The sequence below is a fragment of the Neobacillus niacini genome, assembly GCF_023715415.1.
Classification (GTDB): domain Bacteria; phylum Bacillota; class Bacilli; order Bacillales; family Cytobacillaceae; genus Neobacillus; species Neobacillus niacini_C.
Genome location: NZ_JAMBOB010000009.1, coordinates 1 through 115,343, shown reverse-complemented (window position 1 = coordinate 115,343; position 115,343 = coordinate 1). Strand labels below are relative to the sequence as shown.

The window sequence follows — 115,343 nt, the reverse complement described above, 5'->3', positions numbered from 1 at the left end:
ATCCCATATCGTTCTGGCTAGTTAAAATTAGTAGAAAACTAACCTTCCCCCTTACCATTATTTTTAGAACATTGTAGCACAGTTTTATTTTTAATGGCTCAATATTTTGATAGTTCAATATTTTCCACCCTATTGGTCAATGTAAACCCTTTCATAATTTTCCGTAATCACTAAAATAAAGTTATGGAGGTGCAGAGAATGAATAACGAAAGTAAACTGGATACAGTAAAGGGGTCAGCCATCACCAAACAAAAAAGCATGAAAGTTTCTGCGTCTGTTTCTTTTATGAATAAGAAGAAATGGAAAGAGGCAGGGTTATTTACCCTATTTGTCGGACCAGTGTTGTTAGCGTTCACACTGATCGTATTAATCCCCTTCGTTACAGGTATTTATTATGCTTTTACAGATTGGAACGGGATAACAGGAACCGTCAAATGGGTAGGATTGGATAATTTTACATACCTATTTTCAGAGGACAAGCAATTTCAACAATCATTTATGCTAACAACAAAATATACAGTCGTTTCCATTATCCTAACCAATGTCATTGGTTTTGGATTAGCATTACTTGTTGCACAAAGGTTAAAAACGAGAAATCTTTTACGTACCGTTTTCTTCATGCCAAACTTAATCGGCGGATTGATTTTAGGATTTATCTGGCAGTTTATTTTTGTAAAAGGATTTGCATCAATAGGAGAGTTAACAGGGATTCCTCTTTTTGAGTTAGCATGGTTAGGGGATGCGGAAACGGCATTCTGGGGAATTGTCATTGTTAGTCTTTGGCAGGGAGCAGGCTACATTATGATTATCTATATTGCAGCATTGCAAAATGTCCCGCAGGAATTAATTGAAGCAGCTAGAATTGACGGGGCCAATAGATTTCAGATTCTTCGCCATATTACAATGCCGCTTGTTGCACCAGCTGTCACTATTTGTTTATTTTTAACAACGGCATCATCTTTTAAAGTCTTTGATGCAAACCTGTCGTTGACAAATGGCGGTCCATTTAAATCAACAGAAATGCTGGCACTCAACATTTATACAGAGGCCTTTGTTAATAACCGTTACGGTATTGGTGAGGCAAAAGCATTAATTTTCTTCATTGTCGTGGCAGCGATTACCGTCATTCAAGTTACGATTTCAAAGAAAAAGGAGGTTGAATCCTAATGGGCAACAGGTATACATGGAAAACATCCATTGTTGAAATCCTTGCAATCCTGGTCGGACTTGTCTTTTTAGTCCCCTTCTATTATGTGTTTTCAAACTCCCTGAAATCATTTGCTGAGATTTTAACCAATACATCGGCCCTGCCGAAAGTGCTAATATTCGATAACTATGTTAATGCATTCGAAAAACTAGACTTCTTACTTGTATTTAAAAACTCGTTAATCATCACCATTGCTAGTAATATCGTTCTCGTTATCTTTTGTTCGATGGCAGCGTACATGCTCGTAAGAACCAAAAAGAAAATTAGCAATATCATTTTCATGACATTCGTTGCCGCAATGATTATTCCATTTCAGTCAATCATGATTCCACTTATCAAAACAGCCGGTAACTTGGGTATTTTAAACAGTATCTGGGGTCTTGTCTTTATGTATTTAGGTTTTGGATCAGGTATGACCATCTTCTTATATCACGGTTTTATTAAAGGGATTCCGTTAGAGCTTGAAGAAGCAGCAATCATTGACGGCTGTTCACGGTTTGGCGTGTTCTGGAGAATTGTTTTCCCATTATTAAAATCCATTACGGTGACAATCGTCATCTTAAACAGCCTATGGATCTGGAATGACTTCTTATTACCATCACTTGTCCTTCAGGATCCAGAGCTTAGGACCATTCCATTAGCGACCTTCTTCTTCTTTGGACAGTATACAAAGCAATGGGATTTAGCACTTGCAGCATTAGTAATCGGGATTATTCCGTTATTAATCTTCTTCTTTACCATGCAGAAACACATTATTCAAGGAATTACCAGTGGATCGATTAAGTAACAACGTGGACACCCTCTGTTGGCTGCATAAGTCAGCAGAGATCTATAAAATAAAAATAGTACTAGGGGGAAGAAAAATGGCTATTAAAAAGTATTCAATCGCAGCAGGTCTATTATCCGCATCACTTCTTTTATCAGCATGCAGCAGCGACAGTGCATCTGGAGATAAGAAGAATAGCGAAGGCAAGGAAGATAAAGTAGTTGTTGATCTTTTTAATGGAAAGGTTGAAATCGCCGATCAATTAAAAGCGTTAACAGACAAATATACAAAAGAGCATCCAAATGTTACCTTCAACATTGAATCAGTCGGCGGCGGAGCAGACGGTTCTGCAGCCCTAAAAGCAAAGTTCGCCTCGAACAAAGCACCTGATATCTTTGGCAACGGCGGTTATCAAGAAGCTCTGACATGGCAGGATAAGTTTGAAGATTTATCGAATCAGCCATGGGTAAAGGATGCTTATGAAACTGCATTAGCGCCAATGACAATCGATGGGAAGATCTATGGTCAGCCTGTGAATATGGAAGGCTATGGTTTTGCATATAATAAAAAGTTATTTAAACAAGCTGGTATCACAGAACTTCCAACTACTTTTTCCGAATTAGAAGACGCAGCGAAAAAATTACAAGATGCCGGCATTACTCCTTTTTCAATTGGTTACGGCGAGTGGTGGGTATTAGCAAACCATGGATTAAATGTTCCATTTGCCTACCAGGATGACGCAGATACATTTATTAATGGACTGAACGAAGGTACCACTAAAATTGAAGGCAATGAACACTTCGAAAATTACTTTAAGCTAGTAGACCTAACCATGAAATATGGCAACAAAAATCCATTAACAACGGACTATAATACCCAGGTTACACTATTTGCAAGCGGAGAGGCTGCGATGATCCAGCAGGGTAACTGGATTCAGCCAATGCTAGATAAAATTTCTCCTAACATGGAAGTTGGATTTATCCCAATGGCGCTAAACGATGATGCATCTCAAGCAGATAAGTTAATGGTCGACGTACCAACAAACTGGGTTGTTCACAATGGAGCACCAGATGCAGACAAAAAAGCAGCATTGGATTTCTTAAATTGGATGGTAACTTCTGAAGAAGGTAAAGAAGCATTAGTGAAAGAGTTCAAATATATCCCAGCCTTTAAGACAATCGAAGCAAAAGCTGAAGATATCGGTCCACTTGGAGCAGAAATTCAAAAATACTCTCAAGAAGGAAAAACGTATTCTTGGCAGTTCATGAAATATCCAGATGGTGCAGGACAGGAATTTGGAGCAGCTCTTCAAGCTTATGTAGGCGGACAAAAATCTGCGAATGAAGCAATGAAGGCTCTCGATGAAACATGGGCTAAATTGAAAAAATAATACAAATAATAGCACATTAGAACCCATTGTTAGTTCTAATGTGTTTTTACTATTTTAATATTTATGAGGGTGATATTATTTACAAACTAAATGGCCATGTTGCATTAGTTACAGGTGTAAGTCATGAAAATGGAATTGGAGCTGCGATATGCAATAAAATAGCAGCAGAAGGTGTAGATATTTTCTTTACCCATTGGGGTTCAAATACAGATTGGGTAAAAAAATTTGAATGCAGCATCCGAGATTATGGTGTTAGGTGTGGCAACTTAGAAGTTGATTTAGCTGATTCAAGTTCTTCATATAAATTGCTTGACGCCGTGGCTGCCGAAATAGGTTCACCAACCATTCTAGTTAATAATGCAGCCTATTCTTCAAGAGATGGGTATATGAATTTAGATGCAAAAACGCTAGATGACCATTATGCAGTAAATATGAGGGCAACTTTCCTATTATCGGTTGAATTTGCACGCCGTTTTAGCCAATCCCAAAAAGCGATGGGCAGAATTATTAACCTTACATCCGGACAGGCACTTGGACCAATGGCAGGTGAATTGGCTTATGCTTCTACCAAGGGTGCTATTTCTGCCTTTACCCTTTCCTTATCCGCAGAGGTTGCCCCACTTGGAATTACAGTTAATGCAGTAAACCCAGGTCCTACTGACACTGGTTGGATGAATGAAGAGATAAAGCAAGCAATATTGCCAAAGTTTCCATCCGGACGTATTGGATTACCAGAAGATGCAGCCCGCCTAGTTGCATTCCTTGCCAGCGAAGAAGCGGCGTGGATTACAGGTCAGATATTCAATTCAGAAGGTGGTTTTTTAAGAAGCTAGAGGATTTATACTCACCAAAAGGGTGCCCAGTTTGTGGACACCCTTTGATTTTTCATTCTCTATCCGGACTATTTACCATAATCCCAGCAACTTGCGTTAATCGATCATAAAAGGCGAGCCCTGCTGGTGTATCATAAAGACCAATCTCTTGAAAGGCTTCTTTCATACAACGAAGCCAGCACTGTGCTCTTCTTGGTGTAACCTCAAAAGGAAGATGACGATGCTGCATTGCCGGCGGGCCGAATTCCTGGCTGTAAAGAGCAGGACCGCCCAAGAATTGCGGAAGGAACATTCTTTGCTTCCTCATAATTTCCTCCATGTCCCCTTCAAACAATGGACGTAATTCAGGATCTGCATATACCCGAGGATAAAAGGCCGCAACGAGCTTGTCAATCGTTTCCTGCCCGCCGATTTCACTATAAAGTGTTTTGAATTTATATTCCATTTCTACACCCCTTATACTTTCTTTCGATTATAAAGATATAAGCGATGGAATTTCGTGATGTAAATCACACTTTCAAAAATATCCCTTAATCCACGCTTGGTGCGACTAGTTCTACTTTAATACGATCCGGGTCCTCGAAAAATACAGCATAGTAGTCTCTTCCTCCGGCATACGGATGCTTGTCTTTGTATAAAATTTGTATTCCCCTATCCAGTAGAGCTTGTGTTAGTTCATCAATATGTTCCCTTGAGTTCCCATGAAAGGCAAGATGATTCAGCCCTGCTCTGCAGCGATGGTATGGAATATCCAGGTATCTTTCTTCGGCTTGCACAAATACCAGATAGGTTTCATGATGCTTCCAACTTATACCAGCATCCCACTTTTGATAGGGTTCATATCCTAATTCAGGTAGCAGCCAGCCCCAAAAATCTACACTTTTTGAAAGGTTTGAAACATATATCTCCACATGATGTAACATACTATTCCCCTTTACACTTTATTTAATTAAGAAACCCATTGGTGCCTAAGCCCAATGGGTTGATTTTATCAAAATTAGATTATAAATCTTCTGATATCTTCGATTTCTTTCCTTTGCCAATTTGCTTCCACGCTAATACAACAGCTAATGTCACAATCGTACCAACGATTGCTTCTGGAATTCCGCTCGTGATTGCAACCGTCCAAGCTACTTCAGCCCCCATATACCCTCTAATGACGGCCATGGTTAATACAAGTACGGTATTGGTCAAGGTTCCTAAGAATGCCGCAGTCCCAATAGCAAGATATTCACTCCTTCTACGAATCCCCACATACACTAGCCAGGCGACGACACCGATAAAAATTCTAGGAAGAATGGCTACTAACGGATCCTTGAACAGTGGAACGGTAGCATTTAAGAAAGAGGAAACACCAAAGATAATTCCGACGATGGCTCCTACAACCGGCCCTTGCATGATTCCGCCAATAATCGCAGGGATATGCATGATGGTTGCATTTCCAGCAGCAGTAGGTACCGGAATATACCCTAACCGAGTTACCCCTAAAAGGATGGCAACTGCACCAAGTACCCCAGCGATGACAATATTTCGAACACTTAATGAACCTTTCATTCTATTTCTCCCCCTTTTATTTCTTATCTAAAATGGAAAATGATAAAAAAGTAGTAGTGCTGAAATTAATAGCCCAATGACTAATACGATGTAATCTCGTCCGATTGATTGGTAAACAGAATAAGAACTCCTATCATTCCCAGGAGTATAACAGCGAGATTCCATCGCTAAAATCAAATCCTCTGCCCTAGATAACGCGATATTAAATAGGGGGATAATAATGGGCAGCATATCCTTGGTCCTCTGAATAATTCTCCACCATTCTCCAGATCCGAAATCTGCCCCTCTTGAGGCTTGCGCCTTCATCATTTTCTCCATTTCAATCGCAAAAGTGGGTACAAAGCGAATCGCTATCGTAATAATTAATGAAATTTCATGGACAGGAAATTTTATTTTTTTCAAAGGACTTAATAAACTTTGAATGGCATGAGTTAAATCAGTTGTAGAAGTAGATAGCGTAAGAACACTGCTTAATAAGATAATCTCTACAAAACGCACAGCTGAAACAATGACAAGTCGAATACTTTCACTCGTAATTAAGATGAATCCATACTCAAAAAATACCGTCCCGCCAGAAAATACATTCCCTTGGAAGATAAGCTGCAATACAGCTAAAATAATGATAAAGGGAATAGCCGGTTTAATCCCTGATAACCCATAACTGATAGGGATTTTGGATGCCCAGAATAAATAAATAGCTAATAAGAGACCAAGAGCATTTCCTAGATAACTAGTATTAAGGGCAATGGCTAATACAAGAATGGTAAACACTAATAGCTTTATTCTCGGGTCTAGACGATGGATAAAAGAATCCGTAGGGACGTATTGACCAATCGTAATATTTCTTGATAATTCGAATTCACTAGCCACGATTGCCTCCCTCCCCATTGGCAAGAACCTTTATGATTTCGCCTGTTGCTTCCGAAATCGTAAAAGCAGAAGTGTTCACATGGTACCCAAGGTCTTTCAGCCTGTATAAAGCTTGTACCGTTTCGGGTGTTCCAATTTCATAGCGCTGCAGATTTTCCTTATCCGTAAAGATATCTTCTGGAGTACCCGTTAGCACATCCGTGCCATTTGCCATGACATAAATTCTATCAGCTAAATAGGCAACTTCCTCCATATTGTGCGAAACGAAAATAACCGTTAAATTTTCCAATTTATTAAGGGACTTTATTTTATCCAACAACTCATTTCGGGACCTGGGATCAAGCCCTGCTGTTGGTTCATCAAGTACGAGTATCTTTGGCTTTAACGCTAATATGCCGGCAAGTGCAACTTTACGCTTCTGCCCGCCGCTTAAGGCAAATGTCTGGCGGTCCTTCATTTCCTCAAAATCCAAGCCAACCATGTCCATCGCCCATTTAACTCGTTCCCTCACTTCCTTCAAAGGCAAACCTAGTTTAAAGGGTCCATAAGCTATATCATCACCAATTAATTTTTCAAAAATTTGATCCTCTGGATTTTGAAAAACAAGTCCAACTTTTCTTCTCAAGGCTTTTATATCAATCCGTTTTTTCGATAAATCTACTCCATCAATGATGGCTTTCCCCGAATCTGGCCGGATCAGGCCATTAAAATGCTGAATAAGGGTAGACTTCCCTGAACCAGTGTGACCAATAATGGCAATACATTCTCCCTCATTGACCACCATGCTTGTACCCTTTAAAGCTTTATGCTCCATTGGGGTTCCTTTCATATATGTATGAGATAGGTTTTCTATTTCGATGATTGGCATTAAACCACTTCCTTAGCTCCTTGCTTTTGAAACTCTGTTAACTTCATTAATTAGTTCATCCTCATGGATTAACTCTTTTGAAAAAGTTGGAATTTTATTATGGACCATTTCTGCCATCTGACTAACAGCTGGAATGTCTAATTGCAATTGCATTAACATCTCTTTATGTTTAAAAATTTCACGTGGATTTCCATCCATCACAATTTTCCCGTCTTCCACTACGATAATACGGTCAGCTTCAGCCGCTTCAGACATGCGATGGGTAACCGTAATAATCGTCATTCCCATCTCATTCATTTGTCTCATAACCTGAAGGACTTCATTTCTGCCAAAGGTATCGAGCATACTCGTGGACTCATCAAATACAATACAGTCTGGCCGCATTGCCAGCACGCCAGCAATGGCTACTCTTTGCTTTTGTCCTCCTGATAAATGGTGTGGAGGTCTTTTCCGAAATTCAGACATCTTTACTACCTCTAAAGCCTCATCGATTCTTTGCTTCATTTCCGCTCTCGGTACACCGATATTCTCTAATCCGAAAGCTACGTCTTCCTCGACAATGGTCGCAACAATTTGATTATCAGGATGCTGAAAGACCATCCCAACTCCTCTTCGGATATCAAGCTTCTTGCTATCGTCCTTCGTATTGTACCCATGAACCCAAACATCCCCTGAGCCAGGTGTTAGGAGTCCATTCAAATGCTTGGATAATGTTGATTTTCCTGAACCATTATGTCCGATAATGGCAACATATTCTCCTGGAAAAATAGAAAAAGAGATATCCTTTAGAACAGAAACAGAATTGTTCTCATTGATTTTGTACGAAAATGAAACATTTTCTAAAGCAATAATGGGTTTCATCCAACCCCCCCTCTCCCTCTATTTTAGTAATTTTCTGAATATTATTCAATCATAGTAATTGATTCACAAGAAATATAATAGCATGAAGATTAAAATGGGGGTATCCTATAGCATTATTTTATCTATTTATATAATAAATCTAGGCCAGAACACTTTTATAGAGTCTGGCCATTCTCAAATTATTTAGGATAAAATTCTTTTGATTAACGATTTAGTTTTCTCTGGATTTACCTTCTTATCAATTAGCCACTGAAATCCGTACATAATGGCAGCATTTGCTGAAAATAAAATCAAGGCTTGATAGTCTTTTAAGCGAATGAGCGAAGCGATCCCCATCCTTTGTAACCATCTAACAAATACAAAGATATGAAAAAAATCCACACCTAGATTGAGCAAGGTAGAACGAAGAAATTTACCAAATGTAAATTTCAAAATCCAGATGGCTCCGACAAAAAATGGTCCAATTATGAATGGGACTTCCCCCATTACATTCGGGAATAATTGTGTATAAACCCTCCACCAGCCTTTTTTATTGGCATAAACAGACTGGACCCCAAATAAAAGACCGACAAATAAAGAAGTAAGCGAAAAGCGTTTCAATGCTTTTTTTCCAATGAACGGTACCGTCAACCAGGGCAACAACATAATAACTAACACGTACTTCTTTTTATTATCCATATATATCAACTTTCCTTTTTTACTATTAGAATGTACAAAAAGGCCAATAATATCCAATTAACAAGCATATAATTAACTTTACTGAAGATTATTTATCATGAGGCCTAACTTTGTGTTGACTAGTAGATTCGTATATATTAATATATTATTTTGTCAGAAAAACGTGGTTCGAGAACCTCCCACGTAAAAAAACTAAGGAGAGAACTGAATATGAAAATAAAAACACTTGTTGTTAACGCGATACTGGCAGCGTTATACATTGCTGTTTCCGGTTTAATCGCACCTTTTGGTTTTACAAATATCCAATTCCGTATATCCGAAATGTTCAACCATCTTATTGTCTTCAATAAGAAGTATCTCTTCGGAATCATTATTGGGGTATTTTTATCCAACCTATTCTTTTCACCGATGGTCGCCTATGACCTCGTTTTCGGTGTCGGTCAATCATTATTAGCCTTATCGATTACAATTTTATCCGCACGCTTCATTAAAGGAATCTGGGCACGTATGATTGTGAATACCGTTGTCTTCACCTTCACTATGTTCTTGATTGCTTGGGAATTAAACCTAGCATTCGAATTGCCATTCTTATTTACCTGGCTGACTGTGGCTGTTGGAGAATTTGTCGTAATGGCTGTCGGTATGCCGATTATATATTTCATAAACAAGCGAGTAAATTTCGAAAAAAGAGTATAAATAAAAAAGAGGGCGATGCAGCTTGAGAATAACCGAGCTGCATCGCTTTTTTTTAATATATCTATTATTGTAATAGAGTCATCGTAATTTTGAATCTTGTCGGACAGCTCCTATTTCTTCTATACCTTACTATTTCTTGTTTCCAGCATGGTCAGGTTTACCTACAGCTTTTCCGTTGTTGCCATCGCTGTAAGAAAGACCAAATCCGTATTCGTATTTGTCATTATTTTTATTCACATATTCGAAATCTGCATATTCTTCAGGCGCAAAGCTTGGAACATCCCCAACTTCTTTTTCTACCGCTTCTGCACTAGCTGGAATAGCGAATGGAAGTTTTCCTACAGGTTTGAATTTTCCAGTGATTACGTCAAATACAGCTTCCTGTAGTGTACCAAAAGTACCAATTAATGCTGCAGCATTTGGCTCAAGTTCATTAATAAGCCATTGGTTCGTAAAGTTTAAAGCAGTGATGGTTGGAACAGTTTTTTGAATTTTAACAATTCGGTCTACATCAGATATTCCAGTTGTTTCATTAATATCAATACGTGGATTATTATCCCAGTTCGATTGAGTTGGTTTTACATATACATAAGCATGTGTTGCTTCCTCAACGCTTTCAACTAATTCGATGTTAGGGAATTTTTCTGTAAGTGTTTTCTTTAAGTCTGCAGTAAATCCAGCAGATTGTAAGGCAGAATTATCAGCTACATATTTTGCAGCTTCTTCACCTTTTAAGCTTCTTGGTGCTGCAACTCCAACAAATCCCTCAACATATAGTTTAACATCTTTTAACTTTCCATTAGTTAATGGTAATAGTTTTTTACCACCATCGATTTTATCATTACGCATTAGAACGACTGACTTTTGATGTGCATCATACGCTAATGCTCTATGTTCTTCATTGTTTGCCGCAGCAATAGCTTCAGTAGGATTTACATAAGGGTCTTCAAATAGACCTAATGTCATCATTTCTGATAGTGTATAAGTGATTGATTCGTCAACTTTTGATTCAAGACTTTGGTCAGCGTTTACAGCCTCAATTACTAATTCTGGTGTTGCTCCACCTGAAATAATGTTAGTTCCTGCTTGTAGTGCTTTTGCAACTTTTTGTGCCCCTGAAATTGGATTTCCATTTTCATCTTCATGGTAACCCCATGCACTGCCAGCAACTGCACCTGAGTCAGAGTTAATATATCCTTTGAAACCAAGACCTTCACGCAAGTAATCTATGATTCCTTTATTTAGAGTCATTCCAACTTCTTCGAATTGCTGAGTTTCACTATACGGTTCTAAACCTTGATTAGCACTATCATTACTTGGATATGCATAATATGGCATTACAGATGCCACACCAGCTTCAATCGCTCTCTGGAAAGGAGGAATATGATATTTCTCCAAACTTCCTTCAGTAGGATAAATGTTAAAGCTGCCGTTTTCAAAGTGAGGGTCTTGTCCATCATCACGAGCTCCACCGCCAGGGAAGTGTTTAACTGTGATGGCTACACTGTCTTTGCCAAGTTCTTCAGTTTGGAATCCTCTAACGATTTCATAATTCATATCGCCAACTAGTTTTGGATCTTCGCCGAATGTCTCCTCAATTCTTGCCCAAAGTGGGTCTGTTGCAACGTCAGCCATATATCCATAAACCTTACGAATACCAGCAGCTCTCCATTCCTGACGGGCAATATCCGCAAATTCAGCAACAGCTTCTACATCTCGAGCCGCTGCAAAACCTAATGTTCCAGGCCAGAAAGTATGTTGATCCTGAACATTTGTAATATTGGTATAATCTGTTGAGGCAGAGTTTCTTGGATTTGAAGTAATCACAACCGGGATACCTAATTCTAGACCCTCTGCTAATTGTTGCATTTGGTTATTATAATTGGCAATATCGCCTAAGTTTTGAGATAGACGGTAAATAACGTGGCGCAATTTTTGCTCAGTAACGATTTTACTGTTAGCAGGGGTTACAAATTTCCCATCTGCCGGATCTGCTACTGGAGTATGAGTATTTATGTACATCAATCCAGCTTTTTGCTCAAGACTCATTTTACTAATCAAATCTGCGACACGTGTTGAAACTGGCTTTGTCCAGTCTTCGTATCCATCTAATCTTTTATTGCCATTGGCATCTCTAAAATATTTGCCGTCAATTTCAAGAATTCTATCTTGAGTTGCCACTTCAATTTCTGGCTGGCCTTCAGCTTTTGCAATTTTATAAGTTGTTATTGCACCCCGGCCAGTATATGGCGAAGCTTCTCCTTCTTCACCTGTATATCCTTGTTCATCTGCAAAAATTGCCTGTGGTCCAATAACTGGAGCAACTAATGATAGAGTTAGTGCGGTTGCGAGCAGCTTTTTTCTTAATTTTGAAGATTTTTTAATTTGTTTTGATAATGAAGCCATTTTTCTTCCTCCCTTTTTTTAAATTGAATGCGTTTACAAATCTAAGATAGCGTTTCTATGTTCAATGATATAATTCAGAGTAGTCTATCAAGTAGTGAGTTTTTTTAGGTATATTTGTACTTTTTTTATATTTAGAATTTTCAGTTATTAATACCCATGACTTTCTTCCTGCTTATAAAGTCATTAATGAGCTTTAACACACAGATACAAAAAAAAAGAATCAGAAATATAAGTTTCTGATCCATTTTATCTATTAATAAGATTTCCATCCCCTGTTTTGCTTTTACTATTCCGATACTCTGATGGAGAACATCCCACTATTCTCTTAAAATTATTGCTAAAATAGGCTAAATCAGAATATCCAACTCTTTCGGCAATTTCTGACATTCGTAATGTTGTATTGTGCAATAAACGTTTACTTTCCTCAATTCTCAACTCCGTTATATAATCAACAAATTTTTTATTGAGCTGTTGCTTGAACAATTGACTGAGGTAACTGGGATTTATGTGAATACTCTCTGCCGCTTCTTTTAACGATATTTGATCAAGAGGAGTTTTATTTATATAATCCAATACTCGTTCAATCGTTGATAACGGAACATTATCATTGTCAGGAAGTGTATGATTACTCGTATCACCTTCGTTACCTTTTTCATTTAACCATTTCTCTAGACAAACCTTTATTTCATTCTCCTCAATCGGTTTAAGAAGATAATCCGTTACACCGCTTCGTATTGCTTGCTGGACAAACTGAAACTCATCATGGACAGAAATTACAATAACATCATATTCCCCGTTTAGAATACTCAGTTCCTTAACCAAAGCTAGACCATCCATAATTGGCATTCGGATATCCGTTAATATAAGGTCAACATCATTCATCTTTATCCAATCTAATGCTTCTAATCCATTTTGACATTCATGGACAACCACTAAGGGAAGATTCAATTTATTGATTGTCCATTTAAGGGCGGTTCGTACCCACCTCTCATCATCAACTAACAAGACTTTTTTCATCCGATTTCCCTTCCCTCTGTAATTTCCTTCATGGGCAGCTGCATCTCGACCACTGTACCAGTTCCCAATCGGCTTCTGATTGCAAGTCCATACTCTGCTCCAAACACATAATGAATCCTTTGATGGACATTTAATAATCCAATATGTTTCCCATCTGAGTTTGTCGTTTTCTGTTCAAGCTTCCTAGTAAGTTCTTCTAACTTGTGATTCGGGATACCAGCACCTGTATCTTCTACTCTTATCGCAAAAGAAGATACAGAATGGGGAACGACTGATATGGTAATTTTGAATTTTTTAAAGCTTTGCCCATAGGCATGAACGAAGCAATTTTCAACTAGTGGCTGTAGTGAAAACTTGACTACCTGCTGTTCTATTGCCCATGGAGGAATATCAATCTTATACTCGAATCGATCCTCAAAACGGAATTTCTGGATTTGAAGATACGTATGACAAAACTTAATTTCTTCTCCCAGGCTTACGGTGGCTGAATCATTTTTAAGATTGTAGCGAAGAAGCATTGCTAGGGAAAAGGACATCGTTGCAATATTTTCCTGACCCTCTTCTAATGCCATCCCTCTAATCGTCTCAAGGGAGTTATATAAAAAATGAGGGTTCATTTGAGACTGCAGCATCTTTATTTCAATTTCCTTCTGTTTGAGTGACATTTCTGTTTCTTTTAATTTAGAGACATATACTTCTTCAAGCAAATTGGATAGTTTTTCAACAGTATTGTTAACTCCAGCCGATAACTGACCAATTTCATCATTTGATTCTACTGGAACTTGACCGCTAAGGTTTCCAATTTCAACTTCCCTCATAAACATTTGCAGGCGTCGTATTGGGCGAACTAAGCTTGTTGCAAAGCCAAATCCTACTGTGTAGGCAATCATTAATGAAATGATAATCGTCAAAACAATCGTTCTTCCGATTTGAATAATTCCCCCTGTTAAATCTTTATAGGGCACCGCCGTAAAGAAACTCCAGCCTATATTTGGGGAATAGGTGTAGGTGACAAAATCCTTCCGGTCGTTCTTTAATATTTGTGTACTGCTTTCGTTATTTTGAAGTTGTGAAAGCTGGCTAAATTCGACCTCTTTTCCAAGCTTTGAATAATCGGGATGATAGACATAATGCCCTTTTGAATCTAAAATGAAGAAATACCCATTCCTGCTCACTGTTACTTTATTTGAAATTTCTTCAATTCTTCTGAAATTTATATCGATAACGAGCATTCCTACAGGCCTTAGCGTATCAGGATTGTATAACCTCCTGACAAGTGATATAACCGGCTGCTCTTTATTCTTAAGTTTAAGAGTTCTCGTTACCAGCATCGTCATTCCGTTTAATGGTACGGATGAATACCAATATTCTTCTTTTATATTGGTCGCAGGATAGTAATTCCGGAGCCCCAAAGTATCAATGACAATATCATCATCCATCAACACAGTTATATTAGAAATATCTGCACGAGAATACGCAGCATTTCTGAGTGTATTCCTTGCTGATTCCACCACATGATTACTTTTTTCATTTTTAAAAAGGCTGGATAATTCTGGAGAGTTGATAATTTTCAAGCTTGTAATTTCAAATTCTTGTAAATAATATTCAATATGTGATTCTACTTGATCAATAATTTGTCCACTATATTGGCGAAGCTCGTTTTCCAATTCTACGGAAGAGCGATTAAAGGATATAATTCCCACTGAAAGCACTGGAAAAATAACCAGGAAACTAGAAAAAATGCAAAGCTTCATCATCAGTGATTGATTCTTTAAGAGAATATAACGCTCAATAAATTCTTCTGCCTTTTTCCAGCGATGCCGCATTCTTTCCACTTCCTAATTAATTTTCTAATTCTTTCCTATTATCAAAACAGAAAAGACCCAGCTGGTAAATGGGTAAACTTACCAGCTAGGCATTTTTGTAAACAAAGATTATGGACGTGCTTCTTCAATCGCATCCATTACTTCTTTATACTCTTTTGAATATTCATCAATCATAGGCTTTACAGCATCTGTCCAAGGCTTAAGATTTTTAACCTCAGTAAATGTAACACCTGCGTCTTCTAATTTCTTTGTAGATTTCTCTTCATATTTATCCCACTCTGCTCTTTGTGTTTCAACAGAATCAAGGGCTGCTTGTTTAACAATCTTTTGGTCTTCTGCGTCAAGCTTATCCCAAGCTACTTTACTAATCAAAAGAACTTCAGGAATACGTTGGTGATGATCAAGAATCAGGTTTTTAGCCTCTTGATAATGGTTAGATGAATCTAAACTTGGCAGGTTATTTTCTGCTCCATCAATGATACCTGTTTGAAGGGCACTGAAAACTTCACCATATGGCATTGGAGTAGCGCTTGCACCTAAGGCAGCCATGAAATCAATATTGATTTTACTTTGTTGAACACGAATCTTAAGTCCTTTTAGATCTTCTACACCTTTAAGTTCTTTCGTAGAATAAAAACTACGTGAACCTGAATCGTAATAAGCTAATCCCTTCATCTTAGATTGCTCAAGACCATCTAGTAATTTTGTTCCCATATCCCCATTTAAGAAACTCCATAAGTGTTCTTCGCTCTCAAATACATAAGGGAGTCCGATTGGAGTAAATTGATTATTGAACTCGGCAAGCGGGCTGGAGTTGATACGTGTAAATTCGATAGCTCCCAGCTGAACCTGCTCAAGAACAGATTTTTCATCTCCTAATTGAGCTGATGGATATACTTCAATTTTGATACGTCCATCCGTTCTTTCTTCAACTAATTCAGCGAACTTTTTGTCACCTAGGACAGTTGGATAATCAGGCGGCTGATTGTCAGCTAAGCGGAATGTATAGGATGGTTTTTCTTCTTCCTTGTTCCCCTCGCCCTTTGTGTTAGTTGTTTCTTTCCCGCCACATGCTGCAAGGATTGTGCCCATTAAAAGTGTTGCGGCTAAAATACCTGTAAACTTTTTGCTTATCAAAATCTACACCCCTTTTTATTTTTTTATATAATCTTCACCATTCCACAGGCTATTTGACTAACATATTTGGAAGCCACATTACAACCTCTGGAATATAGGTGATAATTAACAGAACAACGAGTAAAGCATAGAAAAATGGCATCATAGCTTTTGTACCTTGCTGGATCGAGACCTTCCCTATCGCACAGCCAACAAATAAAACGGTTCCAACTGGCGGTGTTAATAAGCCAATTCCAGCATTTAAGATTAGGACAATCCCGAAATGGACAGGATCCATACCAAAGCTCGTTACAACTGGAAGAAGGATCGGTGTCATGATTAATATCATTGGTGCCATGTCCATTGGTGCACCAAGAAGCAGCAGTAAAATATTGATAATCAATAAAATGATTAGTGGATTATCAGAAATACTTAAGAACAGGTCGGTTACCATAGCAGGAATTTGCAAATAGGCGAGTATCCATCCAAAGGATGCAGATGCCGCAATTAAGAAAAATACCATCGAAACCGTTCTCATTGTTCTTGTAAGTATTTTCCCGATACTTGAGATCGGTGCTTCTCTATAAATAACGAATGCTAGAATAAAAGAATATAAGCATGCTAACGCACCAGACTCAGTAGCCGTAAACCAGCCGCTCATAATTCCGCCCAGTATAATGACGGCGGGACTTAAGGATAAAAGACCGTGTAAGAGAATACCGCCAATTTGTGATTTTGGCACTGGATCTGCTTTCCCGTATCCACGTTTTCTAGCAATAATATAAGAAGTAATCATAAGAGAAATTAACATAATGAATCCAGGTACAACGCCTGCCATAAATAGACTGGCGATGGATACGCCCCCGGCAGCTAACGAGTAAAGGACCAAGTTATGACTCGGAGGTACCACTACACCTTGGATAGCCGAAGCAATGGTAACACCCACCGCATAATCTGCTTCGTATCCTTTCTTTTTCATCATAGGAATCATAACAGATCCAACGGATGAAACGTCTGCGACTGCAGACCCTGAGATGTTCCCAAAAAACAAGGCAGCCACACTATTAACCATTGCAAGTCCGCCACGTATTCTTCCTACTAGTAAACTCGCAAAATTTACAATCCTTGTTGCAAGTCCCCCTTCACTCATTATTTGTCCTGTCAGGATAAAGAATGGGATGGCTAGCAAGGAAAAGGAGTTCATTCCTTGAATCATTTGCTGGCCGATAACCGGAAGCGGAATTTTCATATAGATTACTGTTAGCAAGGACGATGCCACAAGCGTAAGAGCAATCGGAAAACGCAGCAGGACTAGAATAACAAAGCTTGATAGTAAGATGATAATTCCGATTGTGTTCGTGTCCATTTTATAAACCCTCCTCCAAATCCCTATGTCTTGTTGTGTTAATATTAAAGAATTGCAGGAGTGAGTAACCGCAAATCATAATACCTGTGACTGGCATAGCCAAATAGGTGATGCTGCTCGGAAGTTTTGTTGCTGGAAGAGTCGATTCCGCCGTCAACAATGTAAATTCCCATCCCTGGACTACGAGGTAATAACCAAAAGCAAAAACGGAAGCATGAATGATTTTATCTAAGACCTTATTAAAGGATTTAGGAAATAGGTTGGTGAAGGAATCAATACCTAAATGAATATACTCCCTAAAGCCTATCGCAATGGCCATAAAGGCGAACCATGCTAGCAGTAACAGTGTAATTTCTTCGGACCAAAAGAATACAAAATTAAATAATTTCCGTGTCATAACCTGTGTGGTTACAACAAAAATTAAAGCTACCAAGAATAGTAAAGTGAATTTTTCGAAAATAGAGTCGATAGCTTTAAATACCTTTTTAATATAATCCAAGTGAATCCCCCCTCGATTGAAACCGTTTACTTACTTATCATTTTACGAACTGGGAGGATGATTTTATATATTGTTTTTTTAGGTAAATTTGTGATTTTTTTAGGATTAAGAGATTTAGGTAAGCCTTTTCATTTAATAGAAGGATATTATTGTTTTTTGTTTGTTTAATGAACTAATTAATTAGATTTAGTTTAACATTCAGGCTTTTTACCGTCAATATGGGCTGGGAAGGAGATATTTTCAGTAATATACTGACTGTCGCCTGTGTCAATTAGGGTCTAGGTTTCCAGAAAATGTCTAATAGTCCAAAACCTATTGAAAAAAGTCCATAACTACTTGAAAATAGTCCAAAACCTCCTAAAAATAGTCCATAACCTATCAAAAAAAGTCCAAAACAAAAAACGACCCAATTAAGGTCGTTCATAATCATTCATTTTCCACAAAAATCACATTAATTGTAAATTTTAAGCCATAATTAACGGTCAAAGCACCCATCAAAGACGGAAACATTAGATATCATCTGGCACTAGCCCCTTCAAAAGCTGAAAATGGAGCCAACATCTACTTCTGGTTATCTATTTCCTTCCAAACCGTTTCATAGACCTTTTTTAATGGAATATCGTGGAGACGTGCGAGGCTCTTACATTCCTCATACTCCGGTGCCCGCTGCACGACTTGGCCATTGAGGATGCCTTCTTTTACAGTTACAGTCCCCCACTCCGTTTCCACTTTGTTGAATACTCTTTCTAACCGGTGGACGGTTAGCGGATAATACCGGAGACCTAGAGTTGTTGTTTCTTTAAAAAGTATTTCTTTCATTTTATTTAGATTTTCATTAGAGCAAAGTAACTGAAGCAAGATTCCTGGTCTGTTTTTTTTCATATAAATTGGCGTATAAAAAACATCATTTGCCCCCGCTTCAAAAAGTAAATCCATTACGTAACCAAGCCATTCTCCAGGAATATTGTCTAAATTAACTTCCATTTTAATCATTTGATCATCAAGATGTTCATAATTAGGAGGGTGAGAACTCATTTTTTATACTCCTTATTCTATTCGCCAATGATGACTCGAACAACATTCGGACGGTCTTTAAAGGTTTTTGTCCCAGCACCATAACCTATTGAGTTTACTTTCATTGAAGGAATGGAGCAGAATTCCTCAGCTAGAACAGCAATAATTGCTGCCCCAGTTGGTGTGGTAAGCTCAAACCTCACCTCTGAATGTTCAATCGGAATCCCTTTTAAAATCTCAAGTGTCGCAGGTGCCGGAACTGGATAGATACCATGGTCAATTCGAATTTTCCCCGTTCCGACAGGGATTGCTGATGATTTTATATGCGTTATATCTAGCTGATGGATTAAGATGGATGTCCCAATAATGTCGATGATTGAGTCTACTGCACCCACTTCATGGAAATGGACATTCTCTAAAGGTACTCCATGAATATGCCCTTCCGCCTCACCAATTTTTTTAAAGATCTTCAAGGCCGTATCTTTCACTTGTTGGGAAAAATCAGCCTCTTCAATTAGTTTAACAATATCTTTATACGAACGGTGGTCATGATGATGGTGGTGAGCATGATCGTGGTCATGGTCATGAGTGTGTTCATGCGTATGAGCGTGTTCATGGTCATGAGTATGTTCATGCGTATGAGTGTGTTCATGGTCATGAGTGTGTTCATGGTCATGAGTGTGGTCATGCGTATGAGCGTGTTCATGGTCATGAGTGTGGTCATGGCTATGTGAATGTTTATGGTCATGGTGGTGTGTGTGACCATGATCATGATCGTGGCTATGAGTGTGTCCATGATCATGATTAGCTAGAATCACATCAAACTTTGTGCTTGTAATCCCATTTTTGATGACCTTTTTCCATGTTAATTCATATTCATCTTCTATATGGAGCTTCTTTAATTCTTCTACTAATTTGACCGGGTCCGCACCTGCATCAATGAGAGCCCCTATAACCATATCTCCGCTTACTCCTGAAAAACAATCAAAGTAAAGTGTCTTCATTTCTTTCCCCTTTTTGTGCAAGTTGATGTATTAATACGGCGTTATACCCTCCGCCAAAGCCATTATCAATATTGACAACACTAATTCCAGAAGCACATGAATTCAACATTGTCAGTAAAGCCGATAACCCGTTAAAGTTAGCTCCATAGCCGACACTTGTCGGGACTGCGATTACAGGATGAGAAACGAGTCCACCAACAACACTTGGCAGTGCCCCTTCCATCCCAGCTACCACTACAGAGACCGTCGCCTTTTGAATCTCTTCTGCATGACTCAGCAACCGATGAATCCCAGCTACGCCAACATCATAAATTCGATGGACGTTGCTTCCTAATATTTCTGCAGTAACTGCTGCTTCTTCTGCCACCCTTAAATCAGAGGTTCCTGCAGCAACGACTGCTATGTATCCATGAGTGTTTTCGTTTGTTTTTTGCTCTTTCCAAAATAGGATTTGAGCGACTTCATTATAAGTAAATTCAGGACAAGCTCGCTTAACGATTGCTGCTTTTTCCTCTGAAATTCTTGTTACCATCACCTGATTGTTCCTTGCCCTTAGTGCTTGGATAATCGAAATAATCTGTTCAGCTGTTTTCCCTTCGCCATAGACAACTTCTGGAAAGCCCTGTCGTTTCTTACGATGATGGTCTACCTTTGCAAAGCCTAAATTTTCAAACGTCGCTAATTGTTCTTTTGCTTCGGCAATACTGAGGGTACCTTTTTGAACTTGTTCTAAAATCTCTTCAAGCATTCGATTCCCCCCTTTTTATGTCTAGTGTGATTCTAGAGGATGGCTTAAAATCAGACTATCACCTTATTGAGGACTAATCTCCAGTCACTCTTAACCAGTTTTGTCCTCAAGACCTCTTATTGAGGACTAATCCTCAGTCCCGCTTATCAGGTTTTGTCCTCAAGACCCCTTATTGAGGACTAATCTCCAGTCCCGCTATACATGATTTGTCCCCAAGACCCCTTATTGAGGACTAATCTCCAGTCCCGCTATACATGATTTGTCCCCAAGACCCCTTATTGAGGACTAATCTCCAGTTACTCTTAACCAGTTTTGTCCTCAAGGCACTGATGAAGGACAAATCTTCCAGTTCTTCTACGAGTTTTGTCCTTCATACCCCTGATGAAAGACAAATCTTCCAGTTCTTCTACGAGTTTTGTCCTTCATACCCCTGATGAAGGACAAATCTTTCAGTTCCTCTACGAGTTTTGTCCTTCATACCCCTGATGAAGGACAAATCTTTCGGTTCCTCTACGAGTTTTGTCCTTCATGCACACCTGATGAAAGAGATTTGACCATCAGAGACCTCTATTAAAAGTACTTTACCATATCCTTAGCAAGCTTTTCATAGTTTTCATATATCGCTTTATATCGTAAAGAGTTTTCTTTATTAGGGACAACACCGCTGCCCATTGGGATATTCTTTTTGATATCTTCAAAAGAATCCACTTTACCTATACCCACTAATGCAGTCCAAGCGGCTCCCCATGCGGCACTGTGATGACTTTCTGAGACATAGATTTCTGCTTCAAAAATGTCAGCCATCATTTGCAGCCAGAGCGGTGATCTTGCCAATCCACCGTTAACGTAGATTTTCTTAGGCTCACCAGCCAGCCTTTCCAGTGCTTTCCCGATTTGATAGAGATTAAACGTGATGCCTTCCAGAACTGCTCGGATAAAATGCTCCTTCTTATGGGTAATCGAAACGCCATAAAAATTGCCCTTTGCCTGCTGATTCCAAATTGGCGCTCTTTCCCCATTTAAATAAGGCAAGAAAAGAATTCCCTCAGCACCAGGAGCCACCTTTTCTGCGTCCCCTAAGAAATCTGTAAAATCCCTTTGGTCATTTAAAAGATCTTTTAACCATTGTAATACGATACCACCATTGTTTGTCGGGCCGCCTACAATCGATGACTCTGCTGTAAAGGAGTAACAAAAAGTTTCTTGGTGTTCATCAATTTTTACACCTTGATTAATCTGTCTAATCGCACCGCTTGTACCAACCGAAACAGCAACTTCACCAGGTAGAATCGCACCTATCCCTAGGTTTGCCAGTTGGCCGTCTGCAGCACCCATCACGAATGGCATCTCTTGATTAATGCCCATTTCATCCGCGATTTCTTTTTTAAGACCAGACAAAACTTTTGTAGGAGGCACAATCTCTGATAGCTGCTCCTTGCCAATCCCTGTCATTTCTAACAACTCTTGTTCCCACTCAAGCGTCTGGGGATTGAATAATCCTGTCGCTGACGCCATGGAATAATCGATTACACGTTCATTAAACCAGCACTGGATTAAATACTCTTTTATCGACATAAAGAAAGCTGCATCTTGGTAAGGCTGATAATTTGTTTCTTTCATCCATAGTAATTTTAAAAACGGAGTCATGGGATGGATGGGTGTTCCTGTTTTTGCGTAGACACTGCTTCCAATCGTTTTCTTAATGGTTTCTGCTTGCCCCGTGCTTCTGCCATCCGCCCAAATGATTGCCGGAGACAGAGGTCTTCCGTCTTCGTGAACACAAATGAGGGAGTGCATCGCCGCTGAAAATCCTAAAGCGAGCAAATCATCTTTTTCGACACCTGCTTTTTCAATCGCTTCCCGAATAGCGAGAACAGCTGACCGCTCAATTTCAACTGGGTCCTGTTCTGACCAGCCAGGCTGTGGATATTGAAAAGAGTTCATTTTTTCTACTTCTGCTGCTAATTTTCCATTTAAATAAAATATACACGCTTTTACACTAGTCGTTCCGATATCAAGCCCAATTACAAATTCTCTTGGCATACTCATCTTCCTTTTCAAAAAACAATATATATGTTGTCAATTATAATTGTCTATTTTTTCTATTTCTATTACGTTAATAGAAAAGGCTTTGGATTTTCCCCAAAGCCTCCATTAAAATTAAGTACCTTATTAACCTAGATTAGTTAGAACTTTGTTCATACTGCCGCTTTTATATCCGAGTAAGTCTAATGTTATATATTTATAGCCGTAATCTTGGAGCTCTTTGACAATACTATCGTGATGTTCGAGGACGATTTTCATGTCATTGGGCTCTACTTCAATCCGAGCTATTTCTTGATGCGTCCTTACTCGTACTTGACGAATTTTCAAGCCTTTTAGGTAAGCCTCTGCTTTTTCAACCTTAGTCAGCTTTTCTTTTGTAATGTACTCACCGTAAGCAATTCTTGAAGATAAACAAGCAAACGAAGGTTTATCCCAGGTTGGCAAATCAAACTGCTGGGAAAGCTCCCTGATTTCTTCTTTGAATAGGTTTGCCTCAAGCAGCGGTCCGCGGATTCCCTTTTCTTTAGCTGCCTGCATGCCTGGACGATGTTCGTTCATGTCATCTGCAATCACACCATAAATGACATTATTAAAGCCCTTTTCTTCCATTACCGGAATCAAATGATCAAATAAGCTGCTTTTACAAAAATAGCATCGATTCTTATTATTCTCTGCGTAGCCAGGGATGGCTAATTCAGAGGTTTCAATGACTTGGTGTTTGACCCCGATTTTTTCAGCTAATTCTTTTGCCTCCAAAAGCTCACTAGAGGGATAGGTTTCTGAGTCAGCTGTTACTGCAAGAACATGATCTTTCCCTAATGTCTCAACGGCTGCTTTTAATAAAAAGGTACTATCCACACCGCCTGAGAATGCGACAACCACTGTTTCCATTTCTCGGAGAATCGACTGTAATTTCTTATATTTCTCTGTTAACATGGTCTAATCTCCTTTCCCCAAACATTTTTAAAAGCCACCCACTATACAAGATATTGAGTGGCATAAGTCTATATGTGTAAATTAAATCGTCATGGCTCCAAATCCGCCGTCAACACGAAGTAATGCACCTGTAACAAAGCTTGAAGCTTTATCTGACGCTAGGAATACTGTAGCACCTTGAAGTTCTTCAGCCTCCCCAAAGCGTTCCATAGGAGTATGACCCATAATGGATGCAATTCTTCCTTTGTCTAAAATTTTGCGGTTTTGTTCAGCAGGGAAGAATCCTGGAATAATGGCATTGACACGAATCCCGCTAGTAGCAAATTCACGAGCTAGGAATTGAGTGACACTATTAAGTCCTGCTTTTGAAACAGAATACGTAAATACTCTTGATAAAGGAGTTGTAGAAGAAACGGATGAAATATTGATAATACTTCCTTTTCTTTCTTGCTCAATCATACGCTTCGCAAAGATCTGACAAGTCATGACAATACCTTTTAAGTTAATATCCATAATTTTATCGTACTCGTCCATATCTAAATCAAAAAACGGAGTTGGGCTGTTTGTACCAGGTGCATTCAATAGAATATCCCAGCCGCCAGACCATTGTTCAATTTCGTTGGCAACTTTAACCAAAGAGTCCTTAGAACTAACATCTGCTTGGAACGCCTTGGCTTCTCCGCCATTTTCAATAATTTCCTTCACAACTGCTTCCGCTGTTTCCAAATTACGACCAACAATCGCTACTTTCGCTCCGTGATCAGCCAAACCTTTTGCCATTGCTGAACCTAATACACCATTTCCGCCAACAGCCACCGCGGTTTTCCCTGTTAAATCAAATAAATTATTCATATTTCAACTCTCCCTTGTTTTAAAATAAGTTTCCTTTTTCGTCAAATGGTAAGTCAAATAGTTCAGAAACCAACTCCATATTTGGGTGCTGTTTTACATATTCAACTAAAGCTTCCGATACTTCGATTTCACTTAACTCTAAAGTATTTTTAATGCGGACCATTTTTACTTTCGTAAAATCTAAAATATTACATGTTTTGACTGCCGCTTGTATCGCTTCACGATCATTTGGCAAAGTAGTAGCAATTTTGGTGGGTGCCACAACAGTAGAAGTTAATCCATTGGCATAGGTTACTTCCAAATCCATCCTGTCCACTAAACGCTGGGTTGTAAAATCTGCAGTTCCCACGCCATTGGCATTCCCCTCTGTTTGAGAAGTTAAACCGAGAACGACCATCTTGTTCACATCTGGTCCTCCGTGTGCATATGGAGTAGGATATCGACCAGTAATATTCGGGTCCATCCCATCACCCGAGATGTTCTTACCAATTTGGTCGATCACAAGAACTTCTAATTGTTCAAAGAAAAGCTTCGGTAGTAATTCTTTCGCTTTTGCCTGAAGGTCTGCCTCTCGATTAATAATTTCTTCAGGAGATAGCACATCTACTACTGCGACCTTATCAAATGCGTTCTCTAACGTTGCCACACCAAAAAGAAATGGTTTTTTCTCCATAATCATTTTAGCCATCGCCGGCACGTTCTCTGCCATATATTTAAAGCCCAGTTGGTGACAAGCCTCTGCACCCCTTTGTTTCCCCAAACCAATACTTATCATTTTCATAATGCCGCTCTCAACCGGACCACGGAATGCCGTATGCGGTTTGATACGGTTAATCACAACAATACCATCAGCGGATGCAGCATACTGATCAATATATACAGGTAAGCCATTAGGCAGTTCCCCGATTTTTACCACTTCCATGGAAGAACGAATTTCACAGCCGACACTTTCTTCCGTTACCCCAAGATGAGCTAATACCTCACGCTGTCCCTCAGCTGTTGCACCACCATGACTTCCCATACTAGGAACAATAAAAGGCTTTGCTCCAAGTTCTTTTAGAAATTTAACGGTCACTGCAGTCAATTCCACAAGACGGTCAAGCCCCCTGCTTCCAACAGCTAAAGCAATTTCCATTCCAGGTTGAACCGATGCCCGAATATGCTCTTGTTGCAATTTCTCCATCAAAGCCTGTTCTAAATCATCAATTTGCTTATCATCAAACTTAACTTTCACTTTTGCCATTTTCGGCACTGGAATATCTCTTAATAAGTCCTGTAAAATACCCATTTATCTGTTTCACTCCTTTTCTACTTAAGTGTTCCTCAAGGGATATTATTCCATGTATGTACTTTTCTTGAGTCTGATAAAAAAGTGTGTAATCCCTTTCAAAAATGACTTTTTTGGAAAAAATTATAAAATAGTAATTTAATTTGTTTACCAAACAAACTAATTACCTGTATAATACCATTATGGATTATTCACGTCAATTGTTATGAACCACAATTAACCAGTTTTCATTAAAAATTACCCTAGGAGGTGCTTTATGGTCACCGGAGATGCTTCATTTATCAGAAAGATAAATCGATCATTAATCATTAGTAAAATAATTGAACACGGTCATATATCTCGTGCAGACTTAGCAAAGATTACTGGTCTAAACAAGGCTACCATTTCTGTACAGGCAGCAAATTTATTAGAAGAGGAATTAATTATCGAAACACATGCTGAGCATAAGAATCTTGGAAGAAGACCCATTATGCTGTCAATTAACAATCAGGCGGGATATGCTCTAGGAATTGACCTAGATAAATATTCGATTACGTTTACATTATCCAATTTAAGCGGTACCCCAGTCCACTCTCATACTATTGAGATGGAAACCTCTGATTATGATTTGGTTCTAAAGTTATTAACAGAACAGATTACTGTTTATAAAGAGAAATGTTCACATGCACGATATGGAATAATCGGAGTGGTAGTGGGCATTCACGGTATCGTAAATAACGATGAAACCATCTTTTTTGTACCTTACCATCAATGGCATAATAAAGATTTAAAGACTGACTTAATGAATGAAACCGGTATCAGTATTTTTATAGAAAATAACGCTAACCTTTGTTCATTCGCTGAGATTGTTTATAAACATTATCAAAGTGAAAATTTATTATCCGTTAGTTTGTATTCGGGAATTGGTCTCGGAATTATGGTAAATAGTAAATTACTTAAAGGCTGCGATGGCTATGCAGGCGAGATTGGCCATATGATTATCGTGCCAGACGGTCTTCCTTGCAGGTGTGGGAATTTAGGCTGCTGGGAACAATACGCCTCTGAATTAAGCTTTGTAAAAAAACTTTCTGAGAGTCATAATAAAAAAGATGTAACCTATGATGACATCCATCAATGGTTCGTAGAGCAGGACCCAGTTACCTTTGAGTTAATGAAAGAGTATATAAAGTTTCTATCCTATGGTCTTAACAATGTTATCAACCTTTATAATCCTGAGATTCTAGTGATTAATAGTGAATTGCTTCGATTGTATCCGAATGCATTAGAAGAAATTAAAGAAAATCTAAAATCAACAGTGGGACAATATCGAAAGCTGCAGATTTCGGAATTTGGTAAAAATGCTTGCCGCATGGGTGCTTGTGCCTTAGCCATTAAGAAATTCTTAGATGTTAAGGAATTAAGCTTTGCTTTTGATGAATCTAAAACGCAAAACAAGTTTATCCCTCAGTAATCGAGGGCTTTTTTCTTGTAAATGCTTTCCAAACATGTAAAACAATGAAAAGGCTAGAAAAATGGAGAAAGTGTAAGGAAATAGGCGATGATACACGCTTTCATCATCATTGTTCTCGTTTTCATTGCCTTTGTTTCCGTTTTCAGTGACATTGTTAAATATAACCTAATCCCCCATAATAAAGGTATCAAATCACTAGGGGGAAATGAATATGAAAAAGTTATGGCAAACAATCGTTGAGACAGTTGAATGGATTAACTACCTTCCACAAGAAAATCATAAACAAAAAGAAACCAATTCACGAAAATAATAGTGAATTGGTTTTTTTGTAAATAATAAAAACCCCAGCAATAGCCAGGGTCGAATATTAATTCCTTTATACTGCTGCTTTATCTTTGCTCGCTTTTGCTTTAATATCTGCAATAGATTTTTGGATTTCAGCCATTTTTGCATCGTCCAAATCATAAAACTTCATTGCGATAATGGATGCGATCCATCCAAGTATTGGGAAGCCAAACTTTAGAATCATTGTCATAATAAGTAATTGGGTTGTAAACGTATCATCAAGCTGTGGGAAATCCTCCTTAAAGCCAATCATCGCCACCATGAATCCAACAATGGTTGCCGCTAAAGATGAGATCATTTTATCGACAAAGGAGAAAATCGTCCCCAGCATCCCTGGAACGTAACGTCCTGTTCGATACGTTTCATAGTCAGAACAATCTGCAATCATAGGGATAACCATATTGCCTGTTAAAGAACCAAAACCAATTCCTGCTCCGTATAAGATTAGAAAGATAACGGTTACAACCCCAATGTTACTAAGGGATATGTCTTTTGGATCAATCATTAACATAAATACCGACAATATTGCAAAAGAAATCAATGCCAGCCACGTGCCTCCCACAAATGTCCTTTTCAAGCCACGTTTCCTAGCAATTCCAATTCCAACAAAGGTAACAAGAAGAGTAGGGATTAGTGTTACAAGTCCTAAAGTTCCACTTAGTGCATAATCACCAATCATTAGCCCAAAAAACATAACGAGCACGGCAGGGTGTCTAACAATACTGCCAGCTAATTTGTCAGTAGACGCAGCGATTGTAAGCATCTGCAATGGTCTGTTTCCTTTAAAGATTGGCCAGTAATCACGGAATTTTGTTTGTACTGTTTGCTCTGCTAATCCGAAGAATTCTTTTCGGTCCTTTGCCCAAATTCCAATGATAGCTAAAAATGTGAATACTGCTGAACCAACAATTGCATACGTATTTAATTCTATAAATAAACCAATTTTATTAAAACCGCCATGTTTAGGTACCAAGTAAGATGCTACAGCGATTTGCCCGAGAGTAAATAATGCAATGTTATACGTTGCATCAAAAACTGCAAATACCGGACGCTGCTTTGGATCATTTGTTAATACTGTTTGTGCCGCTTTTGTAACAGCTGTTTGAAAGGTATACCCAATGATATAAACACCATAAATAAGGATGAAAAAGATCAGTGTAAATCCGTCTGGAACAAGGTGGGTGACATTATACATTAAGATTACTGTTGAAGCCATAATAACTTGTCCAATAATCATCATTGGTCTAAACTTACCAAGCTTTGACTCTGTTTTATCAATAATAAACCCGATAATTGGGTCAGTAACACTATCCCAGATACGCATAAATGTTAATATTGTACTAACAGCAACTACCGCTACCCCCGCAATACCCGCGGCATAATACGATATAAAACCCAAAGCAAACATATATAGATTTGTTGCGGTATTGTTTAATGCAAAAAATCCAATTTGCCATAATTTTGCTGTGTTGTATTGATTCTTATTTTCTACTATTGCATTTGACATGATTTCGCCCCCTTGTAGTTAAACGCTTTCATTTACTCGAATATTTTGATAACTATCTCCCTAGAAATCCCCTGTTCCCATAACAACTCCAAATCACCTATTAACTACCCTTTTCCTGTCGCCCTCCCTTTAATGAAACCCCTTTCATTTCTAATTAAAAAAATATGATTTCTTTTAAACTATTATTCATTTTTTTAATTAGTTTAATAAACTAATTATTAAATAAAGAATACCATCTCTATTATCTCTCGTCAATAGATTTTTAATTTTCTAATAACTTTGTTGCTATGACGCCTTTTTCCCTTGGCTAATTAGTATGAGAGCTTTTTTTAACCGTGTTTTCTGTTCATTTTCCCCGTAAAAAAAGCAGCGGACATCGACTGCCTTTTTCGTGTTTTACTTTTTTAATATATTAAAACCAGTCAGCATAACCTAGTTTTCTTAATTTATCAGTAGAGTCTCTTAGGCAATGAAATGGATCGCTTCCATACACATCATTCCGCTCTACTAAGTAGCTTGACATACTTTGATTATATTGTACCGAGAAACAAAAATCATTCTCTAATCCTGCTTAATAATTCTAATTTATTGACTCGTATTGTTTCCGATTGATAAACTACAAACATTTTTTTAAACAAAAAATCCCCTCTGAATCAGTATTACTACTAACAAAGGGGATTTAACTATGAATAATTTAAAGATTAAACTATTACATAACTTTCAAAGAAACCGTTATCAACTTATGCAACTTTACTCTTTGATTTCTTCGCATTAATACTCTCTTGTATTTCTGCCATTTTCTTATCATCAAGTTCATAGCGAGACATCGTTAGACCTGAAATAACCAATGCAACAGCTGGAATAACAAAGGCTAAAATAATTGTTACAAGTTTTAATTCTGGTGTTAACGTATCCGTTACTGTTGGGAATGCATCTTTAAACCCGATTAACGCTACTGCAAAACCAACAATGGCTGGTGCTAAAGATGTGATTAATTTATCAATGAAAGAGAACAATGTTCCAATCATACCTGGTACATATCTTCCTGATTTATCTGTCTCATAATCGGATACATCAGCGATCATTGGGTTTACAAGTGTTGATGGAACACCGCCAAAGCCCATTGCCATTGTGTATAAAACAAAGAACAAGATGGTAGTAATTCCAAGGTTAGACATAGAGATGCTTGAACCATCAATTAGAGTAAACATTGCAACTAATGCGACGAAAGCACCTAATGCAATCCAAGTTGAAAAAAGGAACGCTTTTTTCATACCTATTTTTCTTGCTTTTGCCACTGCCCAGAAAGTAATTAATAAGGTTGGAACAATGGTAATCATCGATACTGTACCGCTCAACGCATAATCGCCGATTAAAATCCCGAATATCATAACCATTACGACGGAATGGCGCAAAAGTGAGAATGCTAATTTGTCAACTGTTACAGCAAAAATTAGTTTTAGTAATGGTTTATTACCTTTAAGAAGCGGCCAGAAATCGCTGAATTTCGTTTTAACTGTATCTTCTGCTAATCCAAAGAACTCTTTCTTGTCTTTGCTTGAGATTCCAATTACAGCTAATACGGTAAATATACCTGAAAGAATAATAGCTAGAGTGTTTAGTTCTGTGAATAAGCCCATATTAAAATCGCCATGTTTTTTAATTAAATATGATGCTACGTAAACTTGTCCAAGAGTGAATAAAATTGTGTTATAAATACCATCAAATACTGCGAATAAAGGACGCTGTTTAGGGTCATTTGTTAATACCGTTTGTGCAGCCTTTGTAACGGAAGTTTGACATGTATAACCAATAATATGAATGGCATAGATTAAGATAAAGAATAGCAGTCTGAATGATTCCGGTAATAAGTGTGTAACATTATATAATACGAGGATAGTAGCTGCTAAGAAAATATTACCAATCACCATAAAAGGTCGGAACTTTCCGAACTTACCCTCTGTTTTATCTACCAAGAAACCAATGATTGGATCCGTAACTCCGTCCCAAATTCTCATACTCATTAAAATAGTACTTACTACAACTACTGCAATACCCGCAACTCCCGCTGCGTAGTAGGAAACAAAAGCCAAAATAAACATGTAAAGATTGGTTGCAGTGTTATTTAAAGCGAAGAAACCAATTTCCCAAAGTTTTGCTTTATTGTATTGCTGATTATTAACTGCTGCTGTTGTCATGTGCAGTTCCTCCTCTAAGCGGTTTAACCGCTTTCATTAAAGTTAATGTTTAATTATTTGCCAGTGGAAATTTTACCCTTTAATTTGTTTAATGAACTAACTAATTACCACACTCTTATCATAATTGAATCCGCTTTCATTTACAATACTTTTATTAATAATTTTTTCTGGAGGATTTAGGTAACCAAAAGTTTAAATTTTGATAATTTCCCTCCCTCCTGTAACCTAGCCACTCCCTCCAATGAAAACCCTTTCACATCCAGTAAAAAATAAAAATTCCTATGAAACTATTATCCGATTATTTAATTAGTTTAGTGAACTAATTAATTAATTAAAGAATACCACCTCTTCAATCTCTAGTCAATAGGTTTTTAATTTTCTAAAGATTATGTTGATAGAATATCACTTTCCTAAGAGGAATACATAGGAAATCCTCTTCCTTGGTAAAGTACCCCCAGCACAAAAAAGGCAGTGGACGACCCACTGCCTTGCTGTAATTTACTTTTTCAATATATTAAAACCAGTCAGCATATCCTAGCTCTCTTAAGTGGTTAGCTGAGTCTCTTAGACAGTCAAATGGATCGCGTCCATATAAATCATCCTGTTCTACTAAGAAGTACTGTGAGCCGCTTTCCAGGCCTGCCTCAATAATCGCTTTAAGATCCAGGCTGCCTGCTCCTAGTTCTGCGAATTGGACGGTATTATTGAAGGCAGTAAAGAACTTAGCGGGCTCGAATCCTCCCTCTAATACACTTACATCAAATTGACCGATGCGATAATCTTTTAAGTGTATTAAAGAAATACGGCCTGCATAATTTTTTAATACTTCAACAGGATTTAGACCGCCGCGGTGAATCCAGTGAACATCCATTTCGAAACCAATTTTCGAAGTATTGTTCTTGATAATGTCTAATAAGTATTCACCATCATATTTTTGGAACTCAATATGGTGGTTATGGTAGTACAATTCAATACCGTGCTGTGCTAACTTTTCTGCAACTGCCTCGCACTTTAGAACAAAATCCATAATCTTATCTTTATGACCAATATTAGTAAATGGAAGCATACCAATTCGTAGGAAATTACAATTTAATGTCTTACAATCGCTTACAATTTTATCAAAATCATTGGATAGTGTTTCACCTGGCATACCAGGCATCATTGGCTCTAGTGCAGCTGAAAGAGCAGCAATTTTGATATCAAAATCTTCACTTGCTCGTTTTAACTCTGCAACATTCTCAGGTGTCATTGGAATTTGTGATACCTCTACAGCACCATAGCCAAGCTCTCTTACTTGTCTTAAAGTCTCATAAACACCAAGTTCTTCTACCTTGCCTTTTAGCATCATCATTTGAACGCCGATTTTACCTTTTTTCATGGTTATCCCTCCATCTTAATACTTTGTTTTGTCTCTGAAGAAAGTCGAATGGCATCAATCATTTGTATGGAAACGAGTGCATCCTTTGCATGAACATAATCATCAGTGCCTTGTAAAATACAGTTATAGAATTGATTGATCGTTTTCGCATGGCTGGCACCGTAATAGAATTTCGAGCCAGGCAGTTTAGCGTCTTCTACCAGTTCTTCCTTTTTCCCCTCTTCATTTATTCTCATTAGAATGCTGTCTTTAATGATAAATTTACCTTTTTCAAGACTGACTTCGAGCTCTACACTGGAGTTCTCAGCATTGGCATTCGTTGAAAAAAATAATCCTCTTGCTCCGTTTTGGAAGAGAATATGTGCAGAGGCAGTGTCTTCTACTTCAATTCCATAATCCAATAGCTGGTCCACTGAACCCTTTATTGATTCGATTTTTCCGCCGACAAGCTGTATTAAATCTAGGGTATGAAGGGATTGATTAATCATGGATCCGCCGCCAGCGTACTCCATTTTTCCCCGCCATGGTTTAACATCATAGTAAGACTTTGGTCGATACCAGGCCACCAAACCTTTTACTCCAATAACTTTGCCATATTCTCCGCTTTGGACAATCTCTCTCAGCATTTCAAACGACTCATTATAACGGTTTTGCAAACACACACCGATTTTAACATCACTGTGGTTTTCCTCTAGTTTAACAAGTGCCTGTCCTTCCTCACTGTTCAGGCCCAGCGGCTTTTCTTGGAACACATGAACTCCCGCTTCTACACAATCTCTTGTTACCGGGTAATGTAGATAGTGAGGCAGACAATTATGAACAACATCAAGGTTTTCTTTTTCAAGCATTTCGTGATAATCACTGTAAAAGTTTACCCCAGGTACGTTGTCTTTTAATGTTTCATCAAGATCACACACTGCCACTAACTCAGCATTTGGGTTAGCTTGTATAGCTGGAATATGAATTTTTGAAATATCTCCAAGTCCGATTACTGCTACTTTTAGCATTTGTTTCTCCCCTTTTTATAAAGGCTCTATTCCTAAACAGACTTTTGAAACGAACTCATAGCTGCATGAGCGATGAGTTCGTTTCATGTGATCAATTACTTTCTAACCGGGTATTTTCCTTCTTCGGCAATACGCTTGTTTAATTCTTCTAGGAATAAATCTTCATCGAATGGTACTTCGATTTCCTTTCCTAACCAGCTTGACAAGTGCATAGCATTTGCAAGTCTAACACCGTTAATGCCGTCGCTGCCAGGAGCTAGTAATGATGTATCTTCCACAATCGCAGATGCAAAGTCTTCTAATACGGCGATGTGCTGTTCGCCCCAGACATTTCCAAAGTCAATTACTTCCTCAGTGAAAATATCACCAGCGCCGCCGCCCATAAACAGCTTCATAACATCTGACATATCCATAGAATCGCTCATTTCTCTCTCAGATTGTTTCAGGCGCTTGATGGTAACTTTCTTACTATCGTCTACAACGATTTTTCCTTTATCACCATGGATTTCTAAACGGTCTGTCCCCATTACATCGTGTGTCTTCGTTACAAATACACCAGTAGCACCATTTCCATAGTCAAATACGGCTGTTACATCGTCTTCAACCACAATATCTCTTTGATAGCCATAGTTTACTTTTGCATAAACCTTTTTCGGCATGCCGCAAATCCATTGAAGCAAGTCAATTTGGTGTGGCGCTTGGTTTACAAGGACACCGCCGCCTTCTCCACCCCAAGTTGCTCTCCATTCACTTTGATTATAGTAACCTTGAGGTCTCCACCAAGTAGTAATAATCCAGTTGGTACTGCGGATGCTGCCGATTTCACCATTATCAATAATTTCTTTTACTTTTTTATAAAGTGGATTTGTCCGCTGGTTAAAGAAAATTGCGAACTTAAGTTCAGGCTTTGAAGCTGCAAAGTCATTTAATTCTTTAACTTGTTTTGTATAAACACCAGCTGGTTTTTCCACTAATGCATGAATGTTTCTCTTTAGTGATTCGATTCCCATTTCAGGATGGAGGTAATGCGGAACAGTTGTAACGACTGCATCTACATCACCACTTTCAAGCATATCGATATAATTATCGTAGAAAGGAACGCCAGGATACTTCTCTTCTGCTACTTGTTTTTTAGCAGGATCATTATCACAAATCGCACCAACCACCATGTTTTTTACTTTGCCTTCAGTAATAAAGTTAGCGTACATACCGCCTTCTGCACCTAAACCAATAATCCCTAATCTTACATCTGCCATTTTAAATTCCCTCGCTTTCAATTTTGTTAAGAATGTCTAGAAGTGCTTCATATTGAAGCTTGTAGCCGCCGGCACCGTCGAGCCCTTTGTTGTCCTTAATAATCTCAGTCGCATCCTCAAGCTCTAAATCCTTCAGAGAATCAAAGAGAACAAGATGTGGCTCAAGAGTTAAAAAGCCTTTATAGCCGCTCTTAATAAACTGAGCTAGTAGTTCAGGTATTTTCCCCTCACCCGTTCCACAGACAACGTTTTGACTGTCAGATGTTACAGCATCCTTTATGTGTATATAAACAATCTCATCTTTTAAGAGATTGTAACACTCCTGTGTGTCCTCACCGCACTGTACGAAATTAGCAAAGTCGAAAATTCCTTTAAAGGAAGGAGAAGCAACTTCTGTTAAAATCTCATGACAGCGTCTGGCGATATCACCAAAGATATCTTTTTCATTTTCATGTAGTAATATTACCTGGTATTTTTCAGCAATTGCAGCAAATTCCTTAAGCTTCCGAACTACTTCACCACGGTATTGATCTGCATCCTCACCCTTTGGAATATAGAAGCTGAAGATTCGCATATAGTTGCAATCAAGCAAGTTGCTGATTTGGCAAAGCGTGTCCAACATAAGCTTCTGTTTCGCAAAGCCTTCTTCATCATTGATAAACACTTTACCAATAGGTGAGCCAATGGAAGAAACACCTATTCCAGCCTTTTGCAGTCTTGGCTGTACGGTTTCTTTGAATTCATCTACTGTAAAATCCCCAATATTTTTTCCATCAATGCCCCGTAACGAAATATATTTCATACCCAAATTCGAGACAACCTCAAGCTGGGTATCAAAATCCGATGAAATTTCATCTGAAAATCCTGAAATCAATAAATCTTGATGCATTTATTTTTTCCTCCTAGTCCTAGGAATATGGGCTACCTGTGTTTGTTTTTTCGATACTGTGAAGGTGTGACCCCGACCTTCTCTTTAAAAAAACGGCTGAAATGGGCTACACTCTCAAAACCTGTTGCACGAGAAATATCGGTTAGTGATAGATTAGGCTCCATTTCCAACAAATACTTTACTTGGTTAAGTCGGCAGGCCATCACATATTCCATCACCGTAAAGCCCGTGACTTCTTTAAAAATATGTGAAGCATAATACTTACTCAAGCTTAACTCCTCTGCAATTCTGTCTAAACTGATTTTTTCAGCATAGTGTTCATTAATCCAAGAGGCTATTGCTTCGGTATGAAGTTCTTTTTCCGACTTTTTACTCGTTACTTGAGATAACTCTTTTTGACTCATTTTATAAATTCCCATCAATAGTTGAATTAACTCAAGTTTTATTTCCGCTTCTAGAAATTCATTTTTCTTACCTGTTCGCTGGAATTCTTCATCAATATGAGTAAGAGAATGGCCAATCTCCTTAATGCTGCCATCTACAAATTGACCAAATTCATCGTAACCAGTTCGAAGCAAGCAATTATTAAGTTTTTTAAACGGGTCTAATAAATTAGGGATTCCTAGTCCAATTAATGACTCTCGGAGCCATATAGGTGAAAAATGAATCGTACTTCTTGTATACGTACTGTCTGTTCCTGGATTCGCTTTATGCAAGGTCATGCCATCCAGTAGAATGATATCACCAGGCTGTAACTCATAAATTCGATTGTTAATTAAATACCTACAATCACCCGAGTGAAAAAAATAAATCTCATATTCTTGATGTGAGTGAAAATTAAAGTTGTAAAAGTCAACTCCCTGAATACGATAATAACCGTATATCCACTCATCCATTATTCTTTTTCTAAAAGAAGAGTCCGTTAACATTCCCATTGCTTTCACACCCTTTGAAGTAAGCGTTAACATCACAGATAGTTAACTGAACCATATTTATATTATATTGCATAGATAAGTAAAAAACATTCTCTAAAACTGCTCAATAATGACTGTTATTTGACTGAAATTGCTTTTCCGATTACCTTTATAGGCAAACAAAAAGGAGACAATTACAGCATCAGGCTAGTTTTTGTCTCCTTTTATGTTGATTCATCATTTATTTAATTAACTATTATTCCATCCAATTGGTGTGGAATACGCCCTCTTTATCAATACGTTGATACGTATGTGCTCCAAAATAGTCACGTTGTGCTTGCAATAGATTCGCTGGAAGTGTTTCAGTTCGATAGCTATCATAGTAAGCAATCGCACTTGCAAACGATGGAACTGGGATTCCACGCTCAATGGCTACAGCAAGAACTTGACGTAACGGCTGCTGATAGTTTTCAACGATATCTTTAAAGTAAGGATCTAATAATAGGTTTCTTAATTCTGGGTCGCGATCGTAAGCATCCTTAATTTTTTGTAAGAATTGTGCACGAATGATACATCCGCCGCGGAAAATCATAGCGATATCGCCGTAACGAAGATTCCAATCGTATTCTTCCGACGCAGCACGCATTTGTGCAAAACCTTGTGCATAAGAAACAATTTTACTCATATACAAAGCTTTACGAACAGCTTCGATTAACTCTTCTTTATTGCCTTCAAAGCCCTTAACCTCTGGTCCACTAAGAACCTTGCTTGCCTTAATACGCTCATCCTTCAACGCTGAAATAAAGCGGGCAAATACGGATTCTGTGATAATTGGAAGTGGAACACCTAAGTCTAAAGCATTTTGGCTTGTCCATTTACCAGTACCCTTTTGACCAGCTGTATCAAGAATCAAGTCAACCATTGGCTTACCTGTTTCTTCATCCACTTTTGTAAAGATATCTGCCGTGATTTCAATTAAATAGCTGTCTAATTCGCCTTTATTCCATTCAGCGAAGACCTCATGAAGCTCTTTCGCATCTAAGCCAAGGACATTTTTCAAGATAAAATAAGCTTCACAAATTAACTGCATATCTCCATATTCAATTCCGTTATGAACCATTTTCACATAGTGACCTGCACCATTTGGTCCAATATATGTGCAACAAGGATCGCCTTCAACCTTAGCTGAAATTGCCTCTAAAATAGGCTGTACAAGTTCATATGCTTCCTTTTTACCGCCAGGCATGATAGAAGGACCTTTTAATGCGCCTTCCTCTCCACCTGAAACGCCAGTTCCAATGAAATGGAATCCTGCAGTTGCTAGTTCCTGATTACGTCTGATTGTATCCTGGAAGAATGTATTTCCTCCGTCGATTAGAATATCGCCTTCTTCAAGAAATGGCTTTAAAGAGTCAATCGTAGCATCTGTTGCAGTACCAGCTTTAACCATTAACAAAATTTTGCGTGGCTTTTCTAAAGCATTGACGAATTCTTCAACAGTACGTGCACCGACAAAGTTCTTTCCTTCTGCTTCGTTCTTTAAGAATTCTTCCGTTTTATCATAAGAACGGTTGAATACAGCAACAGAATAACCGCGGCTTTCGATATTTAAAGCTAAGTTTTTACCCATTACAGCCAAGCCAACTACACCAATTTGTTGTTTAGACATTTTTCATCCCTCTTTCTCCTATTTTACGCTCCAACATTATCTTGCTCAGTTAAAAATTTTTAACACGAAATAACTATGTAATAAGGGGTGAGCCTTATAAAGGGCGCCCCTTAATCTTAACTTAATTTCTTAGCGCTGTAAAAAATACTTATCTGCATTATTGTAGCCAATATTTCTAACCATGTTCTCAAGGAATTCCATATCATTATGTGCTAGTCCGTTTTCAGCCCAATCTCCTATTAGATTGCAAAGAATACGACGGAAATATTCATGACGCGCATAAGAAAGGAAGCTGCGAGAGTCTGTTAACATACCAATAAAGTGGCTCAAGAGACCTACGTTTGCAAGATCTTTCATTTGTCTTTCCATTCCATCGATATGGTCATTGAACCACCAGCCGGAACCAAACTGAATTTTACCTGGAACACCTTCTTCATAGAAGTTCCCCATCATTCCTGCAAGAACTGGGTTATCCTTAGGATTTAGGTTAAACAATACTGTTCTTGGTAATGCATCTTGCTGCTCAAGGGTATCAAGGAATTTAGATATACCTTCGGCAAAATTAGCTTCACCAACTGAATCAAATCCTGCATCCGCGCCAATAAGTTCCTTCATTTTTGTATTATTATTTCGAATGGCACCCATATGAAGCTGCATTACCCACTGTTTGCCAGCATACATTTTTCCAAGCTCTGTTAATATGAACCAACGGTAAGCAACCAGTTCATCATTCGAAAGCTGTTCGCCACTCACTCGCTTATTGAAAATAACTTCAATCTCTTCCTTGGTTGTTTCTACATATTCCATTTTTTGAATATCATGATCGGATGCACGGCCGCCATTTTCATGGAAGAAATCAACACGCTGCTGCAATGCCTTTAAGAATCCATCAAGTGAATCAACCTTAATTCCAGAAACCTCTTCTAATTTCCGGGTCCAGCTGACAAAAGTAGGACGCTCAATAAATAGAGCTCCGTCCGGACGGAATGTAGGTGCAATCATAGTAGTAAAGGATTCATCATTCTTCAATAAACGATGGTATTCCAATGTTGAATTAGGGTCATCTGTTGTGCCGATAAACTTCACGTTTGATTTTGCAATAAAAGCTCGTGCTGTGTAATCTGAAGTTTTCAGCTTCTCATTGCATTCATCATAAATTTCACGTGCTGTTGCAGGGCTTAGTAACTTTTCAATTCCAAAGAACATTTTTAACTCCATGTGAGTCCAATGATAAAGCGGGTTACCAATGAGGTTTGGCACGGTTTCTGCCCACGCAGCGAACTTCTCCCAATCGCTTGCATCACCGGTAATGTACTTTTCACCAATCCCGTTCATACGCATGGTACGCCATTTGTAATGGTCTCCACCAAGCCATAATTGGGTAATATTTTCATATGACTTATTTTCCCAAACCTCCTGTGGATCTAAGTGGCAATGGAAATCAAAAATCGGCAGTCCCTGTGCTGCATTTTCAAATAATTTAATAGCAGTTTCAGTATTTAACAAGAAGTCTTTGTCTAAAAAATTTTTCATTCTAAACCCTCCTGAATTAACTTACATTATTGTTATCTGTAAACCCTTACAAATATATTAAAAAAATCTAATGAAACCTACTCTCCCTCTTAATTTGTTTAGTAAACAAATTAATAACAATACAAACTTATCACTTTTTTTTTGTTAAGTCAATTGAAAGATTATGAATTTTTCATAAAACAAAGAGACCTTCCTGCAATAACCTGTTATACTATAATTATAGTAATAAAGCTCGCTCGAAATGGAGGATACACATGATTACCGGTGACGCGGCATACATTAAAAAAATTAATCGTTCAATTATCCTAAGAGAAATAGTCAAAGAAGGTTTAATTTCTAGAGCGGACTTATCAAAAGTTACTGCTCTTACACGTGCAACCATCTCAGCACAGGTAGCAGATTTAATTGACGAAGGTCTAATAATAGAGACACACCTCGAGCACTATACAGTTGGAAGAAAGCCAATTATGCTTTCCATAAACAGTGAGGCAGGCTTTGCTCTTGGCATAGATCTTGATTATGACCATATTTCTTTTACTGTTTCAAATCTTATCGGCAGTCCTGTCAAATCTAAGAGGATTGAAACAAATACTTCAAACTATCAGGAGATCCTAAATCTCTTAATAGAACAAATTAGAATACTCAAAACTGAATACGCTTTCAGTCAATACGGAATTATCGGAATAGTCATAGCAATACATGGTTTAGTCGGAAAAGATGAAACCATTCATTATGTACCACGATTACAGTGGAATACCATAAGCCTTAAATCTGACTTAGAAAAAGAAATCGATATCAACGTTTACCTAGAAAACAATGCGAATCTAAGTGCATTTGCAGAGAGAGTATTTGTGCACCATGAAACAGATAACCTCTTAGCCGCCACTCTTTATTCTGGTATTGGTCTTGGAATGATGATGAACAATGAGTTTTTCCGCGGGCATGATGGATTTGCTGGTGAGATCGGCCATATGATTGTTGTACCGAATGGAATTCAATGCAATTGTGGAAATAAAGGCTGCTGGGAAAGATATGCTTCAGAGAATGTTATTTTCAAAACTTTATCAGAGAAACGGAATATCAAACCTATTACGTACGACCATATTCAACAGTGGCTGGATGAAGGCGATGAAGAAGTAATCCAGATGTTTGAAGAGTTTACTTACTACCTTTCAATTGGCTTAAATAATATGATCAACATGTACAACCCTGACGTACTGGTGCTTGATAGTGAGCTTTTGCGAATGTATCCGAATTCTCTCGATAAAATTAGGGGAAATTTGAATTCATCCATTAGTCATTACCGTTCACTTCAGATTTCTACAATCGGCAGGAATTCTGCTGTTCTAGGTGCTTGTGCGCTTGCAATCAAACATTTCCTAGGTGTTCCGATGCTAAATTTAAACTATCAAATCGAAACCAAAAAAAATGCAAGCGTTAACATTTAATTCGATATTATCTGACAGACCTCCCTTTAGCCAACTGGCTAGAGGGTTTATTTTTCAGCAAAAAGAAGATAGCTAAACTTTCTTAGCTATCTTTTTGGTATGAGTTTTATTTGTTAGATAATCTTCTTGCAGCTAAATCAATTGAAAGTTGTTCTGTACGCTTTTTGTTTAACGGATACAGGAATACAATCATTAAGAATACAAGCAACAGTGCAACTGCAGGTACTAAAGTAGCAAGTGTATGAATTCCTTCTAGTGTTTCAGCTGATTGCGCTTCTGCACCTGCTGTGTAACCAACTGCTGCAATTGCTGCACCACCAACACCACCAGCAACAGCTTGTCCAATTTTACGAGCCATTGAGTAAATGGAGTAAACGGTACCATCCTCACGCAGGCCAGTTAAATACTCATGATAATCAATTACATCTGTAACGAATGCCCAAATTACAAGGTTGAAAACACCATAACCAAACATAGCAACGGTTAAGACCCCGATAAATTGTGTTGCTGTTAAGTCTGGAAGCAGATATAACACACCGTATACAAGAGCAGCCACTAAAATACCAGCTGAAGCCACTTCTTTTTTACCAAACTTCGCAACTAATGGTCTTACCATCGGCATAGCAATAAATACTGCTACTGATTGTAGAAGACCAACCATACTTAGTGATTGTGCGCTTGTAAAATAATCTTTGAATAGATAAACGTTTACTGTACCAATTAACATAAAACAAATCATGAACAATAATGAAATAATAAGGAACCAAATGAGTGGTTTGTTTTTACCAAGACCTTTAACTGTTTTACCTAGGTTTGCTTTAGGTTTATTTGTTTCATCCATCACAATACGTTCAACGGATAATTTATAGCAAGCCATATAACAAGCAAGTGCAAGAACACCGAAAATGATTGCACCTAATAAGAATCGGTTAGCGTCTGCTTTATTATCAACAAACAAAATCATTGGTCCAACAACATTTATGATTAATCCAGCTAAGTTTCCACCTAATGTTCTCCAGCTAGATAATGCAGTACGTTCAACCGGATCAGCTGTGATTACTGAAGCCATTGAGCCATAAGGAATATTCACAGTGGAATATAATGTTCCCCAAATAATATAGGTTACATATGCATAAGCAAGGTAAAAGCCATCAGACATTCCTGGAATATGAACAAACATTAATACACCAGTAATGACAAGTGGGAATGACATTCTAAAAATCCACGGTCTGAACTTTCCATTCTTTCCTGCTTTCCTAGTATCGATAAAGCGGCCCCAAGTAATGTCAGCAAATGCATCCCATAAACGGGCAACTAAAAATAGACCTCCGACCGCAGCTGGATTAAGATGATAGACATCTGTGTAATAAACCATAAGGAAAGCGGCAACTAAAATAAAGAAGAAATCGTTTCCAAAATCACCGAACAAGTAACCTAATTTATCTTTCATCCCAAAAGGCCGTACTTCTTTCCCACCGTTTTGTGGGGTTTCAACTTTTTGTTGTATTGCTCTAGCCATTATTAACCCTCCTAATAAATCGTACTAACATAATTAATGAATTTTAAGATTGCTAAGACATTTTATTGCTTATTTTGTGAATCCCTTTACATAAATACTCATTGTTAAATTTTATCTTCTCGAGAGTGTTAAAACGTTCCAATTAATTTGTTTAATGAACTAACAAATTAACTGTACACATAGAATATCACCGTCGACAAAATCCGTCAATATTTTTTGTAAGCGTTAAATAATTTTTTTTTTCATTTTGGGAGTTTACCATCTTTAAACAATTGAGCTGCTGTGTATATCGATTCAATCCCCTTTAATAATGTGATAGGATAAATTTATAATGGAGATATTTTCAAATGAATGATAAACAAAACTGAGAGGAGTGGAAAAATCATGCTTCAACGTCCAACAGAAAACGAATATCCAGCATATTATCAACCCTACATCCAACTAGTTCCAACCGGTGAGGTGGTACAGATTTTACAGGAGAATCTCTTAGCGGTGGTTAAGCTTTTTAATGGGCTTTCCGAAGAGGAGGCTAACTATCGGTATGCTCCGGGAAAATGGAGTGCGAAAGAAGTACTTGGACATATTATCGATACGGAAAGAATTATGACCTATCGCCTGCTTCGTGTAAGCCGCGGAGATCAAACCCCTCTAGCAGGCTTTAATGAAACAGATTATGTTGAGGCAGCCCAAACCCATACCCTATCGATGGAAGCAATCCTAGTAGACTTCAAAGCAACAAGAAACGCCGCCATCACCCTTATCCAAAACATCCCTGCCCGAGCATGGTCAAACATAGGCAACGCAAACGGAATGGAAATCACCACCAGAGCCATCGCCTACATCATCGTTGGCCACGAAATGCATCACCGAAAAATCGTTGAAGAGCGATATTTAAAAAGGTAACTTTGGTTCCTTTTTAGTGCCATTTTTGGTGCCTGTCACCGCTCGTGGACACTGTCCACCTAGGGCGGACAGTAACAATCTGTATTATGAAAATAAGCGGAGATTTTCCGTTTAGATTCATAATGGAGCTCGTTTCGGAGTATATAAGCGGAGATTTTCCGACTATGCAAAGCAAAATCCCCCTTTTTCGAATTTTTCAAGCCAATAGGCGGAAACCCTCCGCCTATTTAAGCCCTTTTTAATAATAATTACTAAATAAGCGGAATTTCTCCGTCTATTGTTCTGCTCCAGTGCTTAAATCTAACCTGATCTCCAATAAAAAAACTCGCCACTATGGCGAGTTTTACTATTCAATCTGTTCTTTTGTGTTTATGGAAGAGGCAATTATCCCATTTTGGTTCGAGTAGCAGCTGGCTGGTATTTTCTCATCGGTCCATTTTCGAGGACTTCTTGAAGATAGAGGTTTCCATTAGGACTTGTTTTTCTGAGCAGGTCCATGAGGTATGTAATATCGTCAAGTGCTCTATGTGTTTGATGGTTTGTAATTTGGTGTGCTTGCAATAGCGTTAGGAGTTTACCATTAGGAAAGCCATAGTTCTTCCATTTAACTCCCCGCATTGTACAATACCATTTTATATCATTCACTTCTGGGTACATATGATAGAGAAAGCTTCGGTCAAAGGAAGCATTGTGAGCAAAGATTGAGTCGGCACGGTGAAAATACGTTTTAATCTTCCCATCCGTGAAACTCTTCCCTTCTACTAATTCATAGGGTATCCCGTGGATTTGATAGGCACGGTCATAGTTCCTTCTAGCAGAGCTGGAAAGCGGTTCTCTTAAAAAGGAATCTTCTTCAATAATTTCCTGGACTTCCCCGGTATCTGTGCGATAGGAAAACAATTTCAACGCCAGTTCTATTACTTCATCTGTCGTTGGTCCTAATCCAGTCGTTTCTACGTCCACAACTAATCCTAACTTCTCAAATTTACTCATAAATTTCATTCCTTTGATCAAGATATTACTATTATTATAACATCTTATTGAAAAAAGAAGACTTGCCATTTGGCAGGTCTGGTGAATTTTGCATTTAAAGTACTGTTTTCAATGGCATTCTAACACATTGGTAACATTTGGTGCATCTGAATATCCCTCTGTATCGGGTTATCTTAGTTAATCCGATTTTATCTGCGTTAAATCAAATATATCTGCGTTACCTGTTATTGCTCTAATAATCTAGTTCTCACGCATACCTTGTATAAAAGCTTTAATAATGATTTCCAGGCTTTCATCTAAATCTAACGCCATTTTAAATCCGCCCCGCTGCTCTAGTGAAGAAAATCCATGTAAAATGCTTCGGAGTCCTCTTACTGCATGTGTTACCGTGTCCCCTTCTAATCGATAGGCCTGCAAAACGCGAACAGAAAGGTGGACAATTCTAGAACCAGCATGTTGAACATCTTCATCTTCCATATCCGGTGCCATCAAGGTTGCCTCATAAACCCCAGGATATTTCCGGGTAAAATCAACATAAGCTTTACTAATAGATAGCACAGCTTCATCTCCAGACACCCCTATGGCAGATTGAGATAAAGCCTCATATAATTGGTCCAGCCCATAAATCGCCATTTTCTTTCTTAGGCCGGCCAACCCATCAAAATGATTATATAAAGATGGAGGACGAATACCTAATTTTTTCGCTAGGTTTGCCAAAGTAACTTCCTGCATACCAAATTGATTCGCTATCTCCGCTGCTGCTCCCAGAATTTCTGTTAATTCAAGTCCTACCTTTGGTCTAGGTGACATTTTCATAAACCCCTTTATTTCAATTTCTGCTCTAGTCGATTTATAGCCTGTTGCATTTCCCTAAGCGGATTTTCAAGCATTTCACCGTGTCCAACAGCTAGCAGCTTAGGCTGATAATTCACTAATTTCTTTGCACTTACTATAGAAGTTTCTTTACTCCATGTTCCAAAGGCCGGAAAAGGAAACCATGGCACGATATCACCAGCTACAGCAATTCCCCCTCTAGTTTGGTAAGCATCCCCTGCTATCAGCGCTTTTGAGCGTAAATCAATGAAAGACATCGAACCCGGTGTATGCCCAGGAGTTTCAATGGCTGCCAATGATCCAATTAGGTCTCCTTCTTTCAATAGAATATTCGCTCTGGTCTTCAGCTTTTTCGGAACACCGCCCTTAATCGGAGTTTGGTGCTCGTGCTCTTCAAGTGTTGTGTCACCATTCATTATTTTGTTATCCCTCATCGAAATATAAACAGGCACATCCGTGAGTTCTTCCTTTATCTTATCTAGCGCCCCCACATGATCCTCATGTGCATGGGTTAAAACAATTTTTGTGATTGGCTTTCCAATCACTTCCGCCGCCCTAAATATTCCCTTCATACTGTAAGGCAGTGCTACATCAATTAATGTCAATCCATCCTCTTCCTCAACCAAATAACAATTGACGGGAAAGACACTTGCCATAAATGTTACCTGATACAAAAATCCATTATTGAGCATTCTCACCCTAATCGACTCCTTTTGACTAATATTATTAGTTTTATTTTAACTAATACAATTAGTTTTAGCAAGAGTTTTTAATGCCCTTTTCATAAACTTTGTTGCTACTAGTACAATATCCTTATTTAAGGACGAATCTTTCTGAGGGACGGTATGATTAGACCTCAAGACCCTCGATTGAGGACAAATCTTTCTGACCACTCAGTGTGATTTGTCCTCAAGGCCCTCGATTAAGGACAAATCTTTCTGACGGCTCGGTATGATTTGTCCTCAAGACCCTTGATTGAGGATGAATCTTCCTGGCCGTATTAAGATTGGTTTGGTAATCCAAAGGCATTCGAGTCCAAATCAGCTGACTTTTTAAAAAGCCTAGAATTATATCTGTTTGATAACACTAATCTATGCGAAAACAACTTTTTTTAAATGACTTCCTTGTCGATGGTATTTCGCATAAGATGAAGGTTTTAAAGGGAATATCCGAAATGAAGAGCAGCCTCTGTTATTTCTGAAAGACAGACTTGTTAACAATTTGTTCAAATCTTTTTTACAGATATGTGAAATAGTGAGCAAATTACCCTCAATTCAAGATTAATTTGTTATATTAGCAGTGTAGTAAATATCTAAAACATATTTAACAAGGAGATGCTTCAAAATGAATATGAACTAAGTCGTTCATGATTCTGTCAAATCATTTTTAACAAAGTGTGAACTTATCACTACAACCATGTTGTTAACCACAGCTATCATTTATAGTATGACTATCAAATACAAATTAAATTAAATTATTGAAAGAAGGAATTCATTATGTTTAACACTTTTTTAAGAGAAAATAAGATTTCTGCAGCTATTTTAACTGTTATTCGTTTATACCTTGGCTATTCTTGGTTCACAGCAGGATTAGGAAAATTACAGAGTGGTGCATTTGATGCTTCAGGTTTTCTAGCTAATGCAGTAAAGAATCCTGTTAAAGGTCCAGATGGCAACATGGTTTACAGCTGGTATGTTAACTTCTTAGAAAGCTTTGCATTACCAAATATTGATGTATTCAACACCATTGTTCCTTGGGGCGAAACATTAATCGGCTTAGGACTTCTACTAGGCTGTTTAACAACCACAGCTATGTTCTTTGGTCTTGTGATGAACTTCTCTTTCTTCTTAGCAGGAACAGTATCTCATAACCCAACTGACATTTTCTTAGGTTTCATCATCTTAACAGCTGGTTACAATGCAGGTCGCATTGGTCTTGACCGCTGGGTGGTTCCATTCTTACGCAAAACTGTTTTCAAAGGGAAAGAACCTGCAAAACAACATGCATAACAAAAATGAGCCTCCATCACAAAATGATTGAGGCTCATTTTTTATTAATAACTATTATCTTCTTCTCCACCTTCAAAACCTACACGATCTTGGTACCAATTTGTTATTTGGGTGATGATAGCAAATACAAGGAAGAAATTCATGGCCCACACGTTGATAAACGGTGCTAAGCCTCCGAACTCGATGCCATGATAACCTTTCAGTTTCATCACAATCAAGCTTTCAATAAAAATTAGAACAAAACCCAAAACACCCGCAACAGCCATTCTAATCATTTTTCGTTCCCTCCATATCTACCCATTAGGTTTACCGTATTTCAATTATTTCAAGGATATAAATTCGACAATTTTGTGAACACTTATAACCCTATTATAGTTCAATTTTTATGGAAATAACAACACAAAACATTTTGTTTTTTAGAAGTATTAAGTTTTTTTCCAGCGAAATAATGATGTGAAGAATGTCAATATAGAAGAGTAAATGAGGAAGGTATAAAAATTAATAAATATCGTATTTGTGTATTGATTTACCCATGGAAAGTGATAAATTCGTGATGCATGATTCGTGGGTGGCCCACCTAATTTCTGAATTAATTCATTAAAATACACAAACTCTAAGACACACGCAGCAACAAGGACGATAAAGGAGCACAGTACGATAATCCGCCAAGCAGCTTCTTTATAAGAAGCTTCCTTAATTTTTAGAAATAATTCATATCCAAAAAGTCCAAACGTCAGCAGGACAAAGGGAAATAGCAAAATGACTGGATTACCGTTACCTGAAAAGGATTCCGGACTAAATGAAAATTCCTTCACCATTAACATTGCAACTAAACAAAGCAGAAAGTATATAATTAATTGTCTTGATAACATTTTAACACCCCCTATTAAAAGGAATAAGGACCTATTGTTTATATATTCAGCAATCAGAGAGGTATTACAAATGAAAGAACATATCGTAATGGTACTGGAGCAAATTGAAAAAGACTATGATGTGAAAATCCTTTATGCCTGCGAATCGGGTAGCAGAGCCTGGGGCTTCCCGTCGAAGGAAAGTGATTACGATATCCGGTTTATTTATATTCATAAAAGAGAATGGTATCTCTCAATTGATCAGCGGCGGGATGTGCTCGAGGTACCCAAACATGATAAGCTTTCCATACCGGTGGACAAGCTACTGGATTTAAATGGCTGGGAACTAACGAAAGCGTTACGATTATTTCGCAAATCTAATCCACCGCTTTTGGAGTGGCTTCATGCCAATATCGTTTATTACCAGGCATACGATACCATCAAAAAAATGAAAGAGATGGAGAGCCAAATTTTTTCTCCCATTTCCGGAATCCATCATTATTTAAAAATGGCAAAAGGGAATTACCGCGATCATTTAAAGCGCGAGGAAGTGAAAATAAAAAGGTACTTCAACATATTTAGGCCGCTCTTGGCTGCCAAATGGATTGAAACGTATAAAGAATTTCCCCCTAATGGATTTAGTCAGCTGCTTGAAAATCTCCTTCCAACTGGGGAGATTCGAACAATCATAGACGACCTAATCAAACAAAAAATGGCTGGTGAAGTTCTTGCTCATACTCCTAGGACCGAGGTCATCCATCAGTTCCTTGAAAATGAAATACAGCATTTAGAGGCATATGTTAAAGATTTAGTAGTCGAAATACCCGACCCTACTGAACTTTTAAATCAGTTATTTCAAATGACACTCGATGAGGTTTGGGGATAAACCAAAAGAGCGTATTGTTCTTTTTTATAATAAGAAGGATTGAAATTCTCACCAAAAACGAATATTATATAAAAGTTGTTAAAAAACATTCGCCTTTTGGAGGAATCTTATGTTTAACCTTAAAGAAAATCAAACAAATACAAAAACAGAACTACTTGCTGGAATAACGACCTTCTTTACAATGGTTTACATCGTTGTTGTGAACCCAGTCATTCTTGCAGATGCAGGTGTACCCTTCGAACAAGTATTTACAGCAACGATTATCTCTGCAGTTGTTGGGACACTTTGGATGGCATTATTCGCAAATTATCCAATCGCCATTGCACCTGGAATGGGGCTTAACGCATACTTCGCCTATTCAGTTGTTGGCGGCGGGCAAAATATTAACTATGAAACAGCCTTTGCTGCTGTTTTTATTGCCGGTATCATTTTTGTTATCTTGTCATTAACACCTTTTAGAGAAAAATTAATTGATGCGATTCCAGAAAACCTCAAACACGGGATTACAGCAGGAATTGGTTTATTTATTGCGTTTATTGGGTTAAGGCTTACGCATATCATTACTGCCCATCCTACCAATCTAGTCGGATTAGGTGACCTAAAATCTCCTTCAGCAGCGCTTGCAATCGTCGGACTGGCCATTACATTAATACTGATGGTGCTGCGAATCAATGGAGCTTTATTTTTTGGAATGATTATTACTGGGCTCATTGCCTTTTTTACGAATCAGCTTTCTTTTGATCAAGGATTTGTAGCACTTCCTTCTCTTCCTGAGGGATTAATCGTAGGGAATCCGATTACAGCTTTAAGTGATGTCATCGAGCACAGTCTTTATGCCGTTGTTTTTTCATTTATTTTAGTAACAATCTTTGACACCACTGGCACAATGATTGGTGTTGCCCATCAGGCTGGATTAATGAAAAACGGGAAATTCCCGCGTGCACGCCAAGCCCTGCTTTCCGATTCAGTTGCAACCTCAATTGGTGCCATGTTTGGTACAAGTCCAACAACAGCCTATATTGAATCCACCTCAGGAGTTGCGGCAGGAGGGCGAACAGGCTTAACTTCTCTTACCGTTGCTGTCTTATTTATTTTGTCAGCATTCTTTGGACCTCTTGTTAGTGCTGTGTCAGGGATTTCTGCGATTACCGCACCTGCTCTTATTATTGTTGGCAGCATGATGATGGGAAGCATTGCAAAGATTAAATGGAACGAATTAGACGAAGCTTTTCCTGCATTCCTAGTAATTCTGAGTATGCCGTTAACCTCGAGCATTGCAACTGGAATTGCACTTGGTTTCATCAGCTATCCGCTCCTAAAGATTGCCAAAGGAAAATGGCGTGAAGTTCACCCGCTTCTCTTTGTATTCGCCGTATTGTTCTTTTATCAGCTTGCATTCTTACCACATTAAAAAAATGGAGTCCCAACTATACTGTTGGGCTCCATTTTTTGTTAAAACTTATTTGGAAACTGCTTGATAATTCCTTCAGCAAGGAAATCTGACATATGCATTAGATGTTCTTGATTATTGTCTAAGGCTGTTATATTCGCATTCCAATCCTTTTTCAGTTTCGCAACCACACCATCAGTAATCAGTTTTAAATGCATATACATCATGTCATTTAATTCTTTTTTATTATAATTTGGATTTGCGGCAGTTAAAAAGTTGGTAATATCATCTGCATTTTTAAACCATTCAGCATTGTATTTTTTGAGGTCAGCCTGATTCCCGCTTTTCGCTGCAGTTACTACCTTGCCGGCAATTAAAATATGCCCCCTTAACAACTGTGCAAGCTTGTTACCTGCATCCTCTCCATAGAAAGGTTTAATTGCATTCCCAAAGTCATCCTGGTTTTTCAATAATCTTGCCAGTACTTGTTTTTGATCCTCTAGCCCTGCAATTGAACTAACAACAAACTTTTCTGTCCAAAAAGCGTGTTCATTCCAAAGATGCCTCAAATCAACCCTAAGCTGGACAGTTTTCTGAGTTAGTGGCCGTTCTGCGGTTACCTGCTCGACCGGTTTGTTCTCTTCCGCCTTTGTGAAAGCTGGGAAGATTAACACAAATGAAAGAAACAAAGGCATGAATCTAGATAATCGTTTTTTCAAAAAATCATCTCCTAATAATATAGTGAAACTGACATTTTATTATTAGATATTTTAACCATTTTCACTCTTTAGAATAGATTTTTTATCTTCACAAATTCCACATAACTTCTCTATAATTTCTACAAATATTTATCTTATTATAAAGGTAACTTATTTGAGACTTAGGTTTTAGGAACCTTATTCTTAAAAACTTCCCATAATTTGATTGGTACTGAGTGTACCAATCCTTTTTTTTGCCAAAATTCATCTTCACAAATTCCACATAACTTCTCTATAATTTCTACAAATGTTTATCATAATATAAAGATAACTTATTTGAGTCTTAAGGTTTAAGGAACCTTATTCTTAAAACTTCCCATAATTTAGCCAGGTACACGTGTACCTGGCCCTTTTTTATTTAGAACAAATTAAAATGGGTTGGTGCCTTATTTCGGCACCAACCCATTATTTGATATAACTAACTTGATTTCTTCCGCAGTTTTTACACTGGTATAAACCTTTATCTGCACGGTTTAATAACGAATCTATAGTGTCACCTGGATTAGAATTGGTAACTCCAAAACTTGCTGTAAGTTTTCCTGCTCCTTTGAAACTGTGTTTTGAAACAACCTCTCTTAAATGCTCGGCAAGCTTAAGGGTTTCTTCGCCAACTGTATTCGAGATAATAATGAACTCTTCCCCGCCCCAACGTCCAAATAGCTCTCGATTGGTAAGCTGTTGTTGAATGATTTCCGCCAACTCTACCAGAACTTCATCACCCATTTTATGCCCATAGTTATCATTGACCAGCTTAAAATGATCAATGTCAAAGAAAATAACGGAGAACCCCTCTTTTTTATATCGAAAAGCCTTGAGCTTCTTTTCCAGCCATTCATCAATCAATAGACGACTAGCAATTCTCGTTAATGAATCATAATAAGCGTGCTTTTTAAACATTTCGAGGTCAGCATACGTCTTAAATACATGCTGAGCATAATAGAGAACGATAATGTAAACAAGATTGGCAAAGTAAAATTGACCTAACGAATCAATGGATTCTGAGGATAGGCTATTGATATACATAATTCCCATAACAAACGTTGTAAGAAAAATAATGATAGAATAATATAACCCTCTTTTTGTTCCTAAAGTTAAGAAAAAGAACAAGGTTATAATCGGCATCCAGATAATAAAATCTCCGAGAGACCCGCCTGATACTGCCATATAGTTGCGGACAGCGTCAAAAAAAGTCGTAACATGATAAAAACTGACTAATGCCAAATTGGAGTACTCAGCAAATTGAATAAAAAGTCTTTTGTATAATAAAAACCAACTGATGATAAACCAAATTGAGAGAGTATTATTAATGATAAAATCAAATTCAAATATGGCATCACTATTTTGTAAAAGTGTATTAGAGATGAGAGAAATAATAATACATGGGACAACCCAAAGATAAATACGTATCTTAAGCTCATTTAGTGATCCGAATTTTTTTAACATGGTATTTTTCATCTCCCCACTAGGAAAAAGTAGTGCCTTACATAGGACACTACTTCTAGTAACTATTATATCAGAGATATAATACGGAAAACTATATAGGATTCACAAGTAATATTAACCTAGCATCTATTATGATGGCCACATGTGAAACCGGTCTTTAGTTTCATGAATTTATACATAACATTTGCCTGTCTGCCCTTTTTTGTACAAGGATTGATTTTAGACCGAAGGCAATCCATAAATTGTTTATCACAGTAACAAGGGGATTTACCACGTTTCAGACATAAATCATGTGTGTAACAGCAGGAATCTACATCATTGATAGGTGCTCCTGGACCGCTGCAGCCTGGTCCGCACCATCTGTATCCTGGGAAAATACAGAGCGAAAACGGTCTTTTTCTACAACTCATATTTTTTCATCTCCTTTTATATAAAATATGAAATTGCAGGATAATGGGGACATGCTCGTATCACGGATTGTTGGAAAAAATTGGGTGTAATGGAGTTACATGCTATTCTTTTTAAACATAAAAAAAGGAAATCGGAAAGATTCCCTTAAAATCCAAATAACTTTTGAAAAGCTTTCAATGCCCCAGGACTGCAAATAGCAGCAAAATGATCCCTGAGCATCATTTTTGCGTCATTCCTATCTATAGGACTTTCATCCATTCTATGATTTTTTGCCCAATAAGTCATAGTTTCATAAGAGGTACTGCTCCATCCGTTTTTCTCACCAGCAGCATTCGTCTTCTCTATGGTTCCCGCAACACATATATCCATGGAACCCTGCAGCTCCAGCAGGGCGTTATCAAATACCTTCTTCTTTTCTTTATCCTTCATTCCTGCCTCTACTCTCAATACTCTCGTGTCTATTCCTTCATTCTCCCTAATAAGCGCAAACAGGTCTACAGCTTCTCTTGACATCAGCCCATCCTGATTCCGATGTTCTACCGATAGAGGAGATCCCAAAATAGCACGATAAAAAGGTAACAGTTCCGTAGATAGTAAGACGGATTTCTTTTTAACAAATTTACCGTATGCGGCTGCTCCATCTCCCGGAAACTTTGCACGCCACATCCATGGATCCAGATCAGAACCTGTATACCAATGTTCCTTCGAAGTTATACTGTCAAGCGAAGGATAATCAGGGATGAGTTTCGCCAATGGCAGAAATCCAAGCTCTCTTATTACTTCTATAGCCTCTTCATATGTATGAACCTTATAATCCTTCATCTTACTCCGTCTCCCCAAAAAAGTCTGTCGACTTCATTTCGTAATTCTGAAAGTAAATCAAAGGTAGACTGGCTCCCCAAACTTTCTACCACATTCATGTAGTACCACTTCTGTTGTTCCTTCCCTGCATTAAATCTGCCCCAAACCTCTTCGCCAACCTGTTCATAATCTCGTATGATGGACCGAATATTATGTAGTTTATCTGCACATACAACAATTCGAATTTCCTCCGAAGCACCTTTTAAGAATTCAATGGTATGCTCCTTCCTATCCTTCCATGGAAGGGATTTATCGGGTTCTGAACTGCCTGCAACGATTTCAGCAATTTTTGTTCCAAATTCCCTTTTGATGTCTTCTAGTGTTAGTGCCGTATCCTCTACGGTGTCATGTAAGATTCCGGCTGCAACAATTTCCTCACTGTACCCGTTCTTTACTAACAACATCCCCACAGCCACAGGGTGTGTAATATACGGAATATCTGTATTTTTCCGATATTGTCCTTCATGAAACTTACTAGCTAACTGAAGCGCCTTTTCAACGATATCCATATCGACCATCCTCCCATTCAAGTAACTCTATTCTTACCTTATTTCCACAGCATATAACATTTATCCTTCATCACCTTACTTGAAAGATTATTTCAATTTAAAAATGTGTAATTTGTCCAATCACATAATTTGTACAAGCATATTTTATAGTACAAGGTGAAAGGGGGGATATGGAATGTCAAATGAAAGAAGACGTCGTGATGATGATGATCGCAATAAAGTAAGAAGAGTTGTTATTGATGCAGAGGAAGTTATTATCCGTGCTGATAGAGTAAGAGTTGAAGGCGCTGATGACAGAAGAAATGATGACAGACGAGATGACAACAGAAGATGTAGAAGAGACCGATTCTGGTTTTAATTCTATAAAGGGATAATTACAATTCCCGCAGGCTGGTGAGATAAATTGTTCTCACCAGCCTTGTTTTTATTTCACCACTATTCTTACTAATATGGTAAATTAATGAAATAGGATGTACAGAAAGTAGGGATGCTGATGATAGAAAAATTTCACGTTTATATGTCCACATTCCATCAAGAGAGAATAATTAGAGTGTATCTGCCTTTGAGTTACCACGAAGCTAACAAAACCTACCCAGTCTTGTATATGCATGATGGCCAAAATGTTTTTGAGGATGAAGGTGCCATTAAGGGAGTATCTTTAGGATTAAAGGATTACTTAGATGAAAACAAAACGGAAATAATTGTGGTAGCCATTGATTTAAATCCTGAAGGAGAAGAACGTATTAATGAATACTGCCCATGGGTAAACGGAGCAATCGCGCAGGAAATAATCGGCCACAATAGCTCTTCAGGAGGTAACGGTGAACAATACGTAGACTTTATCGTAAATGAACTGAAACCTTTAATAGACGATAAATACCGAACTCTTAAGGAACATACTTCGATGGCTGGAATTTCATTAGGAGGTCTTATTTCTACCTATGCGGCCTGCAGGTACCCCCATATTTTCAAGCGAATTGCAGCGATATCTCCTGGATATTATCGCAACCAAGAGGAAATCGAGGTATACGTCAGGAAATCCGATTTATCTGCTATTGAGAGGTTTTATATGGATTTTGGTACGCACGAAATCAGCGATGATAGAGAACTAAATAAACAGTTTACAGAAATGATTCACTCTATCTATGAAATTCTGAGTAGCAAAATTGAAGATACCCGCTACCGAAGTATTCAAGATGGTGAGCACAATTATACTTCATTTAAAAAAAGAATTGGTGAAGTATTAACTTATTTATATTCTGATCAATGATCAGAAAAGGTATGGCTGAATGCCATACCTTTTTTACAATTAAAATGGTTTTAATATCATTAACGCTATAATGATAATAAAAATAATGTTTGCTAGGTGTTCATATCTAAATAGGATTTTTGATAAACGATAATATTCTTCAGGGATTTCCTCACCCTGATGAGATGCTAATAATGCCTTCACTGGCTTAGACCTTGGTGATAATAAAACCGGTCCACTTGCGAGTGCGATTAAAAAGAGTACGAGACTTGTTCCATACCAGCCCATTCGGAACAGGCTTGGATTCATGAAGCCCATTATTAAACCTGTGATGAGTAAAAGTGTACCTCCCACCATCACAAATATATGCAGTTTATGTCTAACAGCATAGGAATGCCTCAATTCTGACATTGTCTTTCCCGACTTAACAACAGTCGTAAGGATAAAACCTGGCCCCATTCCTATAATTGCCGAAAAAATATGTAAAACGACGATTATTTTATAGAAAGTCATTTAATCAACCCCCATTATTTAGACAACATTATTTTAACATACTGGTGGTTAAAACAGTTTTAATGTACTTAATCTGTCAAAAAACTTTCTTTTTTAAAGTGGTATACTATAGATGTACATTGAACGAACAGGGGACAAAGCATATGAGTAAAATTGTAAAACTTCTATATATTATTATCGGTTTTATTGCCCTTGGCTTAGGAGTTTTGGGCCTTATTTTGCCAGTGTTACCGACAACTCCGTTACTACTACTAGCATCCTACTGTTTTGTAAAAGGATCTGAACGCTTTGAGATTTGGTTCAAGGGTACCACTCTCTATAAACGCCACTTAGAGACCTTTGTAAAAGAGCGGTCGATGACGTTAAAACAAAAGCTCACGATTTTGTTATTCGCTGATGTGATGATTGCAATCCCATTCTTCATCCTCGATAGTTTAATAATCCGTGTCATGCTCGTATTGATTGTTATCTATAAATATTATTACTTCATCAATAAAATAAAAACAATACGTGAAGCACCTACAGATACATAGACAAAAACCTTGCCATTTTCAAAATGACAAGGTTTTTTTGATTACGCTTTTTTTCTAAAAGCTGAAAATAGAATTAAGACGATGAGCATCCCTAAACAAACAAGCATGCTAGCTCGATTTTGTTCACTGAATGCAAATGCCACACAGCTTACACTTAACGCTATGGCAGTAAATGAGGTAACATATGGAAAGCCCCAAACTGTAAAACTTGGCAGGTTTGTATAGGTTTTGCGAAGCTTCACTTGCGCTAAACAGATGCTAATCCATACCACTGATACCGTAAAACCTGGAATGGCCATTAAATACCCAAAAACACGGTCAGGCGAAAAGTAGGCAACAAATGTTCCTCCGATAAGGATGATTGCGCTAAAGATGACGCTGTATAACGGCACACCGTTCTTAGAAACGTATGAAAATAGTTTCGGTGCTTCCCCTTCTGCTGCTAGTGAATACATCATACGTGTACATCCATATATCCCAGAATTAGCTGCAGACAATACAGCCGTAATAAGGACAAAGTTCATGATATGTGCCGCTCCATCAAAGCCGACTGCAGATAACACTTGCACAAACGGGCTTGCTTGGCTGCCGATTTCATTCCAAGGTATTAATCCGCAGATGATTAGAATCGGTAGTGTATAGAAAATGACAATTCGCCAAATGACTCCTTTTATAACTTTAGGCAATACCTTCTGGGCATCCTTCGTTTCCGATAAAGTTAATCCAATAAGTTCAGTGCCGCCGTATGAGAAAATAACAATTAATAAGGCAGAGAAAACTCCAGACCACCCCTCCGGGAAGAAACCATCGTGTTGTACATAATTGTGTAAATAGTCACTATCATTGCTCGGGATGATTCCAAATAAAATACCAGCTCCTAATACAACGAATAAGACAATCATGGTAATTTTTATTCCTGCAAACCAGAATTCAAACTCCCCGTACCGTTTCACATTCATTAAATTAATAGCCACAATGAAAATAGCACTTATGAAACTTAAAGACCACAAAGACAATGAAGGAAACCAATATTGCAAAAAGCTTCCCGCAGCGATTACCTCAATAACACAAACAACTAACCACATGAAACAGTATAGCCAACCGATAACAAAAGACACATTTGTTCCAAATGCCTTATGAATAAATCCTTTCATATTTACTCCAGGAAAAGCGATAGCCATCTCAGCAATGGCACTCATCACAACAAGAAGCAATAAGCCTGCAAACAAATAAGAAAAAATAACCGCAGGTCCTGCAATCGAAACTGTTTCAGAGGTACCCTTAAATATACCCGTGCCGATTGCTCCCCCGAGTGCCATCATACGAATATGACGAGGCAATAAACTTTTTTGTAATTCCATCATTGCACTTCCTATATTCTATTTCGGATAATAAAAAAGCCCCTACTGATTATCTAGCAGGGACAAATAATATAGGTTATATTATAGTAGAATAGTTAATATTCTGTCAATTGGAATCTGTAAAAAGGCTGCGCTTTTCTGTTTTATTCATTCAAAAGTTAATGCATATGCTTTAACGATGATTCCGTCATCTGCTGGTTCAAAGTCATATTGCGGTAATCTTTTAAAACCAATTTGCTCATATAGTCTCATTGCATTTTTCATAAATTCGCCCGTATGCAGCCCAATTGAATGGTGCCCTTTCTCTTTTGAAAGCTTAATACATTCAGAAATTAAGGCTGTAGCCACTCCCTTCCCACGTGCGCTTGGGGAAACGGCAAGCATTCGTATTTCAGGATAATCCACCACTTCAACATTCCCTTCATAGGCATCTGTATCTGCCGGGAACAAAGCAACGCTGCCTAAAATGTTTCCATTGACTTCGGCTACAAGTAGTTCAACTCCTGTTTCCGTATCGGCCGTAGATGAAATGGCCTGCTTCAATGCCTGCCAATGGCCCTCCGGGATGATGGCAGCATGCTCTTCGTAAGAAAGTACTCTTTGTTCTCGAATATATGGTAATTCACTTTCTAAAGCTTTCCGAATAATCATTCTCCTTCTCCCTCCTTATTGTATGAGAAATTTTTCTTCCTTCTTACTTAATTCTTGGCGGTTATGCGAAGAAAGAAGTCCTGAAAGGTCGGGTCCTTTTGGCAAAATACCATTATGCCCCTTTTGATCATTGCTTGCGATATGATTCGATAAATGATAATGCTTTTTAATCGCATCAAAATCAGTGGTATCACCAAAACCAGGCGTTTGATATAAATCTCGTAAATACCCCCAAAGATGTGGGAAATCAACTATTCGATTTCGATTGGTCTTAAATGCAGAGTAATAGGCAGCATCGAAGCGAATTAATGTAGCGTATAGCCGTACATCAGAATCGGTAATAAAGTCTCCGTGTAGGAAACGTTGTGTTGAAAGGCGCTTCTCTACTTCATCTAATCTAGCAAACAAAGTATCATAAGACAGCTCATACGCTTCCTGAGATTGAGCAAATCCACATTTATACACACCATTGTTCACTTCATGAAAGATAACATCATTTAAGGCATCAATTTCTTCACGTAAGGATTCAGGATATAAATCTGGCGCATTTTCCTTATGAAAGGCCGACCAGACTGTTTCCAAATAGTTTGTTAGTTTAAAATAATCATTGTTCACAACTTTTTGTTCCCTCACATCCACGATGGCAGGAACTGTTGGTCTACCCGAATAACCCGGATCTGTTTTCTTATAGATTTCACTCATGTAGCGAATGCCTAAAACAGAGTCTACCCCGCCTTCATCTAAAGAAAATTCCCAGTCTACATGTGGAAGTTTTGGCCGCATCGGACTAGCCGTACCTAAACTAATTACCTCTTCTAACCCAAGAATTCTACGGACAATCACCGAACGATGTGCCCATGGACAGACTGCTGACCATAGTAATCGATATCGTCCTGCTTCAACAGGCAGTTCACCTTCCCCATTGCCAAACGGTGTATTAAAGCTATTTTTCTGCCGGTTAAACGACCCATCAGATTTGATTTCTGCCGCAATACTTCCCTGCTTCTTTGTTGTCATTGTATCCACCTCTTTATTAAGTTTGTTCATTTTAAATGCAGCACCCTATGTTCATCATCCAAATAAACACCATTCAGTTTCATCGCTTTTTCTTCAATCCCAAATACTTTAAATCCTAATTTCGTATATAGTTTCTTTGCTGGTTCATTACTTGAAACGACTGATAAATTGATTTTTTCAATGGCATCAATCGATTTTGCTTTATTGATTGCCTCTGTTAGTAATGCTTCCCCCACACCTGCCCCTTGTTTCTGGGGAGTGACATACATCGCAAAAATGTTAGCACGATGTTGTATTTTTTCAGCCTTCTCTTGTAAAAGCGTTACTACACCAATTAGCTCATCACCCTCAAACGCCCCAAAGGTATAATTACCTTCTGTTTTAAAATTACTTTCAACCTGAGCAATGGGATTTTCCCTTTTCACCGCGTCTTCATAACTCGTCAAAAATGCTTCTGGAGCTTGTTTCAAGGCTTCTAATCTTAGATCCCAGTATTTTTCTGCATCCGAAGAGGTAAGTTGTCTAATTTCCATGTGACACTCTCCCTTTATTGATAAATGGTATAACTAATATATTACTAAAATTCAAAAAAGATAGACAATAAAATATACTTTTGGTTTATGGCTGGGATCATTGGATAGGAAACGTTCGTGCTTACCACTTTCCTCCATTTATATAGTTTTCGGTCACCATAGAGCCCTTCAATTTTAGATTAACCTCAAAAAAAAGAGGCTTACCGCCTCTTTTCACCTAAATTGATTTATCCGTCGCTTCCGGATTGCTTCCATATTGATTTGAACTTTTTGGGTTCCCTTCTGTAATCACACGGTCAATATCCAGATACGGTTTACCACGCAACGCTTCATTACAAATAATCGTATCATTTTGAGTTTCATTATTCATTCTAGCTACCTCCAAAGAATTCGTCATTTAAAGGTAGTATGTGTAATCTTATCCAATTATAAAGTAAAATAGTAAAAGTAATTGGATTCTTTTTTAAATCCTATTTTTTCATACAATCTTTGAGCTGTCAGATTATCTTCACCTGTCTCTAGTGACAATCCTTTGGCACCTGTTTCCTCTGCAAATTCAATGGCTGCTTGAATTAATTTCTCGCCGAAACCCTTTTTACGAGCCGATGCATTTACATATAAATCATTAAGGGTCCATGACCGTTTCATGCTAACAGAGGAAAAGGTCGGATATAGCTGAACAAAGCCAACCGCACTCCCTTCTTCAAAAGCGATAAAAACGACTGATTCCTCATTTAAAAATCTTTCTTTTAAAAAAGACTTGGCACCTTCACTATCAGACTCCTGATGATAGAAAACTCTATACGAATCAAATAGCTCTGTTAATGAATCTAGCTCATCTATTGTTGCCTTTCGAATACTCACGGTAGTTCCCCCTTGATAAAAACTATGAATAGTGATGGATTAAATTTTTCAAAAGAATATTTAATGAAGTAAAACGGAATCCCATGGACTGAGCAAGACTGGTATTCACCGACCATGCCCCTGGCAAGTTATAGGGAGATGGGTCACCATCTTTACTTAAGATAGCTCTAGTTCCAATTACATCCTCAATGAATCCGTATAATTCGCTCAAACTGATATCTTCCTCAGATCCTGGATTAATCGGTCCTTGAAAATCAGACTTCGCCATACTTAATAAAAACGAAGCGGCTTCCCCTGAGTCGATAAAACTATATCTAAAATCAGGATGTTCAATGAACATCGCTTTTCCTTCTTTCACATGCTCCACATGGAATTTTAAGCGATTGGTATAATCGTCTTTTCCAATAATAATCGGAAAACGGATGGCAACCACTGGGAAGTCTGCATTTTGAAAAAGGATTGCTTCAGCAGCACGCTTTGCTTCTTGATAACCAACATACCCTATGTAATCTCTTCTGGATTTTAGTATTGGTGTGTAAGTTAATGGATTGAAGTTTTCTTCCACATGCTTGGTCCCAAAATCATAAACTGCCTGGCTAGAGGTAAATATATACTTCTTAACTTTACCATCCAGTGACTTTAGCGAATCAAGGGCTTCTTGAGAGGAATAGCAGGTTTGATCAAAGACCACATCCCATTTCTTATCCTTAAAAGCTTGATCCAAAGATTCTGCATTTTCTCGATTAATAATTAATCTAGTAACTTGACTTCCAAAGGAATCAGGCGTCAAGCCTCTTGTCGCAATGGTTACCTCTACCCCTTCATCTAGTAGTAATTGCACCAATCTTTTGCCGACAAATTGTGTTCCCCCGAGTAATAAAGCAGATTTCATAACTATCTCCCCCTTTCATCATCCTATTTTCTAGAATACCTTAAATTCCCAGTTAAGTGATACTACTATTTTGTGATAAGTAGGATTGAAATAGGGCTTTACCTACACCTAAATGTAAGTAAAGCCCTAGTTTCCATTTCAAGATTAATTAAAAGGCACCTGCCATGATTAACAACTGTTGTAGACCCGCAAGAGCAAATCTCCCGATAAAGCTGTAAGCCAAAATCGCAATGATTGGTGAAAAGTCAATCATACCTAAAGGCGGGATAAATTTTCTAAAGACAGACAGGTAAGGATTAACAAGTCTCCCTATCAAGAGACCAACTTTACTTGTTTGAAATTGCGGGAACCAAGATCCAAAAATATTAATCAAAATTAACCAATAATAAATATCATAGATATAATCTGCTACTATCATTATATTTGTGCCCAAATTTATTCTTCCTATCTATAAAAATTTTTTCTTACCGCTACCTGTACATATACGTATTATACTCAATAAGGTTTCAAATATATCTATATTTTTAACATTACCGGCTTTATTTTTCAAAAGCGTGAAGAATCTAAAAAGTCCAGAAAGCGTTCATCCCCTTCACAGTTTCAAATTAGTATTACTAAACTATTAAAGATTCGTTGATTTTACTAACTTTTAGGGGGAATTTACTCCGATATACTATTAGAGAGCCCTTTTACATTTATTTTGGGCATACTATCTGTTACAAGGATGCTAAAAGGCATCCTTTTTTGTTTGAAGTTTTTTGAATGAAAAAGAATGATTTTGAATTATTATGATTGATTTTTTTTGTTTCTAGTTGTAAAATGAGGGTAGAAATAAATTATGAAAGCGTTTTAGGAGGCAGTAATCATGTTAGAGCCAGAACGCCATCAAATCATATTAGAAGCATTAAAAGTAAAGAATTCTGTTAAACTTCAAGAACTCGTGGAATTAACAAATTCCTCTGAGTCCACAATCCGAAGAGATCTTATACAGTTAGAACAAGGAAAATTTCTCAAGAGGGTTCATGGGGGTGCTGCACGGCTGCAAGGAAAGCTCCAGGAACCAAGCATGACTGAGAAATCCTCCAAAAACCTTCAACCAAAACGTCAAATCGCTCAGTATGCTGGAAGCTTAGTGGAAGAAGGAGATTGTATCTATATGGATGCAGGTTCCACTATATTCGAAATGATTCCTTTCCTTCCAGAAAACATCGTGGTCGTAACAAATGGACTAACACATGTAAATGAACTACTTGAAAAAAACATAAAAACATTTTTAATAGGTGGATATGCGAAACCATCAACAAAAGCCTTAATCGGGCGCGGGGCATTAGATAGTCTAGAACATTATCGTTTTGATAAATGCTTTATGGGAGTAAACGGAATCCACTCACAATTTGGCTATACCACCCCTGACCCCGAAGAAGCAATGGTCAAAGAATTAGCGATTTCATTATCACGTGAAGCATATGTGGTTTCAGATGAATCAAAGTTCTCGGAAATTGCTTTTGCAAAAATTGCTGACTTACACTCAGCAGCCATTATCACAAATGAATTAGACCCTGACACGCTGGAGCAATATCACAGTAAAACAAAAATTAAGGTGGTTACATCATGATTTATACAGTTACATTGAACCCATCACTTGATTACATTGTAGAAGCAGACCAAGTCACACTTGGTGAGTTAAATCGAACAAAAAACGAATCTAAATTTCCAGGTGGAAAAGGAATCAATGTTTCTCAAGTTTTAAAAAGATTAGATGTTGATAGTCACGCTCTTGGATTTTTAGGTGGTTTTACCGGTGATTATATCCAAGGTTTCTTAACCTCACACGGTATACACACCGACTTTGTGAGAGTCGATGAAGATACAAGAATAAATGTAAAAATCAAATCTGACAAAGAAACTGAAATTAATGCAAAAGGACCTAACATTACAGAAGAAAACTTTGCAGCCCTGAAAGCGAAAATCCGCGAATTAACAAGTGAGGATATCCTTGTGCTCGCTGGCAGCATCCCATCGACTATGCCAGCAAGTACGTATGAAGAGCTTGTCAAACTATGCAATGAAAATAGCACAAAATTTGTGGTTGATGCGGAAGGAGAATTACTGAAAAAGGTTCTTCCCTTACATCCCTTCTTAATAAAACCAAATCATCATGAGCTTGGCGACTTATTTAATACCGTTATTAATTCTTGTGAAGAGGTTATTCCTTATGGCAGAGAGCTTGTTAAACAAGGTGCCCAAAACGTGATTGTCTCTCTTGCCGAAAAAGGAGCAGTCCTCATCAATAAGGACATAGCCTTAATCGCTACGAGCCCAAAAGGTGATGTAAAAAGCTCAGTGGGTGCAGGAGATTCCATGGTGGCCGGTTTTATTGCAACTTATGAAAAAACGAAATCGATAGAAGAAGCTTTTCGTTTTAGTATTGCAGCTGGCAGTGCGACTGCCTTTTCCATCGGATTATGCACACGAGAAAAAATGGAAGCCTTGCTCCCTCAAGTACTAATAGAAAAGACAAACCCAAGAGGAGAATGATGATGAGGATTACAGAGCTATTAACAAAAGAAACCATCAACCTTTCATTAACAAGTTCAAGCAAGTCTGGAGCAATTGAAGAGTTAGTATCGGTTTTAGACAATGCGGGCAAGTTAAATGATCGTGCTGAATATAAAAAGGCCATTATTAAAAGAGAAGAACAAAGCACAACAGGTATTGGTGAAGGAATTGCCATCCCCCATGCCAAAACAAACGCTGTTAAACAGGCAGCGATTGCGTTCGGAAGATCAAAAGCGGGTGTAAACTATGAATCTCTTGACGGTCAGCCTTCTCATCTCTTTTTTATGATTGCAGCAACAGAAGGGGCAAATAATACACATTTAGAAGCACTTTCTCGTCTTTCAACGATTCTTTTAAAAGATGAAGTACGCAAACAGCTTTTAGAAGCAAGTACAGCTGATGAGGTATTATCCATTATTAATTCTCATGATCAAGAAGAAAAAGAAGAAGAACAATCCATGGCTGGCAAGAAAGAATTTATTGTAGCTGTAACAGCTTGTCCGACGGGTATTGCCCATACGTATATGTCTGCTGATTCACTAAAAGCGAAAGCGGCAGAAATGGGTGTTGATATTAAGGTTGAAACAAACGGCTCTGGCGGTGCAAAAAATGTCCTAACAGCAGAAGAAATTGAAAATGCTGTGGCTGTTATTGTAGCTGCTGATACGAAAGTTGAAATGAATCGTTTTAATGGCAAGCACGTCATTGAAACAGCGGTTGCGGATGGGATTCGTAAACCAAAGGAACTAATCGAAAGAGCTTTAAAGCAGGATGCTCCAATTTATAGCGGCACTGGAAAGTCTAGTCAGGAAAGCGAACAAACTGGCAGAGGATTCGGTTCCACTATCTATAAGCACTTAATGAACGGTGTTTCTAATATGCTTCCGTTCGTTGTCGGCGGTGGTATCCTAATTGCTATCAGCTTTATGTTCGGTATTAATTCAGCAAATCCTAATGACCCAACCTATCATCCAATTGCAGAAGCATTAATGACCATTGGCGGCGGAAATGCCTTTGCGTTAATGGTGCCAATTCTAGCAGGATTTATCGCCATGAGTATTGCCGATCGCCCAGGTTTTGCAGCAGGTATGGTTGGCGGAATGCTCGCTACTAGTGGTGGAGCAGGTTTCTTAGGCGGCCTTGTTGCAGGTTTCTTAGCCGGTTATTTAGTAGTTGGTTTGAAAAAGGTACTTGCTGGTATGCCTGCATCCTTAGAAGGAATTAAAACCATCTTGTTATATCCTTTATTAGGGATTGCTTTAACCGGATTCATTATGTTATTTGTTGTAAATAAGCCTGTTGGCGCGTTAAATACAGCTATATCTGAGTGGTTATCTGGTTTAGGTACAGGAAATGCTGTTTTACTTGGAATTATTTTAGGGTTAATGATGTCTTTCGATATGGGTGGTCCCGTTAACAAAGCTGCCTATGTGTTTGGTACTGGATTATTAGCAAATGGTGTTTATGAACCAATGGCTGCGATTATGGCTGCAGGTATGGTTCCTCCATTAGCCATTGCAATCGCTACAACAGTATTTAAGAAAAAGTTTAGCAAACAGGATCAAGAAGCTGGAAAAGTAAACTACATTATGGGATTATCTTTTATCACTGAAGGAGCAATTCCATATGCAGCAGCTGATCCACTTCGTGTGATTCCTTCTGTTATGGCTGGTTCAGCTATTGCAGGTGCTTTATCGATGATGTTCAGTATCGGACTTCGCGCCCCTCATGGTGGATTATTCGTTATTCCACTTGTAGACGGCAGCTGGTTGCTGTATTTACTAGCAGTTTTAATTGGATCCATTGTTTCTGCAGTATTAATAGGATTCTTGAAAAAGCCCGTGACGAATTAAAAACGAAAAGCCCAATTTCCTTTTTTATCGGAAATTGGGCTTTTCGTTATTTTACAATTGCTTCTGTTTGAAGATTTAGCAGATGACGAACTGCATGGGCAAATCCATCTTCGTCATTCGATTTAGTAATGATGTCTGCTTTTTGCTGCACATGAAGCGGAGCATTTGCCATTGCAACAGCAGTATTTGCTACCTCGAACATAGCAAGGTCATTTCCGCCATCACCAAAAGCAATAATCTCTTCAAATTCAAGATTCATCATTTTCTGGTATCGCAATAACGCTTTTCCTTTATGCGCTTCGTTTGAAGTAATTTCAACATTATTTGGGAATGAAGAAGCTATTGAAATAGCAAACTTACCCTCAAGCGCCTTTTTAACCCCTTCGACTTTTTCTAATTCATCATGATGGGTCAAGGCGATTAATTTATAGATTTTCAACTGATCTTTTTCAAGGATTTCATCATAATTGAATTCTTCAAAGAGCGTATTGAGCTCTTGTTTACTCTTTTTATGCAAGGGTGGTAACGTGGATGGAAAGCCTCCATAATTGGTATAGACTAAAATCCCAACCCCTAGTCCCTTTAAGATTGGAAACAGTTCTTTGTACGTATCAATCGAAATCGTCGCCTCAAACAGAAGCTCTCTTTTTTCTGAGAATAATACAGAACCGTTGACACAAAAAATAGGAATCTCTAAATTTTGTAATGCATCTATTTTAATGACATCTGCATAAGCACGGCCCGTGTTCAAAATAACAGCGTGACCCTGTTCATGCAATTCATTGATAGTTTGCAGGTTTGCTTCAGATATCTCATGTTCAGAATTTAATAACGTACCGTCTAAATCGATTGAGAAACATTTCATGTAGTAGTCCTCCTATCTATCTCAAAGACTACTATATCAGATATTTTAGGAATAAAAAAAGTTTAAATTTGGAAGGTACATCGGGACATTAGTTTGTGGAATGTCCCTGAGTCTTTTCATTTTTTCTTTCCGTTAAAATATCTTGAATGATTTCCATATGAAAAGCTGCCCATGCTTTCTCGCGAAAATGGATCAACACACTGATTCCTAACGTAAGCAGGTAGACGATACAAAAACCAGCCCAAAGCCAGGATCCATCCTTGAATAGGTAGGAAGCTAATTGCTTCGAAAACAGTAATAATAACCAGGGAGCAGAAGATACCAAGATGGGAATAATGCCTGAACCGTTGTATTCTTTTATCATTCGATAATGGATTAATTGCAGTGTATGACTATCTAGCGACTGATATAGACCTTGAATCTCTTCAATTTCTTTAAATTCCTTAGTATTTCTTATGATATCGCCATTATGGACTGTTTTTTTCACTCGTAGAAAAACTTTGTGAGCATCCCCTTTTAAAGAAAACAACACCTGCACATCCCTCCCTATATTTAGGATTTCCTAGAGGACTATTCTTTTATTACAAATTAATAAAACTTTAATTCACTATTTAGGGCAGGAGTTTTCGCAATTTTACAATTTCTATACGACTTGTTATGATTATCCATGATAGGAATTTTACAAATGATAAATTTATGTTTAGAAGGTGTTGTTAATGCCAGATTGGTCTTATCATCCATTAAAAAGACTTTTACTAGATAAAATAAGGCCGAAAACAAGCCGAGAGTTTATTCATAAATCAATGAGCACCATTGCATCCGTTCCTGGCGGCCGGAAACTAATTGGTTTTTTAGGACATATGAAACCTCCGCAGGAATTTCAAAAAGAATGGAACCAAATTACATTTCCGTCTCCCATTGGATTAAGCTGCCACATAGATCCTAATTTATCAGGCATTAACGCCTTCCAAGAGTTAGGCTTCGGATTTATCGAAATTGGACCAATCGTGCTGAAAGAACCTAAAGCAGTAATAGAACCCAGAGTGGAAAATAGCATCATTCTGTTTTCTGAGCATCAAGAGAAGGTTCCACTAAAGCTAGTCATTAAAAAATTAACAAGCCTAAATTTTAAAGTCCCTATATTCGCTAATATAGATGAACAGGTTATCAAAAATGAATGGGATATAATTGTGCAGCATTTAATGCCTTTTGTGGATGCTTTTATCGTAACAGCAGAACAAGTGAATTCATGTCTAGATAAAGGGTTACAATCTTTGAGGCGTCCCGTTTATCTATCACTTTCTTCTGATGAAATAGGAAAACTAAATGATTATACAGGTATTAGTGGAATCGTTGTAAATGCCCCTCGTCAAAAGATGGACAGCTGCTGGTATGAAGCTTCTAATGCCAATGAATGCCTGGAAAATTGTATTAAGCAGGTTAAAGATCAATATCCCAAGCTTACAGTCATAACCTCTGGCGGGGTGGAAACTCCAGAGGAAGCTTGCGCTTTGGTTCGTGCCGGTGCAGATTTAGTGATGTTAGCAGAAGGCTATGTTCATGCAGGTCCAGGATTACCAAAACGGATACATGAACGTTTATTATATGAAGAGGCTCGCTCTATTCCTAAACAAAACTGGTATTGGTCCTTTCTATTTGGCCTATCCATCCTATTTGGCGGAATTATTGCCTTATATTTTGCATTTACGAGTATTATCCTCCCCTATGATGAAAACTTTATCGGTATAACAAGGGCTGATCTCCTGCAGTTCAATCCGCTCATCTTGGCTTTTATGTCACATGACCGAATGGCGTTAGCTGGCACCATGATATCTGGTGGAATATTGTATATCCAGCTTGCACGTCATGGAATGAGAAATAACCTGCATTGGGCAAGGGTGGCTTTTCATAGTGCGGCCATCACGGGGTTTATTGGTATATTTCTTTCAATCGGTTACGGTTACTTTGATTGGCTGCACGGTTTATTTTGGCTTCTCTTATTGCCGATATATTTTCTTAGTTTTAAAGAAGGAAAAAAAATCAAAGGTTTCCCCTATTCCAATCATGGACGTAATGACAAAGCGTGGAAATATGGGCTTTATGGACAGCTCATGTTTATTATTCTAGGATTTCTGATAGTTGTTGGAGGCATAGTGATTTCCACAATAGGGGTATCGAAAGTTTTCGTGTCAACGGACTTAAACTTCCTGTGTATGTCACCTCAAATGTTAGATAGTATTAGTAACAATTTGATTCCCGTTATCGCCCATGATCGGGCAGGATTTGGCAGTGCCCTAGTAAGTGTTGGTTTGCTTATTCTTATGCTTTCTTTGTGGGGTTTTAGAAAAGGGGAACGATGGATTTGGAATACCCTTGCAATTGGAGCATTACCTGCCTTTATCGCTGGGATTGGAACGCATTTATATATTGGATATACAACTTTTATTCATTTACTTCCTGTTTACTTTCTAGTCTTTTTATATTTGGTAGGATTGGTATTGTCCTACCCTTTTTTAAAAAGGAAATAATAAAGCCGTATCGACAACTCGATACGGCTTTATTAGGTGATAAGTCAGAAGGTAATTATTCTCCTTCATTAACGATAATTTTATATCCTTCTTGCTGTGGTCCATTTTCATAAACTTCTCTTGATACGATGTAGTAGGTTTCTTCCTTCTCGTCAGTGATTACCATTTCACTTGGGCTCTTATCGACGGCTGCAGCATCTAGGCTGAAATAACCCATCCCTAACATTGAAATCTCAAATGGCATGTTCTTTCCCTCTTTTCTAGTTTTATTGCATTTTACCCTTTTTAATGTGAGGGTACAAGCTAAAATGTTTGAGTATTATGAAACATTTTAAATATCTAATACGTAAATAAATGGATAGTTCAAACTAGGAGGGATTGCAATGAGCGAAAAAGGATGTATTAAATGCGGGTCTAGAGATGCCGGCCAAAAGGAAGTTGCCGTGACCGGAACAGGATTATCGAAACTATTCGATGTTCAACACAACACATTTATTGTTATCTTCTGTAAAAAATGCGGGTATTCCGAATTTTATAATAAGAAATCATCCACTTCCTCCAACATTCTTGATTTATTTTTCGGGGGATGAGTGAAATATATATATACATTAGCAGGAAATTCTCCGCCTATGAATTCTTATACCTTCACAAAATCGATACGGAGTTGGCGGAAAATGGTTTTCAAACTTCTTATTGAATAAAATTCATAATAGGACCGTTTTGGTCCTATTATGAATTTTATGCTTAAAAGCCGATATAAAAAGGAAGCTGTTTCTCATCTAAGCAATATTCAATTCTTTGCCTAAAGTTATTCCAGGTTATCATGTCTAATGCTTCTTCTAGTTTGAAAAAGCCTACTTCAAGACTCTCTGGACTGGTTGTTAATTCCCCGCCGGTGGGCCTTCCTAAAAATAAGGTATTACAAATAGAAGCGTCGATATTTTGAAAGATTCCACAAAACTTAATAACCTCTATATCTATCCCAGATTCTTCTTTTGTTTCTCTAATCACCGCATCTGTCAAGGATTCCCCTTCTTCCACCTGACCGCCAGGCATTTCCCATCCTCTGCGTGGACCCTTAATTAGTAATAGCTCATTCTTCTCGTTTAAGACAATTGCTGCCGCTGAAACAATATGTTTTGGTACTGCCATTTTCTCTCCTCCACTCTGTTCTCTATAAGAATAAACTAATTCAATTTCTTGAATTTGTCATTTACCTTTCAAGCATACTATTACATGGAGGTGTATAAAATGCCAAAAAATAATCCTATTGAATATACTGGAAAGATTCTTAATCAAAGGAATCAACTAACAGGTCCTGATGATTCAGGTAAGGCAACGTATCCTGAACGACCGAAGAATGTTTCTATACAATCTGCCAATAATAAAAGTCGTTAGATGTATGGCTGTTGCAAACTATCATTAATTAATAAAAATAACAAGAAGCCCCTCTTTTTTGAGTGGGGCTCCTTCGTATTTTCAGGACAAGATTTTTATTAATATTTTCCTTTGTATGGGGAAAAATATTTATTAAAAATGACGTAAGGGGGCTTTGTATGGAGTCATTTATGGAGAATTTAGATTTAAACGCTAAGGGACTTTGGTTGCCAGTAACATTGGCAATTTTTCTACTATTGTATGCCCTTTTTATGCCTAAGAAGGAGATTAGTTGGCGGGAACTTTATATTACAATTGGTGTGGTTGGGTTTTTAACTTGGATAGCAGATAGCATTTTTGCCAGATCTTTTAATTTGGTTGATTTTGGTGATCCTAAGATTACAGGACTAGGTGAATTCTTAACTTATACCTTTGTTCCTTCATCACTTTCAGTCATTTATTTAAACTACCTAAATAAATCAAATAAATGGAAATTGGCAGTTATATTTACTGTTATTTCCTTTTTGATTGAATGGGCTGTTGCAAAGGTAGGATATATGAAACTTACTCATTGGAATCACTTGTTTAGCATACCAATATTCTTTATTGTCTATAGTTACATCCTACCTTTACACTGTAAAATTATTAAATGCACTCAAGATTATTGAACTATATAACTCCAAAATAATCGTATAGAACCGAACCGGACACACACAAATTAAATAAAAAAAGTAAGCAACTGATACCGAAACCAGTTGCTTTTTCTATTGCGATTTTACTGTTTTCCCATTTCGTCTTCCTATTGAAAACCATTTAGCGTACTTACTTTAATTACAAAACAATTTATAAAGTATTATAAACTATTTAAGTTATTCACAAAATTGTAATATATTGATTATTCAATAAAATGATATCGTTTTCAAAAAAAAAAAAAAGAGCAGGAGGCATGGATAATGAAAATTAATTTTAAAAGTCTCACAACCCAGGTAATTCTGGGAATTCTCCTTGGTATTTCAGTCGGTTTATTTTTTCCTGAGATTGGCTCACAACTAAAGGTCATTGCAGATATTTTTATTAAACTAGTAAAAATGGTAATTGCTCCCATTATATTCCTGACAATCGTCATTGGTATTGCTGGTATGGGAGATTTAAAGAAAGTGGGTAAAATCGGCGGGAAGGCGTTGCTCTATTTTGAAATCGTCTCTACTATCGCTCTAGCCATCGGTATTATGGTTGCGAATGTTATTAAGGCAGGTAAAGGGATTGATGCGGAAGCTGGAAAAGGTGATATCACCCAATACACAGAAAAAGCGGCTGAAACTAGCCACGGGTTTATGGATTTTATCCTATCAATCATTCCTGATAGCTTTATCGGTGCCTTTGCTAAAGGTGAACTTTTACCAGTGCTCCTTTTAGCTGTTTTATTCGGAATTTCTTTGGCTCACTTAGGTAAAAAAGGAAAACCGGTGATTGAGTTTTTTGAAAAATGTACGGATGTTTTCTTCGGCATCGTGAATATCATCATGAAAGTTTCTCCATTCGCAGCATTTGGTGCGATGGCTTATACAATTGGAGAATTTGGAATAGGATCATTATTGTACCTTGGAAAATTAATGGGCTCTGTTTATCTTACAATGGCTCTTTTCATTATCATCGTTCTCGGTGGAATTGCTAAACTGTTCGGTTTCAGTATTTTTAAATTCATAGCATATATAAAGGAAGAAATCCTGCTAGTGGTAGGAACTTCATCCTCTGAAGCGGCACTGCCAAAAATGATGGAAAAGCTTGAGAACTACGGCTGCTCAAAGCCTGTTGTTGGATTAGTTCTTCCAACAGGCTATTCCTTTAACCTTGATGGAACCTCCATTTATCTTTCGATGGCTGCATTATTCATCGCACAGGCATATGGGGTGGATTTATCGATTTGGCAGCAAATCACGCTTCTTGCCGTATTGATGTTTACATCAAAGGGTGCCGCTGGTGTCACAGGATCTGGATTTGTTACATTAGCAGCAACCCTAGCCGTTTTCCCATCCATACCTGTGGAAGGAATGGCACTTATTCTCGGAGTTGACCGCTTCATGTCAGAAGCACGTGCTATCACAAACCTCATCGGAAACGGAGTAGCAACCGTCGTCATCTCCAAAACAGAAGGCGAATTCAAACCCGTACACCAAGTACAAGACAAAAAACAAGTTACAGCTTAAACCTAAAAAATGTGAGCCCCTCCGGCTCACATTTTTTCATTCCTTCCCCTTTCGTTCACTGTCCGCCTGAGGCGGACAGTGTCCACGGGCGGTGCCTGTCACCATATAATAATTACTACAATTAACATTTCTTGCTATTTACCCATTCTCTCTCTTTTGATACCCTTATATATAGTGCTAGATTCATAGGTTGAAGAGAGTTTTGTTCTCTTTTGATCTTGTGGAAAGAAGGAATTTTTATGAAGGTGAAGTTCCAATGGAAGTTTTTGTTTCAAATTTTTTGGTCGTTTTTTAAGATTAGTCCTGTTACGTTTGGCGGGGGTTTTGCGATGATCCCTTTCATCATAAAAGAAATAGTGGAAAAGCGAAAATGGTTAACGCATGAAGACATTACTGATGTGATAGCTTTATCTCAAACGATTCCAGGAGCGGTTGCGGTGAATTCAGCTACGTTTATTGGCCACAGAATTGGCGGGATAAGAGGAGCAATAGCTGCAATGATTGGCGTCTCGCTTCCTACATTTGTAATTGTTCTGTCTTTAGGTATTTCTTATTTCTTCATCCAAGATAATCCAAAGCTAGAAGCCGCATTTATTTCCATAAGAACGACAATTGTAGCTATCATTGTCTATGCAGCAATTAGAATAGCCAAAACAGCGATTACCGATAAGACCACATTCTTCATTATGGCTGTCGGTGTTCCTATACTGTTTTTCATCCATCCCGTTGTTGCCATTTTTCTTGGAGCTATTACTGGATTAGTGGCTGTGAAAATTAAAAAGAGATTAGGCTACAATATAGACTTGCATAAGAAAAAGAAAGTTGATCCAACGACTGATCCTGACTATTTCATGGGTGCCGGAATTTAAGAACGAGGAGGTGCTTACTAGTGATATTATGGGAACTGTTCCACACATTTTTTATTATGGGTTTTGTCTCATTTGGAGGGGGCTATCCGATGATCCCTATCATCGAAACAGCAGTCACTGACTACGGATGGATGACTGCAGAACGGCTGACAAATATGATTGCAATTGCTGGAATGTCACCTGGCCCAGTCGCTGTAAATAGTGCAATATTAGTAGGATATTCTGCTGCAGGTATCAAAGGAGCTCTCGTCTCTGCGATGGCCATTTTACTGCCCTCGCTGATCTTAGTCATTCTCGTTGCTGCTTTATTTATTAAACTCCATCATAATCCAGTGGTTGAAAATATTTTTTATGGTTTAAAGCCTCTCGTAACAAGTTTAATCATTTTTGCTGCACTTAAATTTGCTCTAGCCAATGACCTGATTACCATAAATGTCTCATTCCGTTCCATCAGCTTAGTTGCTATCTTTGGACTATCTCTATTTGCCCTATTGAAGCTCCGTTGGAATCCTGTCTATGTAATCATACTTTCTGGGTTGGTAGGTATAGCCCTCTATTCTTAATAAATCTTTTCATGAAAAAAAAAGTGGCTCGGCCACTTTTTTTAAACTTACATATTTACTTGACTAAGCTTATCCTTCTTTAATGTATAAAAATAAACCGGTCTCCCAATCCCATATGTTAGTGATTCTTCCAGGACACCGAGTTGTGTTAGATATTTCAAATACTTTCGGACTGACACCCTCGATATAAGAGTACTTTCTGCGATATCATCTGTTGAAAAAAGGCTGCCTTCTTTTGATTTAATCACATCTATGATAACTTGGAGCGTACTACTGGTTAAACCTTTAGGCAATTCTATGATTAATTCCCCAGATGGCCTTTGATCCGAATGAAGGATTCTCTCATCTAATTCTTCCTGGTTAAAAATTCGACTTTTTTCAAAAAAGGCATATTTCTCTTTATATTTCGCCAAGGCCTGATTAAACCTTTCAAACTCAAATGGTTTAATCAAATAATCGACTGCCCCCAGCCTTAGTGCAGTTTGTATTTTTTCTGTGTCTGCTGCAGCTGTAATCAGAATAACATCGACCGCTATTTTTTGTTCCCTAATAAAATGCAGCAGTTCGAGACCATTCGCACCTGGCATATAGACATCAAGTAATAGGAGGTTAACCTGCTCCTTGCTAAGAAAATCCCTTGCATCCCTTACGTTATGTACAATTCCAGATAAATGAAATCCCTTCATCTCTTTAAGATACCGCTTATTAAACTCCGCTACCATTGGATCATCTTCGACGATTAGAACCTTAATCATGATTCCCCCCCTTTGCCTCGTATGGAATTCGTATATGAATCTCTGTTCCTAGTAAAACTTTTGAATCAATGGTCCATTCCCCGCCTAAGTTTTCAATGCTTTTTGAAACGAGATAGAGACCATAGCCACGATTTTCCCCTTTTGTGGAATAACCCTTTTCAAGAATCCTTCTTTGAATCTCCTCTGGAATTCCTGGCCCCGAATCCGAAACCTCCATTATTAAGCATTTATCCGAAAAGTGGAGAGTCACTTCGAGTGTTTTATCGCTGCAATTAGCCATCGCTTCAATGGCATTATCGATTAAATTACCAAGGATGGTGATTAGCTCATGGGTAATCTTAGGGTCTGCCGGCTCAGGAATGACAGCCTTTGCCTCCATCAAAAGCTCCACATTTTCTTCCCTGGCATAACTTAATTTCCCCATAAGAAATCCAGCTAGTGCAGGATCTTTAATATGCTGAGCAATTGTACCAAGTTCTTGATTTTGGTGACCCACTAAAGTACGAATAAAATTAGATAGTTCATCGTAGGACTTCATTTGGACCATTCCGAGAATGACATGCAGGCGGTTCAGAAACTCATGAGACTGCGCACGAAGTGCTTCCGCATAGGTCTTCACACCTGTTAATTGCTCCGCCAACTGCTTGACATCACTCTTATCCCTGAAGGTTGAAATGGCCCCAACCACCGTGTTATTTACAACTAATGGAACCCGATTCACGAGGATGGAAACACCGTTAATAATTTGTTCTTCATCCAGTTCTGGTTTACCTGTCTCAAGAACTTGATTGAGTCTGGTTGATGGTAAAAATGCATGAATTTTCATTCCAACTGGCTCTTCAGATAGTCCTGCCTTCTGAAAGATATGGCGTGCTGTTTGATTGACCAGTGTAATGGTTTGTTCATGATCAACGGCAATGATACCCTCATGGACCGATTGAAGCATCGTACTCCGTTCTTCAAAAATCTTGGCAATGGCAAAGGGTTCAAGTCCAAATAGGATTCTCTTAATATACCTTGCTAGTAAAATCGCACCAATGACTCCAACCAGTAAGCCTAATACCGTAACAGTAAGAATACTTCGATGACTTTTGCCCAGAACGGCTTCGACACTTTCAAGTGAAATGCCGACTGCAACCACACCAATCTGGTCACCGTTCACATTAAAAATGGGTGTAAAGGCACGCAAGGATTCACCCAGTGTACCACGTGAGCTTGATACATACTCTTTCCCTTTAAGCGCCTCCTTTTCATCCCCGCCTACAAAATGTTTTCCGATTTGTTCTGGATTAGGATGTGATTTCCGTACTCCGTTCATATCCATGACGACAATAAACAGCATGTCCGTAGCATCTAAAATATCCTTTGTATAATGCTGAATCTCGTTGGTCTTACGTTCGTCCTCCAATGCTTCGATAACAATATGAGAAGTGGCAACGGACCTCGAAACCATCATCGCTTTTTCTTCCTGATGTTTTCTGATATTTTTACTGACAGTACTACTTATTAAAAAATCTGTAATCATTAAAGATACAAGTACCACTAAACAAACAAAGAAAATGATGATTGTGGTTAATTTAAACGTAAAACGTTGAGTTTGCATCGTAAAACCTCCGCAACTAAAACAACATGCTCTATCTATTATTGTAGCAATATTTAGACTAGGAGATTAATTATTTTTTCAAGAAGTTTTATTAATACATTGACCGGAGCTCTCTACTATTTTACAATTCGGTCACTCCCGTAACTCTGCATTGACCGAACACCTACTTCTTTGTTAGCTTCGGTCACTCCAGTACCTCTGCATTAATCGTAATTTCTTTTCTATTTTTAATAAGAAGCATACATGCAGCTACTACTGTTCCAAACCAGATAAGGAAAAATAGGAATGCACTAATTGGTAATACTGAGAACATAAAAACTGATTGCCCCATTGCAGTTTGAATGCCTATCATAACAATCATAAGCAGCCAAGCAATACAGCCAGAATGAATCAGTTTTTGTTTAAAACTCTCATTTATCCGAGCCTTTTCCAAAAGCCAGGCAGGTAGAAATAATGTTTGCAGTGCATGAAATCCAATTCCATGTAGTACAATTACATTTCCATTCCCTCCCGTAAGCCGGTCCTAAAGAAGAATCATCCATAGGCCTGCAATATTCGCTGCTAAAACCGAGATAAATGCATATCGAATCCCCATAATTAACAAGGGGCGTTGAGATGGCTTTTTCAATCGGAAGAAATGGACTGCAAGTACTACCGCCAAGATTACCAAAACAAGTGAAACAACTCCAAATAGGATTCCAGCAGCCATATCAACAACAGTTCCTTCACGAGAAAATCTCGGACTGATTCCTCTAAAGTTTTGAACAGTTTCAACGGTATAAGAATATAAGCTTGTTAGAATAAATAACCACCGGACCGCCTTCCTTTTGGCAGTATTAAGCATTGTCAAAGGAAGGATGGCAGCGATTGATAAAATATAAATACCGATCGCTGCATTAAAAGAAAAGGCATCCTTCACGTTTCCTTCAGGTAAAATAATCGAACCTCGAAAATAAATATAAATGGCTATTCCTGCCGAAAGTATAAATCCAAGTAGACCTGTAATGACCAGAGCTCTTTCACCTTCAAAAACCCTAACGGTTGTTTCATTTTCAATTTGACTTGCTTTCGCTAACTTTGACATATACTAACCCTCTTCCAATATATTTATTTATCAGTCAATAAATAACTAGTTAAAAAAAATAGTACTAATTTTTTTCAGTCAATAAATAATGTTTTAATAAAATATATTTATTTATCAATCAATAAATAACGCTTTAAAAAAAGGAGAGCATTTTGCTCCCTATCAGCAGTTTTCATGGCCAGGGGTCAACTGGGGTAATTTCAGTACTTCTGCTAGCGTAATTAAGAGTCCCGTTCCAATAAACTGAGAGGCTGTTCCCTTGGCATTGGGAATGCCTGCATTTTCAAATTTCAAAGTTAGGGATTCAAAAATTTTAAGAAATAAATGGCTGACATGCTCTCGAATTCCCGGTTCAGAAATGGCATGTGCCTGCATAACCATCAATACTTCATCACGCTGGGTTTGGATAATTTGTTCAAAAGCATGCCCCATTGTTTCGATTAATTGATCGGCAGGTGCTTGAACTTCAGCAAATGTGTCATAGATGCGGCCAAATGCCCGGTCAATAACCGCCTTAAATAGTTCTTCTTTGTTTTCAAAAAAGTGAAATACATAAGGCTGTGTCACTCCAGCTGCCTTTGCCACCATTGCAGTTGTTGCCTTATAATAACCCCTTTCAGCAAAGACTCCTACAGCGTTTTCTATTATGATTTCTTTCTTGTCTTCTCGGACTGCCACGTTTGCTACCATCCTTAAACTTTATTTATTGACTAATAAATAAATGATATTTAAATGCTTCAACTTTGTCAATAGATTTAGAGGAAAATTGTAATTATATGTTAAGGTATTTATAAAATGAAGAAACGAAGCAGATTAGCTTTGAGTGAAAGGGGAGTTAATGATGAAAAGAATGTGTTATCAATGCCAAACTGAAATGATCATAGATTGTAAAGTAAATGTTGAATATGACATGTCTGGAATAACGATTAGTCAAAAGCGTAAAGGACTTTTCAAAAATTTTTCCGCAAAGACTAAAGCATCTGTATGTCCAAGTTGTGGGTATGTAGCCTTCTATATTGATGAGTACAAAAAATTCAATAAATAATTTTAGCGAACGAGAGTTTTAACAGAATAGGCGTAACATAAAAACGCTCAAAAGACTAATTATCTCTGAGCGTTGTTAATTGTTATTAAAAATCAGTTTCCATATTCATTTCCAATTGTGATTTTAATTCATCCTGCACTCGCTGCTGTTCAGCTATCGTTACAAGTCCATAATAGATATTATTAATCATCTTTCCTTCTGAGTGTAATACCAGCTGTTCGATGTTCCTTCCAGCTTCTTTATAGTTCTTTTGGATGCTAATCATTTCTTCAAAGGTAAGATTTGTTTTGACATTACTGCCAATCGCATGGAAGATATCTGGTGCTTTCGATAAACTTGATAGGCTTGCTCCCTCTTTTATCACTGCTTGAATTACTTGACGTTGACGTTCTTGACGGCCGAAGTCTCCATTCGGATCATCGTATCTCATTCTGATAAAAGTTAGTGCTTCATCGCCATTTAGGTGAATCTGACCGGTAGGAAAATCAACGCCTTCCATTGTAAAAGCAAAATCATTGTCGACATTAATTCCGCCAACGGTATCAACAATATCCTTAAAACCCTCCATATTGATTTTCACATAATAATCAATCGGAAAATCAAGGAATTTCTCTACCGTATCTACCGCCATTGAAACACCTCCAAAGGCGTAGGCATGGTTTATCTTATCCTCTTTTCCCTTACCAACAATCTCTGTTCGTGTATCCCTTGGAATACTCAGCATTTTTACAGAATTATTGTTTGGGTTTACTGTTAGAACTATCATTGTGTCAGAACGACCTTTATCACCTTCACGCTCATCCACGCCCAGCATTAAAACGGAAAAAGGTTCTTTCTTTTTTAAAGCTTCCGTCTGCTTCACCTTATTTGGTTTGTCTTCAAGCGGTTCATGCATGGTTGCAACCGCCTTATTAAAAGAATTATAAACTGTAAATCCATAGAGTCCGCCCACGATTAGCATTATAAATAAAAATAATCCAATTATATTTCGCCATTTTGGCCTCAGCCTTTTTTTCCTTCTCATTTTATGGTCTCCTAAACAAGCATTTATAAAATAGGTTACCAAAGAGTTGTGTCAATAGAATTACAGGGACATGTCGATTTATTGTTATTTCCTTTACATATATGCTGGTATTTGTTGATTAATAGAAAACAGTGAAAATCCATATCGACAAAAAATTTTCTGGGAAATAAGCAGAAGTCCGTTCATAAAAAGGCATGAAAGAAGTTTTAAACAAACGTTTGGTTAAATTGGCCTTTGTCGCATTTTGTTGATTAAGTTATGAAAATTTAACTGCCAAAAAAAGCATTAATAGTAAAAGCCTGAATCGATAACATCGGTTCAGGCTTTTTTTCTTGCTTAACTAATGCACTCTGTTGAAATTGTATGATGAAAATCTTCAAATAATTAGGTGGTGAATTTTCACTCCCTATTCAATCATTCAATTATCTCCCTTGATACATTTGATGCCATTGCTGCCAGGTACCGTGTGGATGCTGCTGATGCCATTGGTGCCAAGGGACGAATGACATATGTGGATGCTGCTGGTGCTGGTGCTGCCACTGCTGCCAGGTACCATGAGGATGCTGCTGGTGCCACTGCTGCCAAGAGCCGTGTGGAAACTGTTGGTGATGATGTTGTTGGTGATGATGTTGTTGCTGTTGATGATGTTGTTGCTGTTGCCACTGTTGCCATGTACCGTGTGGATGCTGCTGGTGCCATTGCGGCCAGGATTGACCAAAATGCATAAAATTCACCTGCCTTTAAATGAGTCCTTAATAGCTTATGTACAAGTGGTTTTGAAGTTTGTACAAATACAAAATTTAGGCTCGGCTTGGATGAGAAAAGGCGATCCTTCTTATTGAAGCATTGCCCCTTTAACTTAATAACCCAAGTAATTGCTTTGCCAGAACCCTTTATCATTGCAATTAATTCAATAATAAGTGCAGCAAAAAAAGCCTGTTGAATTCAACAGACTTCTTTAAATGAATAGATGTTATTTACCGATAAATTCCTGAGTCCAATAATTGCCTTGTGAGACATACCCAACGCCGATATAGTTGAAGTTCGGGCTAAGGATGTTCTTGCGGTGACCTTCACTATTCATCCATGCTTTGACTACTTCTTCAGGTGTACGCTGACCCATCGCAATATTTTCACCTGCATAACGATATGAAATTCCATACTTTTTCATCATATCAAATGGTGAGCCATAGGTTGGGCTTGTATGGCTAAAGTAGCCGTTCGCAGACATATCACGAGATTTTTCATGTGCCATTTTGCTAAGTGTCAAGTCTACTTTAAGCGCGGGTAAACCATTGTTCGCCCGTTCTTGATTGGTAAGGTCGACTACTTTTTGCTCATAGGCACTTAAGGTACTTGTCGTTTGTGGTGTAGTTGGTTGTGTAGCAGTCTCAGACGGTTGCTGTACGGGTTGCTGCTGTACAGGTTGTGGTGTAGTTGTCTGAGCAGGCGGCTGCTGTGTTGGTTGACTTGGTTGTGTTTGGACAGGCTGTTGTACAGTTGTTTTCGGCACTGTAAATCCTAAACTAGCAAGATATTTTTCTATCACACTATTAATCTCATTTATATTTGATCCTTGATAGACATAGACCTTTTCCTGTACCACTGGTTTAAAGGTCGCAGCATCTGCTTTATTCATTACTGGATTGGCCATTACCAGAGCCGCTGCAGCTACTACGGATAAAAGTACTTTCTTGTTCAACATCTTTCGTCCTCCTCAAAAATAACTCTTATTTGCAAATTCATCGTACCATATGATTTTTGTCATATTTAAGGAAGGATTTTACAGATATAAACACGAATAATCCTCTTTACTGCTACTATCTTTCATTTCCACTTACACTATTAGCCTTTGCAAATATTTAGTAAATTGAACTGCCCTATATCCAAACCTACTATTTTATTGAAAAGTTACCAATAATTATAGTAAAAAAGAGAATTGACAGCATTCTAAAAGAGGAACATTTTTAACAAATATTTCAGAAGAATAACAGTATTAACAGAAATATTATTCGGGTAAAAATGATATCTGTTAAAATAGAGCAGAAAATGACAGGATTTAGAAAAGGACGGTTGTTAAGATATACATAGGGAGTGAGCGATATGGGATGGGTAGAATCATTACAGAATGCAATAGACTATATGGAGAAACATTTACTTGATGCTATAACAATCGAAGATATAGCGAGGCAGGCAAATGTCTCGGAATTTCATTTTCAACGTATTTTTTCTGTGCTTACAGATATAACTGTTGGTGAATATCTTCGTCGCAGACGTCTAACTCTAGCAGCACAAGAACTTTCTACTAAGGATAGTAGAGTTATTGATGTCGCCCTTAAATATGGCTACGACACTCCTGAATCATTTTCAAAAGCTTTCCGCAGGCAGCATGGAATAACTCCTAGTCAAGCACGTAATTACACGGGAAAGCTGAAATCTTATAACCGCCTGAGCATTCAGGTAAATTTGAAAGGAGCAGAACCTATGAATTACAAAATTGTGGAAAAAGAGAGTTTTAAAGTGGTCGGTGTGAAGCGGGAGTTTTCCTGTGAAAATGGGGAGAATTTAGCTGGGATTCCTAAAATGTGGGATGATGTCCATGTGGATGGAACCAATGATTTATTGTTTCAGTTAAATAATGGTTCAATTAAAGGTGCCCTTGGGGTATGTGTCGACAAACGCGAACCTGGTTCTCCGTTAATGGATTACTGGATCGCAACCGCACATACTGGCAAAACTCCAGAAAGTCTTATGGAGCTAGAAATACCTGCTTCAAAGTGGGGAGTATTTGAAGTACATGGTGCGATGCCTGATGCTATGCAAAAGGTTTGGAAGCAAATCATCTCAGAATGGTTCCCTTCTAGTCATTATAAACATGCCGGTACGCCCGATTTAGAAGTCTATTCAAATGGAAATCCATCAAGCCCTGATTATTACTCTGAAATTTGGATCCCTCTTAAATAAGCTACTATACTAAATTTGTTACGATTGTACATATTTAAAATTTATAATAAGCCGAAAATATACAAGTTTTTATTCATCACTTGTATATTTTCGGCTTATTTTCTTTTCAATAAATATATTGCTATAAGCATGTTTTAAACATTAGTGCCTTTTTTGAGCCTCTTTTTATGTTTTTTATAAACAATCTGCCAAGAATCTCCATACAATGATGTTGTACAACCTTTGACAGGAGGTGGATTTCCTATGAGTCATCATTGTCACTGTGGCATTTTCGGAATTTTCCTTGGATTTTTAACAGGTCTGTTATGGCTGCTGTTCGCTTTATTGGGGTTCATTTTTGATTTCTTTGTATTAATCGGTCTTGGAGGAGTTCTTGGAAATATTTTAAACATTCTAATTGCGTTAATCGGCTTCTTAGCATTTCTTTTCTTTGGATTATGCCTATTCAAGAAAGCATGGAAATCTTGCAAGTAGGCTATTCCAAACGGGTAGTAGGCAGTTGCCCAAATAAGCATAGCTTTATTTTCCAAAAACAAAATAAATACACTTGGAGTAGAAATTCCAAGTGTATTACTATTTAATTAAAGTTATTTGACCTTCCCTTACTAAATACCAAGTCTTTTCGTCGGTATACACTTAACACAACCCCGATTAGTATGGCATTAAGCAAAGTAGGCATTAAACCGTAGCTAATAAATGGCAGGGACATTGATGTCAATGGGAAGAATCCAAGTACCATACCAATATTGCTAATCAGCTGGATACCATAAAGGGCAGCCCCACCAATAAGGAGTAATTTTCCATAAGAATCTTTAATCTTTGGGTGGATAGCAATCATTCTAACTGCAAAAAGTGAGAGAATCACAACGAGTAAAACTCCAAATAGCCAGCCGTAGGAATACGTAAAGCTCACAAAAACGAAATTTGTATGTGCTTCTGGTATAAACTCTTTTATTCTGGGTTGTCCAAACCCGCTAAACCAGCCAAACCAGCCAGCATTGGCCATGAGTTCCTGACTCTTTAGAATCATGAATCCTGCCCCATCTGAATATTTTTCAGGTTCGATAAATACCAACAATCTTTCTAACTGATAAGGCTTTATAAATGGCCAAACAATTATGCATGTTAATATAATGGAGCTAAATGTCCCAGTTGAAATGATCCATTTTACCTTTTTACTAAATTTACTCCACCATAACATTACAAATACCATCACAGAATAGAGGTAGATGGTTGAAATACTCGGTAAGGCAAGAAAAAGCAAGATTGGGCTGAGAAACAATAATAGAAACTGCCAAATCCTAAATTTTTCATTGTTGAAAAACGAAGCCCAGGCAAGATAGAAGAACGGCAAAGCCATCAGACTTTCAATTGTAATGGGTCCAAGCTTTATTAGTTTCAGCCCATTGATCATAGTGTTAGAGAAAAAAGCCAAGAACACGAGCAGCAAAATTCCTATTGTGTAAAATAACCATCCGAGACTTCTCCATTTTCGATAATCAACCAGCATTACACCCACTGTTGCAGTAACTCCAAGGACGACAATGAGAATTTTATAGATGATAAAGTGCGAGTCATTCATATATCCAAGAGAGAACATCGGAAGGAAGCTTAATCCCATCGCTGCAGCTACAAGGAAAACCAGCCACCAATCCACCTTTGGGCGATGCAGCTTGTTCATCTGGATACCCAGTTTTGTCGGACTTCCCATTTGTTCGACGGCCTTTTCTTCCGCTTCACTCTCTGATAGTCCTTTCTCCATCCATGTATTTTTTGCTTCCTTTAAATGATAATTTAGCTCTTTTGCGACATAGGCCTTTGCTTCCTTTGATTTCATTTGATCAGTGACTTCATTTAAGAAAATCTGCTTTTTATTATTCGCCAATGATCGCTCACCTCTCTAACAATTCTTTAAATACAAATCGTCGTTTTGTTCGCTTTTGTTCAGCTTTGTTTAATAACTTCCTGCCTTTATCCTTTAACCAATAATATTTAGCTCCCGACTCGTCCCAATTTGTATCGATGCAGTTAGACTGCTCTAAACGATGTAACAGAGTATACAAAAAACCTTCGTCCCCCTCGAATTTCTGAATTCCCCTGCCTCGAAGAAGTCCCGTTAATTCATGCCCGGTTTTTTCTTGAACAAGAAGCTGCAAGATGGCTAGAAGAATTTCCTCATCGCTTACTTCCAATTGGTTTATTTTTTTGTGTATTGCCTTTTGGTGCTGGTCTGAAAATTCTAAGTCTGTAAATGTTCTTTTATCCATTACTTTCTTTAAATTCTTTAAGCGATCTTCCACACCTATTCCTCCAATCTTTCTTTCAGAAGTTCCTTGGCCCGCCTTAGTCTTGTTTTCACAGTATTAATACCTGTCTCCGTTACCACAGCGATTTCCTTAAGCGACATCTCCTCATAATAAAATAGGTAAATCACTTCTCGGTATTTTATCGACAGAGTCATAATGGCAGATATTAATTCATCATCCTCTTCCTTTTGAATGACTGTCTGCTCTACAAGTTCTTTTTTGCTGCCATTACTGGGCATTTCTTCACCAGCAATAATTACATTTTTGTTGTACCAGCTTCTATGGAAATCCTTACAATGATTGATAGCAATCCGCCACAGCCAGGTCCTCAATTTAGATTTTCCGCTATATGTATGGAGGCTTTTATAGCATTTAACGAAGATATCCTGCGTTAAATCCTCCGCAATCGCTTTATTATTTACATAGGAATAGGTCAGCTGTAAGATTTCCTGACCATATTGATTCATAATCTCATCCATTAGGAGCTCTTTATCTTCTGATAAAAACCCATCTATAATCAATTCTTCCACTGCTTTCACTCCTTCCAATACTTAGACGATGTGCCCGGTTAGGAAGTTTTTAAGATTTTTATTATTTTATAAAAAATGTTCGAAACTCTTAATAGGGAATAAGAACTAGCTTAACGGTTAAAATGATGTAGAACAACACAAAAAATGGAGGAACCCTCAATGAATAACAAACCAACGGAGAAAGAGGTACATGAGATTATTGAAAGAAGAAGTACAGGCAAGACAAGCTTTGTCGAATTTTTGGAGGAATTACAGACGATTGGAATTATTCAATACGATATTGATGTTGCCACTGGTCGTGCCGCATACAAAGCAGGACACACGGAGGTAGCAACAGAACCCCAAGTTAATTTTGTAATTTCAAATCAATTAAATAGGGATTATGCTTTACAAACAATCGCAAATATTACTCTTCCATTTTTAGACTTTCTAAGAGAGTTGGCTATCGCAGGAATTGCATCCTATACCGTCAATATTAACGAAAAAAAGGCCATTTACGCGGGGATAAATGGGGAACAAATAGTAGAACCACTGCGCCTTTAATTGAATGCTGCGATTTTAATACAATTCAAATACAAATAGAAATACTAGAGTACTATTGATACACCTACAAGATAAAGAGGTACTAAACCCCATCGATTTGTACCTCCAAATGGGTTACGATTTAATGTCACTAAGTCTAGTTTCTTTGAATCTCTATTTCCATTGTAGTATTAAATACTGTTCTGTTACCCGTATTGATTGTCAATAACCTCAACAATCCGTTCTCGACTAACTATATCTATCAATCTTACCCTTTTACATTAAAGCAAATAATTTACAAACTTTACGAAGTAACTAGGTAAGCTGATTTTCATATACATTCCCATTTTCTTCTTTTATTTTGAATATTTCACCTGATTCATTCCTTGCAAAAACAAGAATAAGAAAAGGCGCAGGACACAAACTATGCTAAAAAGGAGAGTGTAAATCATGGATGAAAAGGGTTTACAACAGAACGCTAGTAATACTTTAAGTACGAATAAACTGAAACCTTTAGATAAAATAGCAGGCATTGATGAGCTGAAAAAAGAGCATGAACCACAGTATGTATTCTTATATTGGGATGAATGGAGATAAGTATCTTAAGAAGAGAAAATGAAATGGATTATGGATAGAATAATACCAAAATAAAGCAATTCTTCTTATTGAGAATTGTTTTCAATCTGCCAAAATTAGCAGTAGGATATTAAAGTAATACACCTTTAAGTGCAATTATTCACAAACTTCCTTACAGAGAAAAATCTCTGAAATGTCCTAATTCTATTCAAACTTTTTAATAAAAAAACTTTTTACTAACTATCGTTGTTTATGAGTATTAAAGTCGCATTGATTATAAGATAACTTTATAGCTGAGCTTGTTATACGTCGAAATATTTCTAATCTCTATCTAATAACTCCATTTGAGTCAGAAACTATTGTGTTCTTGTTAAATTTCTTCTGTATATTGATTAATTTCAGCCTGTATTCTGTAATCTTAAGGAAGCAATCACGGAAGTCATGTGCTATAAAACTCATGTTAAATAATTGAATCGTAGTTTTTTTTACGGCATGTTCTAATACAAATATTGAATCTAGACAAGTCTTTCTTATTTCTGGTTCAACACAATTTTCTTTTATAATGTTCAAATGGTTAATACAATAATTTAGTGTTTTTACATGCTTCTCCAATAAATTCACACGCTCGGAAATACCTACATGGACTTCGATTTCTACAACTGTCAGAATATCATAAAGAGCCTGTGTGGCAGTTTTTAATGAGTAACTCATCTGGTGAAAGGCTTTCAAAAAATTATTAATTTTCTTTGCCCTTTCCCTTTGTAATTCCTGGAGTTTGAAGAAAAATGAAACTGTTACATTTATCAACAGTACTAGAAACATCAAATATATATGACCCATTTCAAAATCCACTAATAATATATTCACCACACCATTTACCCCCAGCTGCTAATTCATACCATATATTTTGCCAATAAGTAAATCATTTCATTACCATAGTCAACAAATTAGATTTGAATTACTCAAAACCTATAAAGGGTTTTGACAGAATGTATTTCAAATAATCTCGACTTTGTAATTATGCATAAAGTGAAATTCGGAAATAATAAAGTGTGAATGAATTTTATGAGGTGGGAAAAGATGATCCAGCATTGGTTGGCTAAGTTTTTACGACTACCCGTTGTTGTAAGAATTTTTTTGTTAGCTTCATTCATTATAATAATCTTTGGATACATCATTCATTTAATAGAACCAAATAACTTCCCTACTGTTTTTGATGGAATTTGGTGGGCAGTTGTTACAGCGGCTACTATTGGATATGGGGATTATGTTCCAGAAACTGTTGCGGGAAGAATTACAGGAATTATACTTATGGTAGTAGGGATTTCTATTGTCTCCTCTTATTTTGTTAGTTTGGCTACAGTAGCTGTAACAATGCAAGCAGCCTATATTGAGGGGAAACTCTTTTTTAAGGGGAATCAACACATGATAATAATCGGATGGAATGAACGGTCCAAAGAATTGATTGCTTCCATGTATAAAAAGAATCCATTAAAGAAAGTGGTTCTTATTGATGAAACATTGGAAACTATGCCAACTGAACACAAGAATGTACATTTTATAAAGGGACGTGCCAATCTAGACGACATTCTATTAAAAGCAAACATTCATGAAGCACAATGTGTAGTGATAACTGCTGATCAAAATAAGAATGAGTTATATGCAGACATGAATACTATCATTACCTTGTTAGCAATTAAAGGAACACACCCAACCATTCGATGCATCGCAGAAATTCTTACTACTGAACAAGTGGACAATGCACGAAGAGCAGGTGCAGATGAGATTATCCAATCCAATGTCCTTACAAGCTCTCTGATACTTAACAGTCTCGAATCTCATTCAACAATGGATTCTATATTGAATTTAATCCGTAATTCTGATAATCACCACCTCTTAACCTCTGAACCTGTTGATGGGCTAGTTGGAAAACAATTTTATGACGCATGTAATCTTTTTTTCCAAAAAAATAAAATGTTGGTTGGTATAAAAAGAGGAGAGAGAACTCATGTTAATCCTCCTGGTGATTTTGTCATTCAACTTGATGACCTTGCAGTTGTGATTACTGAGTAGATTCTTTTGTAATGTTTTGTTTTAACGGTTCTCATGGTAATCTTGAACAAATGGAAGATATGGTTGGACGAAGTACAATAAAAAAAGCATACTTTATGCATCTAATGAGATATACAAAAAGTATGCTTCTGTTTGTATTTTTTTAAAGGTAAAGTACAGTAGTAACAAACAATTTTCTGCGATAAACCAAGAAAGATCAGATAACTTCACTTGTTATTTCTTTTCCCCTTGTAGGAGCAACCGTTATTCCTGTTGTTTCTTCGAAATTATACAAACTGGTAGGCAAATCTGTGAATCGTTCTAATTCATTATAGGCTGGAATTCCGTGGTACGACATATCCAAACCTTCTTCTTCCTCACGTTCACTTGCCCGTAAGCCAACGGTCTTTTCACATACCTTAGCCATAAATGCACCGCCTAAAAGTCCCCATACAACTACTACCGCTGCACCTAATACTTGTACTTTTATAAGTGAGACATCACCTGTTGTTAAAAGACCCTGAGTTGTATCAAACAATCCAACGGCAATCGTTCCAAACACACCATTGAAGCCGTGAACCGCTACTGCTCCTACTGGATCATCAACTTTTAAATAATCTACTAACAGAGTTGCATAAATCACAATTAAGCCGCTGATCGCCCCAATAACAATAGCACTCCATTGAGAAACGAAGGCACATCCAGCTGTCACAGCCACTAGACCAGATAATACTCCATTAATAACCATACTTGGATCTGCTTTTCCGAACTTTTTCATCGTAATCAAAAGGGCAGAGGTACCGCCGCTTGCTCCCGCCAGCATCGTATTAAGAGCAATAGATGCAAGTGCTGTATTGGAAGCATCTAATGTACTACCAGCATTAAAAGCAAACCAACCAAACCATAAAATAAACGCACCAGCTGATGCTAAAGGAATATTACTAGGTGCAAATACATTGGCACTTCCATCTGAGTTAAATCTACCTTTTCTTGCTCCTAATTTTTTTGACATAGCAAAAGCAGCAAAACCTCCAACAGCATGGATGGCAGCCGAACCAGCAAAATCCTTCATCCCTAATTTTGCTAACCAACCCTCGCTGTTCCAAATCCAGTGACCTGATAGGGGATAAATGATAATACAAATAAGAGCTGCTGTTAGAACATAAGCTTTAAAGTTCATCCGTTCGGCTACCGCACCTGAAACAATGGAGATACAAGCTACTGCAAAGCCCATTTGAAACAGTACAAATGCTGCACTAGGCAATTCAAATGAAAGAGTAATCTTTTCTGGACTGCCAAATAAATTGGTTCCGACGAATCCAAAGGCATCTTTACCGTACATAATTCCAAAACCTATAACCCAAAAAGCTAAAGCTCCTATCGTTAAATCCACAAAGATCTTCATTGTTACATTGACAGCATTTTTAGTCCGAACAAGACCAGCCTCAAGTAAACTAAATCCTCCTTCCATGAATAATACCATTGCAGCTGCTAACACGATCCATACTGTATTTAAATACATTAACTCCATGTTGTTACACCTCCTTGCCAACTAATTCATCAATATCAAAGTCTGCTTTTCCAGTTCTTATGTTATAAGCTTCTAAAATTGGATAAACGTAAATTTTACCGTCCCCATCTTCTCCTGTTTGGGCAGAATCAACAATGTTCTTTATGGTACGTTCTACCATATAATCTGAAAGAACAATTTCCAATTTTACTTTTGGATGAAGAGTTACTTTATAGTTTTTTCCACGATAGACACCCTGTGTATCTTTCTGTTTGCCTCTCCCTACTACCTGGGATACTGTAAAGCCTGTAACTCCTATATTCTTCAAACCCTTGATAGTTTCAGTAAGCTTTTCTGGTCTTATAATTACTTCAATTTTTTTCATTTTCCCACCACCGCTTCATGTTATATTTCCTAACATCAATATGGACAATAATATAACATGCATCCAAGTTATTCAACAATAAAATGCAAAAATTTCAAATAGTAAAATATTCAATTATGTTCATAGTCTCCTAAAGCTATGTATTACTACTTTTGAAAACTAAAAGAGACATCCAAATAAGGATGTCTTAGTTCTGCCCATTCATTTTTTTATTTAATATTTGCAAATTCATTTATATCTTCTCGATGTCCAATGACTACTACCTTATCCCCATTTTGAATAATTTGATCAGGAGAAGGAGATATGATTAAATTTTCATTATTCAAGATTGCAATGGCATTTACATTATATTTTGCTCGTAAATCAAGCTCCCGCAAACTTTTTTTCTTCATGCTTGGGGGAATTATTATTTCCTCTATGTTGTATTCTTTTGACAGTTCTATATAGTTCAACACATTCGGAGAGAGTAGTTGATGTGCGACACGTTCACCCATATCTCTTTCGGGATGTATAACCCAATCCGCTCCTACCTTTTCTAGTAGTTGTCCATGGCGTTTATTGATAGCTTTTGCAATTACCTGTTTTACCCCTATTTCTTTTAAAAGCATGACTGTTAATATACTTGCTTGCATATCATTACCAATTGCTACAATTACATAATCAAAATTACGAATACCAACTGATTTAAGTGATTCTTCATCAGTGGAATCAAGTACCACTGCGTGAGTGACCGACGATTTAACATCATCTACAAGTTCATTATTTATATCAATCCCCATTACTTCTTGTCCTGCTTCATACAATTTAGAGATTATACTTGTCCCAAATCTTCCTAGCCCAATAACGGCATAACTTTGTTTTGTCATTTTCAGTGTTCACCTCACTAGCCAATTAATATTTTTTCTTCTGCATATCTTACCTTAGCTTCTTTTCGAGTATTCAAAAGGGCAAAAGCCATGGTTAAAGGTCCAAGCCTGCCAATAAACATCATGATGGTAATCAATATTCTTCCCGCTGGCGAAAGATCATAAGTTAAACCTGCCGATAAACCAACCGTGGCAAAGGCAGAAATTGTTTCGAAGAGAATTTTACTCATTTCTGCATCTTCTGTATAAGTTAATAAGAAGAAAATCATAAAGATAAAGATGTTAGCAGCAACAACTATCGAGAGAGCTTTATTAACCAATTGCCATGAAATTCTTCTTTTAAAAATGTTCACATCGTTTCGATTTGTGATGACAGTCCAAAAAGCAAAAATGATAATGGCAAAGGTAGTTACTTTAATTCCACCTCCAGTAGAGCCCGATGAAGCTCCAATAAACATTAATGCCATCATAAAAACCTGAGATGAAATAGTCATTTGTGTAATATCAATTGAATTAAAGCCTGCAGTACGGGGCACTACACCTTGGAAATAGGATGCCCACAGCTTATCTCCCAACCCAAAGTTTCCGATGGTCGCAGGATTATTATATTCTGTGCCCAATATAACCAAAAATCCTACAATGTTTAAAATTAGAGACATCCACAAAGCAACCTTAGAATGAAGGGATAATTTACGAAAAGACTTTTTATGAAAAATATCCAGAATCACAGTAAAACCAATACCACCTGTAATAAAAAGAAGTGTGATCACTATGTTAACAGTCGGATCACCTACCCATCTACTAAGACTGTCAGGTTCAAGCCCAAAACCAGCATTATTAAAGGCTGAAACAGAATGAAAAACGCCGTAATAAATAGCTTTTCCTATAGGCATTTCAAAAGACCATCGGACTGCTAAAGTGATTGCACCAACTATTTCAACAATAAAAGTAATAAGGATGATCCGCTTAACCAGTTGTACTACTCCAGCAAGAGAAAATACATTTAATGAATCTTGTAGTAATAAACGTTCCTTTAATCCAATTTTCTTACCTAAGATAATGAACATAAATATTCCTGTAGTCATAAACCCCCAACCGCCAATCTGAATTAAACAGAGGAGGACAATTTCACCAAATAAAGTAAAGGTTGTTCCCGTATCCACAACAGCCAGCCCTGTAACACACACAGCAGAGGTCGCCTCAAATAAAGCATCAATGAAGCTAAGTCCACGTCCTTCTTCATAGGTAGCTATTGGTAGCATAAAAAGAAATGTCCCCAATAGTATTAGACTGCCGAAACCCATTACAAGTATATGGGCAGGATGCATACTAATCAAATTCCCTTTTCTTTTAAACAATTTCATAATATATACTCTCCCTTAAAAAACTTAGGTAAATAATGTCATATTTAATAATACCAAAAAGAGGCACTGAGTAGATAAACTGTCTAAAAGGCTTTTTTAAAAAATTATACCGTCAAAAGAATCATGTATATTCTCTCTTTATGGTTCACTCAATTTTCTCATTTATGAATTGAATTTGTAGTACGCAGACAAGGCTACGACTCTTCAGTAACGAAATAAAATACTTTCTATTTCCCCAACAAGCTAATGTAATAGGGATCTATTCGACTTATTAGAGTAAATCTTCTAATTTCACTATCTTGTCAGTAATTTCGTTGTGTTCGTTCTCAGCTACTACATTAGAAATTATATCTTCTTTTATCAACTTTTCAATGGCTTCATGTTGTGCGTATAATGCATGTTTTTGTAAGATGGTTTGTTGTTTTTCTTTTAGACTAGGATGCTTCTCAAAAATTTTCTCCATTTTGTTCTGTAATACTGAAAGTTCTTGTTGATATTGTGTAATGATCTCTTTCGATGCTGTCTCTGTAATAAACAATTTTTTTCTAACTGATTGTATTTCTGCTATGGCTGTTTCGAATCTATGTCCCCGTGCTATAATTTCTTCATATTCCTTAAAGCCTTCTTCCTTTTTATTTACCCCTAAAACCGATAATAGTGGTTTTATTGAAAGACCTTGAAACACTAAAGAGAACAATACCACACTAAACGCAATAATTAAGATTTCCTCCCACCCTGCAAAATCACGTGGGAGACTTAAAACAAGAGCAATGGATAATGAACCCTTCAGACCTCCCCAGTTGATAATGTGTTTCCAAGAGGTTGGAAAATTCTTGGTGAATAATAGGCTTATGTATACAGCAAAGCTCCTTGCTATTAGTACGATAAAGATGGCGAGAAAAACTAACCCCCATTTGTCTGTTAAATTAATCCTGGTTATTTCCAACCCCACCATTAGAAATACGATTGAATTGGCTAGCATTGCAGTAACATCCCAAAAATTATTAATATTTAACTTAGTCGTTGGGCTCATTCCAATTCTTGCACCGTAATTTCCAAATATGAGTGCAGCAACCACAACAGCAATTACACCTGATGCGTGTACGGCTTCAGCCAGTAAGAAGGAACCGTAAAATAGAATAATGCTAAAGATGATTTCCAATGGATAATCGTCAAAGTAACTGGTTAATTTTGAGAAACCATATCCTAATGCACCGCCAATAATCAGCCCAAGCGAGATTACCTTAATAAATTCCCATAACCCATAGCCTACACCTACAACTCCAAGATCAAGATAGGTAACTAAATAAAATGCTGAAATTTTAAAAAGTACAACCGCAAGTCCATCATTAAATAAACTTTCTCCTTCAATAACAATTGCCAGCTTTTTGTTTACACCAACACTTTTAAAAATAGATATAACACTTACAGGGTCAGTCGCACTCATTAAAGCTGCAAAAACAAATGCTGTTGGAATCGAAAAACCTAAAAGCCATATCATTGAAAAACCGACAATGAGAAAGGATAAAAGAGTTGCCCCAAAAGCTAGGGCTAGAATGGGCTTTTTATTCTCTTCTAAATGGGAATAGGGCAGCTTTAAAGCCGCTTCACCTAATAATGCAGGCAAGAACAAAGTAATAATGATAAAATTGAAAACTTCACCTTCTGTAATAAACTCCTTTAATGGATCTAGAGCTGGAATGTTTACAAGACCAATAAGGGTCCCAACAATTACTAATGCAATTGGGTAAGGTTGCTTTAATTTTTTGGCGATGGCTGTAATACCAGCTGCAATCATTACCAATATAAGTCCAAGTTCGAAAATATGGTGTAAATCTAGATCATGCACTTTTTATAAAACCTCCTTTTAGGTTCGGTTTCTAGTATTCCTTATGAGAGTATTTAGTATCATTTATTTTTAGATAAAACAAAATAAAAAGCACCATTCCTCAGTTTAGGGTGCCTGTCATTTTACATGAATTTTGTTGTATTTAAAATAAAAAACTGTAACCTGCTACACTAACCTGCCGTTAGCTTAAGTACACTTGTTCACAAACTTCATTTCATCTTAACATAATTCCCCATTACTATTTTGAATTAACATTTTTTGTATGGTGAAGTGTATATCAAAATGCATTAATTTGAAGGGTACAACAGCCATTGTACCCTTACAGATGGAGGTGAATTTTCCTTTACAAATTTTAGCGTAATTTCGCATAAAACGCTGCACATCTATAAAAAAAAGAGACCAAATTTATATACAATTTGGCACCCTTTTTATGTTACATTTTTAATATTTGTGATAGGTAACGGAACCCTTTAAGAATAAGTTAACCTTATACTAATGCTTCTTTTGTATCTATTACCATGGCTGTGAAAAAACTAACCAGTGTTTACTTGCCAAATGGTTGTCCCTCTATATCCGTCCACGTTTTCCTGGTGTTCTTAGCTATCGTTAACCCAAATATTTGGCAAAGTAGGATCTTTTCTAAGGTTCTCGAAAAAGTTTCCTCTGTTTCATATAATCAACAGCCTTTGTTTTATTCTTTTGTTTCAAAATATGTTCTTCTTCGTTTTTTTCTCTATAATAGGCATTGAATTTATCATTAGAAAGGACACCTTCCGATATAGCTTTTTTAACTGCACAATGAGGCTCTTTGGTATGAGTGCAATTAGTAAACTTACACATTCTAGATAAATCTACAATGTCTTCAAATACAAAATCCAATTTATTTTCATTCATTTTCAAACCTCACTCTATCTAATTAAGTAATGTCTTCACTTATTCCACGATCCTGCTCGTTTGTAGAATAAACTCCACTAGTTATAGCCTTATTATATATTCGATTTTGGAATCGATTAATCCTTTTCATACAAATTAAGTTAGATATAGGTTTTAATCTATATCTTGGAAAGTAGATTTGTTCCTCCTTAAAAGGGCAACTATCCAATTAATATGTTTTTAAAATATGACTTAGTTGACCTTAACGTAATTTCGTGTTAATTTGTATATGCAAATGAAGAAAAGGATTGATTATATGAATAATGAAGAAGAACAAGTATTAATACATTGTCTTTACTTTACAGCCAGCCGGTTTGCTCGTAACATTACAAAATTAACTGAAAAGACATTTGATTTTGGTGACCTTGCTCCTTCCTATCTTTACATGATAATGATTGTGAAGTTCCATCCGAAAATCACACAAAAGGAACTATGTCATAAGTTATCTATTGCACCTTCCACTAGTACAAGGTTTATTGATAAACTTGAAAAATTAAACCTTGTCACCAGAAAAATGGATGGAAAACAAACACTGATCTCTTTAACTGAAGAAGGAGAAAAGGTGTACCTGCAGTTTCGGGTTTCTTTAAAAGAATTGTTTAACAGCTATTCCGAAATCTTAGGACACGAGTTCAGTAAAGATTTAAGTAAAACTCTTCATGAAGCGAGCAATAAGTTAGAAAGAGAATTGTAATTTTTTTATCCATTCATTTGTATATACAAATATCCAGGAGGCTTAATTATGGCAGAAAAAATATTGCTAATTGTCGGTACTGGGCCTGGGATTAGCTTAAATACAGCTAGGAAATTCGGAATAGAAGGATTTACTGTCGCCTTGATTTCCCGCAATATGGAGTCATTACAGAAATATGAGAATGAACTTAAAAATGATGGGATTGAAGCTAAAGGATTTCCAGGGGATGTCTCTTCAGTGGAAACTTTAAAAACAGCCATTGAGACGGTAATTAAAACCTATGGGAAAATTGATGTACTTTTATATAATGCTGCTTCAGGAAGAACAGGCAAACCAACAACATTAAGTGATGATCAATTAGTAGAAGATTTTAAAATTAGTGTAGCTGGTGCTCTTATTAGTGTAAAAGAAGTGATTCCCTATATGAAAAATGGAACCATTTTGTTAACCGGTGGCGGATTAGCTCTTCATCCATATGCTGACTATGCTTCATTAGCGATTGGGAAAGCAGGTATTCGCAATTTAGCATACAGCTTGCACCAAGAATTGAGCCCTAAAGGAATTTATGTTGGAACATTAACGATTAAAGGGTTTGTACTAGAAGGAACCTATTTCTCACCTGAAAATATTGCGAATACATTTTATAGTATGTATGAAAATCAAACTGAAACAGAAATTATATTTGAAGAAAAGTAAAATTTTTTACTATTACATTTGTATGTACAAATGTAAAAATTCTCCCAATGAAACAATAAGTAAAACCAAATATATAACTAGACAAAAGGAGCCTTATTAATGAAAACTCTTGTAATTATCACCCATCCTAATTTGGAACAATCTCGAATTAACCGCACTTGGATGCAGGAATTGAAAAAACACGAAGAAATTACGATTCATACTCTTTACCAAACGTATCCAGACGGGAAAATAAACATACCACACGAACAAAGTTTATTAGAATCACATGACCGTATTATTCTTCAATTTCCATTCTACTGGTACAGCACGCCTTCTTTATTAAAACAATGGCAGGATGAAGTGCTCTCCTACGGCTGGGCTTATGGCGAAGGCGGCGACAAGCTTCACGGTAAAGAACTAGGTGTTGCGATTTCAACCTTTGGACCAGAAGATTCCTATCAGCCTAATGGCTATAATCATTTTACCATGGAGACTTTAACAACTCCTTTACAACAAACAAGCAACCTCATTGGTACCCGTTTTATGCAGTTATTTGTGCTGAATGGAGTTATGCATGTCACAGATGAACAACTTGAAGAAAATGCAAAAGCATATGTAAATCACGTTCTTCAACCTTCCTTAATCGAAGCCAATTAAAATATAAACAATTGAAAGGTGATCAATATGAAAACATTAGTTATTGTAGCCCATCCAAACTTGGAACAATCGAAGGTAAATAGAACGTGGATGAACCGTCTTCAACAAGAAGATAATGTTACGGTCCATAATCTATATGCACATTACCCAACGTATGAGATTGATGTGAAAAAAGAACAGCAGCTTCTATTGGAGCATGATCGTATCGTTTTTCAATTCCCATTCTACTGGTACAGTTCACCCGCTTTATTAAAACAATGGCAAGATTTAGTCCTTACTTACGGTTGGGCTTATGGGTCAGAAGGAACGAAATTGCGCGGCAAAGAGTTTATGTTAGTAATTTCAACAGGCGGACCTAAAGAAGCTTATCAAGCTGGCGGATTCAATCACTTCAGCATAAGCGAGTTAACCAAACCATTTCAGGCAACAGCCAACTTGACCGGAATGCGGTTCTTGCCCACTTTTACGCAACAGGGAGTGCGATTCTTAACGAACGAACAAGTCCTCGAAAATGCTGAAGAGCTGGTATGTCATCTGAAAAATAACTATTAGAAAAGAGGTCTTGTAATGAATTATAAATTGTTAGGAAGAAGCGGCTTACGAGTATCAGAATTAGCTTTAGGTACAATGACGTTTGGGGAAGATTGGGGATTTGGCGCTTCTAAGGAAGAAAGCAAAAAAATCTTCAATGCTTTCGTTGAAGTCGGTGGGAATTTTATTGATACGGCTGTCAATTATACGAATGGTACAAGTGAAAAATATGTTGGGGAGTTTATTCGTGAAAAGCGTGAACAGTTTGTCGTGGCGACTAAATATACACTTAACACTCGTCCACACGATCCAAACGGCGGCGGCAACCATCGAAAAAACCTCGTTCAATCCGTTGAAAAGAGCCTAAAACAGCTTCAGACAGATTATATTGATTTACTTTGGCTTCATGCTTGGGATTTCATGACACCGGTCGAAGAAGTGATGCGTGGACTTGACGATTTAGTTCGTTCCGGAAAAATCCTTTATGTTGGAGTCTCGGATACCCCAGCTTGGATTGTTTCACAAGCCAACATGCTTGCCACACTCCGTGGTTGGACACCGTTTATCGGTTTGCAAGTGGAGTACAATTTGTTGCAGCGGACTCCAGAAAGAGATTTATTACCAATGGCACGCGCTTTAGATATTGGGGTTACGGCATGGGCACCAATGGCTGGCGGTGCACTAACGGGAAAATACAGTAATCCTGCAGCTGAAAAAGGGAGATTATCTCCTCAAAGTGCACGTTTAAATGAACGCAACCGTGCTATTGCTGCCGTTGTGGAAGAAATCGCAAAAGAACTAGCCGTTTCCCCTGCCCAAGTTGCAATAAACTGGGCCCGTCAACAAGCTGGTATCGTCATTCCGCTAATTGGTGCAAAACGAGAAGAACAAATGAAAGACAATCTTGGAAGTTTGGCTTTCCGTCTTTCAGAAACACATCTTACCCAATTAAATGAAGCTAGCAAAATTGACCTGGGATTCCCCCATGATTTTCTTGCATCTGAATCTGTTTTAAATGCTATCCATGGAAAAACATACGGAATGATTGAAAAAAAATAATAGATATTGCTTAGAGAAGGGGAGAAATCGATGAAGGGGAAAATTTGCTTAATTACTGGCGGCAACTCAGGGATTGGTAAAGCAACAGCCATAGAATTAGCTAAAAAAGGAGCAACAATTGTTCTATTATGCAGAAATGAGGAACGAGGCAAAAAGGCGATTCAAAATATTATTGAAGAAACAGGTAATACCGAAGTAGATCTCCTTCTTTCTGATTTATCATCTCAGCGTTCAGTCAAACAAGCAGCGGATCATTTTAAGAAAAAGTATAACAAGTTAGATGTTTTAATCAATAATGCAGCAGTCTTTTTAGCAAAACGTTCTGAAACGGAAGATGGAATTGAAACCACGTTTGCCACAAACTATTTATCTCATTTTATCCTTTCCCACCTCTTACTGGAGTCGCTTGAAGCAAGTGGTGAAGGAAGAATTATTAATGTATCCTCCAAGCACGACGGAATAAAAATGAACTTTGATGACCTTATGACCAAACAAAATTATGCTTTTTTCAGAGCAGTAGGTCCTACTAAATTAGGTTTAATTTTATTTACTAAGGAATTTTCAAAGAAGCTTGATGGAAAGTTTGTTACCGTTAACAGCCTGCATCCAGGGATTATCCGCTCTAATCTTATGCATGACATGCCTTGGATCCTGCGGACAATATTCAAAACGTTCTCAGCTAATCCGAAAAAAGGTACGGTTACACCAGTCTATCTTGCTTCCTCCCCTGACGTTCTTGGCGTTAGCGGTAAATTCTTTGTTAATTGTAAAGAAACAGAAACTACTGAAGCTGCAAATGACCACGATTCTGCCCGGAAATTATGGGATATCAGCATGAGCTTAATCAAGCCTGGAATCCTCTTTTAGGAGATTTTATCGTTCCCTAAAAAAACACCTTGACCTCAACTTAGGTTTAGGTTGTATCTTTTTAATTGTATCGAATCAAAATAAAATATTGGAGGAGTTAAAATATGACAAAATTTGCTTTTGTAACAGGTGCTAATAAAGGGATTGGGTATGAGATTGTCCGTCAATTAGCAGAGAAAAATTATCACGTATTTTTAGGAGCCCGCAATGAAGAACTCGGACAAAAAGCTGTACAATCTTTAGGCTTTTCGAATGTTTCATTTGTTCAAGTTGATATTTCAGATACACAATCCATTCAACATTCGAAAAATAAAATCCTTGAAGTAACGGATCACTTAGATTTGTTAATAAATAACGCCGGGATTGCACTCGATTTCGGAATTTTGCCTAGTGAATTAAGTATAGAAACCCTTCGTCAAGAATTTGATGTTAATTTCTTTGGAACATTTCAGATGATCCAAACATTTTTACCGCTAGTCAAAAAATCTCAGGATGGGAAAATTATAAACGTCACTACAGATATGGCTTCGCAAACGATGTTTGACAATGGTGAAGCTGGTCATCTAAACGTATTAGGCTATAATTCATCAAAAACTGCTGCAAATGCTTTAACATTATCATTTGGTAAAGAATTTGGTACTAATGGTCCTGAAATTTTCGGGGTTACACCTGGTTTTACCACTACTGACCTTAATGGCAATGCGCAAGGAGGCAAAACAACTGCGGAAGGTGCAGAAATCATTGTTAATTATGCTTTAAGCGAAACAAATTATAATGGAAAAATTCTTAATATAAACGGGATTATTCCTTGGTAAGAGAATGAGCGGAATATTATGAACTATACGATTGGACAAGTTGCAAAAATAAATCATTTATCCATTTCTCAGTTACGCTACTATGATAATCAAGGACTGTTTCCTTTTCTTAAAAGAACTGAAAAAGGAGATAGAGTTTTTGACGAGGATGCACTTAAATTTCTGGAAATTATTTTATGTTTAAAAAATACCGGTATGCCAATCAAGGACATTAAACAGTTTGTAGATTGGTCAATGACTGGGGAAGATACCCTCCCTCAACGACTAGAAATGATGAAACAACAAGAAATCAAAGTTCTACACCAAATTCGTGATACCGAAGAAAATTTAACAAAAATTCAACAGAAAATTGCAAGACTTGAACGTGAAATGAAAAAATGATTGCAAAAAGACCAACATACACACGTTTGGTCTTTTTGCAATATTTTGTAAATATCTCTTATAGAAGGTAAAAAAAATGGGTTAATTTTATTTTCAAAAAACGTCTAATACTAGCTCGCCTGTAGGATATTGTTTTCTGTACGTTTCTTTTTTCCATGTAGTACATAGTATAAAAAGATGCTCGCAAATACGACCACTGCCAAGGTAAAATACAACCCCCGAAAACCAACTATAGGAATGATAAATCCTAATAGAAAAGGACCAACTCCTACTCCAGAATCCATAAACACGAAAAAAGTTGAGGTTGCAAGCCCCACTCGGTGTCGTGGTGATTCCTTTATGGCAATAGCTTGACAGCAAGAATTCATTGTTCCATATCCAAGGCCTATAAGCGCTCCTGCTAAAAGGAGTATGAATCCTTGGTTGGCTTGGCTAAGAATGACCAATCCGATTACAAATAATAGTAACGATGGATATATCACAATGTTATCCCCTCTTTTATCTAATAGCCGTCCAGTAAATGGTCTTGAAATCAGGATGAAGACAGCATATATAATAAAGAAGAAACTTGCCGCCTCCATTAAATTAATTTCTTTTGCATAGGAAGTCATAAATGACAGGATACCTGAGTAAGCAAAACCCATAATTGCTATAATGATAGAAATAGGAACAGCCTTTATTTCGAAAAAATCTTTCAACTTAAAGCCTTTCATCGCATCAAGCTGTTCTTTTGTGAGGTGTCCTTCAGGGATATGCACAAATAATACGATAATCGTGCTTATGAGAGAGAAAAGTGTACAAGCTGCAAATATTATCGTAAAACTTCCTTGTTGGCTGATATAAAGACCTAGGAAGGGGCCCACTGCCATTGCAAGAGTGATACTTAATGAAAAATAGCTTATTCCTTCTCCTCGACGTTCATACGGAATAATATCCGTAATAACTGTTGCTATAACGGTGGTAAACAACCCAAACGCTGCTCCATGAATAAAACGAATAAATAATAATATGTTCATGTTTCCTACAATAAAATATAACAACATCATAATCAAAAATAAAAATAGTCCACCATAAAGCATCTTTTTACGTCCAATAATCTCAATATATTTTCCAGCAAAAATACGTGAAACTAGTGCACCTACTACAAAGATACTAGATGCAAGACCCGCCATGCTTTGTGAAGCGTTAAATTCTTCAATCGCATAAACGGTTAAAGTCGTTATTAATAAATAAAAGGTCAAACCCCCAAAAAATGTAGAAACGGACATGATAATAAAATCTTTTGTCCATAATTTCGTTGTATTCACCCCTATGCCCCCCTATTTTAAAAACAATAAAGTATATTGTCCAAAGTTTTCCATACTGTTATTTTGTACTTGCAATAGCCACGTTTCCGATTCTAACAAAACCACATATCTATCCACTTCTAATTTTTAGATGTATAAAAAACCTTGCTTAGAAATTTTCATATACAACAATTCAATGAACTTTTGACCACGATGCGGTACATGTGTATCGTAATATGGTTAACTTGAGTTTAAATAATTTATAACACCTTTGTCAATTTTATTGTTTTCTTCATATATTTTTTCAAAAAAAAGAAGCCAAGAATAAGTTAACCTTATCCTAAAAGCTTCTTTTGTACCTATTACTATTTTTTCAGAAAAACTTTTAGACTATAACTTGTTAATAGGTTGTCCTTTATCGCCTCTCCAGGTATTTCTAGTAATCCTAGTAATCGTTAATCCCATTATTAGTCTTGTATCTGCAATTATCATAAACAAAGCTGTACCAATTGCCAGGTGGACAACAGCCCATGGGATGCTAATATTGGTTATGATTGTGAAGATGCCACTTAATATCTGGATTACTACCACAGCAGCAGCAAGGAGTAACCGCTTCTTCAATCCCTGTCCCCAATTATTCAGATAAGACTTAAATAGTAGAAATATAGTATATGCTGCAGAAATGACCGCCAATCCACGGTGCCCAGTTTGAAGGATTTCAGGTGCTGTTACAGGCAGCGGTGTTTCTCTACAATCCAGCCAATCACAGGCCAGACCAAAATATTCGTGCTTGATAAATGCACCAAATCCCATGGTTAATAAAAGCAGGCTCAACAATACATTTAACTGAAATATTATTTTCACTCTCTTGGTGTCGCGTACTATCGTTTCCATTCGAGTAAGAGATTCAGTTCGATATATCCATAATAGGACCAGCATGAACAACATGGCTACAAGTAGATGAACAGTAATAACAATTGTCGGCAAGTCCAACACCACAACTACTGCCCCCGCTAATATCTGTAAAGTTAGTAAACTTATTAGCCAATTTCCCGCAGATTGGAGTATGTTATTACTCTTATTTCGTTTAATCAGTAAAAATAGTGTCACTACTAAAATCGCAAGAAGAAGTCCTATGAACCTGTGTGCAAATTCTATCAGTGTCTCATTTTCCAAAACAGGAATAACCGCTCCATTACATAAAGGCCACTCTGGTCCACATCCCATCCCCGATTCCGAAGAAGCAACATATCCTCCGAATACAATTAGTATATACGTGAGCACAACTGAAATTATAGCTACTAGTTTAATAATAATTTCCTCCTATCAGTAAACTTTTAACCAAAGTTTACCAACATTTGAAAACTAGCAAAGTGAATCTAATCACTATTATCTATTTTTTCTAAAAATTCAGTAATAAAAGAAACAGCAATCGAATAAGATTGCTGTCCGTGGAAAATACTAATTGATTTCTAGATGCGTTAATTTTGTTTTCATAAAATTCCTTAGCCCCTCTAAATCATTTACCTCTCTTTTGGGGATGATGTAGGCACTTACTGAACTATTATAGAGGTAAAGATTTGAATCATCCTCTGTCAACTTAATGATACCAGACCAATTCACCTTGGTTTCACCTTTTGGATTACTGTCCACAATCCCATCTTCACTCAATGTCATTGTATGTTCCCCTAGCAGTCCCTCATTTTTCCCTTCCCTTATCATTTTCTTAGTCTGACTAAGGATACGAGTTTGGAAATACTTTGGGTAAAAAATAACCCATAGTATTCCGACAATTAGGAATGGGATCAAAGCATATAAAAATGGGATGTCGGCAATATTCGCAAATATGTATGCAAAAATGATATAAACAAATGGAGTCGCAAACCTTTGTGTTTTCAACGACTTATTTGCCGAATCGGAATTATTTATATGAAACATATTAAATTTCAGATAATCCTCTTCTGTTAAACGATAGTTAATTTCCATAATTATACTCCTAATAATTCATTTAAAGTTTTTGTTGATGAATTCGTTTATTCTCTTCATTTTCAATTAAATCAAACATCCGGGTTACCTCGTGATTCCTTTTATTCTATTTAGGGATTCGAGAATATTATCAAGAACACCTTCTATAATACTATTTTTTAATAATTGGATATGCAAATGATAACAACTAAATCAAATGGGTTTAAAAAATCACGCCAATCTCTTTTTGATGGCGTGATTTTAAACCGAATTAGGGCTTTTTTATTAGCTTTTCATATGTAGGGATTCGGGATTCATTTCCATGAATTCGAGCCAATTACCATCAGGATCTACTACCCAGAATTGGTAGTTCAAAGCCCTGCCTTGAGTAATTTCGGTGGCTAAAGAAACTCCCTTTTTCTTCAATTGATCCGCCGTTTCATGGATATCATCGACCTCGAAACAGATATGATCCGCTCTGTTCTTTATCCCCTCAGTACCTCCGTAGAACAGTTCAATGAAACACCCATCCGCCACTTTTACATAGACAATCCACGGTTCACCATTTGGATAATTCAGTTCAAACGCTTTCTTAAAACCAAGCTTACTGCAGTAAAAATCCAATGAGCGTTCCATATCTACAACATGAAATGCTTTGTGATTAATCCCTTTAATCAATGGTAATCCCACCTTTTCAAGTAAATGCTCTCCCACTTTACATTTAACCGAATTGCAATACAACTGTATCACAATGATGTTAAATCTAGTATAAAAATATGTAATTACCATGACAATAAATAACTATTGTATACCCATTCACCTGTGAAAATTGGCTTATTGGCTTCATCAGTATTATTTGATTCTAACATATTGATTTAGCTGTAATTCATATCTTAAAAATAGGAAAAGGCAGGTAAAAAGGTAACGGGTTCTGTTTTGGGGTGCAAAACGGCAAATATATAAACATTTAGAGTCTGATTTCAACATTGAATCTGACTCTTTGACTTTTGTTGTTATATCAACGTTTAAGTAATAAATCAGCTCATTTTATACCATATTTTAGGCAACCATATATTAATGGTACAGAAACTTCTGTACCATTAATATTTCCTATGATAAAACGGCTTCTATTTTGGTTGATTTTATATATATTAATTAAGGGGTAATATGGTGAAATTTATTGAACCCAAAAATCGGAATTCAAAAGTAGTAAATTGGAAAATCTCTAAAAAGTTACCCTGTAGCCCACCGTTTGGACAAAAAGTAAGCTGCCAGATATAGCAGCTAATTGTAACTATTTTACACTCCAGTACAATGACATACAGTTTCCCTTACAAACTACTTGAATTAAAACTTGCATTAGAAGTGTTACTAATTGATAAACCCATAAGACCTAGCGGAGAAGGGAATCTTGCTGCTTCAAAGTGAGTTGGCGGTGCAAATGGATTAGGTATAATTGTCCCATCCGTTGAAACTGAAGTAGCGACATTTACTGAATCTCCAGCTTGTAGTGGAAGAATAGCGGAAACACTAGACACTGCACCTATGGGTATTTCTCCAAAAAAATCGTTATCAGACACTACAGGAATTCCGTTTACCCGAATAAGTGTTAGGACTCTATAATTTGTAGGAATAATTACACCATCAACTGTAGGGGGGTTAAAATTAACGCTAGCAATAACTAAATATACTCCATCTTGTTTGGGAGTAAAAGTAGATGTAAGAGGGTCATATTCATCGTTTAAATCAAATATTTCAGTTGGGTACTGTACTGGGATTACAGGTACGTCCGCAGTAACATCTTGCGTTACAGTAATATTAATAGCTCTAAAAGCTGATGGCTTTGCTTTAATAATGCCCATAAATTTATCTTCCTTCCTTTATTACTAATAAATTATCTTATTCTTTGGAAGGACCATTTGTATAGGTTTTAGTGGAAGTACCAATGGACTAGTCGAGCGGTATTTAACAGGGAATGTATCCATTATTGCTATAGGGTTTATCAGTCGAAGACAGTTCTCTGAAAAGCTTGGAAACTTATCCATTTTGAAATTTGAAACAAAAGAGGATCCATATCAAATACAAATCCTTGGGCCTAATCAATATTTTTTATACCAGCGTATTGAAATACCTGTAATAGACGGCGAAGGACCGTTTATATGGGATGTATGGGTATCTTTGAGTGAAACAAATTTCAAAAGAACAACTGAAAATTGGGAAAGAGAAGGAAGGGAAAATGAACAATAACGACTTTTCTTGTTTAACCAACAAATGCTTAAGTTCAGACGATAAAGCTAATCGCAGAACTTTTTTCTTGTTGAAGGTGCAGTTAAATAAGGATGTTAACATTAATCGAAGTTAAATTAGAGAGGTGGATTGGCTTGGAAGATAAAATACTTAATATATTTAAAAAAATTCCAAAAGTTAAAAAAGGTCAAAGACTTGTTCTTGGAATAGACGGATTAAGTCGTTCTGGGAAAACAACATTTGTAAAAAAAGTTAAACGGTTTCTTCAAGAAAAAAACGTTTTAGTTTACATTTTTCATATAGACGACTACATTGTTGAGAGAAAAAGACGTTACAACACTGCTTATGAAGAGTGGTATGAATATTATCATTTACAATGGGATGTAGAGTGGTTAAAAGATAATTTGTTCAAACCAATAAAGACGGATAAAGAACTTAACTTGCTAACTTATGATAATCACTCAGATACACAAAATCTCTTGGTAGTTAAAGTACCAGATACTTGTCTTATTATTATAGAAGGAGTATTCCTACAACGAAGAGAGTGGAGAAGTTTTTACGATTATATGATTTATTTGGATTGTCCGAGAGAAAAAAGATTTAATCGTGAGAGTGATGTTACACAGAATAATATTGAAAAATTTAGAAACAGATATTGGAAAGCAGAAGAGTATTATTTGGAGACTGAATTTCCAAAAAAACAAGCCGATTTAGTATTTCGGAATTAAATGTAAATCAAGTTTGTGAAGTAGAACACTTAAACTAAAAGGGTGGTTTAGTGAAAAAAAGAAAATTCAAAAAGGCTTAGAGAAATTTTCATTTCTAAGCATTTTTGATTGTGCATTTATACTGTGGATTTTACTGTGAAATTTATGTGATTTGCTATTTGATTAGGTCTGCGATTTAACGTTTTGCACCTCACAAGTAAACCCGTTACTAATTTATGGAGAGGTCTTTCTGTATTTTTATTTTAATCACCATTGCTCTGAATCAAATTTGCGATATGTCCATAAGCTCCTGCAAGCGGAGGTTTCCATTACGGCTTCAGCAAGCTCTATTATCTGTTAAAGATCGGCTATTTTTATAGGTTGACCTGTCCGTGCAGATTGATAAATAGCTAATATGATTTTTAGTGGTTTTAAACCTTCTTCCCCATTCACAAGCGGTTCTCTATCTTCTTGAATGGCATTTATCATATCGATAAACTGTAAGCGATGCGATGTACCATCAAGTGCTGCTGGGTTAACAGACGCATGATTGTGATCTCCCCCATGATGAACAGCTAAGTTGATAGCTTCACTCTCATTAGTTGGATTTCGTAGATAATGCTTCATTAATTGATCATTCTCAATCACTGCTGTTCCAGTGGTTCCGATAAGCTCTATGCGTGCAGACAGACCTGGATATGCGGCTGTAGTAGCTACAATGGTTCCTAATCCGCCATTTTTAAATTTCACTGTGGCAACAGCCACATCCTCCACTTCAATTCTTTCATGAGCTAATATTGCCGTATGTGCAAAAACACTTTCGACCTCTCCCATGAAGTACTGAAACAAATCGATGGTATGAATAGCCTGATTAATTAATACACCGCCCCCATCCATTTCTATTGTCCCTCGCCATTTACTATTATCAAAGTAGCTTTGAGGGCGATACCAATTCACTGCAGCTTGCCCTAATACCATTTTCCCAAATCGTCCTGAATCTATCTCTCCTTTAATTTTCACAGCTGGTGGATCAAACCGGTGTTGAGAAATAATACTTAATTTCACATGATTTTCGCGGCATACATCAATCATTTGCTGTGCCTTCTCAAGAGAGATATCCATTGGTTTTTCAACAATTACATGCTTTCCTGCCCTTGCAGCCTCTATCGCCATGTCAGCATGCGTGCCGCTTGGAGTAATAATCGATACAATATCTATCTCTTTTCTCTTTAGCATTTCTTGATAATCTGTATACCAATCTGCACCTGCCTTTTCCGCAAGTGATTTTGCCTTTTCTTCCTTTCGGGAATATACAGCAACTACTTTTGCTCCCTCAATTGCTGAAATTTGCTCAAAATGAGTGGTACTAATAAGGCCTGCTCCGACAATCGCAAACCCGAATTCCTTTTTCATTTCAACCGTCTCCCTCAAACTAGCTTATTATTTTCGGAAACATCTATTAATATCCTTATGTTTTACAAAGGCATAATTGCAAGTAATAACCATAATGCGATACAGTTGTATCGTATCGTGGTTAATTATAGTATAATTTATAATAAAAGAACCTGTCAATTATTCTTTCTTCAAATTTTTGTTATTATAAAGAGATGTAAGGCTTGCCTGTATTTACTCACAATAGAAATTTTATGATTAAAACTTTATATAAATGATTGGTTAAAGGATGGAGGATAATCTTGAACGACATTGATCAAAATCAAAATAAAACATCTGGTATCCAAGTTATTACGCGTGCCGCTAAAATACTACGGACGCTTAGAGAGCATCCAAAAGGATTAAGCCTTTCACAGATTTCAAATGAAGTAGACCTGGCTCGGTCAACGGTCCAACGAATAGTAGCTGCATTAGAGCAAGAAAACCTAGTTACAGCAGCTTCTACTAACAGCGGCTTTCGCCTTGGCCCTGAGATTGCGAGGCTTGCTGGGGCTGTACATACTGATTTAAGGGAAGAATTGCGACCATTTTTAATCCAGCTTTCTACTATGATTAATGAAACAGTCGACCTTTCAATATTAGATAACGGTAAGGTTCTGTTTGTTGATCAAATCATTGCGGCACATCCCCTGCAAGCAACATCACAGCCTGGTGCCTCTTTTCCATTGCATTGCACAGCAAACGGAAAAGCAATACTTGCTTCACTGCCCATAACGGAGGTTGAAAACCTTCTACCGGAACAGCTTAAACGGTATACGGATAAAACCATTACAAATCGGGATGAACTAATGAAGGAGTTAGACGTGGTCCGTAAAGAGGGGGTTTCTTTTTCAAGAGAAGAGCATATTGAAGGAGTATGTGCAGTTGGGGCTGTTGTAGTAGATCGAATGGAAAATCGGAGTGCCATCTCCATTCCGCTCCCATCTACACGATTTTATGGGAATGAGGAAAAGCTGGTTTCTGCCCTTATCAAAACATGTCAAAATATTAATCGACACTTTGCGTAGAAGATAAAAAGAAAGGCGCTGGAATATATCCAAGCGCCTTTCTCTTTGTTTCTTCACTATTAGACAGCTACTGGTGATAATTTCTTTGCTGCTTGTTTTACTTTTTCTAAACCTTCAGCAATAATCGTTTCAGCTTGAGTTGGCATTGCAGCATGACCTTCAATAATAACTTCGTCAATGATTTCCATACCGAATACACCGCCAACCACATTTTTAATATAAGTTGCGGACATTTCCATTGGTGCTGCTTCCGGTGTTGAGTAAACGCCGCCGCGTGCACTTAGGATAATCGCTTTTTTGTGTGTCATTAATTGTACTGCTTGACCATTTTCATCGTATTTAAATGTAAAACCAGCTTGGTATACATAATCAATGAATGTTTGTAATGGTGCTGGGATTGTTAAGTTCCATAATGGGAATGCGAATACAACCAAATCAGCTGCTGTAAGAGCATCCATTGCTTTTTGCTTTGCAGCAAGAAGTCGTTTTTCTAAATCCGTCATTTCTTCACCTGATTCTACTTTACCGAAAGCGTTAAATAAATCTTGGCCGAAATAAGGCATATCTTCAGCGAAAACATCGAAAGTTGTGACATTCGCACCTTCTAAGTTCTCCATAAAAGTTTCATACATTTTACTTGATACAGCCTCTGAAGCTGGACGATTGTTTGCTTTAACAACTAATACATTCATTATATTTAAATCTCCTTTTTATATTTAATATCATTATTTTTAAATCATATATCTCGAATTAATAATATATTAATCTAGTATTCCTGTCCATAGTAGTTATTTCCTGTTTTATATAAAATAGCTAATAAAAAAGTCTGTGGAATGATAATCCCCTCAGACTAATTATATTTATATTGTGTAATATAGTTAATTTATGAATTTTCAAGTGCCTTGTGACCAATACCAAATAAGAATTTCATCAAAGTGGTCACATAGTTTATTTAGGTCTTTCTATTTCAAAAATCTCACCGATTTTTGCGTAATTATTCCCAGCCAATCGGCTCACTGCTGCTAATCCCCTAGAATCAATTCTTCCTTTTTCATAAATGTTGCTTTCAATATGAAAATGAACAATTCTCCCAATGAAATGATCACATCCTGGTGAATCTGAACCGCCCAATTCAATGGAATGCTCTAAAAGGCATTCCAATCGAATTTTAGCTTCTTTTACACCTGGTACAGAAATCTTTACACTATCAACTGGTGTTAAATTTGCTAACTCAACTTCACTTTGATCTGGAGGAAGACTAGCAGCCGTCTTATTTATTTTTTCAACGTTGTTTTCGTCAACAATGTGGACCACAAATTGCTTTGACTCAATGATATTTCTAACAGTATCCTTTTGTCTCCCAGCTGAACGTTGTATCGATAACGAAATCATCGGGGGGTTCGACGAAACAATAGTAAAGTAACTAAAAGGTGCACCATTTAAAATTCCATCCTTCGAAAGCGTGGTAACAAAAGCTATCGGTCTAGGAATAATACTGCCGATTAGAAATTTATAATTTTCTCTTTCAGACAATGAAGCTGGATCGATTGAAAGCAATGACTTCACTCCTTTTCGTATAATTAGTCTAATTCTCTAACTTTGTAAGGCAGTAACCCTCGTTCAATTTGTTCTCTATGTGGTTCATATTGTGCAGGCAGCATTAATTTTTCACCCATTGTCGCTACGGATTCATCATGGGCAAAGCCTGGAGGATCCGTAGCAATTTCAAATAAGATTTCCCCATGTTCTCTAAAATAAATTGCATTAAAGTAATTTCGATCCTGTACTGGAGTGACACCATAACCATTGGCTGCCACATACTTTTGCCATTCCAATTGATCTTGGTCATCACTAGCACGCCAAGCGATGTGATGTACGGTTCCCACACCCATTCTTCCGCGCACAATCGACGATAATTTTAGGTCAATGACATTTCCGATATCGCTTGAGGAACGGTAACGGGTGAAATCTCCTTCTTTTCCTACGAATTCAAGTCCCATAACTTTTTCTAACAAATCGGCTGTTTTATTAGGCTGTGTTGATAATAGTGTGGCTCCGCCAAATCCTTTGATGGCTACATTGGGTGTTACCCCGCTAAAGTTCCAATTATTCACTTCGCCTTCTTCCCTTTCAACAATTTCAAGGTGAAGACCGTGTGGATCATCGAATTCCAAATATTGCTCGCCGAATCGTTCCATTTTAGTGAAAGGTACTTTGAACGTTTCTAATCTATTTTCCCAAAATCCCATGGCACCCTTAGGAACAACATATGAGGTAACTCCTACTTGGCCGCCACCGATTGTACCCTGACGAGCTCCAGCCCAAGGGAAAAATGTAATGATGGTTCCAGGTTTCCCACCTTCATCGCCGAAATAAAGGTGATACGTGCCAGGGTCATCAAAGTTTACCGTTTGTTTTACTAAGCGCAATCCTAAAATGCCTGCATAAAAATCAACATTCTCCTGTGGATGACCTACAATAGCAGTAATATGATGAATACCCATTGTTTTCTTACTCATTTTATTACACACTCCTTTTTAAATTATGATGTCTATTAATTGTTTATATTATTTTATCTCGATTTCGAGATATTTATTTAAAAAAATATTTCACCAGCATCTCTTCCTACCATAGAATTTAATGTACTTCTTCCATTAAGTTATAAACTTCATCTAGTTGGAATACACGCATATTACGCGGCAAGAAGCTTCGTATCTCTTCTTCATGAAACCCAACTTGTAATCTTTTTTCATCAAGAATCAAGGGTCTTCTTAATAGCCCAGGATTTTCTTCGATAATTGTATATAATTCTCTAAGAGAAAGAGAATCGATATTTATATTTAACTTCTGAAATGCTTTGGACTTAGTTGAGATAATTTCATCTGTTCCCTCTTCTGTAAAATGAAGGATATTCTTAATCTCATCTAATGTAAGCTTTTCAGAAAGGATATTTCTTTCTTTGTAAGGAATATGATGTTCATCAAACCAAGCTTTTGCCTTTCGGCATGAAGCACAACTAGGTGATATATATAAAGTTAGCATTATTACCACTCCTTAATGTTTTTAGTCAGTTTGATTGATATCAAATTGGCTTCCCTTTTTCTCAAATCATCATATTTCGAATTACAATATCTCGAATTAAAGATAATTTTATTATATATCATCTTCTCCATAAGTCAACCGCAAATGATAAAATAATAAACCCCCGTATGCTTTTCCAACTTGCACGTAAAGTGCAATATATTCAGGTTCAAAATCTGTTCCATGATTCGCTTTTGTACCATGAAAATGACCAATATTTCTATGTACAAAAAAATCGGCTATCAATGTGTAGATGCATTTGATAGCCATTTAATAATCCATTTTAAATTTTTTTGATAGTAATGGAACCTATCCCTCTTAAATTCGACTTATTTACAATGGATTAACGCAAAGTTTTTAATGCACCACCCCAAGCAACTACTTCTTCTAGCATAGCATTAACGTTATTAAGGTGAAGTTCAGCTGGTTTAAATTCACTCATATTTTCAAAATCAGTAAATAAGGATAAGGTTGGATGTGTCCGTACATCTGCAATTTTTAATTCTGCGCAGATTCCACGTAAATGTTCTGCGGCACGAGCGCCTCCAGTTGAACCATAACTTACGATTCCTGCGGACTTGTTGTACCAATTCTCTCTAGCAAAATCGAGGGCATTTTTCAAAGCACCTGTTATGCTATGGTTGTATTCCTGAACAATAAAAACAAAACCATCTAGGCTGGCGAGCTTTTCATTCCAAGGACCACCTTCTGAACCATCAGTTGTTCCTAAAAATGGCAGATTGTAATCTGCGATATCAACGATTTCATAATCAGCATCTCCACGCTTATCAGCAATCCCTTTTACCCATTCTCCAACTTGCGGACTAACACGTCCTTGACGAGTGCTTCCTAAAATAATCCCAATTTTTAATTTTTCGTTTGTCATGATATCAATCTCCTTTTCGGCTGAACTTCCAAATAGTCTTGATAAAAATCCCATCAAAACCCCTCCTATCTTTCCCTTTTTAGAATTCTACATTCCTTTTCTAAGCAACCTTGGTTAACCCAATCAAGTGTACTCATGACAATAATCCACTCTTTTTACTCAAGATGAATTCCTCCTATTTATATTGTTTTTTATATGAATTAAATCTATTCAAAAAAGGCGCTGTTCTCATTGTTTCTTAGTTTTCTGAAAACCAATTTCCCATCTATAAACTTCTGTTATCCTGACAAACTCCGAGTGGTGACAGCGTACTATGTCAAGTAAGAAATTTCGATTTTTGCGTATAGGAAATACACCTCACGCATTAAATTTCAAAAAAATACCATAAGCAACTGACAGACAACCATATAAATGAATCTCTCTTCT

Annotated in this window: 123 protein-coding genes and 1 riboswitch (1 of these 124 running past the window's edge); of the genes, 41 read left to right on the top strand and 82 right to left on the bottom strand. The window is 37.3% G+C overall.

What is annotated here, in order from left to right; all coding sequences use genetic code 11:
* Window positions 1-118 carry the 5' end (the start) of a sensor histidine kinase gene (locus tag M3189_RS20710; protein WP_251637378.1) on the bottom strand. The gene continues 1,814 nt to the left of window position 1, outside the view, so only the first 118 of its 1,932 coding nucleotides appear in the window; it begins with the start codon at window positions 116-118; its stop codon lies beyond the left edge, outside the window.
* Window positions 119-258: 140 nt separating this feature from the next.
* On the opposite strand from M3189_RS20710, the gene M3189_RS20705 reads away from it, so the two are divergent.
* The 4 genes from M3189_RS20705 (at window position 259) to M3189_RS20690 (ending at window position 4,196) form a co-directional block, all read left to right on the top strand.
* On the top strand, window positions 259-1,167 hold the full coding sequence (locus M3189_RS20705) for a carbohydrate ABC transporter permease (RefSeq protein ID WP_435368112.1): 909 nt from the start codon (window positions 259-261) through the stop codon (window positions 1,165-1,167).
* The gene (locus tag M3189_RS20700) at window positions 1,167-1,994 is read left to right on the top strand and encodes a carbohydrate ABC transporter permease (RefSeq protein ID WP_251637374.1); all 828 of its coding nucleotides are present in this window, start codon (window positions 1,167-1,169) and stop codon (window positions 1,992-1,994) included. Before M3189_RS20705 ends, M3189_RS20700 begins: the two co-directional genes overlap by 1 nt.
* Before the next feature lie 76 nt (window positions 1,995-2,070).
* Window positions 2,071-3,363 carry an ABC transporter substrate-binding protein gene (locus tag M3189_RS20695; protein ID WP_251637373.1) on the top strand — a complete coding sequence of 431 codons (1,293 nt, stop codon included), beginning with the start codon at window positions 2,071-2,073 and terminating at the stop codon, window positions 3,361-3,363.
* Window positions 3,364-3,401: 38 nt separating this feature from the next.
* Complete coding sequence (locus M3189_RS20690) at window positions 3,402-4,196, top strand: SDR family oxidoreductase (RefSeq protein ID WP_251637637.1); 795 nt, start codon at window positions 3,402-3,404, stop codon at window positions 4,194-4,196.
* 52 nt (window positions 4,197-4,248) lie between these two features.
* Here the strand turns inward: M3189_RS20690 and M3189_RS20685 are convergent, their stop codons facing one another.
* The 7 genes from M3189_RS20685 to M3189_RS20655 all read right to left on the bottom strand — a co-directional run bounded on the left by M3189_RS20685 (window position 4,249) and on the right by M3189_RS20655 (window position 9,027).
* Complete coding sequence (locus tag M3189_RS20685; protein WP_251637371.1) at window positions 4,249-4,641, bottom strand: globin; 393 nt, start codon at window positions 4,639-4,641, stop codon at window positions 4,249-4,251.
* Window positions 4,642-4,726: 85 nt separating this feature from the next.
* Window positions 4,727-5,119 carry a VOC family protein gene (locus M3189_RS20680; RefSeq protein WP_251637369.1) on the bottom strand — a complete coding sequence of 131 codons (393 nt, stop codon included), beginning with the start codon at window positions 5,117-5,119 and terminating at the stop codon, window positions 4,727-4,729.
* 79 nt (window positions 5,120-5,198) lie between these two features.
* The gene (locus tag M3189_RS20675; RefSeq protein ID WP_251637366.1) at window positions 5,199-5,750 is read right to left on the bottom strand and encodes an ECF transporter S component; all 552 of its coding nucleotides are present in this window, start codon (window positions 5,748-5,750) and stop codon (window positions 5,199-5,201) included.
* A gap of 27 nt (window positions 5,751-5,777) precedes the next feature.
* Window positions 5,778-6,620, bottom strand: coding sequence for an energy-coupling factor transporter transmembrane component T family protein (locus tag M3189_RS20670; protein ID WP_251637364.1), 843 nt, complete (start codon window positions 6,618-6,620; stop codon window positions 5,778-5,780).
* On the bottom strand, window positions 6,613-7,488 hold the full coding sequence (locus tag M3189_RS20665; protein WP_251637362.1) for an energy-coupling factor transporter ATPase: 876 nt from the start codon (window positions 7,486-7,488) through the stop codon (window positions 6,613-6,615). Before M3189_RS20665 ends, M3189_RS20670 begins: the two co-directional genes overlap by 8 nt.
* A 12-nt stretch (window positions 7,489-7,500) precedes the next feature.
* Complete coding sequence (locus M3189_RS20660; protein ID WP_251637360.1) at window positions 7,501-8,349, bottom strand: energy-coupling factor transporter ATPase; 849 nt, start codon at window positions 8,347-8,349, stop codon at window positions 7,501-7,503.
* Window positions 8,350-8,532: 183 nt separating this feature from the next.
* The gene (locus M3189_RS20655) at window positions 8,533-9,027 is read right to left on the bottom strand and encodes a hypothetical protein (RefSeq protein ID WP_251637359.1); all 495 of its coding nucleotides are present in this window, start codon (window positions 9,025-9,027) and stop codon (window positions 8,533-8,535) included.
* 157 nt (window positions 9,028-9,184) lie between these two features.
* A riboswitch (PreQ1 riboswitch) is annotated at window positions 9,185-9,229 on the top strand.
* A gap of 8 nt (window positions 9,230-9,237) precedes the next feature.
* Between M3189_RS20655 and M3189_RS20650 the strand changes: the two genes are divergently transcribed.
* Window positions 9,238-9,723 carry a QueT transporter family protein gene (locus tag M3189_RS20650; RefSeq protein ID WP_251637357.1) on the top strand — a complete coding sequence of 162 codons (486 nt, stop codon included), beginning with the start codon at window positions 9,238-9,240 and terminating at the stop codon, window positions 9,721-9,723.
* A gap of 129 nt (window positions 9,724-9,852) precedes the next feature.
* Here M3189_RS20650 and M3189_RS20645 read toward each other — a convergent pair whose 3' ends face one another.
* The 13 genes from M3189_RS20645 to M3189_RS20585 all read right to left on the bottom strand — a co-directional run bounded on the left by M3189_RS20645 (window position 9,853) and on the right by M3189_RS20585 (window position 25,841).
* Window positions 9,853-12,129: a glycoside hydrolase family 3 protein gene (locus M3189_RS20645; protein WP_251637355.1), complete on the bottom strand. Its 2,277-nt coding sequence runs from the start codon at window positions 12,127-12,129 to the stop codon at window positions 9,853-9,855.
* Between the two features lie 246 nt (window positions 12,130-12,375).
* Entirely contained in the window at window positions 12,376-13,146 is a 771-nt protein-coding gene (locus M3189_RS20640) for a response regulator transcription factor (RefSeq protein ID WP_251637353.1), read from the bottom strand.
* Window positions 13,143-14,972: a sensor histidine kinase gene (locus tag M3189_RS20635; protein ID WP_251637351.1), complete on the bottom strand. Its 1,830-nt coding sequence runs from the start codon at window positions 14,970-14,972 to the stop codon at window positions 13,143-13,145. Before M3189_RS20635 ends, M3189_RS20640 begins: the two co-directional genes overlap by 4 nt.
* Window positions 14,973-15,080: 108 nt before the next feature.
* Window positions 15,081-16,109 (bottom strand): TRAP transporter substrate-binding protein, encoded by a 1,029-nt coding sequence (locus tag M3189_RS20630; protein WP_251637348.1) that lies wholly within the window; start codon window positions 16,107-16,109, stop codon window positions 15,081-15,083.
* 49 nt (window positions 16,110-16,158) lie between these two features.
* Window positions 16,159-17,454 carry a TRAP transporter large permease gene (locus M3189_RS20625; RefSeq protein ID WP_133370284.1) on the bottom strand — a complete coding sequence of 432 codons (1,296 nt, stop codon included), beginning with the start codon at window positions 17,452-17,454 and terminating at the stop codon, window positions 16,159-16,161.
* Between the two features lies 1 nt (window position 17,455).
* Window positions 17,456-17,953, bottom strand: coding sequence for a TRAP transporter small permease (locus M3189_RS20620; RefSeq protein WP_251637346.1), 498 nt, complete (start codon window positions 17,951-17,953; stop codon window positions 17,456-17,458).
* Window positions 17,954-18,514: 561 nt separating this feature from the next.
* Window positions 18,515-18,988, bottom strand: a complete 474-nt coding sequence (gene larC / locus M3189_RS20615; protein WP_251637344.1) for a nickel insertion protein — start codon at window positions 18,986-18,988, stop codon at window positions 18,515-18,517.
* A gap of 17 nt (window positions 18,989-19,005) precedes the next feature.
* On the bottom strand, window positions 19,006-19,971 hold the full coding sequence (locus tag M3189_RS20610; RefSeq protein WP_251637342.1) for a LarC family nickel insertion protein: 966 nt from the start codon (window positions 19,969-19,971) through the stop codon (window positions 19,006-19,008).
* Window positions 19,952-20,719: a nickel pincer cofactor biosynthesis protein LarB gene (larB, locus tag M3189_RS20605; protein ID WP_251637340.1), complete on the bottom strand. Its 768-nt coding sequence runs from the start codon at window positions 20,717-20,719 to the stop codon at window positions 19,952-19,954. Before larB ends, M3189_RS20610 begins: the two co-directional genes overlap by 20 nt.
* 570 nt (window positions 20,720-21,289) lie before the next feature.
* Complete coding sequence (locus M3189_RS20600; RefSeq protein WP_251637331.1) at window positions 21,290-22,762, bottom strand: gluconokinase; 1,473 nt, start codon at window positions 22,760-22,762, stop codon at window positions 21,290-21,292.
* Between the two features lie 129 nt (window positions 22,763-22,891).
* The gene (gene larE, locus M3189_RS20595) at window positions 22,892-23,701 is read right to left on the bottom strand and encodes an ATP-dependent sacrificial sulfur transferase LarE (RefSeq protein ID WP_251637328.1); all 810 of its coding nucleotides are present in this window, start codon (window positions 23,699-23,701) and stop codon (window positions 22,892-22,894) included.
* Window positions 23,702-23,782: 81 nt separating this feature from the next.
* Window positions 23,783-24,553 carry an SDR family oxidoreductase gene (locus M3189_RS20590; RefSeq protein ID WP_251637326.1) on the bottom strand — a complete coding sequence of 257 codons (771 nt, stop codon included), beginning with the start codon at window positions 24,551-24,553 and terminating at the stop codon, window positions 23,783-23,785.
* A gap of 19 nt (window positions 24,554-24,572) precedes the next feature.
* Window positions 24,573-25,841 carry a lactate racemase domain-containing protein gene (locus tag M3189_RS20585; protein WP_251637324.1) on the bottom strand — a complete coding sequence of 423 codons (1,269 nt, stop codon included), beginning with the start codon at window positions 25,839-25,841 and terminating at the stop codon, window positions 24,573-24,575.
* Window positions 25,842-26,097: 256 nt separating this feature from the next.
* Between M3189_RS20585 and M3189_RS20580 the strand changes: the two genes are divergently transcribed.
* On the top strand, window positions 26,098-27,291 hold the full coding sequence (locus M3189_RS20580; RefSeq protein ID WP_251637322.1) for an ROK family transcriptional regulator: 1,194 nt from the start codon (window positions 26,098-26,100) through the stop codon (window positions 27,289-27,291).
* 376 nt (window positions 27,292-27,667) lie between these two features.
* Here the strand turns inward: M3189_RS20580 and M3189_RS20575 are convergent, their stop codons facing one another.
* The 9 genes from M3189_RS20575 to uxaC all read right to left on the bottom strand — a co-directional run bounded on the left by M3189_RS20575 (window position 27,668) and on the right by uxaC (window position 39,987).
* Entirely contained in the window at window positions 27,668-29,143 is a 1,476-nt protein-coding gene (locus M3189_RS20575; RefSeq protein WP_251637320.1) for an MFS transporter, read from the bottom strand.
* 740 nt (window positions 29,144-29,883) lie between these two features.
* Window positions 29,884-31,341, bottom strand: coding sequence for an MFS transporter (locus tag M3189_RS20570; RefSeq protein WP_251637319.1), 1,458 nt, complete (start codon window positions 31,339-31,341; stop codon window positions 29,884-29,886).
* A gap of 514 nt (window positions 31,342-31,855) precedes the next feature.
* The gene (locus tag M3189_RS20565; RefSeq protein ID WP_251637317.1) at window positions 31,856-32,719 is read right to left on the bottom strand and encodes a sugar phosphate isomerase/epimerase family protein; all 864 of its coding nucleotides are present in this window, start codon (window positions 32,717-32,719) and stop codon (window positions 31,856-31,858) included.
* A 2-nt stretch (window positions 32,720-32,721) separates the two neighbouring features.
* Entirely contained in the window at window positions 32,722-33,726 is a 1,005-nt protein-coding gene (locus M3189_RS20560; RefSeq protein WP_251637315.1) for a Gfo/Idh/MocA family protein, read from the bottom strand.
* 95 nt (window positions 33,727-33,821) lie between these two features.
* On the bottom strand, window positions 33,822-34,982 hold the full coding sequence (locus M3189_RS20555; protein ID WP_251637313.1) for a Gfo/Idh/MocA family protein: 1,161 nt from the start codon (window positions 34,980-34,982) through the stop codon (window positions 33,822-33,824).
* A gap of 1 nt (window position 34,983) precedes the next feature.
* Entirely contained in the window at window positions 34,984-35,871 is an 888-nt protein-coding gene (locus M3189_RS20550; protein WP_251637311.1) for a sugar phosphate isomerase/epimerase family protein, read from the bottom strand.
* A gap of 32 nt (window positions 35,872-35,903) precedes the next feature.
* Window positions 35,904-36,806: an AraC family transcriptional regulator gene (locus M3189_RS20545; protein WP_251637309.1), complete on the bottom strand. Its 903-nt coding sequence runs from the start codon at window positions 36,804-36,806 to the stop codon at window positions 35,904-35,906.
* A 235-nt stretch (window positions 36,807-37,041) separates the two neighbouring features.
* Window positions 37,042-38,454, bottom strand: coding sequence for an NADP-dependent phosphogluconate dehydrogenase (gene gndA, locus M3189_RS20540; RefSeq protein WP_251637307.1), 1,413 nt, complete (start codon window positions 38,452-38,454; stop codon window positions 37,042-37,044).
* 129 nt (window positions 38,455-38,583) lie between these two features.
* Window positions 38,584-39,987 (bottom strand): glucuronate isomerase, encoded by a 1,404-nt coding sequence (uxaC, locus tag M3189_RS20535; protein ID WP_251637304.1) that lies wholly within the window; start codon window positions 39,985-39,987, stop codon window positions 38,584-38,586.
* Window positions 39,988-40,241: 254 nt separating this feature from the next.
* Between uxaC and M3189_RS20530 the strand changes: the two genes are divergently transcribed.
* The gene (locus tag M3189_RS20530) at window positions 40,242-41,435 is read left to right on the top strand and encodes an ROK family transcriptional regulator (RefSeq protein WP_251637302.1); all 1,194 of its coding nucleotides are present in this window, start codon (window positions 40,242-40,244) and stop codon (window positions 41,433-41,435) included.
* A gap of 106 nt (window positions 41,436-41,541) precedes the next feature.
* On the opposite strand, the gene M3189_RS20525 is transcribed toward M3189_RS20530, so the two are convergent.
* On the bottom strand, window positions 41,542-42,954 hold the full coding sequence (locus M3189_RS20525) for an MFS transporter (RefSeq protein WP_251637300.1): 1,413 nt from the start codon (window positions 42,952-42,954) through the stop codon (window positions 41,542-41,544).
* A gap of 384 nt (window positions 42,955-43,338) precedes the next feature.
* On the opposite strand from M3189_RS20525, the gene M3189_RS20520 reads away from it, so the two are divergent.
* Window positions 43,339-43,857, top strand: coding sequence for a DinB family protein (locus M3189_RS20520; protein ID WP_251637298.1), 519 nt, complete (start codon window positions 43,339-43,341; stop codon window positions 43,855-43,857).
* 384 nt (window positions 43,858-44,241) lie between these two features.
* On the opposite strand, the gene M3189_RS20515 is transcribed toward M3189_RS20520, so the two are convergent.
* From M3189_RS20515 to M3189_RS20505, 3 genes are all read right to left on the bottom strand, one after another.
* Window positions 44,242-44,850: an exonuclease domain-containing protein gene (locus M3189_RS20515; RefSeq protein WP_251637296.1), complete on the bottom strand. Its 609-nt coding sequence runs from the start codon at window positions 44,848-44,850 to the stop codon at window positions 44,242-44,244.
* Window positions 44,851-45,090: 240 nt separating this feature from the next.
* Window positions 45,091-45,660: a TetR/AcrR family transcriptional regulator gene (locus M3189_RS20510; protein WP_251637295.1), complete on the bottom strand. Its 570-nt coding sequence runs from the start codon at window positions 45,658-45,660 to the stop codon at window positions 45,091-45,093.
* Between the two features lie 14 nt (window positions 45,661-45,674).
* Window positions 45,675-46,382, bottom strand: coding sequence for an MBL fold metallo-hydrolase (locus tag M3189_RS20505; RefSeq protein ID WP_251637293.1), 708 nt, complete (start codon window positions 46,380-46,382; stop codon window positions 45,675-45,677).
* A 798-nt stretch (window positions 46,383-47,180) separates the two neighbouring features.
* Between M3189_RS20505 and M3189_RS20500 the strand changes: the two genes are divergently transcribed.
* Window positions 47,181-47,693, top strand: a complete 513-nt coding sequence (locus M3189_RS20500) for a DoxX family membrane protein (protein ID WP_251637291.1) — start codon at window positions 47,181-47,183, stop codon at window positions 47,691-47,693.
* Between the two features lie 44 nt (window positions 47,694-47,737).
* Here the strand turns inward: M3189_RS20500 and M3189_RS20495 are convergent, their stop codons facing one another.
* Window positions 47,738-47,968 carry a hypothetical protein gene (locus M3189_RS20495; RefSeq protein WP_251637289.1) on the bottom strand — a complete coding sequence of 77 codons (231 nt, stop codon included), beginning with the start codon at window positions 47,966-47,968 and terminating at the stop codon, window positions 47,738-47,740.
* Between the two features lie 150 nt (window positions 47,969-48,118).
* Window positions 48,119-48,565 (bottom strand): hypothetical protein, encoded by a 447-nt coding sequence (locus tag M3189_RS20490; RefSeq protein ID WP_251637287.1) that lies wholly within the window; start codon window positions 48,563-48,565, stop codon window positions 48,119-48,121.
* A 70-nt stretch (window positions 48,566-48,635) separates the two neighbouring features.
* Between M3189_RS20490 and M3189_RS20485 the strand changes: the two genes are divergently transcribed.
* The gene (locus tag M3189_RS20485) at window positions 48,636-49,430 is read left to right on the top strand and encodes a nucleotidyltransferase domain-containing protein (protein WP_251637285.1); all 795 of its coding nucleotides are present in this window, start codon (window positions 48,636-48,638) and stop codon (window positions 49,428-49,430) included.
* A 109-nt stretch (window positions 49,431-49,539) separates the two neighbouring features.
* Complete coding sequence (locus M3189_RS20480) at window positions 49,540-50,841, top strand: NCS2 family permease (protein ID WP_251637283.1); 1,302 nt, start codon at window positions 49,540-49,542, stop codon at window positions 50,839-50,841.
* A 41-nt stretch (window positions 50,842-50,882) separates the two neighbouring features.
* Here M3189_RS20480 and M3189_RS20475 read toward each other — a convergent pair whose 3' ends face one another.
* The 4 genes from M3189_RS20475 to M3189_RS20455 all read right to left on the bottom strand — a co-directional run bounded on the left by M3189_RS20475 (window position 50,883) and on the right by M3189_RS20455 (window position 54,802).
* Complete coding sequence (locus M3189_RS20475; protein WP_251637281.1) at window positions 50,883-51,539, bottom strand: glycosyltransferase; 657 nt, start codon at window positions 51,537-51,539, stop codon at window positions 50,883-50,885.
* Between the two features lie 444 nt (window positions 51,540-51,983).
* Window positions 51,984-53,021 (bottom strand): GGDEF domain-containing protein, encoded by a 1,038-nt coding sequence (locus M3189_RS20470; protein WP_251637279.1) that lies wholly within the window; start codon window positions 53,019-53,021, stop codon window positions 51,984-51,986.
* A gap of 555 nt (window positions 53,022-53,576) precedes the next feature.
* On the bottom strand, window positions 53,577-54,254 hold the full coding sequence (locus tag M3189_RS20460; protein WP_251637275.1) for an AlkZ-related protein: 678 nt from the start codon (window positions 54,252-54,254) through the stop codon (window positions 53,577-53,579).
* On the bottom strand, window positions 54,251-54,802 hold the full coding sequence (locus tag M3189_RS20455) for an HD domain-containing protein (RefSeq protein ID WP_251637273.1): 552 nt from the start codon (window positions 54,800-54,802) through the stop codon (window positions 54,251-54,253). Before M3189_RS20455 ends, M3189_RS20460 begins: the two co-directional genes overlap by 4 nt.
* A 175-nt stretch (window positions 54,803-54,977) precedes the next feature.
* Here M3189_RS20455 and M3189_RS20450 point away from each other — a divergent pair, with 175 nt between their 5' ends.
* Together M3189_RS20450 and M3189_RS20445 are read left to right on the top strand one after the other, a co-directional pair.
* On the top strand, window positions 54,978-55,160 hold the full coding sequence (locus M3189_RS20450) for a hypothetical protein (RefSeq protein WP_251637271.1): 183 nt from the start codon (window positions 54,978-54,980) through the stop codon (window positions 55,158-55,160).
* Between the two features lie 135 nt (window positions 55,161-55,295).
* A complete protein-coding gene (locus M3189_RS20445; RefSeq protein WP_251637269.1) occupies window positions 55,296-56,072 on the top strand; it encodes an alpha/beta hydrolase in 777 nt (258 codons plus the stop codon).
* Between the two features lie 39 nt (window positions 56,073-56,111).
* On the opposite strand, the gene M3189_RS20440 is transcribed toward M3189_RS20445, so the two are convergent.
* Entirely contained in the window at window positions 56,112-56,564 is a 453-nt protein-coding gene (locus tag M3189_RS20440) for a DUF2269 family protein (RefSeq protein WP_251637260.1), read from the bottom strand.
* 143 nt (window positions 56,565-56,707) lie between these two features.
* On the opposite strand from M3189_RS20440, the gene M3189_RS20435 reads away from it, so the two are divergent.
* The gene (locus M3189_RS20435; RefSeq protein WP_251637259.1) at window positions 56,708-57,097 is read left to right on the top strand and encodes a YbaN family protein; all 390 of its coding nucleotides are present in this window, start codon (window positions 56,708-56,710) and stop codon (window positions 57,095-57,097) included.
* Between the two features lie 41 nt (window positions 57,098-57,138).
* Here M3189_RS20435 and M3189_RS20430 read toward each other — a convergent pair whose 3' ends face one another.
* The 8 genes from M3189_RS20430 to M3189_RS20395 all read right to left on the bottom strand — a co-directional run bounded on the left by M3189_RS20430 (window position 57,139) and on the right by M3189_RS20395 (window position 62,848).
* Window positions 57,139-58,458, bottom strand: coding sequence for an amino acid permease (locus M3189_RS20430; RefSeq protein ID WP_251637257.1), 1,320 nt, complete (start codon window positions 58,456-58,458; stop codon window positions 57,139-57,141).
* Between the two features lie 147 nt (window positions 58,459-58,605).
* A complete protein-coding gene (locus M3189_RS20425) occupies window positions 58,606-59,109 on the bottom strand; it encodes a GNAT family N-acetyltransferase (protein WP_251637255.1) in 504 nt (167 codons plus the stop codon).
* Between the two features lie 15 nt (window positions 59,110-59,124).
* Entirely contained in the window at window positions 59,125-60,126 is a 1,002-nt protein-coding gene (locus M3189_RS20420) for a glutathione S-transferase family protein (protein WP_251637253.1), read from the bottom strand.
* Window positions 60,127-60,152: 26 nt separating this feature from the next.
* On the bottom strand, window positions 60,153-60,659 hold the full coding sequence (locus M3189_RS20415; protein WP_251637251.1) for a GNAT family N-acetyltransferase: 507 nt from the start codon (window positions 60,657-60,659) through the stop codon (window positions 60,153-60,155).
* A gap of 217 nt (window positions 60,660-60,876) precedes the next feature.
* A complete protein-coding gene (locus M3189_RS20410; RefSeq protein WP_251637249.1) occupies window positions 60,877-61,056 on the bottom strand; it encodes a hypothetical protein in 180 nt (59 codons plus the stop codon).
* 29 nt (window positions 61,057-61,085) lie between these two features.
* Window positions 61,086-61,523 (bottom strand): GNAT family N-acetyltransferase, encoded by a 438-nt coding sequence (locus M3189_RS20405; protein ID WP_251637247.1) that lies wholly within the window; start codon window positions 61,521-61,523, stop codon window positions 61,086-61,088.
* 22 nt (window positions 61,524-61,545) lie between these two features.
* Complete coding sequence (locus tag M3189_RS20400) at window positions 61,546-62,415, bottom strand: NAD-dependent epimerase/dehydratase family protein (protein WP_251637244.1); 870 nt, start codon at window positions 62,413-62,415, stop codon at window positions 61,546-61,548.
* Between the two features lie 148 nt (window positions 62,416-62,563).
* Window positions 62,564-62,848, bottom strand: a complete 285-nt coding sequence (locus tag M3189_RS20395) for a YggT family protein (protein WP_435368111.1) — start codon at window positions 62,846-62,848, stop codon at window positions 62,564-62,566.
* A 432-nt stretch (window positions 62,849-63,280) separates the two neighbouring features.
* Between M3189_RS20395 and M3189_RS20390 the strand changes: the two genes are divergently transcribed.
* From M3189_RS20390 to M3189_RS20380, 3 genes are read left to right on the top strand one after another with little or no spacing between them, the layout of a single operon-like run.
* Window positions 63,281-64,030 carry a DeoR/GlpR family DNA-binding transcription regulator gene (locus M3189_RS20390; protein WP_251637242.1) on the top strand — a complete coding sequence of 250 codons (750 nt, stop codon included), beginning with the start codon at window positions 63,281-63,283 and terminating at the stop codon, window positions 64,028-64,030.
* Window positions 64,027-64,953 carry a 1-phosphofructokinase gene (pfkB, locus tag M3189_RS20385; RefSeq protein WP_251637240.1) on the top strand — a complete coding sequence of 309 codons (927 nt, stop codon included), beginning with the start codon at window positions 64,027-64,029 and terminating at the stop codon, window positions 64,951-64,953. The genes M3189_RS20390 and pfkB overlap by 4 nt, the downstream gene beginning before the upstream one ends.
* A 2-nt stretch (window positions 64,954-64,955) precedes the next feature.
* Window positions 64,956-66,827, top strand: coding sequence for a PTS fructose transporter subunit IIABC (locus tag M3189_RS20380; RefSeq protein ID WP_251637633.1), 1,872 nt, complete (start codon window positions 64,956-64,958; stop codon window positions 66,825-66,827).
* A 46-nt stretch (window positions 66,828-66,873) separates the two neighbouring features.
* Here the strand turns inward: M3189_RS20380 and M3189_RS20375 are convergent, their stop codons facing one another.
* Both M3189_RS20375 and M3189_RS20370 read right to left on the bottom strand, forming a co-directional pair.
* The gene (locus tag M3189_RS20375; protein WP_251637238.1) at window positions 66,874-67,692 is read right to left on the bottom strand and encodes an HAD family hydrolase; all 819 of its coding nucleotides are present in this window, start codon (window positions 67,690-67,692) and stop codon (window positions 66,874-66,876) included.
* Window positions 67,693-67,780: 88 nt separating this feature from the next.
* Window positions 67,781-68,224, bottom strand: coding sequence for a hypothetical protein (locus M3189_RS20370; protein WP_251637236.1), 444 nt, complete (start codon window positions 68,222-68,224; stop codon window positions 67,781-67,783).
* Between the two features lie 184 nt (window positions 68,225-68,408).
* Between M3189_RS20370 and M3189_RS20365 the strand changes: the two genes are divergently transcribed.
* Complete coding sequence (locus M3189_RS20365; protein ID WP_251637234.1) at window positions 68,409-70,220, top strand: dihydroorotate dehydrogenase; 1,812 nt, start codon at window positions 68,409-68,411, stop codon at window positions 70,218-70,220.
* A 55-nt stretch (window positions 70,221-70,275) separates the two neighbouring features.
* Here the strand turns inward: M3189_RS20365 and M3189_RS20360 are convergent, their stop codons facing one another.
* Entirely contained in the window at window positions 70,276-70,464 is a 189-nt protein-coding gene (locus M3189_RS20360) for a hypothetical protein (RefSeq protein ID WP_251637232.1), read from the bottom strand.
* Window positions 70,465-70,603: 139 nt separating this feature from the next.
* Here M3189_RS20360 and M3189_RS20355 point away from each other — a divergent pair, with 139 nt between their 5' ends.
* The gene (locus M3189_RS20355; RefSeq protein ID WP_251637230.1) at window positions 70,604-70,810 is read left to right on the top strand and encodes a zinc ribbon domain-containing protein; all 207 of its coding nucleotides are present in this window, start codon (window positions 70,604-70,606) and stop codon (window positions 70,808-70,810) included.
* Between the two features lie 154 nt (window positions 70,811-70,964).
* Here M3189_RS20355 and M3189_RS20350 read toward each other — a convergent pair whose 3' ends face one another.
* Window positions 70,965-71,372 carry an NUDIX hydrolase gene (locus M3189_RS20350; protein WP_251637228.1) on the bottom strand — a complete coding sequence of 136 codons (408 nt, stop codon included), beginning with the start codon at window positions 71,370-71,372 and terminating at the stop codon, window positions 70,965-70,967.
* Between the two features lie 99 nt (window positions 71,373-71,471).
* Here M3189_RS20350 and M3189_RS20345 point away from each other — a divergent pair, with 99 nt between their 5' ends.
* The 5 genes from M3189_RS20345 (at window position 71,472) to M3189_RS20325 (ending at window position 75,236) form a co-directional block, all read left to right on the top strand.
* The gene (locus M3189_RS20345; protein ID WP_251637226.1) at window positions 71,472-71,618 is read left to right on the top strand and encodes a hypothetical protein; all 147 of its coding nucleotides are present in this window, start codon (window positions 71,472-71,474) and stop codon (window positions 71,616-71,618) included.
* 158 nt (window positions 71,619-71,776) lie between these two features.
* Complete coding sequence (locus M3189_RS20340) at window positions 71,777-72,265, top strand: hypothetical protein (protein ID WP_251637224.1); 489 nt, start codon at window positions 71,777-71,779, stop codon at window positions 72,263-72,265.
* Window positions 72,266-72,550: 285 nt separating this feature from the next.
* Entirely contained in the window at window positions 72,551-73,804 is a 1,254-nt protein-coding gene (locus tag M3189_RS20335; protein WP_251637222.1) for a dicarboxylate/amino acid:cation symporter, read from the top strand.
* A gap of 239 nt (window positions 73,805-74,043) precedes the next feature.
* Window positions 74,044-74,673, top strand: coding sequence for a chromate transporter (locus M3189_RS20330; RefSeq protein WP_251637220.1), 630 nt, complete (start codon window positions 74,044-74,046; stop codon window positions 74,671-74,673).
* Window positions 74,674-74,693: 20 nt separating this feature from the next.
* Entirely contained in the window at window positions 74,694-75,236 is a 543-nt protein-coding gene (locus tag M3189_RS20325) for a chromate transporter (protein ID WP_251637218.1), read from the top strand.
* A 47-nt stretch (window positions 75,237-75,283) separates the two neighbouring features.
* Here the strand turns inward: M3189_RS20325 and M3189_RS20320 are convergent, their stop codons facing one another.
* The 6 genes from M3189_RS20320 to M3189_RS20295 all read right to left on the bottom strand — a co-directional run bounded on the left by M3189_RS20320 (window position 75,284) and on the right by M3189_RS20295 (window position 80,747).
* Window positions 75,284-75,991 (bottom strand): response regulator, encoded by a 708-nt coding sequence (locus tag M3189_RS20320; protein WP_251637216.1) that lies wholly within the window; start codon window positions 75,989-75,991, stop codon window positions 75,284-75,286.
* On the bottom strand, window positions 75,984-77,594 hold the full coding sequence (dcuS, locus tag M3189_RS20315; protein ID WP_251637213.1) for a DcuS/MalK family sensor histidine kinase: 1,611 nt from the start codon (window positions 77,592-77,594) through the stop codon (window positions 75,984-75,986). The genes M3189_RS20320 and dcuS overlap by 8 nt, the downstream gene beginning before the upstream one ends.
* A 184-nt stretch (window positions 77,595-77,778) precedes the next feature.
* Complete coding sequence (locus tag M3189_RS20310) at window positions 77,779-78,027, bottom strand: hypothetical protein (protein WP_251637211.1); 249 nt, start codon at window positions 78,025-78,027, stop codon at window positions 77,779-77,781.
* A 90-nt stretch (window positions 78,028-78,117) separates the two neighbouring features.
* The gene (locus M3189_RS20305; protein ID WP_251637209.1) at window positions 78,118-78,678 is read right to left on the bottom strand and encodes a hypothetical protein; all 561 of its coding nucleotides are present in this window, start codon (window positions 78,676-78,678) and stop codon (window positions 78,118-78,120) included.
* A 162-nt stretch (window positions 78,679-78,840) separates the two neighbouring features.
* Complete coding sequence (locus M3189_RS20300) at window positions 78,841-79,368, bottom strand: TetR/AcrR family transcriptional regulator (RefSeq protein ID WP_285889758.1); 528 nt, start codon at window positions 79,366-79,368, stop codon at window positions 78,841-78,843.
* A gap of 440 nt (window positions 79,369-79,808) precedes the next feature.
* A complete protein-coding gene (locus M3189_RS20295; RefSeq protein ID WP_251637205.1) occupies window positions 79,809-80,747 on the bottom strand; it encodes an LCP family glycopolymer transferase in 939 nt (312 codons plus the stop codon).
* A 388-nt stretch (window positions 80,748-81,135) separates the two neighbouring features.
* Here M3189_RS20295 and M3189_RS20290 point away from each other — a divergent pair, with 388 nt between their 5' ends.
* On the top strand, window positions 81,136-81,474 hold the full coding sequence (locus M3189_RS20290) for a hypothetical protein (protein ID WP_251637203.1): 339 nt from the start codon (window positions 81,136-81,138) through the stop codon (window positions 81,472-81,474).
* Between the two features lie 246 nt (window positions 81,475-81,720).
* Here M3189_RS20290 and M3189_RS20285 read toward each other — a convergent pair whose 3' ends face one another.
* A complete protein-coding gene (locus M3189_RS20285; RefSeq protein ID WP_251637631.1) occupies window positions 81,721-82,449 on the bottom strand; it encodes a CAP domain-containing protein in 729 nt (242 codons plus the stop codon).
* Window positions 82,450-82,850: 401 nt separating this feature from the next.
* Here M3189_RS20285 and M3189_RS20280 point away from each other — a divergent pair, with 401 nt between their 5' ends.
* Entirely contained in the window at window positions 82,851-83,711 is an 861-nt protein-coding gene (locus M3189_RS20280) for an AraC family transcriptional regulator (protein ID WP_251637201.1), read from the top strand.
* Window positions 83,712-83,954: 243 nt separating this feature from the next.
* Window positions 83,955-84,185, top strand: coding sequence for an ABC transporter (locus M3189_RS20275; protein ID WP_251637199.1), 231 nt, complete (start codon window positions 83,955-83,957; stop codon window positions 84,183-84,185).
* A 103-nt stretch (window positions 84,186-84,288) separates the two neighbouring features.
* On the opposite strand, the gene M3189_RS20270 is transcribed toward M3189_RS20275, so the two are convergent.
* The 3 genes from M3189_RS20270 to M3189_RS20260 are packed head-to-tail and all read right to left on the bottom strand — an operon-like array spanning window position 84,289 to window position 86,565.
* On the bottom strand, window positions 84,289-85,548 hold the full coding sequence (locus M3189_RS20270; RefSeq protein WP_251637629.1) for an FtsW/RodA/SpoVE family cell cycle protein: 1,260 nt from the start codon (window positions 85,546-85,548) through the stop codon (window positions 84,289-84,291).
* A gap of 55 nt (window positions 85,549-85,603) precedes the next feature.
* A complete protein-coding gene (locus M3189_RS20265) occupies window positions 85,604-86,011 on the bottom strand; it encodes a PadR family transcriptional regulator (RefSeq protein WP_251637197.1) in 408 nt (135 codons plus the stop codon).
* Window positions 86,012-86,013: 2 nt separating this feature from the next.
* Window positions 86,014-86,565 carry a sigma-70 family RNA polymerase sigma factor gene (locus M3189_RS20260; RefSeq protein WP_435368110.1) on the bottom strand — a complete coding sequence of 184 codons (552 nt, stop codon included), beginning with the start codon at window positions 86,563-86,565 and terminating at the stop codon, window positions 86,014-86,016.
* Window positions 86,566-86,706: 141 nt separating this feature from the next.
* Here M3189_RS20260 and M3189_RS20255 point away from each other — a divergent pair, with 141 nt between their 5' ends.
* Both M3189_RS20255 and M3189_RS20250 read left to right on the top strand, forming a co-directional pair.
* Window positions 86,707-87,090 carry a DUF1398 family protein gene (locus tag M3189_RS20255; protein ID WP_251637193.1) on the top strand — a complete coding sequence of 128 codons (384 nt, stop codon included), beginning with the start codon at window positions 86,707-86,709 and terminating at the stop codon, window positions 87,088-87,090.
* Between the two features lie 429 nt (window positions 87,091-87,519).
* A complete protein-coding gene (locus tag M3189_RS20250; RefSeq protein WP_251637191.1) occupies window positions 87,520-87,666 on the top strand; it encodes a hypothetical protein in 147 nt (48 codons plus the stop codon).
* A 306-nt stretch (window positions 87,667-87,972) separates the two neighbouring features.
* Here the strand turns inward: M3189_RS20250 and M3189_RS20245 are convergent, their stop codons facing one another.
* Window positions 87,973-88,515, bottom strand: a complete 543-nt coding sequence (locus M3189_RS20245) for a hypothetical protein (RefSeq protein ID WP_251637190.1) — start codon at window positions 88,513-88,515, stop codon at window positions 87,973-87,975.
* Window positions 88,516-88,725: 210 nt separating this feature from the next.
* On the opposite strand from M3189_RS20245, the gene M3189_RS20240 reads away from it, so the two are divergent.
* On the top strand, window positions 88,726-89,718 hold the full coding sequence (locus M3189_RS20240) for a potassium channel family protein (protein WP_251637183.1): 993 nt from the start codon (window positions 88,726-88,728) through the stop codon (window positions 89,716-89,718).
* A gap of 196 nt (window positions 89,719-89,914) precedes the next feature.
* Here M3189_RS20240 and M3189_RS20235 read toward each other — a convergent pair whose 3' ends face one another.
* From M3189_RS20235 to M3189_RS20210, 6 genes are all read right to left on the bottom strand, one after another.
* Window positions 89,915-91,228, bottom strand: a complete 1,314-nt coding sequence (locus tag M3189_RS20235) for an ammonium transporter (RefSeq protein ID WP_251637181.1) — start codon at window positions 91,226-91,228, stop codon at window positions 89,915-89,917.
* Between the two features lie 4 nt (window positions 91,229-91,232).
* Complete coding sequence (locus M3189_RS20230) at window positions 91,233-91,592, bottom strand: P-II family nitrogen regulator (protein ID WP_251637179.1); 360 nt, start codon at window positions 91,590-91,592, stop codon at window positions 91,233-91,235.
* A 209-nt stretch (window positions 91,593-91,801) separates the two neighbouring features.
* Window positions 91,802-92,458, bottom strand: a complete 657-nt coding sequence (locus M3189_RS20225) for a potassium channel family protein (RefSeq protein ID WP_251637177.1) — start codon at window positions 92,456-92,458, stop codon at window positions 91,802-91,804.
* 17 nt (window positions 92,459-92,475) lie between these two features.
* Window positions 92,476-93,822, bottom strand: coding sequence for a TrkH family potassium uptake protein (locus M3189_RS20220; protein ID WP_251637174.1), 1,347 nt, complete (start codon window positions 93,820-93,822; stop codon window positions 92,476-92,478).
* A 271-nt stretch (window positions 93,823-94,093) separates the two neighbouring features.
* Entirely contained in the window at window positions 94,094-95,671 is a 1,578-nt protein-coding gene (locus M3189_RS20215) for a cation:proton antiporter domain-containing protein (protein WP_251637173.1), read from the bottom strand.
* A gap of 639 nt (window positions 95,672-96,310) precedes the next feature.
* Complete coding sequence (locus M3189_RS20210; protein WP_251637171.1) at window positions 96,311-96,565, bottom strand: hypothetical protein; 255 nt, start codon at window positions 96,563-96,565, stop codon at window positions 96,311-96,313.
* A 295-nt stretch (window positions 96,566-96,860) separates the two neighbouring features.
* On the opposite strand from M3189_RS20210, the gene M3189_RS20205 reads away from it, so the two are divergent.
* The 8 genes from M3189_RS20205 (at window position 96,861) to M3189_RS20170 (ending at window position 102,286) form a co-directional block, all read left to right on the top strand.
* Window positions 96,861-97,298 (top strand): MarR family winged helix-turn-helix transcriptional regulator, encoded by a 438-nt coding sequence (locus tag M3189_RS20205; protein WP_251637169.1) that lies wholly within the window; start codon window positions 96,861-96,863, stop codon window positions 97,296-97,298.
* 48 nt (window positions 97,299-97,346) lie between these two features.
* Complete coding sequence (locus M3189_RS20200; RefSeq protein ID WP_251637167.1) at window positions 97,347-97,994, top strand: SDR family NAD(P)-dependent oxidoreductase; 648 nt, start codon at window positions 97,347-97,349, stop codon at window positions 97,992-97,994.
* A 99-nt stretch (window positions 97,995-98,093) separates the two neighbouring features.
* Window positions 98,094-98,633, top strand: a complete 540-nt coding sequence (locus tag M3189_RS20195) for an NAD(P)H-dependent oxidoreductase (RefSeq protein WP_251637165.1) — start codon at window positions 98,094-98,096, stop codon at window positions 98,631-98,633.
* Window positions 98,634-98,660: 27 nt separating this feature from the next.
* On the top strand, window positions 98,661-99,185 hold the full coding sequence (locus tag M3189_RS20190; RefSeq protein WP_251637163.1) for an NAD(P)H-dependent oxidoreductase: 525 nt from the start codon (window positions 98,661-98,663) through the stop codon (window positions 99,183-99,185).
* A gap of 15 nt (window positions 99,186-99,200) precedes the next feature.
* The gene (locus tag M3189_RS20185) at window positions 99,201-100,223 is read left to right on the top strand and encodes an aldo/keto reductase (protein ID WP_251637162.1); all 1,023 of its coding nucleotides are present in this window, start codon (window positions 99,201-99,203) and stop codon (window positions 100,221-100,223) included.
* A gap of 30 nt (window positions 100,224-100,253) precedes the next feature.
* The gene (locus M3189_RS20180; protein ID WP_251637160.1) at window positions 100,254-101,090 is read left to right on the top strand and encodes an SDR family oxidoreductase; all 837 of its coding nucleotides are present in this window, start codon (window positions 100,254-100,256) and stop codon (window positions 101,088-101,090) included.
* Window positions 101,091-101,194: 104 nt separating this feature from the next.
* Window positions 101,195-101,905, top strand: coding sequence for an SDR family NAD(P)-dependent oxidoreductase (locus tag M3189_RS20175; RefSeq protein ID WP_251637159.1), 711 nt, complete (start codon window positions 101,195-101,197; stop codon window positions 101,903-101,905).
* 18 nt (window positions 101,906-101,923) lie between these two features.
* Window positions 101,924-102,286: a MerR family transcriptional regulator gene (locus M3189_RS20170; protein ID WP_251637150.1), complete on the top strand. Its 363-nt coding sequence runs from the start codon at window positions 101,924-101,926 to the stop codon at window positions 102,284-102,286.
* Window positions 102,287-102,396: 110 nt separating this feature from the next.
* On the opposite strand, the gene M3189_RS20165 is transcribed toward M3189_RS20170, so the two are convergent.
* From M3189_RS20165 to M3189_RS20145, 5 genes are all read right to left on the bottom strand, one after another.
* Window positions 102,397-103,593 (bottom strand): MFS transporter, encoded by a 1,197-nt coding sequence (locus M3189_RS20165; RefSeq protein WP_251637148.1) that lies wholly within the window; start codon window positions 103,591-103,593, stop codon window positions 102,397-102,399.
* Between the two features lie 369 nt (window positions 103,594-103,962).
* Window positions 103,963-104,865, bottom strand: coding sequence for a COX15/CtaA family protein (locus M3189_RS20160; protein ID WP_353057465.1), 903 nt, complete (start codon window positions 104,863-104,865; stop codon window positions 103,963-103,965).
* Between the two features lie 168 nt (window positions 104,866-105,033).
* Complete coding sequence (locus tag M3189_RS20155) at window positions 105,034-105,558, bottom strand: YcxB family protein (RefSeq protein WP_251637144.1); 525 nt, start codon at window positions 105,556-105,558, stop codon at window positions 105,034-105,036.
* A 264-nt stretch (window positions 105,559-105,822) separates the two neighbouring features.
* Entirely contained in the window at window positions 105,823-106,215 is a 393-nt protein-coding gene (locus M3189_RS20150) for a VOC family protein (RefSeq protein WP_251637143.1), read from the bottom strand.
* Window positions 106,216-106,868: 653 nt separating this feature from the next.
* Window positions 106,869-107,399: a hypothetical protein gene (locus tag M3189_RS20145; RefSeq protein WP_251637141.1), complete on the bottom strand. Its 531-nt coding sequence runs from the start codon at window positions 107,397-107,399 to the stop codon at window positions 106,869-106,871.
* A 184-nt stretch (window positions 107,400-107,583) separates the two neighbouring features.
* On the opposite strand from M3189_RS20145, the gene M3189_RS20140 reads away from it, so the two are divergent.
* Together M3189_RS20140 and M3189_RS20135 are read left to right on the top strand one after the other, a co-directional pair.
* Entirely contained in the window at window positions 107,584-107,784 is a 201-nt protein-coding gene (locus M3189_RS20140; RefSeq protein ID WP_251637139.1) for a DUF2199 domain-containing protein, read from the top strand.
* Between the two features lie 134 nt (window positions 107,785-107,918).
* Entirely contained in the window at window positions 107,919-108,512 is a 594-nt protein-coding gene (locus M3189_RS20135) for a kinase (RefSeq protein WP_435368109.1), read from the top strand.
* A 336-nt stretch (window positions 108,513-108,848) separates the two neighbouring features.
* Here M3189_RS20135 and M3189_RS20130 read toward each other — a convergent pair whose 3' ends face one another.
* Window positions 108,849-109,904 (bottom strand): Gfo/Idh/MocA family protein, encoded by a 1,056-nt coding sequence (locus M3189_RS20130; protein WP_251637135.1) that lies wholly within the window; start codon window positions 109,902-109,904, stop codon window positions 108,849-108,851.
* Window positions 109,905-110,185: 281 nt separating this feature from the next.
* Here M3189_RS20130 and M3189_RS20125 point away from each other — a divergent pair, with 281 nt between their 5' ends.
* Window positions 110,186-110,950: an IclR family transcriptional regulator gene (locus tag M3189_RS20125; RefSeq protein ID WP_251637133.1), complete on the top strand. Its 765-nt coding sequence runs from the start codon at window positions 110,186-110,188 to the stop codon at window positions 110,948-110,950.
* A gap of 59 nt (window positions 110,951-111,009) precedes the next feature.
* On the opposite strand, the gene M3189_RS20120 is transcribed toward M3189_RS20125, so the two are convergent.
* The 6 genes from M3189_RS20120 to M3189_RS20095 form a co-directional block, all read right to left on the bottom strand.
* On the bottom strand, window positions 111,010-111,642 hold the full coding sequence (locus tag M3189_RS20120; RefSeq protein WP_251637131.1) for an FMN-dependent NADH-azoreductase: 633 nt from the start codon (window positions 111,640-111,642) through the stop codon (window positions 111,010-111,012).
* A gap of 256 nt (window positions 111,643-111,898) precedes the next feature.
* Window positions 111,899-112,507, bottom strand: coding sequence for a flavin reductase family protein (locus M3189_RS20115; RefSeq protein ID WP_251637129.1), 609 nt, complete (start codon window positions 112,505-112,507; stop codon window positions 111,899-111,901).
* Between the two features lie 23 nt (window positions 112,508-112,530).
* A complete protein-coding gene (locus M3189_RS20110; RefSeq protein ID WP_251637127.1) occupies window positions 112,531-113,469 on the bottom strand; it encodes a ring-cleaving dioxygenase in 939 nt (312 codons plus the stop codon).
* A 118-nt stretch (window positions 113,470-113,587) separates the two neighbouring features.
* The gene (spxA, locus tag M3189_RS20105; protein WP_251637125.1) at window positions 113,588-113,992 is read right to left on the bottom strand and encodes a transcriptional regulator SpxA; all 405 of its coding nucleotides are present in this window, start codon (window positions 113,990-113,992) and stop codon (window positions 113,588-113,590) included.
* Window positions 113,993-114,103: 111 nt separating this feature from the next.
* Window positions 114,104-114,301: a hypothetical protein gene (locus tag M3189_RS20100; protein ID WP_251637123.1), complete on the bottom strand. Its 198-nt coding sequence runs from the start codon at window positions 114,299-114,301 to the stop codon at window positions 114,104-114,106.
* Between the two features lie 73 nt (window positions 114,302-114,374).
* Entirely contained in the window at window positions 114,375-114,971 is a 597-nt protein-coding gene (locus M3189_RS20095) for an NADPH-dependent FMN reductase (protein WP_251637121.1), read from the bottom strand.
* Window positions 114,972-115,343: the final 372 nt, after the last annotated feature.

Excerpts from the sequence above, each read along its gene's own strand:
- M3189_RS20705 (WP_435368112.1), top strand. The coding sequence starts at position 259 with ATGAAAGTTTCTGCGTCTGTTTCTTTTATGAATAAGAAGAAATGGAAA.
- M3189_RS20700 (WP_251637374.1), top strand. The coding sequence starts at position 1,167 with ATGGGCAACAGGTATACATGGAAAACATCCATTGTTGAAATCCTTGCA.
- M3189_RS20695 (WP_251637373.1), top strand. The coding sequence starts at position 2,071 with ATGGCTATTAAAAAGTATTCAATCGCAGCAGGTCTATTATCCGCATCA.
- M3189_RS20690 (WP_251637637.1), top strand. The coding sequence starts at position 3,402 with ATGTGTTTTTACTATTTTAATATTTATGAGGGTGATATTATTTACAAA.
- M3189_RS20685 (WP_251637371.1), bottom strand. The coding sequence starts at position 4,641 with ATGGAATATAAATTCAAAACACTTTATAGTGAAATCGGCGGGCAGGAA.
- M3189_RS20680 (WP_251637369.1), bottom strand. The coding sequence starts at position 5,119 with ATGTTACATCATGTGGAGATATATGTTTCAAACCTTTCAAAAAGTGTA.
- M3189_RS20675 (WP_251637366.1), bottom strand. The coding sequence starts at position 5,750 with ATGAAAGGTTCATTAAGTGTTCGAAATATTGTCATCGCTGGGGTACTT.
- M3189_RS20665 (WP_251637362.1), bottom strand. The coding sequence starts at position 7,488 with ATGCCAATCATCGAAATAGAAAACCTATCTCATACATATATGAAAGGA.
- M3189_RS20660 (WP_251637360.1), bottom strand. The coding sequence starts at position 8,349 with ATGAAACCCATTATTGCTTTAGAAAATGTTTCATTTTCGTACAAAATC.
- M3189_RS20655 (WP_251637359.1), bottom strand. The coding sequence starts at position 9,027 with ATGGATAATAAAAAGAAGTACGTGTTAGTTATTATGTTGTTGCCCTGG.
- M3189_RS20650 (WP_251637357.1), top strand. The coding sequence starts at position 9,238 with ATGAAAATAAAAACACTTGTTGTTAACGCGATACTGGCAGCGTTATAC.
- M3189_RS20645 (WP_251637355.1), bottom strand. The coding sequence starts at position 12,129 with ATGGCTTCATTATCAAAACAAATTAAAAAATCTTCAAAATTAAGAAAA.
- M3189_RS20640 (WP_251637353.1), bottom strand. The coding sequence starts at position 13,146 with ATGAAAAAAGTCTTGTTAGTTGATGATGAGAGGTGGGTACGAACCGCC.
- M3189_RS20635 (WP_251637351.1), bottom strand. The coding sequence starts at position 14,972 with ATGCGGCATCGCTGGAAAAAGGCAGAAGAATTTATTGAGCGTTATATT.
- M3189_RS20625 (WP_133370284.1), bottom strand. The coding sequence starts at position 17,454 with ATGGACACGAACACAATCGGAATTATCATCTTACTATCAAGCTTTGTT.
- larC (WP_251637344.1), bottom strand. The coding sequence starts at position 18,988 with ATGAGTTCTCACCCTCCTAATTATGAACATCTTGATGATCAAATGATT.
- M3189_RS20610 (WP_251637342.1), bottom strand. The coding sequence starts at position 19,971 with ATGAAGACACTTTACTTTGATTGTTTTTCAGGAGTAAGCGGAGATATG.
- larB (WP_251637340.1), bottom strand. The coding sequence starts at position 20,719 with ATGCTTGAAGAGATTTTAGAACAAGTTCAAAAAGGTACCCTCAGTATT.
- M3189_RS20600 (WP_251637331.1), bottom strand. The coding sequence starts at position 22,762 with ATGCCAAGAGAATTTGTAATTGGGCTTGATATCGGAACGACTAGTGTA.
- larE (WP_251637328.1), bottom strand. The coding sequence starts at position 23,701 with ATGTTAACAGAGAAATATAAGAAATTACAGTCGATTCTCCGAGAAATG.
- M3189_RS20590 (WP_251637326.1), bottom strand. The coding sequence starts at position 24,553 with ATGAATAATTTATTTGATTTAACAGGGAAAACCGCGGTGGCTGTTGGC.
- M3189_RS20585 (WP_251637324.1), bottom strand. The coding sequence starts at position 25,841 with ATGGGTATTTTACAGGACTTATTAAGAGATATTCCAGTGCCGAAAATG.
- M3189_RS20580 (WP_251637322.1), top strand. The coding sequence starts at position 26,098 with ATGGTCACCGGAGATGCTTCATTTATCAGAAAGATAAATCGATCATTA.
- M3189_RS20575 (WP_251637320.1), bottom strand. The coding sequence starts at position 29,143 with ATGTCAAATGCAATAGTAGAAAATAAGAATCAATACAACACAGCAAAA.
- M3189_RS20570 (WP_251637319.1), bottom strand. The coding sequence starts at position 31,341 with ATGACAACAGCAGCAGTTAATAATCAGCAATACAATAAAGCAAAACTT.
- M3189_RS20565 (WP_251637317.1), bottom strand. The coding sequence starts at position 32,719 with ATGAAAAAAGGTAAAATCGGCGTTCAAATGATGATGCTAAAAGGCAAG.
- M3189_RS20560 (WP_251637315.1), bottom strand. The coding sequence starts at position 33,726 with ATGCTAAAAGTAGCAGTAATCGGACTTGGAGATATTTCAAAAATTCAT.
- M3189_RS20555 (WP_251637313.1), bottom strand. The coding sequence starts at position 34,982 with ATGGCAGATGTAAGATTAGGGATTATTGGTTTAGGTGCAGAAGGCGGT.
- M3189_RS20550 (WP_251637311.1), bottom strand. The coding sequence starts at position 35,871 with ATGCATCAAGATTTATTGATTTCAGGATTTTCAGATGAAATTTCATCG.
- M3189_RS20545 (WP_251637309.1), bottom strand. The coding sequence starts at position 36,806 with ATGGGAATGTTAACGGACTCTTCTTTTAGAAAAAGAATAATGGATGAG.
- gndA (WP_251637307.1), bottom strand. The coding sequence starts at position 38,454 with ATGTCTAAACAACAAATTGGTGTAGTTGGCTTGGCTGTAATGGGTAAA.
- uxaC (WP_251637304.1), bottom strand. The coding sequence starts at position 39,987 with ATGAAAAATTTTTTAGACAAAGACTTCTTGTTAAATACTGAAACTGCT.
- M3189_RS20530 (WP_251637302.1), top strand. The coding sequence starts at position 40,242 with ATGATTACCGGTGACGCGGCATACATTAAAAAAATTAATCGTTCAATT.
- M3189_RS20525 (WP_251637300.1), bottom strand. The coding sequence starts at position 42,954 with ATGGCTAGAGCAATACAACAAAAAGTTGAAACCCCACAAAACGGTGGG.
- M3189_RS20520 (WP_251637298.1), top strand. The coding sequence starts at position 43,339 with ATGCTTCAACGTCCAACAGAAAACGAATATCCAGCATATTATCAACCC.
- M3189_RS20515 (WP_251637296.1), bottom strand. The coding sequence starts at position 44,850 with ATGAGTAAATTTGAGAAGTTAGGATTAGTTGTGGACGTAGAAACGACT.
- M3189_RS20510 (WP_251637295.1), bottom strand. The coding sequence starts at position 45,660 with ATGTCACCTAGACCAAAGGTAGGACTTGAATTAACAGAAATTCTGGGA.
- M3189_RS20500 (WP_251637291.1), top strand. The coding sequence starts at position 47,181 with ATGTTTAACACTTTTTTAAGAGAAAATAAGATTTCTGCAGCTATTTTA.
- M3189_RS20495 (WP_251637289.1), bottom strand. The coding sequence starts at position 47,968 with ATGATTAGAATGGCTGTTGCGGGTGTTTTGGGTTTTGTTCTAATTTTT.
- M3189_RS20490 (WP_251637287.1), bottom strand. The coding sequence starts at position 48,565 with ATGTTATCAAGACAATTAATTATATACTTTCTGCTTTGTTTAGTTGCA.
- M3189_RS20485 (WP_251637285.1), top strand. The coding sequence starts at position 48,636 with ATGAAAGAACATATCGTAATGGTACTGGAGCAAATTGAAAAAGACTAT.
- M3189_RS20480 (WP_251637283.1), top strand. The coding sequence starts at position 49,540 with ATGTTTAACCTTAAAGAAAATCAAACAAATACAAAAACAGAACTACTT.
- M3189_RS20470 (WP_251637279.1), bottom strand. The coding sequence starts at position 53,021 with ATGTTAAAAAAATTCGGATCACTAAATGAGCTTAAGATACGTATTTAT.
- M3189_RS20460 (WP_251637275.1), bottom strand. The coding sequence starts at position 54,254 with ATGAAGGATTATAAGGTTCATACATATGAAGAGGCTATAGAAGTAATA.
- M3189_RS20455 (WP_251637273.1), bottom strand. The coding sequence starts at position 54,802 with ATGGATATCGTTGAAAAGGCGCTTCAGTTAGCTAGTAAGTTTCATGAA.
- M3189_RS20450 (WP_251637271.1), top strand. The coding sequence starts at position 54,978 with ATGTCAAATGAAAGAAGACGTCGTGATGATGATGATCGCAATAAAGTA.
- M3189_RS20445 (WP_251637269.1), top strand. The coding sequence starts at position 55,296 with ATGATAGAAAAATTTCACGTTTATATGTCCACATTCCATCAAGAGAGA.
- M3189_RS20440 (WP_251637260.1), bottom strand. The coding sequence starts at position 56,564 with ATGACTTTCTATAAAATAATCGTCGTTTTACATATTTTTTCGGCAATT.
- M3189_RS20435 (WP_251637259.1), top strand. The coding sequence starts at position 56,708 with ATGAGTAAAATTGTAAAACTTCTATATATTATTATCGGTTTTATTGCC.
- M3189_RS20430 (WP_251637257.1), bottom strand. The coding sequence starts at position 58,458 with ATGGAATTACAAAAAAGTTTATTGCCTCGTCATATTCGTATGATGGCA.
- M3189_RS20425 (WP_251637255.1), bottom strand. The coding sequence starts at position 59,109 with ATGATTATTCGGAAAGCTTTAGAAAGTGAATTACCATATATTCGAGAA.
- M3189_RS20420 (WP_251637253.1), bottom strand. The coding sequence starts at position 60,126 with ATGACAACAAAGAAGCAGGGAAGTATTGCGGCAGAAATCAAATCTGAT.
- M3189_RS20415 (WP_251637251.1), bottom strand. The coding sequence starts at position 60,659 with ATGGAAATTAGACAACTTACCTCTTCGGATGCAGAAAAATACTGGGAT.
- M3189_RS20410 (WP_251637249.1), bottom strand. The coding sequence starts at position 61,056 with ATGACGAATTCTTTGGAGGTAGCTAGAATGAATAATGAAACTCAAAAT.
- M3189_RS20400 (WP_251637244.1), bottom strand. The coding sequence starts at position 62,415 with ATGAAATCTGCTTTATTACTCGGGGGAACACAATTTGTCGGCAAAAGA.
- M3189_RS20390 (WP_251637242.1), top strand. The coding sequence starts at position 63,281 with ATGTTAGAGCCAGAACGCCATCAAATCATATTAGAAGCATTAAAAGTA.
- pfkB (WP_251637240.1), top strand. The coding sequence starts at position 64,027 with ATGATTTATACAGTTACATTGAACCCATCACTTGATTACATTGTAGAA.
- M3189_RS20380 (WP_251637633.1), top strand. The coding sequence starts at position 64,956 with ATGAGGATTACAGAGCTATTAACAAAAGAAACCATCAACCTTTCATTA.
- M3189_RS20375 (WP_251637238.1), bottom strand. The coding sequence starts at position 67,692 with ATGAAATGTTTCTCAATCGATTTAGACGGTACGTTATTAAATTCTGAA.
- M3189_RS20365 (WP_251637234.1), top strand. The coding sequence starts at position 68,409 with ATGCCAGATTGGTCTTATCATCCATTAAAAAGACTTTTACTAGATAAA.
- M3189_RS20360 (WP_251637232.1), bottom strand. The coding sequence starts at position 70,464 with ATGCCATTTGAGATTTCAATGTTAGGGATGGGTTATTTCAGCCTAGAT.
- M3189_RS20355 (WP_251637230.1), top strand. The coding sequence starts at position 70,604 with ATGAGCGAAAAAGGATGTATTAAATGCGGGTCTAGAGATGCCGGCCAA.
- M3189_RS20350 (WP_251637228.1), bottom strand. The coding sequence starts at position 71,372 with ATGGCAGTACCAAAACATATTGTTTCAGCGGCAGCAATTGTCTTAAAC.
- M3189_RS20345 (WP_251637226.1), top strand. The coding sequence starts at position 71,472 with ATGCCAAAAAATAATCCTATTGAATATACTGGAAAGATTCTTAATCAA.
- M3189_RS20340 (WP_251637224.1), top strand. The coding sequence starts at position 71,777 with ATGGAGTCATTTATGGAGAATTTAGATTTAAACGCTAAGGGACTTTGG.
- M3189_RS20335 (WP_251637222.1), top strand. The coding sequence starts at position 72,551 with ATGAAAATTAATTTTAAAAGTCTCACAACCCAGGTAATTCTGGGAATT.
- M3189_RS20330 (WP_251637220.1), top strand. The coding sequence starts at position 74,044 with ATGAAGGTGAAGTTCCAATGGAAGTTTTTGTTTCAAATTTTTTGGTCG.
- M3189_RS20320 (WP_251637216.1), bottom strand. The coding sequence starts at position 75,991 with ATGATTAAGGTTCTAATCGTCGAAGATGATCCAATGGTAGCGGAGTTT.
- dcuS (WP_251637213.1), bottom strand. The coding sequence starts at position 77,594 with ATGCAAACTCAACGTTTTACGTTTAAATTAACCACAATCATCATTTTC.
- M3189_RS20305 (WP_251637209.1), bottom strand. The coding sequence starts at position 78,678 with ATGTCAAAGTTAGCGAAAGCAAGTCAAATTGAAAATGAAACAACCGTT.
- M3189_RS20300 (WP_285889758.1), bottom strand. The coding sequence starts at position 79,368 with ATGGTAGCAAACGTGGCAGTCCGAGAAGACAAGAAAGAAATCATAATA.
- M3189_RS20295 (WP_251637205.1), bottom strand. The coding sequence starts at position 80,747 with ATGAGAAGGAAAAAAAGGCTGAGGCCAAAATGGCGAAATATAATTGGA.
- M3189_RS20280 (WP_251637201.1), top strand. The coding sequence starts at position 82,851 with ATGGGATGGGTAGAATCATTACAGAATGCAATAGACTATATGGAGAAA.
- M3189_RS20275 (WP_251637199.1), top strand. The coding sequence starts at position 83,955 with ATGAGTCATCATTGTCACTGTGGCATTTTCGGAATTTTCCTTGGATTT.
- M3189_RS20270 (WP_251637629.1), bottom strand. The coding sequence starts at position 85,548 with ATGAAATCAAAGGAAGCAAAGGCCTATGTCGCAAAAGAGCTAAATTAT.
- M3189_RS20255 (WP_251637193.1), top strand. The coding sequence starts at position 86,707 with ATGAATAACAAACCAACGGAGAAAGAGGTACATGAGATTATTGAAAGA.
- M3189_RS20250 (WP_251637191.1), top strand. The coding sequence starts at position 87,520 with ATGGATGAAAAGGGTTTACAACAGAACGCTAGTAATACTTTAAGTACG.
- M3189_RS20240 (WP_251637183.1), top strand. The coding sequence starts at position 88,726 with ATGATCCAGCATTGGTTGGCTAAGTTTTTACGACTACCCGTTGTTGTA.
- M3189_RS20235 (WP_251637181.1), bottom strand. The coding sequence starts at position 91,228 with ATGGAGTTAATGTATTTAAATACAGTATGGATCGTGTTAGCAGCTGCA.
- M3189_RS20230 (WP_251637179.1), bottom strand. The coding sequence starts at position 91,592 with ATGAAAAAAATTGAAGTAATTATAAGACCAGAAAAGCTTACTGAAACT.
- M3189_RS20225 (WP_251637177.1), bottom strand. The coding sequence starts at position 92,458 with ATGACAAAACAAAGTTATGCCGTTATTGGGCTAGGAAGATTTGGGACA.
- M3189_RS20220 (WP_251637174.1), bottom strand. The coding sequence starts at position 93,822 with ATGAAATTGTTTAAAAGAAAAGGGAATTTGATTAGTATGCATCCTGCC.
- M3189_RS20210 (WP_251637171.1), bottom strand. The coding sequence starts at position 96,565 with ATGAATGAAAATAAATTGGATTTTGTATTTGAAGACATTGTAGATTTA.
- M3189_RS20205 (WP_251637169.1), top strand. The coding sequence starts at position 96,861 with ATGAATAATGAAGAAGAACAAGTATTAATACATTGTCTTTACTTTACA.
- M3189_RS20200 (WP_251637167.1), top strand. The coding sequence starts at position 97,347 with ATGGCAGAAAAAATATTGCTAATTGTCGGTACTGGGCCTGGGATTAGC.
- M3189_RS20195 (WP_251637165.1), top strand. The coding sequence starts at position 98,094 with ATGAAAACTCTTGTAATTATCACCCATCCTAATTTGGAACAATCTCGA.
- M3189_RS20190 (WP_251637163.1), top strand. The coding sequence starts at position 98,661 with ATGAAAACATTAGTTATTGTAGCCCATCCAAACTTGGAACAATCGAAG.
- M3189_RS20185 (WP_251637162.1), top strand. The coding sequence starts at position 99,201 with ATGAATTATAAATTGTTAGGAAGAAGCGGCTTACGAGTATCAGAATTA.
- M3189_RS20180 (WP_251637160.1), top strand. The coding sequence starts at position 100,254 with ATGAAGGGGAAAATTTGCTTAATTACTGGCGGCAACTCAGGGATTGGT.
- M3189_RS20175 (WP_251637159.1), top strand. The coding sequence starts at position 101,195 with ATGACAAAATTTGCTTTTGTAACAGGTGCTAATAAAGGGATTGGGTAT.
- M3189_RS20170 (WP_251637150.1), top strand. The coding sequence starts at position 101,924 with ATGAACTATACGATTGGACAAGTTGCAAAAATAAATCATTTATCCATT.
- M3189_RS20155 (WP_251637144.1), bottom strand. The coding sequence starts at position 105,558 with ATGGAAATTAACTATCGTTTAACAGAAGAGGATTATCTGAAATTTAAT.
- M3189_RS20145 (WP_251637141.1), bottom strand. The coding sequence starts at position 107,399 with ATGGGCATTATTAAAGCAAAGCCATCAGCTTTTAGAGCTATTAATATT.
- M3189_RS20130 (WP_251637135.1), bottom strand. The coding sequence starts at position 109,904 with ATGAAAAAGGAATTCGGGTTTGCGATTGTCGGAGCAGGCCTTATTAGT.
- M3189_RS20120 (WP_251637131.1), bottom strand. The coding sequence starts at position 111,642 with ATGAATGTATTAGTTGTTAAAGCAAACAATCGTCCAGCTTCAGAGGCT.
- M3189_RS20110 (WP_251637127.1), bottom strand. The coding sequence starts at position 113,469 with ATGAGTAAGAAAACAATGGGTATTCATCATATTACTGCTATTGTAGGT.
- spxA (WP_251637125.1), bottom strand. The coding sequence starts at position 113,992 with ATGCTAACTTTATATATATCACCTAGTTGTGCTTCATGCCGAAAGGCA.
- M3189_RS20100 (WP_251637123.1), bottom strand. The coding sequence starts at position 114,301 with ATGGCTATCAAATGCATCTACACATTGATAGCCGATTTTTTTGTACAT.
- M3189_RS20095 (WP_251637121.1), bottom strand. The coding sequence starts at position 114,971 with ATGGGATTTTTATCAAGACTATTTGGAAGTTCAGCCGAAAAGGAGATT.